This window comes from Fructilactobacillus florum DSM 22689 = JCM 16035 (assembly GCF_001436645.1).
Classification (GTDB): Bacteria; Bacillota; Bacilli; order Lactobacillales; family Lactobacillaceae; genus Fructilactobacillus; species Fructilactobacillus florum.
Map to the genome: position 1 here is coordinate 1 of NZ_AYZI01000003.1, position 115,343 is coordinate 115,343.

Sequence of the window (115,343 nt, forward strand, 5' to 3'; positions counted from 1 at the left end):
CTGGGTTTCAAGGGATGGCAGTTGCTCCTTATAAACATGGGAAACCTGATTATCATAATGTTCAAATTGCGATTGCAGGGACTAATTTTGATGATATTAAAGATGTTATTACCGATGCAACACAAATTCCTGAATCTAGAACTATTATAGGACCAAGTGCTTATGTATATGGTATTGTTTCAAATGCTTTGGATCATAGCCAATTTACTTCTGCGGATCGATTTTATAATGAAACCGTTAATAAGTTAGAATCCAAAGGATTTTCTGCAAGTGATATTAAACATGGAACTGGACATTCTTTGGGTGGAGCCTTGATTTTTTATTTAGCCGCAAAGCATCATTTTTCAATGACAACTTTTTCTAGTGCTGATCCACGAAGTAATTTAAATGATGCAGATTTAGCGTATATTAAAAATCATCCAGAAATGTTCAAAGATTATTATCATAAATCCGATATTATAGCTAACTGGCAAATGATTGCTCAACTGGGGAAAGCTTTTTCTGTAAATGAATTTTCATCAAAGTATGGAAAAGGAATTATGGGTATGATTAATGGTCATTTTATTGATAGTTACCATTTTGAAAAAAAGACAGGTCAAGTTGATACTGACGTATTTAATACCTTTGATATCGAATTATCATCAATTCAAGAAGAATATAAGCGATTGAAAAGTAGTGGAGCTTTAACTAACGCAGATGAGATTATGTTAGATGCATCAGTAGCAACAGAATTAACGATAGCCATTAGAGATGTAGCTAAAGAGATACTCGATGAGATTATAAAAAAATTACATAAGGTAGTTAGAGAACAAGAAAAATATTGGCAAGAAGTTAAAGAAAAAAGTATGATGGTTAGCTCACAACTATCACCAGATGAATTAATACATTGCTTAAATGAAGGTGGAGCTAACTATCAAAGTATGGTTGGAAAATATAAAGAAGACGCTAATCAAAGAATTACTAAAGCTAAAGATTTAAAAAATAAGTTTGAAGAGTGGGCAAGTAAGGTACAACAAGGCATTGAAAAAGTGGTTCAAAGAGATAGTGAGTTGGCAAAGGACTTTAATATATGAGTTTAGATTCTAGACAAAAAGCTAAAAAAATTGATCAACTTGAAACTAAATTGGATAATTTAAAACGAGAATATCATGAAAAGCAAGATGAGATTTTTAATGTATATAGACAAGGTAATCGATATTTAAATCAACAGCATGATGTTTGTTATAATGTGTTAATTGCATTGGATATACATGAAGAAATTAAAATTAAAACAGGATATTTATTCGAAGAGTTTGGAGATGGACTTATGAGACATCGTAAAAAAGCAGAAACTCAATTATATGATGAATTTCAAGTTAAACAAAAAGACTTGAATAAACAGTTAGATGAAATTGAAAGTAAAACCAATGATAAACGAAAAGAGAATTAATTATGGTAATGCTCTATGATCCAGTCCTAGATTTTAAAACACTCAGTGAGGCAGAGAAAACATTAGAAAAAAATATGGTTAGACTGATTGGTAATGGATCAGTAATTAAATCAAAGATTAAGTATAAAAGTAGTATTGATGAAGTTAGAATTGATGAGGTTAATGGTAAAAGTAAAATAGATGGGTTAAGTTCTAAAATAGATTCTGGAATTAAAGGAAAATGGTCAAAAAAAGTACAAGAAGAAAGTAAAAAAGAAACTTCAAAAATCATTAAGATTTAAGGTTTCTTTTTCTGTTTTTAAGAGTTAATGATATATGTACTCTTTTTGTTTAATTTTTATTTTGAAAAATGGGAGACGCTCTAATGAACCTCTCCCCGTTCCTAACTATTTTTTGCGACTGCAAATAGAAACAATACTGAAACTAATTGCCAGCACATTAATAGTTACCATAAAAATTACAAGTTTAAGCATAAAAAAAGAACTCTGATCCCGATGGTGGGTAAGGTACTCACGCGAATCCTTGATCAGGGTTCTTTATAGTTAAAGTTAAATCAGATTACCGCCGGCGGTGTTTTAACACACGGGGGCTTTTTTTTACGTATTTTAAATACCAGTAATATAGACCCCAGTCAGTCAAATTCTCTGAACCGTTCAATATTTTATGAATATTATTGCGATGAAGATAGAAGATAAAAACCGTTAAACAAAGCGCTAAGATAATTAGGGCATTGTCGTGGATTAAACATGCCGAAAAGACGATAATAATAAATCCCAACATGCTTCCCAAACTAACCATGCTAGTGATGAAGATACTGGCAATAAACGTAACTGCTGCGATCATAAAAAAACTTAAGTTATAGGCCATTAGCATCCCAGCGCTGGTAGCAACGGCCTTACCACCCTTAAAGTGATAAAAAATTGAAAAGGTATGACCTAAAATTGCAGCAACTCCAAACACTAACGGGTACCAACCGTGAATCCCAAAAAGGGTTGGCAACCAAGTGGCTAGATACCCCTTTCCAATATCTAAAATCATCACTAAGCTTCCTGCAACTGGTCCTAAAAGACGAAAAGTGTTGGTTGCACCGATATTTTTGGATCCATGCCGAGTAATATCAACATGAAAAAACAATTTTCCAATCCAAATCCCATTTAGAATGGAACCAAGCAAATATGCAATGATTAAAAGCACGATAATTTTAAACATGTTTCCTCCAATGTTACGGTTAATTAACAGCAGTTATTTTAGCATTAATTTTGTAATTAAAACAGTTGCATACCAGTTAAACTCAGTCATTAACCTGGTTTAATTTGCATATCAAAGAAAATAAGTTATCATAATTACAGACAAAAGGAGCGAATGACCATGGCAAAAACCAAGCAGTCACAAGAGTATGATTCGACTTCCATCCAGGTTCTCCACGGACTAGAAGCTGTTCGAAAGCGTCCGGGAATGTATATCGGTTCTACCGATGCCCGCGGACTTCATCATTTGGTGTATGAAATTGTTGACAATGCTGTTGATGAGGCAATTGCTGGTTACGGCGATCAGATAAATGTCACAATCCATGCTGATGATAGCATTACCGTTACTGATCATGGCCGCGGGATGCCAGTTGGAATGCATGCCTCTGGGAAACCGACCCCCGAAGTGATTTTAACGGTTCTGCATGCCGGAGGTAAATTTGGTCAGGGAGGTTACAAAACTTCTGGAGGTCTCCATGGAGTTGGATCAAGCGTTGTAAATGCACTTTCAGAATCCCTTACGGTCAAGATTGTTCGTGATCATCAATTATATCAAGAAGATTTTAAAAACGGGGGAACCCCAGTAGGTACTCTACGTAAGCTAGGAAAGACCACCCAACCAACGGGGACAACGATTACATTTAAACCTGATCCAAACATGTTTACGACGACCGTCTATAATTTTGAAACGCTAGCGACGCGACTGCGAGAATCAGCTTTTTTATTGAAAAATGTACAAATTGTACTTACCGATGAGCGGGTTGGTCAAGAGCAAACGGCGATTTTTAAATATGATGATGGAATTAAGGATTTTGTTAAATATTTAAATGAAGCCAAGACAACCATTGGTGATGTGCTTTATTTTGATGGTAACAAAAACGGCATTGAAGTCGAAGTTGCGGCACAGTATAACGACGGTTATACAGAATCAATGCTGTCATTTGTTAACAATGTCAGAACTAAAGACGGAGGAACTCATGAAGCCGGTTTTCGCAGTGGATGGACGAAAGCTTTTAATGAGTACGCACGAAAAGTCGATCTATTAAAAGAAAAAGATAAAAATCTTGAGGGCGCTGACATCCGCGAAGGACTGACTGCGGTAATCGCTCTACGAATTCCAGAGGAAGAACTTCAATTTGAGGGTCAAACGAAGGAAAAATTAGGAACTCCGGCTGCTCGGGCAATCGTTGACAACGTAGTGGCAGAGCAGCTCCGGTACTTTTTAATGGAGAATGCTGATTTAGCAACTCTATTAGTTAAAAAAGCTTTGCGAGCTAGAAAAGCCCGTGAAGCTGCTAAAAAAGCGCGGGATGAAAGTCGACACGGTAAGAAAAAACACAAGAGTGAACGACTACTTTCGGGTAAATTGACACCAGCTCAGTCCAAAGACGCCCGACTTAATGAACTTTTCTTAGTCGAGGGGGATTCAGCCGGTGGCTCTGCCAAACAAGGAAGAGACCGTAAACATCAGGCGATTTTGCCATTACGTGGAAAAGTATTAAATACGGAGCGGGCTAGTCTAACTGACATCCTTAAAAATGAAGAAATTAGCACGATTATGTATACAGTTGGAGCTGGAATGGGCGATGACTTTCAACTGCAAAATGCGAATTATGACAAAATTATTATCATGACGGATGCTGATGACGATGGTGCTCACATCCAGATTCTATTGTTGACATTTTTCTATAAATATATGCGGCAAATGATTGATGCTGGTCGAGTTTATGTTGCGCTACCACCGCTGTATAAGATGCAGACGGGACACGGCGCTAATCAAAAAATTGAGTATGCTTGGACTAATGAAGAGCTTGAACAGTTAAGAAAACAGTTTCCTAAGGGGGCTAATTTACAACGTTTTAAAGGTTTAGGAGAAATGAATGCCGACCAACTTTGGGAGACTACCATGGACCCTAGCAAACGTACCTTAATTCGAGTTCAAATTGATGATGCAGTTCAAGCTGAACAGCAAGTTTCTACTCTAATGGGAAATAAAGTAGAGCCCCGACGTAATTGGATTGAAGCCAATGTTCAATTTACGTTAGAAGATGACGGCAGTATCTTGGATCATACGAATAATTAAGAGGTGGCAAGCATGCCGAAAAAGGCGACAATTAAAGAACTAGCGCTAGCGACTGTTATGGATGAACGATTTAGTCGCTACTCAAAGTCCATCATTCAAGAACGAGCACTTCCAGACATTCGTGATGGGTTAAAACCAGTCCAACGTCGCATTCTTTATTCAATGAATAAAGACGGAAATACCTATGAAAAAGGCTTTCGAAAAGCCGCTAAATCAGTTGGAAACGTTATGGGTAATTTTCATCCCCATGGCGATAGTTCAATTTATGAGGCAATGGTTCGGATGAGCCAAGCTTGGAAGTTACGGGCACCGTTGATTGATATGCACGGTAATAATGGTTCCATGGACGGTGACCCTCCAGCTGCCATGCGTTATACAGAAGCCCGTTTAAGCAAGATTTCCAATGAAATATTACGTGACATCGATAAGGAAACGGTTGACTGGGTCTTAAATTTTGATGATACCGAAAAAGAGCCAACGGTCTTACCAGCACGGATTCCTAACCTATTAATCAATGGAGCTACTGGCATTTCTGCCGGATATGCAACAGAAATTCCACCGCATAACCTGGCAGAAGTTGTTGGGGCATTGATTCACTTGCAAGAGCATCCAGATGCCAGCCTAGAAGAACTGATGAACTTTATTAAAGGTCCTGATTTTCCAACCGGTGGGATCATCCAGGGCTTAGATGGCATTAAACAGGCTTATCAAACAGGACGTGGTCGGATTATGATTAGATCTCGTTCCACCATTAAAAAACTTCGTAGTAGCAAAGAAGAAATTCGCATTACTGAAATTCCATATGAAGTCAATAAATCGCAACTGGTTAAACAAATTGATGAAATTCGTTTAAATAAAGAAATTGATGGGATTGCTGAGGTTCGCGATGATTCAGATCGCTCCGGTCTCTTAATCTCAATTGAAATCAAACGAAATGCTGATACGCATGGAATCTTAAATTATCTGTATAAAAATACTGATTTGCAAGTTTCTTATAATTTCAATGTGGTGGCCATTAAGGAAAGAAGACCACAACGGTTATCATTAAAAAGTATTCTGACTGCCTATTTAGATTATCAACGCACGATCATCACTAATCGTACTAACTTTGATTTACGGCAAGCACAAGCCCGACAACATATTGTTACGGGTCTCATTAAAGCACTCTCAATTCTTGATCAGGTAATTGCAACGATTCGCGCAAGTGCTAACCGGACCAATGCTCGTGATAACTTAGTTAAAGAATACCAGTTCACCGAGCAGCAGGCAGATGCCATTGTGGCTTTGCAACTATACCGCTTAACCAATACAGATGTTACTAAGTTACAAGCAGAACACGAGCAACTAACTAGTAAAATTACTGAGTACAATAGTATTTTGGCAGATTCAGCTAAATTGGATCAGGTCTTACGTCAAGAATTAACTGCAATTGCAGCTGAATTTAAGTCTCCTCGGCGCTCTACAATTGAGGCAGAGATTGAAGATCTCCAAATCAGTAAACATGTTACGATTCCAGCTGAAAACGTGATGGTATTACTTTCTCATGACGGATACTTTAAGCGAAGTAGTCTGCGTTCTTTTAAGGCGTCCGATGTAGCCGACAATGGTTTGAAGCAAGATGATTATCCGGTCTTTATTGGTCAACTAAACACACAAGATATTGTTTATTTATTTACAGATCGTGGTAATTTAATTTATCGACCGGTTAATGAAATTGATGATTTAAAATGGAAAGATACGGGTTCGCATATTTCTCAGTTAACTGGGATTGATTCACAAGAAAAAGTCATTGCAGTGCATACTTTCCAATCGCTAAAACAATCAGGTAAATTTTTAATTGCGAGCCGGGCTGGTCATATTAAACAAGTTCAGTTTGACAAACTGTTGCCAACTCGAACTTATAAAACTCGTGCCACCAGCTATTTAAAATTATCTAGTCCAACAGATGCAGTCGTTAGTGTTGCATATGTTTCAAGCACTCAAGCCGAATTGCAAGTACTACTAGTATCTCAAAAAGGTTTAGCGCTCCGTTATCCACTATCATTAGTTTCTACTACTGGAGCCAAAGCTGGTGGAGTGCAGTCTATGAAACTAGCAGCTGATGATCGGGTGGTTAACTGCCAGTTAGTGGAGCCAAATAATTCAGAAGTAGCTGTTATCTTTCAAGATGGAAGTTTTAAAAAGCTCGCTATTAGCGATATTCCAGTGACCACCCGAGGTCGCAAGGGTATCAAAATTCTGCATGAGCTTAAAAGTCGCCGAATTTTAGTCGCCGATTTTTTAATGATTCAGGAAGCTGAACAACTAATCCAGGTTCGCACAGACCATGATCAACAACTTGATTTAGTTTTAAATAAGTATCATGTTGGCACACGAACTTCCAACGGTACGAAAGTACTCGATCCAAAGACAGTGGGAGTTCCAGTGAGATTAACTCATTTGCTGGGAACAGGTCCAACTATTGCAGAGAAAAGTTAGTTAAAAACAGATAAGTTAAGCAAATTATGATAAAGTTAAAATACAATGCTTGTAATCAAAAGGAGAGTTTCAAGATGACAAAAGAATTAGTTTTTGGGCATCAAAATCCAGATACGGATGCAATCGCAGCGGCAATTGCCCTTGCTTATTTAGAAAAACAGGACGGCTATGATACAGAGGCAGTTGCACTGGGAAATGTAAATCCCGAGACGCAGTTTGTATTAGACTATTTTGGAGTTAAGGCTCCACGGGTTGTAAATGCTGCTCGACCAGAAACAGATCAAGTTATGTTGGTTGATCACAATGAACCGCAACAAAGTATTAGCGATATTGCTGACTTGACTGTTACTCACGTTGTTGATCATCATCGCATTAGTGGTTTTAATACTGAAAAACCACTTTATTACCGCGCTGCTCCCTATGGCTGCTGTTCAACCATTATTACCCAGATGTATTCTGAAGAAGGCGTTGACATTCCAAAAGAGATTGCGGGGCTGATGATGTCAGCCATTATTTCCGATACGCTTTTGTTGAAGTCTCCAACAACGACTGATGTCGACCGAGAAGCTCTGCAAGCGCTCGCCGAAATTGCTGAAGTACCGGACTATGCTGATTACGGTGTTAAAATGTTAAAAGCTGGAACGAATGTTGATGCAAAAACAGCGGTTGAATTAATTACAGGTGATGCAAAATCATTTACTCTCGGTAACAAACAAGTTCGAATTGATCAAATTAATGTTGTGGATCTAGCTGATATTACCAAGCGACTAGCTGAAATTAAGGCGGCAATGAAAGTTGAAGCACAGTCTGCTAACTATGATCTCTTTTTAGTGTTAGCTACCAATGTTTTGACCAGTAACTCAATGTTAATTGTGGTGGGAGATCCTAAAACAGCCGTTACAAATGCTTTTCATACTGAGCTTGACGAAAACGATGTGATGAACTTGCCTGGGGTTGTTTCCCGAAAAAAACAAGTTGTTCCACCGCTAACAGAAGCCTTGGAAAATAATTAGTGATTATCAAAAGAATTCTTGCGCATTGCGGGGATTCTTTTTTCGAATTCAATTGTTTGCAATTGAATTCCATTTGGTTATTATAAGTAAGTGTAAGGGAATATGAATAGGAGGGCATAGAATGAGTGAATTAAAAAAACAAGCATTGAAGGACAAGTTAACTCCAGAACAGTATGCTGTTACCCAAGAAGCTGCTACGGAGACAGCTTTTACTGGTAAATACGACGATTTCTTTAAAAAGGGGATTTACGTTGACGTTGTTAGTGGGGAGCCGCTGTTTAGTTCGACTGACAAATATGATTCTGGTTGTGGTTGGCCGGCTTTCACAAAGCCCATTGAAAAAGATGGAATTAAAAGTAAGACTGATACCTCATTTGGCATGATTCGTGAGGAAGTTGAAAGCGCTCAAGGTAACTCACATTTAGGTCATGTTTTTCCAGATGGTCCCACTGATAAAGGCGGATTACGTTATTGTATTAACTCTGCTGCACTTCGTTTTGTTCCTTTTGATGACATGGATGCGGAAGGTTACGGTAAATATAAGTCATTGGTAGAATAATTACTTAAACTAGGAGGCAGATTCATGAAAAAAACTGATACAGCTATTTTCGCCGGCGGATGTTTTTGGTGTATGGTTGAACCGTTTGATCAAATGCCTGGGATTGAATCAGTTGTTTCTGGTTATACAGGTGGACATGTTGCTAACCCAACCTATGAGCAGGTTTGTTCTGAGACAACGGGTCATACCGAAGCAGTTAAAATTACATTTGACCCGTCAGTTATTTCTTACAAACAGCTTGTTGAGATCTATTGGCGCCAAACTGATCCAACTGATGCTAGTGGCCAGTTCCAAGATCGCGGTGACAGCTATCGGCCCGTTATTTTTGTAAACAGTGCGGAGCAACGTCAGATTGCAGAAACATCCAAACAGGAGTTGAATGCTTCTGGTAAATTTGATGCACCGATTGTAACAAAAATCGAAGATGCAAAACCATTTTATCCAGCTGAAGAATACCATCAGGATTTCTATAAAAAGAACCCCTTTCGAGCTCAAATAGAAGAAATGGGCGGTCGAGAACAATTTAAAAAAGACCAATGGGGCAAAGAAACTAAGTAACTAAGTAAAGTCAATTGGAAATGGTGCTTAAAAAATTTTTGAAAGAAGCGTTAAATTATGAAGATGAAAAAAATAATGATGGCCAGTTTAACTACAATCACATTGGCGGTTAGTGCTGCTAATACGGTTAGTCCAGTTTTAGCTGATAGTAACAATTCCAGCAACATGAATATGAACAATAACAAAATGGATAAAAAGTCTATGGACATGTCCAAAAATAAAGGTTCCATGGCAATGATGATGAAACATGACAATGCCTTGCCAACTGATTTGAAAATGGTCAAAAATCCTAAATTCAAAGTTAATTCAATGGTTAAACTAAAAGCTAACCACATGCCTGGGATGAAGGGCGCAATGGCAAAAGTTACCGGCGCTTACTACACCAATTTGTATGAAATTAATTATAAACCCACCAATGGCGGCAAAGAAGTTAAAAACCATAAATATGTAGTTAAGTCTGAATTAACCGCAGATAATAACAAAGGACTTAAAAAAGGGAGCAAGGTTACCGTTAAAGCTGATCACATGGATGGAATGAAGGGGGCTAAGGGTAAAGTTGTGAAATGCATTTCTGGTCCAGCTTACGCAGTTACCTTTACACCTACCACTGGTGGTCAAGAATACGTGAACCATCTGTGGCTGTCGCAAAAAGAGCTGGAAAAAGCTTAAAATTTTAACTAAATTAATTTTGAAATGTTGCTAATTAAGCTTAATTGTTGATTAGCAATATTTTATTTTTCTTATTTTTACTGGTAATCAGGTGTTAAAATAAGAATAGTGAATAAGTTAAAGTGGTTTAATTTATCACAATTAATAATAATGGAGATTTTAAACATGACTACTGTAGATCCTAGCCAAGCTCAAGATGTGTGGAAAGATGTTGGAAAGAATGTTGAATTTGTATCTTTAGCCTTAACTAGGGCAGATCAAGCGACGGCTCAAGCAGCTGTCCAAGAATTTGCAGATCGCTCTCAAGCAATTATTCGTTCGATGCGTATTCGAGAACCAGAAGCAGACCTACGAGTGTCCATTGGTTTCAGCAATTCGGCCTGGGATTATTTATTCCCGAATGCTGCTAAACCAAAAGAACTAGAAACCTTTGCGGGAGTGAGCGGCCCAGAATATTCCATGCCAAGTACTCCGGGAGATTTATTTCTCCATATTCGAGCCAATGACCAAGCCGTTATTTATGAAGTGGTGGCGCAATATCAACAATTTCTTGGGGAATTTACAACGGTTTTAGATGAGGTAAAAGGGTTTCGCTATCTAGAAGGGCGAGCCATCATTGGATATATCGATGGAACGGAGGCACCGCAAGTAGAGGATGCTGCCCCATATGCTTTAGTTGGCGATGAAGATCCAGAATTTATCAATGGTTCTTACTTATTCACACAAAAGTGGATTCATGACATGGATAAGTGGAATGGTTTATCAGTTGAACATCAAGATCGAGCTGTGGGTCGACAAAAATTTTCAGATCTAGAATTGCCCGACGAAGAAAAAGCTGAAAATGCACATAATTTAGCTTCTAATACCGGCGATGATAATAAAATCATTCGCATGAATGTTCCATTTTCCAATCCAGCAGAAAAAATAACTGGAACTTATTTCATGGGTTATGCTCGACATTGGGAGACTACTAAAGAAATGTTGCAACAAATGGTTGATATGTCTGATTTCTTATTGACATTTTCGGAGCTAAAAACTGGAACCCTTTATTTTATTCCATCACGCCCACTGCTTGATGAAATTGCAGGGGGAGAATTAAACTAGCTAATTAAACGATATTCTTGTAGTGCGATAAGAATATCGTGCAAAAGGCTAATTAATTCGAAAAAATAAACTCATATAGTTTTGTTTTGAAGAACATAATTTTTTATGTTCTTTTTATTTTGGCAAAAGCACACATCATTTTAGAACATACGTTCGTGTGATGTGCTATAATTCAATTATACGAATGGAGGTGAAAACATGTTTTTTGATGATGAACCGAGAGGAGCATTTTTTTAATCGATAACAAATCTTTCTATGCTAGTTGTGAAGCGATTCAAAGAGGCTTTAACCCGATGAAAGTACCATTAGTTGTCATAAGTGAAGCAGAGAACACCAACGGTGGGTTGGTATTGGCCACTTCTCCTGAAGCAAAAAGACTCTACCATCTAAAAGCCAATGTTTCACGGCAACGGGATTTACCAAATGATCCACGCCTATATGTTGTTCCCCCTCGTATGAATCTCTATATTAAGAAAAATATTGAAATTAATAACTTGTTTGGCGAGTTTACTCCTGAAGCATGCATTTTTCCTTATTCTATCGACGAAAGTATTCTAGACATGACAGATTCATGGCATTTATTTGGTAATTCAATTAAAGAAGTAGCTCGACTTATGCAAAAAACAATTAGACAAAGATTAGGATTATATACAACCGTTGGTATTGGTGATAATCCAGTTCAGGCCAAATTAGCATTAGATAATTACGCAAAGCATAATGATGATTTAATCGGTGAAATCCATTATGAAGACGTTCCTCAAAAGATATGGTCAATTAAAGACTTAACAAAGGTTTGGGGAATTGGTCCCCGTACTGCTAAACATTTGAATCGAATAGATATCCATAATATGTATGATTTAGCTCATGCTAATCCTTATTTCATTAAACAAGAGCTTGGTGTTATTGGTTCGCAACTTTTTGCGACGGCATGGGGCGTCGATCGGTCAAAGATCACTGATAAAATAGTTGTTAAATCCAAAAGTTTGGGTAATTCTCAGGTGTTACCACGTGATTATCATGAGCAAGGAGAAATCGAAAATGTAATTAAAGAGCTAGGTGAACAGGTAGCAGCAAGAGTCCGTAATCACCATAAACTAACTAGCCGGATCGCTCTAGGGGTTGGCTTTTCGTTTCATGATAGGGAAATTTATAATAGTTCTGGTTTTTACCAAGAAATGTCGATTGATGCCACCGATAATAATCAGGAAATAGTTAAACCTTTGCTTTATCTATTTAGAAAACATTGGAATGGACAAGCAATTAGAAATATTTCGTTTTATTGTAGTAAACTAGCTCCAAATAATAGTAAATCTTTAAATTTGTTTACTGATTTAGAAGTAGAGAAAAAAATGACTAAATTAACTAGCACAATTGATGAAATTCATAAAAAATATGGATTTTCTAAACTAGTGTTTGCAAATAGTCTGGCTAAAGGTGGGACAGCCCTCGAAAGAGCAAAGTTAGTTGGTGGTCACAACGGTGGAAATAGTTATGAATAATGATTTAAACATAATTATTAAACGAATGAATGCACTTTTTAAACGAGTTTCTCAAACGCACTATTGGATTGAAGTCGCAAATGATAAATATGACAAACAATTTAATTTTTTCTTTAATAGCCAGCATCGTAAACAGCGATTGAGATCAATTCCTTTACATAGTTTAAACAACTATGATCTTAATTACTTAGAAAAAATCATTAACGAATTTAAATTACACAGTAATTTAACCATCAATTTTGTTGGATTTACTGATTTAAAATGGCCTAAATCAAACCAACTAATTCAAAGAAAGCGTGATCTTCTTGAATAATTATCAATTTAATCAGGAAATTGTGGATCGATTTTTCAAGTACGATTATCACGATCGTGGGATGGTTAAATGGCAAGGATTTTATTTGTCTGACCATACTACTGCCATGAACAAGCAAAAAGTAAAACTAAATCGAATTGCTAAATTAAAAGAACAACAAACGCTTCTTACTATCAAAAATATTCTATTCTACTCATTAGAAAATAAGGTTAATGTTATTATGCAGCTGAATGAGGTCGATGTCGAATTGAATCCGTTAGAAATTGTTAGTCAGGTTGCAAAATTAAACGATATTAAAGTTAAGTTAACGGATAATCAAGTAATACTTTTAGAATCTATTCGAAATGTTTTTATTGCTTAATAATTTATAAACTTTACCCAAAATAGCAATAAACGTATTTAAAAGCAAAACGAAATTTAAATGGGCTCAGTAGAAATGGATAAATCTTGATTTATTATAAAGACAATTCATAACATTCAAGAGAAGCACTCAAATTACTTAATGTTTCTGCTCTATCATTAACTCTCTTAAAATTAGAAGGGGTTTTTAACAGATAAAGTATATATGAGATAGAAAATAGATTGAAACAAACTAAAAATATCCCAATTTTTAAGATGGATCTAAAAATTAAAATAGTTTTTAAAAGCTTATTCTGATATTAAATCAGTATAAGTCTTTTTTTATTTGAATTAGTACTAAAAAGTACCCAATAAAAATTAGATTTTTATCTAGCTTTCATTGGGTACTCTAAATTATTAAATTTTTTTACTTATAATCTTCAGACCACTTTTTCATAGACATTAGAATCGGTGCAAGATCTTTTCCTTTTTTAGTTAAATCATAAGCAACAGTTGGTGGATTTGTATCATATACTGTTCTATTTATTATTCCATTTTTTTCAAGCATTTTTAACCTAGTGGATAAGGTTCTTGTACTAATTCCAGGCAAAGATCTTGTTATCCCGCCATAATGGTTATTTTTATTATATATTTCCCAAAGCACATATGATGTCCATTTACCGCTAATTATATCAACAACTGGCTGAATTGGACATTCTTCTAAGCTATTTTCTTCAAGCATTTCATCGACTCCTTTTTTACTTTTATATACATACTTTAAAAAATTACCCTACTTTTTTTTTAAAAGTATACCATTTATTATACAAATAACCACAATTTATTATATAAATAACCACAAAAGGAGAAAAGATGGATAATTATTCAATTGACGCTTTATTAGGAAATTTCAAAAATAGATATTTTGGAAATGGTTACAAGAAAATATTTCATGATGTAAAGTTAATTGATTCTAAAGATGGAATTCACTGGTTAGCAAATATTAGTATTTCTAAGTACATTAACTGGTCAATAAAAAATAAAATTTCACAGATTCAACACGTTAGTAGCATTGATTCCATAGTTATTACTCAAAAAGTATTTAATCGTATTTTATCTAAAATAGGAAACAATTACGAAAATTATGTGTTAACTGATTTTGATATTAAAACTGGAACAAGTCCAATTGAAAATATTGAAGAAATAAGCGCTAATTTTATTCTTGAAATAAAGGAAGATAAATATTTACTTAGCGGTCTTATTGGAAATATGAGAATTAAGAGTGAATTTGAAAAATGTTTTGAAAACTGTAAAAATACTTTTTATAAATATAAGAATATAAATAATAAAATTAATGAAATTAGTTTTAAAAAAAACAATTCTTTAATTTGTAACTATGAACCTGAATCTAATATTAATATTTCGGTTTATCTAGTTTCATGGATAATTGTTTTTGCTCAATTAGGTGAAGTTTTAGCTTTCAATGTTGCTAATGTTTCCAGAGAAGAGTCTGAAAACTTTTGGGTTAGAAAATTACATTTGCATTTAAATAAAACAAAATCACTTAAATCTAATCATAATGATAAATTGAAAGTAAAAATTGTTAAAAATAGAAAGATAAAAAAAACTGATGGAATTTGGCATACTTTTGAGATGGTTGGAGATGATGAATTAAGTTTAGTTGATGTAAGAGCAAAAACAGCGTTAAAAGTAAGGAGAATTACTAATGTATAAAAGACATATTGTTATTTCTGGAACTTATTCAACTGGAAAAACAACGACTACAACCGCATTATCAATAGCTACTGGTATTCCTATGATTAATGCACTATCTGCACGGGAAATTCTTACATCTTTATATCCTGGATTGAGATTTCAAGATATGAATATGAAAGAATTAATTGCATTAGGATTATATAGATTTAAAGAGCGTATAAAAGCTGAGGAAAATTTAATTACAAAAAATAGTGATTTTATATCAGATGGATCTGTTCTAAATGAATGGATTTACGGTACTGTAAGAACAAAAATTGGTATTAATCCAGGATCGCCATTGTATCAACAAGCTATCAAATTTATTCTTGGTATCAATGCAAATAGATTCATGAAAAAATACTTAAATGGCTATGGAACTGTTGTTAATCAGTATGCAAAAAATATGTATACAGAAATAATTCATTTGCCTATTGAATTTAAAATGCATCCCGATGGACATAGACCAGTTTCTGAAAGATATAGAAGATTATCTGATAAAGAGATTTATATAGCATATAAAAGAATGAATATACCCATGCATGTTATAAGTGGTACACAAGAAGAAAGAATTAATAAAATAATTATATTATTAAATCTTCCTCAAGTTGTAGCTACTAAACAAGCATTAATTGAAGCCAATAAAAAAATTAAAAAAAGTAGAGAGATGGTATCTCAAAAAATAATTGATCAATACCAAAAGCCAACGATATCTGAAAAAATTAAAATAATATCACGTTTCTAATTAAATGGAGGAAGATACATATGCTTAGTTTGAAAAATGTAAGTAAAATTTATCAAAATGGTTCAGAAGTAACTCATGCTTTAAATGATGTGAGTTTTGATATTGAACCCAATAAAGTAACAGTTATTTTAGGACCAAGCGGTTCTGGAAAAAGTACAACTTTAAATATTTTAGGTGGAATGGATCGTCCAACAAGTGGAACAGTTTCATATAATGGAAATTTAATTAATACAGAATCTGATGGTCAATTAACCAATTATCGTAGAGATATCGTTGGCTTTGTTTTTCAATTTTATAACTTAATTTCAAACCTTACCGTTTCTGAAAATGTTGCTATTTCGGCTCAACTAAAGGGTAATAAATATCAAAAAATGACTGAAAAATATCTGGATAAAGTTGGACTTTCAAAACGTAAAAACAATTTTCCTGATCAATTATCTGGTGGAGAAATGCAACGAGTATCGATTGCTCGCGCTTTGGCTAAGAGTCCAAAAGTATTACTTTGTGATGAACCTACTGGGGCACTTGATACTGAAACTTCCCAAAGAGTATTCAAAATTTTGAAAAGTAGTAAAAATCAAGATACGGCCGTAGTGATTGTTACTCATAATCCATTAGTTGCTCCAATTGCAGATCGTGTAATTCACATTAAAGATGGTCATTTAGACAAAATTATTAATAATCCAAGTCCACTTGAAGTTGAGGAGGTTGATTGGGGATGAACTTTTTATTTAAAAAATTAATTCGAACAGTTTTTAAAAATTGGACTCAATTTTTCTCTGTTTTTTTGATGGCTTTTCTAAGTATTTTATTCTATACCGGACTTGAAGGTACTTGGAACGGAATGAAACAAAATATTAATCAATATTCTGTTCAAACCCAGTTAGCAACAGCAACGTTACAATCAACTGGAATTAGTGAAAATGAATTAAATCAAATTCGTAAATTGCCTGATGTTTCTAAGGTATCCGCAAAAACCGAGATTAATACCACTACGAACTTGAATGGGAGTAAAAGATACTTAACAATCGATACACCAGGTACGCAACAACTTTCAAAAACCATGCAAACTAATGGACATAAGATTGATGTAAATCATGAAGGAATATATTTGAATCAAAAGTTTGCTAATAAGAATGGTTTGAAAAAAGGGAATAACATTACTGTAAAATTTAATAATCAATTGGTTAAATTAAAAATTGTTGGAATGGTTAATTCACCGGATAAAATGTATTACACCGGATCTAATGATTTTATTTCACCTCAGGAACAAAATTATGGTTATGGATTTGTCAGTGAAAAAACTTTAGCAGACCAATTTAAAGTCCCCATGATAAATAATATGATTGATTTAAAGGATAGTGACAATACTAAAATTGAAAGCCAAATCAGAAAAATTATTGGTAATAAATACATTGCTTTACAAACTCAAAAATCTAACATTGGCATTTCAACCGCTGTAGATCGAGTTGGTCAAATTAGAAATCTATCAATTCTATTTTCAATTATATTTATTTTATTAGCAGTATTAGCAATGTATACCACAATTCGTAAGATTATTGATCAACAACAAAAGGATATGGCAACATTACAATCATTAGGTTATTCTAATACTACTTTGTCACTTTACTATTCAATGTATGGAGCAATTGTTGGTGGAATTGGTGCAGTTGCTGGATTATTAGTAGCACCAGTATTATCAAACTTTGTTATGGAGTCGCAAAAACCAATGTTTTCACTTCCATCTTGGCAAATTTCATATACTAAAGTTCCTTTATATGTAGCATTTTCAGTTATCTTAATTTGTACTATTTCAGCTTTATTTGCAGCACAAGTTAATCAGGGTTTGACTCCAGCACAAGCATTTCGCAAAGGTAGTATTGCTAAGATTAGTAAGCGAGTATCTTTAGAAAGACTTCCTAATTTATGGAATAAAATTCCATTTGGAAATCGATGGTCAATTAGAGATAACCTTGGCAATAAAATTCAAATGTTAATGGGATTAATTGGAGTAGTGGGTGGATTAGCACTCGTTATGACCGGCTTTGGAACTAAGAATTCCATGGATAATCAAGTTAATCAAACCTATGGTCATGAATATAGTTATGCTAAGAAAATTAATTTAACTCATGATGCTAGTCAGTCTGAAATTAATCGTATTGTTAAAAAAACAAATGGGGAAAAAATTGAAGTTGTATATACTAGTTTACAACCAAAAGGTCAATTTGATCGACCATTGACTATTTTAGATTCAGGCTCCAAAGTTAATGTGAAAACTACAAACAATGAAAAGATAAAAGATGGCGGAGTATATTTAGATGAAGGAATTGCTAAGGCTACTAAAGTTAAAAAGAATAGTATTGTTACGCTTAGCCCATCTTTGAGTGATAGAAAATTAAACCTTAAAGTTAAAGGAATTATCAAATCAAATGCACCTCAAGGAATATATATGACTAGGCAAACTTGGAACAATGAAGGAATGAAATTTACTCCAACTTCCGTTTTAACAATCCATAATAAAATTGATGCATCAGTTAAAGACAATTCAGCAGTTAATCAAATCGTTAGTTTAAAGGAACAAAAAAATAATGCCAAAGCAATGGTTAATAATTTGAGTAGTATTTTCTTAATGGTTCAAGTATTTGGAATTTTACTTACAATTGTTATTTTGTATAACTTAGGTTCATTAAGTTTTACCGAACGTTCAAGAAGCTATGCAACTTTAGAAATTTTGGGATTTTCGCGAAATCAAATTCGTAATTTAACAATTATTGAAAATCTTACTATTACTGCAATTGGTTGGATTGTAGGTATTCCATTTGGTTATTGGTTCTTATCAAGATATGTAACCACATTTAATACTAGTCAAATCATTTACTATCCATTTCTTACTAAAGCTAGTTTGATATTATCATCTTTAATTGTTATTGCAGCATCACTTTCAACCGTGGTAATGATAGGAAGTAGATTGAAAAAACTTGATATGATTTCATCTACCAAAGGTATAGAATAAGCATTTTAACAAATGTTTTAAGTTGATAAATTAAATATTGTAAGTATGTTGTTTCATCATTATAATTAACAGGGATTTTATGTAGTTGGACTAATCTATATGGTTAGTCTTTTTTATTATTCTAAAAGTTTTATCGAATTTATAACAAAAAGTAAGCTGTTTTATTTCATAAATATTTACACTATGACACAATAAAGTCACTGATAAAAATTAAGTGAAGGAGTTTTTTATGATAGATAATAAATTATGGGAACCATTTAGACTGAAAAAAACAATCCTTTCCAATAGATTGGTAATGGCTCCATTGACACGAAGTAGAGGTAATGCAGATGGAACTGTTGGTGATTTTGCATCGATTTATTACGCACAACGTGCAACAATGGGTTTAATTATATCTGAAGCTACTCATGTATCTTTAAGTGGACAGGGATTTTTAAATGCTCCTGGAATATATTCAGAAAAACAAATGAATTCTTGGAAACCAGTTATTCAAGCGGTTCATTCATTAGGTGGACATATGTTTATGCAATTGATTCATAATGGTAGAATGGTTCATCCAGCTAATACAATTGATAATCATATTGGTTTAGCTCCATCTGCAATTGCTCCAGAAAATTCAACTGCCCATACGGTTGAAGGTCGTAAACCGTATCCGATCCCAATTCCGATGACAATTTCTGATATTAACACTGTAATTAATGATTTTTCACATTCAGCAAAAATGTCTATTTTAGCCGGAGCTGATGGTGTTGAAGTCCATGGGGCAAATGGATATTTACTTCATCAGTTTATGGGTGTAAATTCTAATGTTCGAACTGATGAATATGGAGGAAATATAGAAAATCGTGCTAGGTTATCATTAGAAGTTGTTAAAAAAACTTGCGATGAAATCGGTTCACAAAGAGTTGGATTTAGAATATCTCCCCACGGACCTAAAGATTTATCAATTGATGAGGGGAAACAAATAAAAGAATTTTATCATTATCTTGTAAATAAGCTTAATAATTTTAATCTTGCCTATCTTCATGTGCTCGATTATGGATTTGAAAATGAAGTTATTAATGATATTGTTGATACTTATAAAGGAACCATTATTTTAAATAAAGCAAATCGCCCATTAGATGAATTAACTGAACCATTAGAATCTAAAAAGGCTGATCTAATTGCAGTGGGTCACTGGGCAATTTCAAATCCTGATTTAGTATATAGATTACAAAACAATAAAGAATTAAATAAATTAAATTATAATACCTTGTATGGTGGAGGAAATGTTGGTAATTTAGCCATGCCAACTGAAGGTTATATTGATTACCCAACAATTGAAGACATTGATGTAAAAAACATTTAAATTTTTGAATAATTAATAAATAGTTTAAAATAAAATATTCAATATAATATGTTAACATTGTTTCGCATTTGCTTAAAAATTATATAACTAGTAAGGGAGCTATCAATCGATAGCTCTTTTTTTATTTATCCTAGAATAACAAACGTAGAATAACAAACGTATAAATATCGAAACTTTGCTGGATTTAAACTAGATAATATATATTCATGTAATGAGTTTAAACATTTCATTAAACGAAAACACATTAAATAAATTAAGAGTCTATCAACAGAAGAAGAATGTGCAAAATAATTGATTTATTTATTAGGAGCTAAGAATTAGCAGGACTCATCTACAAAATAAATAAAAAATTAGGCAATTAGTATAATTAAAAATGATATATAGTTACATAACAAAAAATATGTAATGTACTTTTTTATATTGAAAATCATTTCTAATAATGATGCATGTTGATTGGTTTGTATAAGTTTATAACCTATAAAATTGGATATATTAGCGAACTTTTTTGTTAGATTTTTCGTTCAAATAATATTTTTATTTTTAATATGGTTTAAATTCATATTAATTATGTTAATATAATTTAAAATAATATTGTTAGGAGTATTTTATGAATCAAAGAATTTTAAAACATATAATATTCATGTTTGGAATTTTCATATGTATGTTAGATACAACTGTTATGAATGTTGCTTTACCATCAATAGCAACAGATTTTAATGCAAGTTTAAATACTCTTTCTTGGGCATTAAATATTTATACAATTTTATTTGCTGCATTAACTATTCCTTTAACCAGAATTTCTGAGAGAATTGGTGAATATAAATGTTATATAATTGGTTTAATTTTATTCGGATTAGGCTCCTTATTTTCTGGAATTTCTGGTGATACAAACTTATTAGTAGGCAGTAGAGCCATTCAAAGTATCGGCGCAGCCATAGTGTTCCCACTATCAATGACCTTAGGCATTAAACTCGTAGGAAATGGAGATCGTACAGCTGTAATCGCAAGTCTTGGTGTAACGCAAGGTCTTGCAGCAGCTTTGGGTCCAATTATTGGAGGTATAATTACAAATTACTTTTCTTGGAGATGGATCTTCTTTATTAATGTACCAATAATTCTTATTATGATTTTATTTGGTTTTATTTTATTTAACTTTGATGATGAAAATAAAACTAAGGGATCCTTTGATTTTATTGGATCATTTTTAAGTATACTATTTCTAGTATCATTGACTCTAGGATTGCTTAAAGGACGAAACTGGGGTTGGGATTCACATCAGACCATCATTACTTTTTCTACTTTCTTATTAGCATTTATTTTGTTTATATATACTGAAACAAAGATAAATACGCCTATGATTCCAATGGAATTATTTAAAAATCATCAATTCATAGGGGCATCAATAGTTATTGTTATAAGTAATTTATTTTTAGTTGCTGTAACTGTTATTTTGCCAACATATTATTCAACTGTAAAAAATTATAATGCTTTAAAAGCATCATTAATGTTAGTACCAATTACTCTGATGATATTTATCATGGCTCCATTATCGGGTTTTGCATTAAAAAAAACAGGAGCAAAATTTTTAATTAGTATTGGTTTTATTTTAATGATTATTGGATATTATGGATTTTCAACTAAAGGATTAGATTCATTTAAATTAGCAATTTTATTTGGTTTTCTTATTGGTGCAGGATACGGTTTAATTACAGGTCCTATAACTATTATTGCAGCATCTGATTTTAAAGGTAATTTGCTGAATTCATCTCAAAGTGTTGCTGGAGTGTTAAGACAAGTCGGTGCTGTACTAGCCGTAGCAATTTTTGTTACATGCTTATATGGTAATTTAGGCCAAGCTCAAAACAAATCAATGAATTATGCAAATAATACTATTTCAAAAATAAATTTGCCCGGTTTTATGAAAGATAAAATTATAAATGATACAGATAAAGCAATAAAAAATCGTAATTCTAATGATACAAAAAAAGTGAACACAGGAATTAGTGTAATTGATAATCAATTAACTTTAAGTTTGCGTAATATAAAGTCTGAAACTAAGAAAAATTATATTTTTGCATTTAAAAAGTTGTATAAAGACGCTCTCCCATTTATGTTGCTATCAATTTTATCGATTACTCTATTTGATAAAAAAAGAAAGGATTAGGTAAATGACAGTTGTTATCACAAAATTTTCAACTACATCTTCATTAGGTGAAAATTTTGATGAAATAAATAAGAAGGTATTAAATTATAATTCAGGTATTTCAAAGATAGATTATTTTAAAACCGGATGAATATAGTAACATTGGATTACCATTTGGAATATAAATAAAAAAATAATAGGGTCACTTAAGGAAGTTGTGGCAAAAATATTTGGTATTGGGCTTACTTGCGGGATTAATTCTATTTTTCTTTATAATTTTAGTCTTAATACTGATAAAATAGAAGTTGTCTATAATAGACGTTGTATAGGGTAAATTTTAAATTAATAAAAATATTATCAAGCTAGATCGTTAATTATTTATGATGTTAGGAAAATAGGTGTACATTAGTTTTGAAAGGAAAAGATATTATATTAGGACTTCTCAAAACAAGAGGTCCATTAACAGGATATGAAATAAATGAAATTTTACAAGATCAGTTAAACCATTTTTATGTAGGAAGTTACGGAATGATTTATCCAACTCTAAAAAAATTAGAAAACTCAGGTTTTGTAAAAAAGGAAAAGGTAAGTCAAGATGATAAGCCAAATAAAAATGTTTTTTCAATACTATCTTTAGGCGAAAAAGAATTTAATAAATCACTATATAAACCATTACAAGACGATGAATTTAAATCTGATTTTTTAATTAAAATATATTTTGGAAATCAATTTTCAAAAAGTGAATTTATTAATCTAATTAAAAATGAAATACGAATAAAAAAAGAAAATCTTAGATTGTTAGAAGATAATTTGGAAAAATGGAAGAACAACGGAATGAATGATAATCATAAGTTTACATATGACTATGGAATTATTTATTACGGATCCATTATTAGATTTTTGGAAAATAAATTGAAACAAGCTGAAAATATATGAGTTTTAAAAATGGAACTAAGAGATAAAAACATTACGTAAAACTAATGCGAATGGTAAACTTATACATTAGACCTTGATAAATGTCGTCGTATTACAACTTCGTATAATACATATTATGTAAAGTAAAATTTATTTTTATGTTCTTCAAAGCTTTTAATTATTTTTGTATATTCTTCTTTTGATTTATCCTCTAATTAATTTTTCCAGATTCAATATCTCTTTCGGCTTTTTCTATTAATTTTATATAAGAATCAATCATACTATTACGAATTTCATTAATTGTTATTTTCTCAGTAGTTGTAATTATTTATATTATTTTTTAGTTTTCTTTAGTAATATAAACCATATAAATTGTACTATAAATAAAAATGCAAATGGAATATCTAAAATACACCAATTAATTAATTTTATTTCTTGTGTTTGAATTGTTCCAGAACCATCAGTGCTTCTAATAAATATAAAAATTGAAAGTGTTATAAATATTAATAATTCAATTATTGACACAATTTTCCATGATTTTTTCATAGATTAATCTCCAGTTTAATGTATTAGCAAAGATATAAAAATGTTAAGCTCCATACCCATGGTGTCCTTTAGGGCCACATAGAGCAATGCTGTAGGAAGTAGATACGCTCAATTTCTAATGAGCTGTCGCCCTGCGCTTCGCTTTGATTTTCACCTGTGTTCAACTTTAAATAACCAACAAGCTTATTATGAACTAAACATAAATAAAATGTTGAATTTACTTGGTTTAGTTCTTTGGATAGCTTTTTTTGAGAACATGCATTTTCTAGATACTCATTCAAATCATCTTCCGTGTTGGCACCGGAAAAAGTTTCTGTAAAAGTTTTACGACTAATACTGATTAGGTCATTTAAATCATCGAGAGATGACTTTCGAATAACAATACTTGTCCATCTGTCTCCCTACCGCCAATCGTTGTTAAGCTATTAAAAGTTAGTATAACAAAACCTTGGTACCTTATATTGCTTGGTGACTGTTATAGATCACCAGCTGACATCTCGCGACGATCATTGCTGTTTTGGTTACAATCAATTTCAGCTCAACTAGTCATGTATTTGATCAATATCTTGCATCCAACCTAACGCCATTGCTCTTTCACCTAAATGTGTCCCAATCGTTGGACCGAGGTAACTTTGTACAACCGTTTGATTTGGCGCAATTCTTTTGAAATTTTTTACCCATTCTTTATTAGCTTTGGGATCGTTAGCATCCATAATGAATGCTTTAAGCGGATAATCACAGTGCTCAATCTTAGCTTGAAATAATTCAAGTACTCGTTTATTTGCTCGTTTCATTGTTCGAACTTTATCAAAGGCAATGATTTGATCGCTAGTTTTATCAAAGGTTAATAAGGGCTTAATGTTTAATAATCCCCCGATAAATGCAGATGAATTTGAAAGACGCCCGCCCTTAACAAGGTTTTTAAGATCATCTACCACAAACAATTCATCGATTGTTGAACGAAGATTAGTAAGCTTAGCGATGATTGTGTCAGGATCAATATTTCGCTCGGCTAAGGTAGCTGCATAACGTACTAGTTCTCCCATTAGTGCCACGGTAATCTGGGAATCAAACGGAATGACACGAATATCTGAAACCATGTTGGAAATTTGAACCACTTGTTGATACAAACCAGAAATCGTTGCTGCTAGATGAATACTAATAACGTTATCATAGCCTTCTTCAGCGAGCCGATTATACAAATTAATTAATTCTCCAATTGGAGGCTGAGAAGTTGATGGTAAGGTGGTGCTTGCTTCTAGTTTTTCATAAAATTGTTTATTGGTTAAATTAACGCCCTCTTCAAAACTTTCGTCCGAAAAGATAATTTGGATGGGAATTACTTTAATGTTATGCTTTTTAATTTCTTTCATCGGCAGGTAAGTAGAACTATCAGTAACAATTGCTGTTTTCAAAATTTTTCCTTTCTTTGATTACTACGTATTCTTTAAACTATTTTCTAGACGATTTAATAATATTTTTAATAAATTTTGTTCTTCGGTACTCCATTGATCAAAAAGTTTTCGCTCAAATTTATCGTAATTTTGCGAAATTATCTGACAAGCATCGGTCCCCTGATCAGCTACAGAATAAATTAATTGGCGTTTATCTTTACCAACTGATTGTTTGTGAATTACACCCTTTTCTAACAAGCGTTTTAATTGGCGTGAAAGTGTTGAAGTGTCAAGAGTAGTTGTCTGAGCAAGTTTTTCCTGCGTATTAATGCCGTCACTAATTGCCAATAACAATGACCACTCAGAAACAGTCAGTTGACCGGTTTTAGTAATCGATAATAAATGTTGTTGGTATCGTTTGCTTACGTTTTGTAACACCTTTAAACTACTTTTCATCAGTCCAGCCTCCAAGCATAATTATAACATTAATTGCCTGTTACAAAATCACGTAAACTTAACATATTATACCAGTTTTAATCATAATCAGTTATACTAAAATTATGAGAAATTAAACGGAGGTTCCTTTATGACATTTGATGGTTCTTTTACCCATGCCATGGTTCACCAGTTAACACCGCAGTTAACTGGTGGCCGGGTTACTAAAATTAGTGAACCGTATCCCAACGAGGTAATGCTCATTATTCGTGCTAACCACACTAATTACCAGGTACTCCTTTCAGCTAACCCAAATTTTGCAAGACTACAACTGACCAATCAATCTTTCACCAATCCCCCAGTTCCTAGTAATTTCACTATGACTCTAAGAAAACACTTGCAAGGCAGTTTTCTAAAAGAAATGCATCAAGTTGAAAATGATCGAGTCGTTCATTTTCATGTCACCACTCGTAATGAAATTGGGGATGAGACCCAGCTGGTACTAGTACTTGAAATCATGGCGCGTCATAGCAATATCATTTTAGTTGAAGCACATAACCGTAATATTATTGACGCTGTTAAGCGAATTGGTGCTGATAAAAATCGTTATCGAACATTGTTACCAGGGGTGAAATATCTCAATCCGCCCCAGCAGGATCGGATTAATCCGTTCACCATGACTAATCTAGAACTAATTCGTAAACTAGTGCATAATTTCCCAGCGGTAAATGTCTTAGCTGAACAATTACAGACAAATCTCCAAGGACTTAGCTATGAAACGGCGCTTAGTCTAGCGGAAACTATCCACAATCCAAATTTAGAAGTTAACACTGCGGTTACTAATTTCTTTGCAAATTTTGATAATCCAAAACCAGTTATCATAAAAACAAGCAGTGATCGATTAGACTATGCGGCTTTTCCATCACCTGATAATCAGGTAGTGACAAGTTACGACACGTTAAGTTCCTTGTTGGATAATTTTTATCAAAAACAAGCTGAGCGTGAACGCGTGCGTGAGTTAGGATCCAGTTTATTCCAAGTCACGCGGACAGAACTTAAAAAAAATCGGCGAAAACTTAAAAAACTCAAGAAAACACGTGAACAGGCTCAAACCGCAAATGATGATCGAATTTGTGGTGAATTGTTGATGACCTATTTAAATAAGGTTCCCGCTGGAGCCACTAGCGTTAGGCTCCCCAATTTTTATGATGAAAATCAACTATTAACGATTAGTTTGCAACCAGATCGATCAGCAAATGGTAATGCGCAACACTATTTTAAGCAGTATCAAAAAAAGAAAAACTCACTTCAATACGTTACTACCCAGATTGAAAATACCAAAACTGAAATTGATTACTTTGAAAACCTCACGAGTCAGTTAGAACTTGCAACTCCCACAGATTTGGTTGACATTAAAACTGAATTGACAAACGCTGGCTATCTTCATTCCAAGCAAAAACATTCCCGCGCTCGAACTAAAATTAGTCAGCCAGAAAAATTCATGGCTCCGGATGGAACGCTCATTTTAGTTGGGAAAAACAACTTCCAAAATGATCAACTAACTCTAAAAACCGCCGACAAACGTGATTATTGGTTACATGCCCAACAAATTCATGGCTCCCATGTCATTATCAAGTCGGCTAACCCCAACCCAGAAACTTTAAAAGCAGCGGCTACCCTAGCTGCTTATTTCTCTAAAGCACGTGCATCTGCTAACGTCCCTGTCGACTTTACCCAAGTCAAACACGTTAAAAAGCCTCGTGGTGGGAAACCTGGTTTTGTTCACTATACCGACCAAAAAACCATTTTTGTCACACCCACCCCTGCTGCAGTTACAGCATTACGATCCTAAAAAATACATCCAATAGTTATTAATAACTATTGGATGTATTTTTTTTAAAATGTTTCTGTTTCATTATCAACCGCTAACCAAGCTCCAATTTCGAAATTACGGCGTTGTAAATCTTTACTGATTCCTAATTCACGAAACGGAAAAACGACCTGCATTTTTAAAGGATGCAGTTTAAATTGATCACTATTAATAATTTGACTTACATCGCTTATGTCAAAATGACTGGTATACATCTGCATTAATAATCTAATCCAATTAACTCCTGTAGCATGGTTCAAAAAAATCGTTTCCGTAATTCTTAGTGGTGTAATGCCACTGAGTTCATAATTATTAGCACTATTTTTATGAAAAACAACTTGGATTAGACCGGTCAACTTGGTTTTTTGGACTGCTGCAACTGCTGTGTTAGTCAACTGAGCCAGTTCTGGAGTTTGCGCCGGAACGTAGTAGTCGGTTTGTTCTTCCAAGCCGTGCTTATTACAATCAGTTCGGCACCGAAATCCAACCGTGGCAATGGGGACTACGTCAGCTTTAGTTACCAACAAATCAACGTCCACCTCGCCATCAGGAACTTGCCATTCTCCAGTATTCTGATCAGGTGGTATGATAATTAATTTGAAAGAATGCTTCATCTTCTGCAATGCTCGAATTAAATAGTGGCGATTTCCGGGAAGAAATACGTAGGCGGGTTTTTCAATTGCGATAATAGCCTGAATTTCTCCTAGTTGAATCGGTTCCACGTACTGGCGATCACTCAATTCTGAAATTAGCGATACGGAGTTGGGATTGTTGTTTAAAATAATCGTTTTGATACCTAATTTTCGGAGCTGAATTAACATCTCTGCGGTATAAGTATCAGAGGCTGTATTGGGTCCTAAATGATTGCGACCTTTTCCAATAATTAGCGCACTATTACTACTTAATTGCGAAACCTCTGAATTTAAACCGTACGTACTGTAAAAAGCTGGCAGTCTTTCTGATAATTCTCCCGCCGTGGGTTCAATCATTTTATATGTTTTGGGACTAGGTAATTCTTCTTGTAGATTTTGTACTGATTCATTACTAGTGTTCCAAAAATTACAAAACATTCCATTTCCAAAGCCATATCGATTTCCCTCGGCAAGTGCTTCTGGACGTAGTTGATTTTTACGCACAAATTGAATGACATTCAAAATGTTTTTCATAATCTCAAAAAGTGCTGGATTAATCTTAGTTAGCTCACTCAAATCGGGCAATGAGTAACCCCGATTAATTGCTTCATATAGAATTAACAGTTGTTTATCAGTCGGGTGCAATAATTGTTGGATAATTTCATCTTCACTTAATTCTGAATAGCTAGGTAGTACGTCTTTAGGACTAGGCTGGGAACTACGTAAAGCATGCATAAAAGCTGCTTCAAAGTTCGAACCAATGCCCATGGCTGCTCCAGTTGCCTTAGCTCGCCCTCCTAATTCAGGATTTGCCATTGTAAGATAGTCAAATGACCAAATTGGAATTTTAACCGTGATATGATCATACACAGGTTGTAACAGTGGCGTTAGTCGATGATAGGTCGCCGGCAATTGCATTACATCTAAATCCTGATCAGCCAAGATATTAGCAACAACCATTGCTAAGGGATAACCACTAGCATGCGTTACTAAAGCCGTCGCACTGTTGAAAAAAGGATTTACTTTAAAGACATAAGGGGTTTTCGTTGTTTGCTCAATCGCAAACTGAATGTGGCAAACCCCTTCAATACCTAAACAATCTAACAATCGAAAGGTTAGCGCCCGCAATTGCTGAATTTGATTAGCGGTCAAAGTCTGCGCAGGTACAAAAATTACAGAGTCAGTTGCATTAACTTTGATGGGATTCAAATCCTCCAAGGAAGACACAATGAGCTTATTACCGTGGCGATCACGCACCGCCACAATTCCAACTTCTTGATAATCACCAACAGATTGCGCTAGGGTTAATTGGTGAACTGGAGATTGCTGAAAGAGATCTTCAACGTTGTTATTTAATTCTTCCATATTTTGAAAAACGTGGCGATGCTGCAGGTTCTTAGGAGCATCAACTGCTTTAATCGTAATTGGAAAATTGAGTTTGGTGAGCGTAGCTCGTAATTCAGAAAAATTAGAAACAAAAGTTGAGGAAACTACCGGAATCTGATTGTTGATTAATCGTTCAGCAATCACGGTGTTGGCATGCTGATTAGCAGTTTCAGTGCCAAACAAAGCAAGATTGTTTTTGTGTAAGCCAACTAACTTTACATTTAATTCGGCAAGTACGCCCTTTCTTGCCAAGCGTTGCACAATTTTCAAAGCATTCTTTTGACCAAAGATTGGGGTAATTGCATCAATTCGCTGTTCTTTTAAAACCCTAGTGACACTTTCAGTCGTTGGATTAGCAATAATTCGTTGTTTGGCCGGAAGTTCCGTTAGTAGCAACGAGTAGGCGTTGTCATCAATGACATAACAATCAATACCGAGTTGCTCCCAAACTGCAATGGCTTGATAAGCGGCCGCATCTTGTTCACCCTCATGACCAATGTTAGATGGTCCGCCACCTAGAATGAGAATCCTTTTAAATTCCGAATTCATTATTATTTAATCTCCTTCGAACTAGGATACTTTCGGTAAATTCTGCAAATAAGTCCAGACCACTATCAATGCCACTGGTTCCTTCTGGTGAAAATTGTACCGAAAAAGTTGGATAATCACGGCTTCGCAAACCTTGAATTGAATTATTAATTAGATCAACGAACGTAATAATCAGTCGATTATTATCAATCGACTGGCGCTCAATTTGATATGTTTGCGATTGATCCGCATAGAGAATGTCATTGGTGATAATTTGTCGAATTGGATGGTGATTACCATGGACCCCACTTGCCATTTTCGTAACCGTTGCGCCGTTTGCAATCGCAATTAGTTCGTGCCCCAGACCAATTCCAAACAACGGCAAGCATGGTTGCAGCTTGATAATCGTCTCTAACACCGTATTATCGATTTCTTCTGGTGCTCCCGGTCCCGATGAAATCACAACGCCTTCTGGAGCCAAACTAATAATTCCCTTAAAGTCGGTGTCCCACGGCACCACAATAATGTTGCAGTTTAGTTTTGCTAATTGACGAATAATCGATTCCCGCAGACCTAAATCAATAACAACAATGGTCATTCCACTCCCAGGCACCAGATAAGGTTTGGGGGTTGCAACGGCTTGAATTTGCTGATTACTAAGCACTGCTGCCGTTAGTTGATCAAAAGCATGTTCATCATTTGTATTAACAATACTTGCCTTTTGCACGTGATGACTTTGTACATATTGTCGCAGAGCTCTAGTGTCAATTTTCCAAATTCCTGGAATCTGTCGTTCTCGTAAAAACTCACTCAAATTTTGTGCCTTCAGAGGTGATTGATTAATATCTTCACGTTGATTTACTACGATTCCCTTCGCACTAGTGATGATTGATTCATAATTTTGCGGATTTGTTCCAATATTTCCAATTGACGGTTGGGTAAACATAATAATCTGATTATGGTACACCGGATCAGTAATGGCCTCCTGATAACCGTTTAAATCAGTATTAATGATTAATTCTCCCGTTGTATTCGAGAGATCCCCAAATCCTTCTCCTAAAAACGAAGTACCATCGTCTAAAATTAAGTATCTCTTTTCCAACCTAGCACCTCACCTGATCACAATCCTTGCAACTACGGTTGTTTAATTTCAACTCCATCACGATTATCAATTTCTGAGACCAAGACCTTAATGGTTTCTTGTTTTGAACTAGGAATATTTTTCCCGACAAAATCTGCCCGGATTGGAAGTTCACGATGACCACGATCTACTAACACTGCTAAGTTAATTCGTTTTGGTCGTCCAATCTCATTGATAGCTGCTAGGGCTGCTCGGACAGTTCTCCCCGTGTATAAAACGTCATCAACCAAAATCACATTCTTATTTGTAATATCAACGGTATTTTCAGCGACATTGCCAACTTTACCAACTGATTGCTGATCATCACGATATTTTGTAATATCCAATTTAATCACGGGGACGTCTGTATTTTCTAATTTTTTGAGTCGATTAGCAATTCGATCTGCTAGGTAAACTCCACGGGTTTTAATCCCAATTAGAATCAAATTACCAACACCTTTATTTTTTTCAATAATTTCATAGGTAATTCTAGTTAGAGCTCGTTGCATTGACATACTATCCAAAACTACTTTTTCATCTTGCATAATAATCTCCTTATTTATTGCTGGTAGCGCATTCTGAGGGTTGTTAGTGTTTTTTTGAAAATTGGTGGTACCGGACTGGTAAAATCTAGTTCTTCGCCTGTGACGGGGTGCTTAAAACCTAACTCGCAAGCATGCAGAAATTGTCCATGACCACTAATTGTCTTACGTGGTCCATAAACCGGATCCCCAACTACTGGATGCTGAATAAACTGTAAATGTACTCTTATTTGATGAGTTCTTCCTGTTTCTAGTTGGCATTCGATTAGCGTGTAATCAGAACCAAAGTGCTCCAATACCCGAAAGTGAGTGACTGCTGGACGTCCTCCGGTAACCACCGCTTGCTTTTTGCGATCTGTATGGGAACGTCCTAATGGTGCATCAATTGTTCCCTTCGGTTGTTTGAGATTGCCATGTACAAGTGCTAGATATTTTCTGCGATTGGTTTTTGCTTGCAACTGCTGAGAAAGTGACTCTTGCGCTTGTTTGGTTTTAGCAACCATCAGTAATCCAGAGGTATCTTTATCAATCCGATGTACGATTCCTGGTCGAATTCCACCGTTAATTCCAGGTAATTTTGTATGATACAAGATTGCATTAACCAAAGTATGGTTGGGATGCCCTGGTGCCGGATGCACAACCATTCCTTGGGGCTTATCCACTACTAGTACTTGATCATCTTCGTAAACAATTGCAAGTGGCAACGGTTCTGGTTGAACATCGATTGGTTCTGGGGTTGGGATCTCAATTGAAATCGTTGCCCCGGGCTTGGGTTGGTAATTTGCTTTATGTGACTGTTCACTAACCGTAATTGCTCCCGTTGCAATTAATTGTTGCACGCGTGAACGACTTAGATCCGAAAATTCAGCCGCCACCAGTTTATCTAAGCGGTCTGTTTGAGCTGGAACTTTCATTTCCCGATGGTCCATTACTCTTCTCCTCGTAATATCCCGATCATAATTAACAAAACTCCAAGCGTTAAATAACAATCGGCTAAATTAAAAATTGGAAAGTTGAAAATTTCCAGTTTTAACATATCGGTCACAAAGCCATTTACCAATCGATCAAGAAGATTTCCAACCGTCCCAGTTAACATTAAACTTAGCCCCCAAAAGAGCCAAGCATTATTCCGATTAGTAATTAGAAAATAGCTAAACAATACTAAAGCAATCGCGGCTAGTAACGTAAAAACCCAGGAATGCCCACTTAAAAAACTCCATGCAGCCCCTGTGTTAGCTAGATTAGTTAGCGATAAGATTGGTGGAAGAAACGATCGACTCGTTCCAAGTGGAATTGATTGTGTTACAAATCCCTTCAGTAACTGATCAATTCCTAGCAAAATAAGACTACTGTCCAGAGTAATCCCGTACTTAACTAATTTTTGTTTAGAATAATCCACTAATTTCCCCTTGATCAGTTATTTTCATGTTACTAGCGGCCGGCATGGTCGGTAAGCCGGGCATGGTAATGATCTTACCTGCTTGTGCAACAATGAATCCAGCGCCTAATTTAGGTTCTAGCTTGGTAATATGAATCTCAAAACCAGTTGGAGCCCCCATTTTTTGGGGATCATCGGTTAAAGAATACTGTGTTTTAGAGATGCAGACAGGTAATTTATCCCATCCTCGTTGTTTAATATCAATTAACTGCGAGTGAGCGCTTTCGCTAAAAGTTACCTTTCTTGCCCCGTAACTTCGTTGCGCAATTTTGGTTAATTTAAGTTCTAATGAGTCTTGTGGCTTGTAGGTTCGATGAAAATCTGCAGTTTGATCGCAGGCTTTTTGAACCAGTTTGCCTAATTCAAGGGCCCCCGCACCTCCATTTTGAAAAGTAGTAGTAAGTGCGTGGGGAACATGACGTTTTTGTAAATGCTGTTCAAGTAGAGCAAGCTCTGCATCCGTGTCGCTGGAAAATTGATTAATGGCCACGATAACTGGTTTTCCATAAGCTTCCATCGCCTGTACATGCCGATCTAAGTTTGCAACCCCTTGTCGCAACGCCGGCATATTTTCTTGATCCAAAGTAGATTCTGCTTGATTCCCATTTAGTTTCAGGGAACGAACAGATGCTACCACTACCACCGCATCGGGGGTCTTTTGTAATTGTGGCGTGACTAGATCCATGAACTTCTGTCCGCCTAAATCAGCTCCAAAGCCGGCTTCTGTTAGAGTATAGTCAGCAGTTTTAAGCCCTAACTTCGTTGCCAAAATACTATTGCATCCCATCGCAATATTGGCAAACGGCCCCCCATGAACGATTGCTGGCGTTCCTGCTAGCGTTTGAACTAAGTTTGGTTGCAACGCATCTTTTAAAATAATGGTTAATGCATCTTGAACCCCAAGATCGCTAACTAGAACTGGTTCGTGCTTTTGATTATACCCAATCAAAATCTGTCCTAGCCGATGCTTTAAGTCCGCTAAATTAGCAGCTAGACACAAAATTGCCATGATTTCACTTGCAGCTGTAATACTAAAAGAGCTGTTAGCGGGTTGCTGCTCACGCAGTTTTCCTCGTTGCAGCTGAATTCGACGTAATCCTCGATCATTAACATCCTCTACTCGATTCCAGACAATGTTATCGGGATCAAGATTGAGCGGGTTGCCATGAAAAATAGAGTTATCGATCAAGGCTGCCAGTGTATTGTGAGCCTCTGTAATGGCATGTAAATCACCCGTAAAATTAAGGTTAATTTCAATCATGGGTTCAATTTGGGAATAACCACCGCCAGCAGCCCCGCCCTTCATGCCGAAAACCGGTCCCATGGAAGGTTCACGAATAGCAATAGCCGTCCGCTGTCCTAGCTTTGTGAGCGCATCACCCAGTCCAATTAATACGGTCGACTTGCCCTCTCCAGCCTTAGTTGGATTGGTGGCCGTCACCAGGACTAATTTTTGTTTTGTCTCTTGATCAGGAACTTGATTACTGATCTTTGCAATCTGATTTCCATAAGCAGACTGGGCGGATGAAGGAATATTTAGTTTTGCTGCGATCTTACTAATCGGCTCTAAGCGAGCTTCTTGAGATATTTCAGCATCTGTTTTCATTGCTACGCCCTTCCTTTTAACTATTTACGACCAATTAATTCAGTAAACTCAATTACAGAATTAGTTGGTAACAACAAGGTATAGGTTTTTTTGTCGGTTTCAAACCGGACCGTATTTCGTTTAGCAGAAACATGATGAATACCACTAATTTTAATCTTTTTTCCAAAGGGATTCAAAACCCGATGGATTTCAATCTCATCTTTAGTGATGTAAATTCTACGAAAATAAATCTGTAGCCAGCATAATAATAAAAACAATCCCAAAAATGCCAGAGTGATATTTTGAAAGTGAGTGATCTCTAACCAAATGATGATTCCCACAAATAATACTATCAAAGTCCAACTCCAGTAGATACAGCTAGTTAATAGTTGTGGCTGATATAAAAACTTTCTCTTTTGCGTTACCATAATAATCTAATCCACCTTAATTTTGATTGGAGTTTTTAATATGTATTTTAAGTTATATTCTGACGGAGCATACCAACCACGTAACCAGCAAGGAGCTGGCGGCGTGATAATCGTTTCTCAGCATCAGCAAAAACAATTAAAGACATCCTTCATTGCTACCAGCAATCATACCGCAGAATTTCAGGCTTGTATATTTGCTTTTACAAGCTTAAAACAAAAGCTAACTACATCAGAACGCAGCTCAGCTATCGTAACTTATTACACCGATAGTCGACTGGTTGCAGAAAGCATCACCAAGCACTATGCCAAGCACTATCAGCCACAGGTCGATCAAATCATCGCCCTACAAACTGAATTTAAGTTGGTATTTAATAACTGGTTGCCAGATTCACATAATCATGGTGCTCATGAATTAGCTCAACAAGCGCTACATCAAGTGGATCAAAGGTAGTTCGCAACTGGTTGGCTGTAATAACCCAGCTCCAAGTCGGGGTTAGCTACCAAGTCGGCTAATAATTTACCCACCATCGGTCCGGTTGTTAAACCTGAAGAACCCAAACCAGTGCCAATTAAAACTTTTTCATGACGTGGAACCTTACCAACACACGGAGCAAAATCTGGCAGGTAGGCACGCGTCCCAACCCGTTGGTTTTTTACCTTCAGAGGGTCAATCTTTCCTAACCAGGGAGTTGCTACCCTAAGTAGTTTAGCACGAGCTGCTGTAGTAGGTTGTAAATTAAACTCACCATGATCTTCATGGGTTGCTCCCACTAAAACTCGCCCATTTTCTACAGGAATCAGATCAAATTCTGCTTCTGGCATAAGTACTGGGCTGCTTACAGCACTCCAATGTGGTAATTGCAACTCCAAGAGCTGACCCTTTTGCGGATGAACTTTGAGCTTAATTCCTAATGGTTCCAGCACCTGAGCTGTCCATGCTCCAGTTGCTAGAATAATAACGTCAAATGAACAAACCTGCTGCTTAAACAATAGTTGTTGCTCGGACAACAGAGTAGCCGTACCTTTGCGGTATTCAACCTGCTGAGCTCGTAATTTTTCTAATAATAATTTACAAAAAAGAGCTCCATCCAGCCGACTGCCACCGCTAATCAAAATCCCAGGAGCGGGAACTGCTTGCAAAAATGGTAGTTGCCGATGGATTTCTGTTTGGGAAAGCTGCGTAATTTTTCCGATTTGAGGAGCTTGGTGCCGACGTTGCAGTGCAAGTTCATACAGCTCATCCAATTTTTGTGGTGCTGATCTAGTAATGATGGTTCCACAATTTTGGTAGCAAGTAAGGGGCAGCTGCAACTCCTGACTAAGACGAGCCAATTCAACAGCACCCGCTCGAGCTAAATGATACCAACGTTGATTTCTTCTTTTTGATAACCATGGTGAAATGATCCCAGCTGCTGCCTTAGTCGCCTGCCCTGTGCCAGCATCAAAGATAGTGATTTCGTTAGCTGGATTATTCTGTTTTAAATAGTAAGCAGCTGTTGTTCCAACGATTCCCGCCCCAACAATTGCAATTTTGGTGGTCATTTAATCCCCACTCTCATTTCGTTTTCCCCAGAATTGGAAATAGTCAGTTCGAATCCGACCATTATATAATTTTCGTCGTTTAGTCGCCGGCATCCCGTATTCCGTTTCAAAATTTAAATCACTGGTTAAAAAGTACTTCGACCAAGTGGTCAACGGAATAAACACTTTTCCTAGATCGTGATACAAGGAAACTGCCTGTTGTTGATCACCTAGCCGTTGTCCGTAAGGCGGGTTGGAGACAACTACTCCGTGATGTAAATCCGTATGGAAATCTTGCACCGCAAGTTGTTTGAAGTGGATATCATGCAGCAACCCAATCTCTTGGGCATTAACTTTCGCATAATTAATCATTTCTCCATTTACATCGGAAGCAAAAATTTGAAACTCGCTGGTATAATCAGCCTGTTGATCAGCTTCATCACGAAGCTGATCAACTAACGTAGGGTTAACCCAATCCCATGCTTCACAAGCAAATGACCGTTGAAGACCAGGGGCAAGATTACGAGCAATTAGCGCGGCTTCGATTGGAAGCGTTCCAGAACCACACATTGGATCGACAAATGGCATCGTCTTTGGTTGCCAATTAGTTAATAGTATCAGCGCCGCTGCCATATTTTCTTTGAGGGGGGCTGCTCCCTTAGCAACTCGATAGCCACGCTTGAAGAGACTGTCCCCAGTGGTATCTAATAAGACGGTCGCTTGATTTTTTACTAACCGAGTCTCAATTGCATACGTAGCACCGGTTTCTGGCAAACGGGTGTGCCGCGCATAATAATTACTTAACTTTGCAACAATTGCTTTCTTAGTAATTGCTTGGATATCAGGGACACTATGCAGTTGTGATTTTTGAGACCGACCGGCAACTGGAAAAGCGCCTGTCAAGGGAATCAAGGTTTCCCACGGTAATTTTTCAACATTATCAAAGAGCTCTGTGAAACTAGTAGCACTAAACGATCCCACAACAATTTCAACTCGATCAGCCGTTCGCAACCATAAGTTGGCCTTAATTACGTCAACAATGGTGCCTGAAAACATCACATGTCCATTTTCGGTTTGAACTTGATAGCCCAGTTGCTTGAGTTCATTCGCTGTTAGTGCTTCTAATCCAGCAGCACAAGTCGCCATTAATTTAAATTTTTGCATAATTTCATCCTCATTTTTTCTATAAAAAAAGAGTGGGAAATCCCACTCTACCTGATTGGTGCAGGCCCCTGTAAGCCATGTTTTGTGCTCAATTAAAGTATCAGGAACAATAATTGAGTAGTAATCATCTATCTCAAGAATCATTGATTCTTGCCCTACACTTAGTTCTGATTTCCGTGTGTAAAGCTCCCCTACCAAAGTTTGGGTTTCCCGCTCGCGGGGTTTACTGCGTTCCAGTGATTCAATTTCTTGAATCAATCGTCTCTATAGCACCTTAGGAAATACTACAACATAGATTAAAAATCCTTAGCTGCCTCTTTCGCCGTAACTGTTAAACAGTCCCTCGGCTTATTTTTTCACCGGGCACGAACACTACAAGCATCACAGCTTGTGCGAGAGTGGACTTTCCTCAGCCAGCCCGTAGGCTAACCGCGATTACTCAGGACCTGCACCAATTAAACCCTAATTATTTTCGCCAAAGACCCGACGTTCCAAATTGGATAACCGCTTTAAAATATCCATATTAGTAACGTTAGTTTCATCCGCATTCCCATAAGAAACTGTTGCCGTACCGTTATTCCCTAACGGAGCTTCCTGGTAACTTGGCTGTGGAGCCGCCTGCGGCTGAACGGTTGGTTTAGCCTGCAATTGCTCTGTCAGCTGTTGGGTTTCGGTGGTTAGCTGTTGAATCTGTTGATCTTGTGACTGGATGGTGTTTTGAAAACTCTCGTAATCTTTAATCACCTGATCCAAAAATGAATCAACATCAGTCGGATCATAACCCCGCATCTTTTGTTTGAATTCTTTTTGGAGAATGTCTTTTGGTGTGAAATTTATGTTAGCCATCATACCACCTCCTACGTTTATTAACTATCATATTCTAACACAGCCTTTTTTACAAGTCATCATTATCAGGGTTTAAGCTTTCTGCTGTTTCTTCTAAATCATCAAAATCAATGATCTGAAAGGGATATACTTGATGCTCACGAAACTGTAGAATTGCCCGGTAATCATATTCCGGCTTTCCTAACTGTTCAGTATCATATACCAATAACGCCTGGTCGGTATGACTAAGCATGAATTGTTGATAATTTTTCAATTGCTGCGGACTCGTATACGGATGTTCACTAACTGAAGCAGAGAAGTCTGCCCTAGAAAGGGTTGCTTGCAAGCGAGCGCGGTTTGCTTCATTCCACTGAGTACCAAAATCGGCAAAAGGAAGGATAACCCCAATCTCGAATTGTTGGGGATACTGTTGTTTTAATTGATGAGCAATTTGAACAGTCCATTGCTCTATCCCTAACTGAGCACCTGTAATAATCCACGTACACCCAGCTTCAAGCAACTGTTGTAAAGCTGATTGCAACGCCGTGAACACCACTTGAGCTTTAGGATCTTTTGGATTAAAAATCCCTAATTCATAGCTGCGATAGCCAGTAATCCAAGCTCTACTCATAACATCTCCTGGATAAAAGTTTAATTACACTGTTGATATTGCTATAATTGTATTACATTTAATGAGAGCTCTTCAAATTCAATTAAATTCATTGAGGAGGTTACTGTGACAATTCATTATCCTAATGGACATCAGTATCACCCTCGTCCGTCCCGTCTGCGCCACACCAATCAGCTAGACAGCATTAGTCACGCTGATCGGGGAATGTCGTTGGAACAGGCCGTTAACGAGAGTAATCAATATTATCGAGCTCGTAATAAAGCCGTTATTCACAAAAAACCAACCCCGATACAGATTGTTGACGTATCCTATCCTAAGCGGAGTGCAGCGGTAATTCGAGAAGCTTATTTTCAAGCAGCCTCAACAACCGATTACAATGGAATCTACAGGGGGCACTATATTGATTTTGACGCTAAAGAAACTACTAACAAGACTTCGTTTCCTCTAGCCAATTTTCATGCACATCAAATTCAACATCTAAGAGATTGCTTCCAGTTGGGAGGAATCTGCTTTGCCCTAATTAGTTTTAAACCCAGCAATGAACTTTTTTTGCTCAACGGTCCTGACCTATTTTCAGCTTGGGATTTACAATCCCAAGGGGGACGAAAATCTATTCCCAAAAAACAAATTACGCAAAAAGGATATGCACTTCCCTATCGGTTTAATCCAGTTATTCCATATTTAGATGCGGTTGATAAAATCATTGCCACTCACAAAGGAGAAAAAAATGAGTTCTGACGAAACCTATTCACGTCTACAAAAAAACAAGCGCAAGGCTCGACCATTGCTTCATATTTTTTTGTGGATTGTTTTCTTTGTTTTCTTACTATTTTTAATGGGCGTGGGACTATTTACCTATTACGCTGCTTCGGCTCCTCACGTTTCCTACCATACACTTTCAAGTGATAATTCCACTACGATCTATGATCGAAATGGGCAAGTTATTTCTCGACTAGGAATGCAAAATCGTGACTATGTTAAACATCAAGACATCCCAGAAAATCTAAAAAATGCGATTATTTCTGTCGAAGATCGCCACTTTTACCAGGACAAAGGAGTTGACCCCATTCGAATTGTCGAGGCGGGAGTAAGCAATATCTTTGGTCGTAGTGGTGGACTTCAAGGTGGCAGTACGCTAACCCAACAGTTAATTAAGTTATCGGTTTTTTCAACTAAAGCCTCTGATCAAACTTTGAAGCGGAAGGCTCAAGAAGCTTGGCTAGCAGTCAAAGTCGACAAGGACTACAGCAAACAACAAATCTTGGAATTTTACATCAATAAAGTTTACATGGGAAATAACTCCTATGGAATGCAAACCATTTCCCAAACGCTCTATCACAAACCGCTTAACCAATTAGATTTAGCTCAAACAGCACTGCTAGCTGGCTTGCCACAAGCACCCGTTGCCTATAACCCTGTTACTAATCCTAAATACGCAACAATTCGTCGTAATCAAGTTTTAGATGCAATGGTTAAAAACAAGGCCATTAGTCAGAAACAAGCTAACCAAGCAAAACGTCAAAACGTCCAAAATGGTATTGACAAAGCCAATGTCAATAAAACTCCAACTCAAAAAGACGAAAAGTATGCCGATGCATATATTAGTCAAGTAACCCAAGAAATGCGCGCCAAGGGCTTCAACCTCAATGCCGGTAATAAAATCTATACCAATCTAGATATGAATACCCAAAAACATATGTATCAACTAGCTAACGACGATAATGCCGGGCTGGCTTTTAATAACAATGATTTCCAAATTGGTGCCACCATGGTAAATCCCCAAAATGGAAAAGTCGTTTCCATGTTAGGAAGTCGCAAACAAAACGTTCTCTTTGGTCTGAATCGAGCAGTTCAAACAGATCACTCTAGTGGTTCAACTATGAAACCACTCATGGACTACGGTCCTGCAATTGAGTATCTTAAATATCCAACCTATCAATCGATGAAAGACACTCCCTTCACGTACCCTGGTACCGATAAACAGTTGAATGATTTTGATAATAAACATCAAGGAACCATTACCATGAGACAGGCCCTGGTTCAATCACGAAATATTCCTGCCATCCGGACCCTTCAGGATGTGGGAATTCCACGCGCCACTGAATTTTTAAAGGGATTGGGAATGACTTTCAAAGAACCACTCAATTTGCAAAATGGGATTGGAGCCTACATCTCTTCTGAACAAGAGGCTGCTGCCTATGCCGCATTTGCAAATGGTGGAACCTATCACGAACCTTACCTAATTAATAAAATCGTAACGCCAACTGGTGAAAGTAAGCAGTTCAAAGCAAAGAGCCATCGAGCTATGTCGCCTGCCACAGCTTTCATGATTACCGATATGCTTAAAGGAGTCATGACTGATCCACAGGGGTCTGGAACAGCAGCAAATATTGCTGGTCTCTATCAAGCTGGTAAAACGGGAACAACCCAGTATCCAGATAACTACCTCAACCAAGTTCCTAAAAATGCAAGCATGGATTCTTGGTTTACTGGTTATACCAAAAATCTCTCCCTTTCGATTTGGACCGGGTTTGATCGACCACTGGAGCCAGACCACTATCTTTCTGAACCACAGACGAAAATTGCCCAACAATTTTACAAACAAGTTATGGAACGAGCATCTGAAAATCAACCTAATGAAAACTGGACAAAACCTGACGACGTTGTCAAAACAAAGAAAAATGGGCAAACTCAGTATTACATTGTTGGTCACGGGGCTGATCAGACCCAACGGGTTAATACTACTGCTAGTCAGTCACAACAAGCGGCAGACAACCAATCCGTCGTCCCCAACCAAGCTGATAATAAACAACAAGATCAGACCACTAATGAACCTACGAATGGGATGGCTACTCCAACCGAGCAAACTCCTACCCCAATAAATAATGATCAACCCCAAAACACCCCTACTCCAAGCGAAAATCAGCCATCGCAACCAACCCAAAACAATAACCAACAGCCTCAAACAAATCAACAACCAGACCAGCAAAATCAACCTAGTCAACCTGCTCAACCACAAACTGATTCAAATCAACAGCAACAACAACCTAACCAGTAGCATCAGTAATTAAAAAGCTCTGTAAATTCTGAGAAATCATCTCGGTTAATTTACAGAGCTTTTTTAATTTTTATCAATTTTAAATAATGGAATCTGTGGGGGCTGTTGTTGTCCATCGTTAGCGTTCATTTCTCGATTAGAACGGTGCTGTTGATATTGCTCCACTTGAGCAGCCGTTTGTAAATTGGCTTTATGCCAATTTAATAAAATTCGATCCATGTACCGCAGATTATAGACCTGATTTAAGACGGCCTCCCTCAGAGCCAATTGAATTAAGTCATTCCCATAGTGATCTTGATCAAACCAACTGGTAATGGTCTCTAGTTCAATTGGGGAAAGCATTCTTCCAAACTCTTTACTGATCATCTGCACCGTGGTTTGTCGCTGATTGGTGCGATTCTCAGTCGCTGGTGCTGAGGTAGTAGTCACTTCATCAACATCTACTTGTTGCTTGAGTAACTCACTTATCTTTTTGCTTAAGGGACGCAAGCTATATTCATCGCGATCATACTTACGCGTGATTGCAATGATTTTTTTTAACACTAACTGATGTAATTCGTCATACACGGTTTGTTCAGATAAACCTGTAATTTCCGCCAAACTTCCTGCACTTGGGAAAAAGACCTGTTGCTGACGCTGGTATTGCAGTTCTAATACCAAGACTAGTTCCACAGCAGTCAACCCAAGTTGTTTGAAATTTGTCAACAAAAAACCAGAAATACTTAGGGAACCGCTCTCTAGATAGTGAGCGAATTCTTGCTCCATAATGCTAGCCTCCTTCTTTGCTAAAGATTTTTAATTACTTTAGTAACTTTTCCCTTAGAGAAGTTAATATAGACATACTGATGTGCCCCCTGCCTGTTTCTAGTTGAAACCAGCCACACCGGCTTATTCTGCTCTAAAGTTAGTCCTAAATTCGTAACGGTCGCAGCCGTTCGATGACTTGCAATTTGTGATGCCTGTGTGGCAGAGATTCCGCTTGCTTGCCGAACGATTTGAATAGCGTGCCAATTATTACTCATAATTGCATAAATCGGTTGTTTTTGCTGGTTGCGTCCAGCAATTGTGTAAGTGGGACGCCCCACATTAACCGCAAAAAAATGATCACTTTTGTCAATCTTAGCATAACGTTGTGCCACGGCCTGTGACGTTTTTTCTGCTTGGGTCAATGGCCGCCGTGCTAAATGTAGGATGACACTCGTTATTATAATCAATAACAGTAAAATTAATAAGGCTAGTTCCAATCCGTGAATCAGCTTGCGTCGTCGGATTCTTTCTTTTCGCATACCATACTCCCTGCTTTCTTAAATTCATTTTATTATAGCAAACGCTAGCACCCTCGACTTAACCTGAGTCAGCTATGCGCTAAAAAGTAACGCTGTGCCGCAATAATTTCACCAATGGTTCCAACTGACACTGATCCTAGTTCATCTAGAGCTGACGAAATTTGCTTGCCATATTTTTTGGTCAGAATGCGATCATCTAATATCGTAGCAATCCCTGTATCATTTTCACTACGAATTACGCGTCCAATTCCTTGCTTTAAGGTTAGAATTGCTTGTGGTAGTGAATAGCTCACAAATGGCTGCTTATGAATTGCCTTTAACTGGGCGGCATGAGCCTGCATCAATGGATTTTGGGGCGCAGCAAACGGTATCCGGGGAATAATTACTGATTTGAGATAGTTGTGAGGAAAATCAACGCCCTCCCAAAACGAACTGGATCCTAGGATAATTGAATGCTGATTGCTACTAAAGCGACGCATAATTTTTTCTCGACTGCCGGAAATATTGCTAGCCAAAATTTGGGCAGGAATGCGCTTATTTAATTTTTGGTACACTGCTGCAAGTAGGGCTTGCGAATTAAACAAAACAAGGGTCGGGGTTGGCGCAGTTTGATAGATCTTTTGAATGGAATTAGCCAGATAAGCAACATACTCCGGATTATTTTCATTGGCTGGTAATGGCATTTTTTGCGCCACCATGATATTAAGTTGTTTTTTTAAGTTGAAGGTGGTTTGGAAGCGTTTCATTCTAGTATTTGAACGCTCAAGCCCCAGTTGTCGATAGATGAACGGCGCTTTTTTAGAACTGAATAAGACCGAACCCGTAAAAACTGCTGGTTCAAAATATTGATAGATATCGTCTTGCAATTCTTGATCATGGGCAAACTCGGTCGTAACCAGGCGCAACTGTGTTGCACTAGCATTCGGACGATAGCTTAGCCAAAAAGCTTGCATTGCAACTGATGATCGTTTGACCACTTGTGTAACTTGGTTTAAAAAATCAATTAAATTGGAAACTTCTTGGTTGAATTGTAAAAATAGTTGATAATCAGCGGGAAGCCAACGAGTAGCACGATTTTGGATTTTATGGTTAAAAACATCTAACTCCTGCTTTAAGTGCTGTGTGGCTCGCATGATCGACTGCCATGCCGTTTGATGTTGTACTTTAAAATGTTGTAAATTGACTGCTTGTGCTAAAGTACCTGTATCCTTTTTGGTTTGAAATTGCTTAGCAAATAAGGTTAGCAATTCCTGATAACTGATTCCTAGTTGATTAGTTATCTGCAAACACTTGCTTAAGGTTTGTTCTAAATCTGGATCATTTGCGAGCAGTCCCATCAAATTAGCGCCGTGGGATGTTTCAACTAAATGCTTAATTTTACTTTCTTGCTTTTTCACCGTTCCTAGGGATAAGGTTACTCTTCTAGTCTGCAAAAATGCATCCGGCAACTGCTGTGCTTCATCAATTACCAAATATGGCTTAGTCTGCAACACCTTTGTCAATCGCTCTGCATGTAAACATAAATAGGAATGGTTCGTAATAATCACATCCGCTCGAGCTAAAACCTGTTGTTGCCTAGTTAGAAAATCATATGGTTCTTCCGATTGTTGCTGAGCGGTTGGAGTGGTTTGATAATTAATTTGTGCTAAGAATGGTGCCGTTTGATTAAAATTTAATTCATCTAAATCACCGGTCATGGTTTCAGTTAACCAGACTAACAACTGCGCCTTAATGAACTGCGTCAGCTGATTACTCTCATCCAAAAATAATTGGTCAGCAAACCGATTCAAATCCAAATAATGCTGTCGTCCCTTCACAAGGGCAACATTAACCTTTAATTTAAAAGTCTGCGACAATGATTCACTTACTTGCTGCAACTGTTGTTGCAACAAGATCGTAGGCGTACTGATGACAACTGGCCGATTTTTTTGAGCTAAATATGCCATCGGCAATAAGTAGCCAAGCGTCTTCCCACTTCCAGTTGGAGCCTCCAGCAACAAATTGGTAGCGGTTTTGTTTGAATCAGCATAGTTACGGTAGATTAAATTCATCATGGCAGCTTGCGACTCGCGATATTGATATTTAGGTGTTAACCATCGTTCTTTTTGTTTTTTAGTCAATGGAAACTTGATTTGTGGTTTACGGAGAGCTTGTTGCTGCTGACGGGGCTTACGAATAATAATTCCATCTAAGTTAAGCCACTGATTACCTAATTTTTGCGGCTCAATTTGCCTGCGCTTCTGTAAAACGGTCTTAAAGACACCCATAGTTTGTTTGGGTAAAACTAAGCCAATTGTGACCAGCGTTTGTAAGGTTAGCAACGGAAGCTGCTCAATCTTTTTTATCAGGATTAGCAGTAAAGCTGCGGTTGCTGCTGCGTCACTAGCAGAAGAATGAGGCTTTCGGTGCTCAATTTTAAAATGGCGACTTAAATCCTGCAAACGATAACTAGATAGCGTTGGAAACAAAATTTGCGTTAAAGTAACCGTATCAACAGCTTCAATTGTGAGTGGTGGATATCCGGCACGTTCAAAAGCTTGATTTAAAAAAGGAAAATCAAAATTGACATTGTGCGCCACAAAAACAGTTGCTTGCAATTTTTGATAAAGCTCCGCTGCTACTTGATCAAAGCTGGGCGCAGCCATAATTGTTTGCGCAGAAATCCCTGTAAGTTCCGTGATCTCCGTTGGAATTGCAACATGGTCGTTAATATAGGTGGAGTAACTATCCACAATTTGATTGTGCTGAACAAAACTAGCGCTTACTTGAATAATTCTAGCCTTTCCGGCCATGCTGGTGCCAGTTGTCTCAAGATCTACCACCGCAAAAACTGAATTAGCGTCCATATACTTCCTCAACTTTCGTAACATCATCTACCGTGATTTTACTACAAATTTGTAAAATTCGTTAATTATCCTGTGGGGGATCACGTTCAAATTTTAATTATGCTAAAATGAAATAGTTAGAAAGCGAGTAATTGATTATGCTAGAATACGCGGTTGGAACCAGTCATGCTAAAGTGATTTTCTTAGGGGAACACAGTGCAGTTTATCGACAACCAGCGCTGGTTTTTCCTCTACCAGGAATTCAAACCATTGTAACGATCAGCCCAGCACCCACAAAAACTTCAGCGCTCCAAAGTGATTTTTATACCGGAGCATTGGATGCTGCCCCGGAAGCATTACAGGGACTTTTAAAGTTACAAGAGCAGTTGGATGATAAATTGAATCCCCAGCACCAACCACTCAAGTTTACGGTTGAAAGTAACATTCCCGTTGGGCGTGGTATGGGATCGTCCGCTGCCACTGCAAGTGCACTGACCAAGGCCTATCATGCTTTTTTTTCTGCTGATTTATCAGCCCAGAACCTGGGTCAATATACCGATCTTGAAGAACAAATTACCCACGGCAATCCCAGTGGCATTGATGCTAAAACGGTAAATGCCAATCAGCCAATCCTATATCAGCACCATCAATTTCAAACAATTGATTTCCAACTGACCGGCTACTTAGTAATCGCCGATACCGGTCAAAGCTCCGCTACCAAGGTAGCTGTTGCTCAAGTTACTAAGGCCATGCAAACCAATCCAGCACCAACGCAAGCAATTATTGAACATCTAGGTTTGCTAGTCCAACAGTCATTAGAGCTCCTGCGCCACCAACAATTAAACCAAACCGGCAAACTACTAACTGCTGCTCATCATGATTTACAAAAGCTAGCGGTTAGCACTACAAAACTGGATCTGCTCGTTCAAACCGCCTTAGAAAACGGTGCTCTAGGAGCCAAATTAACCGGCAGCGGTCTCGGTGGTTGTCTGCTTGCTCTAACTGACAACCAAGAGACTGCTGACTATTTAACTACTAAACTTCGCGCAGCCGGTGCCGTTAAGACTTGGAAACAAAACTTAGCCGATTTAAATCCATAGGAGGATTGTGACCGTGAGTAATCAAACAGCAACCGCCCGGGCCCATACTAATATTGCCTTAATCAAGTATTGGGGTAAAGCTAATTCAAAACTAACCATCCCTACGACCAGTAGTCTATCGCTAACGCTTGATCATTTCTATACGGAAACCAGTGTTACTTTTCAACCAGAATTGCAGCATGATCAAATTATATTTAATCAAAAGTTACTGTCAGAAAAACAAGCTCGGCGCATTAGTAATTTCTTAGACTTGGTCCGAATTCAGAGCAACTGCCAAGCATACGCACTTGTAGAAACCGTCAATCACGTTCCCACTGCGGCTGGGCTAGCTTCATCTGCTTCTGGTTTTGCAGCCCTTGCTGCTGCTGCGAGTCGCGCCAGTGGCATGGATTTGTCAAATAAAGAATTATCGCGCTTAGCCCGCAAGGGTTCGGGTTCGGCGACCCGTTCGATTTACGGTGGCTTAGTGGAGTGGCGCCACGGAATTGGTGATCATAGCTCTTATGCAATGCCTCTGTCTGAATCCCCGCAGTGGGATTTGGTGGTGATCGCCCTCTTATTTGATAAAAAACAAAAACAAATTTCTAGTACCATTGGTATGGAAAGATCAAAACAAACTTCTCCCTATTATCAAGCCTGGGTAAAACAGTCTGCGCTTGATCTCAAGCAAATCAAACGAGCCATTCACCACCAAGATTTTACTAGTTTTGGGGAAATTGTCGAAGCAAATGCCATGAACATGCATGCCTTGACCATCAGTGCCCAGCCTAGCTATACTTACTTTAATGGACAGACGATTCAGGCAATGGAACTAGTTCAACAGCTTCGCAAGCAAGGAATTCCAGTCTATTTCACGCTCGATGCCGGTCCTAACCTCAAAATCATCCTACAGCGTTCAAATTTAGCTGCAGTTAAAGCCCGTCTTACAAGCGTTTTTGGCCAGGATCAATATGTCGTGGTAGCGGCTGGTCCAGGTATTCAATATTTGAAGTAAAGGATATGCATAATTTGATTACAACAAAAGTTTCGGGAAAATTATATCTAGCCGGCGAATATGCTGTGGTTGAACCCGGCTACTCTGCGATCATCGCTGCAATCGATCGATTTGTAACCGTTAGATTGACCCCGGCACTAGCTACAACATCAAGCGTGATTACCTCGCACCAATATGAAAATCACACCCTACGCTGGGATCGTATCGGTTCAAAAATGGTGGTTGATAATCGGGATAACCCGTTTCAATACATTTTATCGGCCATTAAAGTTACCGAAGACTATGTCGAAGCACTACATCTTCCAATGAAAAAATACCAGTTAGATGTCAATAGCGAACTTGATAATGGAAACGGTAAAAAGTATGGCTTAGGTTCCTCGGCTGCTGTGACCGTTGCAACCATTATGGCCGTGTGCCAGTTATATCAGCTACATCTGTCACGCGTTAACCTATTCAAGTTAGCAGCAATTGCCCATTTAGATGTTCAAGGAAATGGTTCTCTGGGAGACGTTGCTTCTAGCGTATTTGGTGGATTAATTTCTTATAGTTCGTTTGATCGACAATGGCTTATGAATTTTCGTCACAAGCTAATTCTGCCAGACTTACTAAAACTAGAATGGCCTAAACTAGAAATTATTCCATTAAAAATCCCAGCAGCACTTCGTTTTTTAGTAGGCTGGACCGGATCCCCTTCATCTACTTCGCATCTAATTGACCAAGTAGAATTGAAAAAAGGGAGAACGCAAAGCCAGTATCATCAATTTCTCCATGCCAGTCAAAAATGTGTACATGAAATTACTAATGGATTTCGTCAAAATAACCTTGAACTAATCATGAATAATATCAAGGAAAATCGCCAATTGCTCCGGTCACTGAGTACTACAGAACACGTCGACATTGAAACTCCAAAACTTCAAACCATGATTAAAATTGCTGAGCACTATGGTGGTGCTGCCAAAACATCTGGAGCCGGCGGTGGTGATTGTGGTATTGTTCTCATCAATAAAAATGACGACATCCAATCATTGCTGGCTGATTGGCGCAAAGCGGGAATTGATCCACTTAATTTAGCAATTTACAATTATACGGGAGAAAATTTGTGACCAGTCGACAATCTCATCGCAAGGACGAACACGTGTCACTTGCCAAAAAATTTCATTCGGACGTTTCACAGGCCGGCTTTCAAGCACTTCGCCTGTTACCAAACGCCCTACCAGAAAGCGATTTCACTAACGTTTCACTAAAAACTACTTTTGGTAAATTAGCCCTAGAGCTTCCCTTTTACATTGAAGCGATGACTGGCGGGAGTTCTTTTACAAAAAAGCTTAACCAACAGCTTGCTCACGTTGCCGCTGAGACTGGGTTAGCCATGGCCGTTGGAAGTGAAAGTGTTGCTTTAAAAGACCCTACCCTTCGAGATAGTTTTTCAATTGTTCGCAAGGTTAATCCACACGGGCTTATTTTTGCTAATTTAAGTGCTGGGGCTAGTCTAGATGAGTGTCATGCTGCACTAGAATTGGTCCAAGGTGATGCGCTGGAGCTTCACTTAAACGCTGCTCAAGAGGCAATCATGCCTGAAGGAGATCGATCATTTCATTGGGCTGAGCACCTGCAAGCAAACGTGGCTGCAAGTCCGGTTCCAGTCATTTTAAAAGAAGTTGGTTTTGGGATGACTCAGGAAACAATGCTGACCCTGCGTAGTTTGGGAGTCCAATATCTTAACCTAGGTGGTCACGGTGGTACTAATTTTGCTCAAATTGAAAATTTTCGCCGCCCACAAAAGGACTTTGACTACCTGACCGACTGGGGACTCACTACCGTGGAGTCTCTGTACGAAGCCCATGCCGTTCCCGATATGTACATTGCTGCCGCTGGTGGAATTACAAACCCATTAGAGATCGTTAAAGCATTATATTTGGGAGCCGATGCCGTGGGCGTAGCTGGCACTCTTTTGACATATTTAATTGATCACGATGTTAACGCTACAATTGAACTAGTTCGAGAATGGATCACTGGATTACGTACTATCTTTGCTTTGTTGGGAGTCCACTCAATTGCAGAATTACGCCAGCGACCCGCCGTGCTAAGTTCCGAACTCCTTACCTATTTACAGCAGCGCAACTTATCCTAATCTAAGTGCATTATAAAAGCCTCCATCATGAGCTCAGCCATGATGAAGGCTTTTTTGTAATATTTAGAACATATCAAGCTTAGATTTGAAAGCGGAGTCCCTTCGGAAAGAAATTTTTCAACGTTCCCTGCACTACTTTGCCAAATCCAATCGGCATTCCCTGACAATCAAGCAAATACCACCCCTTAGGCAACTTGGGATCGACGCTTAGCGTATCCCCATGAACATAGATTTGCCACTCTGCTCGCGTTAAAGTTAATCGCTTTTGCACTGACTGTGGCTTTAATGCCAAAGCTAACCCGTATGCCGGTTCAAGACGTTGTTTTTTAATATTTGCGACTGGGGTTCCCGGCCGCATCACTTTGAGTTGCTGCAAATCTGGAATATCCGGATGATAACTGTACAAAGTTTTTCCAAATGATAATAAATTCGTCGCCGGATCCACTGTAAATTCTGTAGATACAAGCTGTTGCCACCATTTGCGTAGTTCACCCGCTACGTTGCTACGCTGCGTTTTTATCAGCGAGCTAGCGGTATCGGTCGGCTCGTACCGTAATTTAGCGATAAAGTGACCATCTCCTGGTAAATTTTGCGGAAATAAACGTACCGTATCCGCCAAGGCTGGATTTTGATTTGCCCATGCTGGACGACCGTCCTCCATCCCAGCTGTTTTAGTTATGGGAACTACTTTAAGGGGGAATTCTTTGAGTAGCCAAGCAATTATTTGTTCATCTTCTTCAGGAGCAAACGTACAAGTCGAATATACTAATTCTCCTCCCGGTTTTAACATTTTAAGGGCGGCTGGTAAGATAGTTCGTTGGCGCACCGCACATGCTGCTGGATAATCTAGAGACCAATACTTCATTGCTTGCGGATTCTTACGAAACATTCCCTCCCCAGAACAGGGAGCATCTACTAAAATTTTATCAAAGTAGCGGGGAAAATGGCGGGCTAAGCTGTCCGGATCCTCATTCAAAATCAACGGGTTCCAGACGCCTGCTCGTTCTAAATTTTCAACTAAAACTTTGGCCCGACTACGATCAATTTCGTTAGCAACTAATAAACCGGAGTTATTTAACATGCCCGCTAATTGCGTGGACTTGCCCCCAGGTGCTGCACAAAGGTCCAAGACCCGCTCTCCTGCTTGCGGATTCACAACCTGGACTACTTGCATAGCCGATGGCTCCTGACTATAGACGTAACCGCTTTGATGTTCAGGAGTTTTACCAGCCACCTTGCCGTAGTAACCATTAGGAACGGTTGGAATTGGGTGACTTAAATCAATCGCAAGGTTGGCTGGAGGTTTTAGCGGATTAATCCGAAAGCCATGGACTGCTGGTGCTTGGAAGGAATCCAAAAATGGAATTGCTTCTGCCCCCAAAAGAGCTTGATATTTAGAAATAAATGCTGATGGTAATTGCACAATTAATCATCCTTAAATTTTTGAGTAGCAGTGACAGCTGCTTGCCAACCGGCGTAGCGATGTTCTCTATCAGCAACCGTCATCTGCGGAGTGAAAACTTTTCCAGCCGGTTGCTGGGATCGTAAGGCGGCTAAATCACGCCAATATCCGACCGTCAGACCTGCTAAATAGGCAGTTCCGAGTGCTGTAGTTTCAGATAACGGCGCACGTTTGATTGGTTTTCCCAGTAAATCTGCCTGAAATTGTAATAAATAATCATTCTGTGAGACCCCGCCGTCCACTACTAAACTTTGCAGTGTCAAACCAGTTTCTTGAGCCATGGTATCCAGAACTGCACGCGTTTGAAACGCTAACGATTCTATCGTAGCCGCAACCATTTGGCTGTGGTTCGTATGAGCGGTTAATCCCAGAAAAGAGGCTTGTGCCCGTTGATCCCAATAAGGAGCACCTAATCCGTTAAAGGCTGGAACCAGATATAAGTCAGTTGACTTATGACTCGCAGCAGCGATCTCTGCTGACTTTGCTGGATCCGTAAGTATTTTTAGCTGACGGTGTAGCCACTCAATCGCTGAACCAGCGGAAAAAATGCTACCCTCAAAAGCATATCCTACTTCATCATCATCGAGACTACAGGTTAGCGTTGTTAAAAGCCCGTGATTTGAAAGACGCCACTGTTTTCCAAGGTTCATCATGATGAAGGCCCCGGTTCCATAGGTGTTTTTTGCCATTCCGGGTTGTAAAGCCAACTGTCCAAACAGCGATGCTTGTTGGTCTCCAGCAAGAGCAGCGATGGGAATCTGAACTCCCATAAGCGTAAAGTCCTGCGTATAACCATATAAATGACCAGAGGGATAAACCTTCGGCAACATTGCTGCCGGAATCTGAAATAGCTCTAATAGTTCTGGATCCCACGCTTTCTGTTGAATGTTATACAGCATCGTCCGACTGGCATTTGTGTAGTCGGTTGCATGTACTTGACCGTTAGTTAATTTCCATAATAACCACGTATCAATCGTCCCAAACAAAAGCTCTCCCTGCTCTGCTCGAGATTGAGCTCCTGGTACCTGTTGTAAAATCCATTGGATCTTTGTAGCAGAGAAGTACGCATCCACCAACAACCCCGTTTTCTGTTGGATTAAATTTGCAAACTCAGGTTGTTGCCAGTGCTTAGCAATTTCGGCCGTTTGTTTTGACTGCCAAACAATGGCTGGATAAATCGGTTTCCCTGTAAGCCGATCCCATACAATCGTAGTCTCGCGCTGGTTCGTGATTCCAATCGATCTAACCTTGTAGGGAGGCGTTTCCGTTTGAAAAAGAACTTCTGAAACTAGTGTTTCCACCGTATTCCATATCTCAATCGGATCCTGCTCTACCCAACCAGGATGTGGATATGACTGATTAATTTTTCGTTGTGCTTTTCCAACTGGTGCTCCTTGCTGGTCAAACAGCATTACTCGAGCAGAGGTGGTCCCTTCATCAATCGCCATTATATACTGTTCATTCTTCATTAATTAACCTCAATCAGTTCATGATTTTTTAATTATAATCCTTCTTGCATCGGGATGCCATGCTAGCATTTATTCCAATGCACAAATCGGTTTTCGCCTGCCTAAAGGTGTAAGATAGTCGTTAGCAATTTAAAAAATTAAGGAGTCCATATTTATGGAAACAAATTATTCCGCTTGTACCAGTATTTTAATTGGAAGAAATGCAACTGTTGATGGTAGTACCATTATTGGTCGCAATGAAGACTGCAAAGCAGCCTGGCCAAAACGGTTTGTCGTGCACGAACAACAACGCGTTGCCAATCGAAAGTTTTGTTCTAAGGCAAATGGTTTTCAGTTGGCATTACCAACAGTTAGCGCCAAATACACAGCGACCCCGGAGTGGACGTCACAAGACGGACTTTTTGAAGAAGATGGAATTAATGAAGCTGGTTGTGCGATGAGTGCCACCGAAAGCACCTATGCCAATCAGCAAGTTCTCAAGTTTGATCCCCTGGTGACTGATGGCATTGGCGAAGAGGCCATGGTAACCGTAGTTCTCCCGTACATTAAAACAGCCCGTGAAGGAGTCGAACGACTTGGTCAGATTGTATCAAAATACGGAGCTTGTGAAACAAATGGCATCCTGTTTTCTGATCGGCAGGAGGTCTGGTACTTTGAAATCGGTTCCGGTCATCACTGGGTAGCTCAACGGATTCCCGATGACTGTTATGCTGTCGTTGCCAATCAGATGGCAATTCAAACCATTGATTTTTCGGATCATCAAAATTTTGCTTGGTCTGCTCAAATCGTGGACTTCGTTAACAGCCATCAGCTTAACCAACACAAAGATAATTTTAATTTTCGCCTAATTTTTGGAACCCAAACATCCCAGGATACCAGCTATAATACGCCTCGAGTATGGGACGGGCAACGTCAGTTCAATCCAGAAATCATCCAAGAACCTACTTCACAAACCTTACCCTTTTTACGAAAAAGTTCTCGATTACTATCAGTTTATGACGCTCAACACTTTCTAAGTTCTCATTATCAGGGAACTCCATATGATCCTTTAGGTGACGGACCAACTAACCAACGTCATCGTTTTCGACCAATTAGTTTAGCGAAAACCCAAGAATCGCACGTGCTCCACTTACGTCCTCAGCTCCCAGCCGCCGTGGCTAACATTCACTGGCTTTTGATGGGAGTGGGCGCTCAGAGTACTTACGTTCCTTTTTTTGCTGGTCTTACAGACACGCCCAGAGCCTACCAGATCCCAGTAACCGCCACTTATGATTCTGAATCTGCTTACTGGACGTTTAAGTTAGTAGGAGTCCTGGTTGATCCCCACTACCAACAATTTTACCCCCAATTAGTAGCGGTTCAAAATCAACTCCAAACCCAATTTCAGAACTTAATTAGCGAAACTGACCTCAAGGCACAAGCAATCAAACCCGAACAACTCGCACAATTAGCGACAGAAGCCAGCCACACAGCCGCTCAACAAGCTTTGACGGCATATCAATCACTGGCTGCACGATTAATCACCGCTGCTACCGATCTTTCCCCACTTAATTATCAACAAGATTTAAATCTATAAGGAGCCTTTGTCCATAATGGAACAACCAACGAATCATAAAAAAATGAGTACTAAGTCATTGGTTTTGATGATTTTGTCATCTATCTTTGGCTTCGCAAATGTCACGGTGGCCTACGATCAGATGGGATATGCCAGTATTATTTGGTATGTATTTGCTGCCGTAATTTTCTTTTTGCCATCCAGTTTAATGTTTGCAGAATATGGATCCGCTCTTAGCAGTGCTAAAGGTGGCATCTATTCCTGGCTCAAAGAATCAATTGGAGAACGACTAGCTTTTATCGGTACCTTTATCTGGCTGTCCGCTTGGATTATCTGGATGATTGCCGTTGCTAGTAAAGTCTGGATTCCAGTTTCAAATATTTTCTTTGGAACTGATAAAACCAATACCTGGCACCTGTTTGGCATTTTTTCTCCCATGCAAACCATTGGTCTTTTAGGAATTATTTGGGTGATCGTAATCACATTCATATCAACCCGTGGCTTTCAGCAAATCACCAAAATTGCCAGTATTGGAGGCTTTTTCTCCATCGGATTACCGGTGTTATTCGTAATATTATCCAGCGTAGTTCTAGTCTTAAATCACGGCCAGCTGGCTGAACCAGTTCGGAGCACCGCTGTATTTATTAAATCACCTAATCCACTTTTTGCTTCTCCAATTGCCATCATGTCATTTGTTGTTTACGCGATCTTTGCCTACGGTGGCATGGAATCAATGGGAGGGGTCGTTGACAAAGTTGCACACCCCAAGCAAAATTTTCCGCGTGGAATTATCATCGGCGGTATCATTATGGCTTTGCTTTATTCGGTCACTATTTTCTTCGTTGGCGTGACTGCTAACTGGCAGCAACTGCTTGGTGGCAACCATGTAAATCTGGGTAACATTACCTATGTATTAATCAACAATTTAGGATATCAACTAGCCCTAGCACTCGGCGCATCAACTCAAGTCGCCCTTATTACTGGTCAATGGTTTGCACGTTACGCCGGTATCAGTATGTTCATTGCCTACATCGGTTCCTTCTTCGTGCTCAGCTATTCACCGATCAAGTCTTTTATTGAAGGTTCTGACCCTAAGTTATGGCCCAAACGAGTAACTAAGCTAAATCAACAACAAATGCCTAGTTTTGCCATGTGGCTTCAAGCGATTATTGTATCCGTCATCATTTTTTTAATTACCTTTAGTGGCTCTGGTGCACAAAAATTTTACTTAATTCTAACTGACATGGCCAACATCTCGAGTACCTTTCCTTATCTCTTTTTGATCGGTGCTTTTCCCTTTTTTAAAAAATTAACAAACATTGATCGTCCCTTTGTTTTCTATAAAAATAAATATTTTACTAATTTTGTGGTTTGCATTATCATGGTGGTCCTAATCTTAGGCATTGGTTTTACTGCTGTTGAACCGCTCATGGAGCATGATTATCAGACCGCTTTTTGGACGATTTTTGGTCCCCTATTTTTTGGTCTAGTGGGCTGGATTATGTATGAAATCGGACACCGGCGCGCCCTACAAATCAAAAAATAATATGTCTATTAATATCTATAAAAACTAAAAAGACTAGCCCTTCTTAAGAGCTAGTCTTTTTAGTTTGATTATTCAAAAATCATTAAGCTTTCCCAGCTGATCCAAAGACCCTAATTCGATCTTCGCACATTGCCTCAAGTTGATCGCTGCCTGCGGTCAGAAAAATCCTTGGATCAAAGTTCTTGCCTTCTAAATCTTTGTCAGCTAGCACATACTTGCGAATCCCATCATGAAAAGCTAACTGCCCTTCAGTGTTAACATTAATTTTTGCAATTCCCAGCTCAATTGCTCGGCGGATTTGATCGTCATCAATGCCTGAGCCACCATGTAGTACCAGCGGAAGCCGTTTACCAGTCGCTGCGAAAATCGCCTCATCAATCTTTTGTAAGTGTGCGAAATTGAGCCCCTTCCAATCGGCCGGATACTGACCATGAATGTTTCCAATTCCCACCGCTAACATATCAACGCCAGCTTGAGCCATTTGAACTGCATCCGGAATTGCAGCAATCTCACCATTCGCAATTAGCCCATCTTCTTCGCCGCCAATAGTACCAACTTCAGCTTCCAAAGAAATCTGATGTTGACTGGTAACCGTACGCAAATCATTAGTTTTCGCCAAATTTTCTGCCAGTGGTAACTTTGCCCCATCAAACATCACGGAAGTAAATCCCACTCCAATAGTTTCAAGCGCTTGATGATAGTTTCCATGGTCTAAATGAATAGCGACTGGAACCGTAATATGCATTGCTTCGTGCAGATCAACTAACAAATCATAAGCTAAGCGAAAACTTCCCATATATTGGGCAGCTCCACCAGTTACTTGTAAAATGACCGGTGACTGGAGCTTTTCTGCTGCTCGCAAAAGCTCCTTTCCCCACTCAAGATTATTAACATTAAAAGCGGGTACTGCATAATGCTCCGCACGAGCTTTTTGTAACATTGCAACACTGTTTGTAATCATAACGACACCCCTTTATACTGTTACTCCCAATTTTCTTTCGTAAACGCAGCATGATCCCCATGTAACTGATAATTGGTAGCGGCTTGCTGCATCGCCTGTGATAAACTGCCAAGTCGTTGACTATCATAAGCCAGATGCTCTAACATCGGCACTAAATCCTGGGACCACGTTAACCGCGAGTCGTAACCATACTGAATCCAGAAACTACCATGCTGAGGATCATCCCAGGCGCTTGCCCCATGATAGGGACGATCATCCAGTAAAATTCCACTGGCCCCACGCACCAAGCCCTTGTCATGGGTCATGATAACCTTTTTATAGAAATAATTGGTATCCCCGGCACCAAAATATTGTTGAATCCAGAGGAGTTTATCCTGCCAAGCGCTGGGATTATTCCATGGTGCCGTTGATAAAATATAGAGATCATATGATTTGGCTAACTCAGGAATCGCAGCTAGCACGCCAGAAATAGGTGGCAAGTCGCGAAAAATACCAGGAATTGTATCCGGACGCTGGCGATGTGTCGTAGCCGCCCGGTTTAGAACTGGCAATGTATCAACCAGTACGTTGTCCATATCTAAGAATAATTTTATGCTTTGCTCTGTCATGTACACCTCGTTTAATTTTAAGTTCCAGTAGTACACAAAAAGCATAATAGAAATGAAGAGCGGTGTCAAAAGAGAGGGCGTCAATTAGGGATAAAACTATATCCACCATTAACATTCTACTATTTATCTGCTAGTTCATCGATTTTATTCCAAATATCTTGATAGTTAGTCGTAAATTGATAATAGATTCCGGAGTTTGTTAATTTATCAAAATATTTTTTTTGAATCTTCTGAATTTGTTGATCACCTATTCGCATGTTTTCAGCCTTGGTTTCTACAATTAGATATGACTTTTCTCCATGACGATTTATCATAAAAATAAAATCAGGAGTTGTAGTGCCATGGTTAAACCGCGGAATTTTAATCGCTTCCTTCGGTAACTTGCCATAGACTACGACATCATCGTCATAATCATGCTTTAGTATTTCTAATTCCGGATCGACGCTATCATAACGTACCGGTGGTCTTTCATATAAGTATTTGGGGTCACCGTCAACTTTATCATTGCCATACGATCCGATTTTATTAGCTGAAACATAGTCCAAAAATTCTTCACTATCTGAATTATAAACTGATGTCGATGATTCAAAATTCAATGGTTGATACTCATAATTTTCAATCAATTTTCCTTCAAACTTTTTCACAAAATTTTTAACAATTTTTTCGAGAGTAGCTTCGTTAATATAATCAGAATTATTTCCTAGCTGATGACGCATCGTTACAATCATCAGATTATTTAATAAATTGATAGATAAACCTGTTTGAAAATTAATTTGTTGTAAAAATTTTCCGTAATCCATCGTTAATCGCGTAGTCCCGGTTTCAGTTGTTTGATGGATTTCCGCTTGGTTACCGATTTTAATCTTCTGATTGATAGATTGCGTTTTCTGGAAAACAAAATTTTCTTTGTTATTAAAAATTTCACGTGCTATTTTTTCAGCCACGTCATTAGTTCCATCACCATAAACCACCATTTGGCGCTTTGATAATGCTTGCCAAACATTTTTTAACTTTTTCCAATTTCTTTTTTGCAATTTAACCTTGGTACTAACTTTATGAATGGTTCGATCTATAACCCGATCATTTGCAACCACATCATGGTTAATGTTGGGATAACATTGAAACAAAGCTTCAAAACCGGTTGTTTTCTGACCATCAAAAACCACTTCACGCTTAAAATGATGATCAAAATCAATAATTCCCTTGTCACCTAAGTCATTGACAAGTTGTTGCTCATCAAACGTTCTATCTACCTTTTGTTGCTGACTAACAATTGCGCTAATCATTTCCTCAGTTAATTTTGTATGATCAAGAACAACGGGAGCATCATCATTGATTTGATTAACAAGTTCTTGAGCAAATTCTTTTTCGTCATAGCCAATTAAGAAGGAAAGCCGACTAGAAAATTCATCTTGTTTTAGGCGATGACCAGTCTCATCAACTGGCAATCGCAAACCACGTCCGACCTCTTGAATTTTACTATTTTCAGAACCAGACGATCGTAATTTTGCAATGACAAAAACATTGGGATTATCCCATCCCTCGCGTAACGTCCATTTAGAAAATAAAAAGCGCCGGGTCAACCAGTTTCCGTGTTCATCTTTAAAGCTCAATAATTTCTCTTTATTATTTAATATATCATCAATTTGCGCCTGAATATCAGCATCAGAAGTCCCCCGATCCTCGCTAAAGTACCCAGCATAGACATCCTGATGTTCCGATTTAAGACTTTTTTGAGTTGCTTGTAAGAATTTCAAATACTCACACTCACGCTGACTATCACTCTGTTGATATTTATTGATTAATTCGCCTAGTTTATCAGTCAAGATTTTTTCAAAATGTTCCGCTAGCCACCCCTTTGTTTGGCGCTTATTTCCGCGAAAGCTCCTAATACTATCAATAAAAAATAATGACAGGGTTTTAACCTTCGGGCTATTATAATTGTTTTCGGGGCGTAAAAAATTTTCCTGTTCGGCGATAAAATGTTGATCGATGGCTTTACGAATTATTCGGTCTTGGTATGATTCTGAAAATGTTCCAGGGATTAACTTCATCCCGCTGTTTAATTCTAGTGCATTGGATAATTCTTTATTTTTTCCACCAACGTATGAAAGATTACCCGTAAAATCTTGATCTATTTCAGAAAGTAACTCATTTCTACCGACACTAAAATCATGTCCATTTTTGGATAAAATCAGTTCCTTTTGCTTAGCTGACTTAACCCGATACAGATTAGCTGCTTGCTCTCTTGAAATTTCTGGATAGAAAATATCAACGGCCTTAACCAATCCCTGATTAAAGCTATCAATTGCATTTAAATTATATTGCGGTTTTCCGCGATAATAATCAGTAATGGTCTTCTTATTTTTACCTTTTCCAATCGTCTTTTGCGGAAAAGTAGCGCCAAACCTAACGATCATTTGTGGTTTTAAACCGACAATGTCGTCATAATATTTATTTCCCTGCGAGAATCGATGTGGCTCATCAATAATAACGATTGGACGAGTCGCCCGAATGGCTTTGTTCGGCGATGATTCCCCTCCGAGCAAAGTTTGATCATAGTCATTGCGACTCATTGATTTTGAATGAAGCATTCCCGCATTGATTAATAAGATCTCAATTTGATTCACATTTTGGCGAGTTCCTTCGACAAATTCAGAAAGCTGTGCCGGAAAATTTCTCCGCCCTGCTTTGGCATTAAAATCCCCATTATTAATCACATTCAATTGGATACGAACATTGGGATAAAATTGGCTAAAATGTTGTTTTGCATACCTACTAGTAATAAAACTACGCGTACCCTCTTTAATGCTGGGGCTAGGAACCACAATTACAAATTTAAACAAACCATATTTTTGATGTAAATCAAACATCATTCTGGTGTAGACATACGTTTTACCCGTTCCCGTTTCCATCTTAATATCAATATTGGTTTTATCTCGATAGCGCCCCTTAATCAGCGGATTGGCATAGATATAATTTGCATCTGGATCGTTGTGTAGCTCGTCAATTCCTTGGAAGTATTTGTCAATTGCCCCTAAGGCATCTTTTTGGTGCTGTAACGATTCTAATTTTATTTTCATCAATTAGTACCTCCGGAGCAACGAAACATCATTATCAAGCTGCTTTAATCCGTTTTCTAACTCTAAAAGTGCATCCAGCTTAAAAGAATAAACGAAGATAACCACATTGCGTAAATCTAATTCGTGTTTCCCCAATTGATTCAAGAGTAGCTTCGTTTGTTGACTATTCCAGCCCTCATTAATTAGATACAACGCCTCATCATTAATGATATGTGCTTGATAAGAAGCGAAATCAATTGATTTAACCGCAACGTCAAATGGATACCCATCTCGGGCCAGCCACGTTGTCATGATGGTTCCCGTACCAGAGACGTCTCCAGCAACATTTAGTGCGGTACTAGAAAACGAACCCAACATATCCGAGAACAGATTAGTTTTGTTAATATCAAACTCATGAACAGCTGCTACTGTTTTTTTAACTGGTCTTACAACCCGATAGTGTTTAAAACTACCATCGAAATCTGTTGGTAATGTCAATTCATTATCTGCCTTGATTTTTTGAGCTGCTCGGCGAATCCGCTCACGTGCAATTTCGTCAATACTCTCAAAACCATTTTCAAAAGCATCTTCGCCACCCTTTGTGGGTACTTTGCTACCGGACTTGTTCAAATAATATGTTTTTTCCGGGAGTTGCACCATGATAAATTTACGATGACCACCATCAACAATATTTTGCTGCATTACTGCTTCGGCAGTCGTCGCAGAGCCAGCAAAAAAATCCATTACCGTTGCCTCTTTCGAAGCATATAATTGAATAGCTCTTTGGATCAACTTAACCGGCTTGGGATAAGAAAAGTAACTTTTATTATTCATTAACTTTTGTAAATATTGAGTTGCCGCTTGACTGTCACCCACGTCCTCTCGTTTCCAAATAGTCATTGGCGTAATGCCTGTTTTTTTTAAATCTGACAAAAATCGTTTAATTCCTGGAACTGAATTACCATCTTTTCCAAACCAAATTCTTTTATCTGCAAGTCTTTCACGAAATTCTTTTTGTGAAAGACGCCAACTTCGACCAGCGGGGGGCTCAACCACCCTCCCAGAGGGAGTCGTAATTGGATAAATATTTCTCTTGTTAGCTGGACCAACTGATAAATTATCAGATTTCCAAACCCCTCTTGGGTCGCTATCTGGGTTTTGATAACGGTTATCTGCGGTATTTGTTCGCTGAATACCATTGGTTTTAATAATCTGTGCATCTCGTCCATAAACCAACATGTAGTCGTGGCTAACAGAAAAATTTCTCTTTAAATTTATTGGTGCATATGCTCTTTCCCATACAATTTGAGCTAAAAAATTATTTTCACCAAATATTTCATCACTAATTTCCTTAAGGTTAGCAGCTTCATTATCATCAATTGAAATAAAAATAACTCCATTATTTTTCAGTAATTTTTTTGCCAAGGATAATCGTGGGTACATAAAAGTTAACCAAGCCGAATGACTTGATTTTCCTTGAATGCTTTTCAACCGAGCTAGTGCATCGTCATCTAATCCCAACATATTTTGTAATTGCTCATCGCTATATTCAAAATTATCAGGATAAGTAAAATCGTTGTTACCTGTATTGTAGGGTGGATCGATATAAATAACGTCAATGGAATCCGAATATGCCGCTTGTAGCTGCCGCAAAACTTCTAAATTATCACCGGTAAAGAATAAATTCTTACTATGCTGACCTTCACCGTTATTTTGCTTTTCATCAGGAACAATTACAGTTTCTGAAACTTCACCAACTTGACGCCGAGCATAGTCTTTCCCGATAAAATCTAGTTGATAGCCATTGGTAACTTCGTCAATATTATGCTCTCGTAGTGCATTTTCAAATTTATCAATGCTAAAATGATCGTTGCTATCAAAAAATTCTGGTAATTTTTCCTTCAATGTATTGAGAAAAGCTGTATTAGGTTTTACCCGAGCGTTATAGTCTGTCTGTCTGTCTGTCTGTCTGTCTGTCTGTCTGTCTGTCTGTCTGTCTGTCTGTCTGTCTGTCTGTCTGTCTGTCTTCATTATTTTAGACCTCTTAATTATCCAACAACGGTTATTTTCGATATTTCTATTATATAATTAACCTATAGCAAATTGAATCTTATTTTTTACTAAGCCGTAAACTTCTATAATAAAAACAAGGAGGTTTCATCATGGAATACTATCAATTACAAAATGGCATGCAACTACCAAAAATTGGATTTGGAACCTATAAATTAACTGGGACTAACGGAGCTCGAGCGATTACAACCGCAATTAACAACGGTTATCGACTCATAGATAGTGCTTACAACTATGAAAATGAGGGAGCCCTCGGCGTAGCGCTTCAAAATGCTGATATAGCACGCTCCCAGCTTACCATTACTTCCAAACTCCCTGGACGGTATTATCACCGTGACCAAGCTATCACTGCTATTCAAGAATCACTCTACCGTAGCCGGCTGGATTATTTTGATTTATACCTGCTACACTGGCCCAATCCTAAGAGAGATCAGTACGTCGAAGCATGGCAAGCCTTGCTGGATGCCCAAAAATTTGGACTAGTCCGCGCCGTTGGAGTCTGTAACTTCCTGCCAGAACATCTTGACCGGCTCCAACAAGCAACTGGCGTGCTCCCCCAAATCAACCAAATTGAACTTCATCCTTATTTTAACCAGGCTCCGCAACGCGCTTATGATGAACAGCATCAAATTCTCACCCAGGCCTGGAGTCCGCTGGGACGAGCCAGTGTTATGTTACAAGACCCGGTCTTAAACCAAATCGCTGATAAATATAAAGTTAGCGTGGCGCAAATAATCCTACGCTGGGATCTACAGCTAGGGGTGCTTCCGATTCCCAAGGCAATCCATTCAAGCAGACAATTAACTAATCTGGACGTTTTTAGTTTTACGCTTACCCCAGACGACATGGAGCGGATTAATCAACTTAGCAAACCAGATGGACGCACTCACCAACAGGATCCTGCTAGCTACGAAGAATTTTAAAGCTTCCAAAGATTAGCAAAGTGCTAGTCTTTTTTTATAAAAAAAAACGTCTTATCGTATAGATAGGACGTTTTACAAATATTGATACAAAAGTACTCTTTAACGTTTTTTGAATGATTGTTTGATCCGAGCAGCTTTTCCTTGCCGGTCGCGCAGGTAGTAAAGTTTCGAACGACGAACCTTACCGTGGCGAATAACCTCGACCTTATCAACTCGTGGTGAGTTAACAGGAAAAATCCGCTCAACTCCAATCCCATTACTGATCTTACGAACCGTATAGGTAGCTTGGATACCGGCCCCACGACGTTTGATTACAACCCCCGTGAAATCCTGTAACCGTTCATTGTCACCTTCGACCACTTTAACGGAAACCGTTACAGTATCTCCAGCTCGAAAATCAGGAATATCAGAACGAAGCTGTGCTTGGTTAATCTTTTCGATTAATTGATTCTGGCGCATATTCTCTTCTCCTAACTAGCATTCTTATCTTCACGACAGCGGAATACTGTTGATTTTAGTTTTACAACTAAACACAATAATATCATATTAAAAATCTAAACGCAAAGATCTTACGAATTTTCTGCTCTAATTTCTGCTAAAAATCGTTTTGCTTGTTCAGACAACTGTTGTTCGTGGATTAGATCTGGACGCTTCAAGTAGGTTTTTCGGATAGATTCTTTAAGTCGCCAAGCGGCAATTTTCTGATGATCACCGCTTCGTAATACTGCTGGAACCTCCTGCCCACGGAAAACTGCTGGTCTAGTATATTGTGGTGCCTCCAACAATGATTGTGAAAATGAATCATCAGCCGCCGACTGTTCATTCCCCAAAACTCCCGGCAACAATCGACAGATGGCATCAATCATTACCAGAGTTGGTAACTCACCACCCGTTAAAACATAATCACCAATTGAATATTCATCAGTGACAACTTGCTTAATGCGCTCATCGTATCCTTCGTAATGACCACACAAGAAGGTTAAATGGTCTTCTTGGGCTAACTCTGCTGCCGCCTGCTGATCAAAGCTTTTCCCCCCGGGATCCGTTAAAATTACCCGGCCGGTTGAATAACCTTCATGCTCAGCTGTCTCCTGCGTGCTGACCACCGCATCACAAATTGGTTGCGGTTGTAAAAGCATGCCAGCTCCACCTCCGTAAGGCGTATCATCAACATTATGGTGTTTATTAGTCGAGAAATCACGAAAATTAGTGATTGCCACCCGTAGTAAATCACGATCTAGCGCCTTACCTAAGATGGAATCATGCAGAGGACCGTTTAACATCTCTGGAAAAAGGCTTAAAATATCGATTTTCATTATTCTAATCCTTCTAATAAATCAACCACAATCCGACTTTGCTCCAAATCGACCTGCTTAATTACCTGATCAATTTTTGGTAACAGCAAATCTGATTGATCAGGGCGTTCTACAACCCAGACATCATTGGGACCTAGATCCAAAATTTCTTTGACCTGCCCCAGCTTCCGATTATTTAAATCATAGACTGGTAATCCAATAATTTGATGATAGTAATAAGCCCCTGGCTCTAATTCGTCGTTGACCTGCTGATCCATACGGATCTTTAAGAGTGCTGGCTTTAAAAACTCAACATCATTGATGGAATCATACCCAGAAAAATGGAGGATTACAAGCTGCTTATGCCGACGCATTCCATCGATTTGCAGTACTACCGGTTTGCCCTGTTTAGGAAAAGCTGTCACTTCGGCCCCAATTTGAAACCGTTGTGCAACAAAATCCGTAATTACTTGGACTCGAACTTCGCCGCGTAAACCCTGTGTATTTACGATTTCGCCAATTTCAAGATATTCCATTTGTTCACCTATCTCAAAAAACTCCCACTAAAACCTAGGTTTATGTGAGAGTTTTTGCTATTTACCATCATTAATGATTAATTTTACGCGCTTATCATCTTGTACGTGAACACTATAAACCAGTGCTCGTACCGTTTGTGCGACTCGCCCATGTTTCCCGATTACTCGGCCGACATCCTTAGGATTGGTTGACAAAATAAATTCGTGAAACTCAGGTGATTCCCGATGGCGAATGTTAACTTCGTCAGGAAATTTAACCAATGGTTTAACGATTGTCATTATTAAATTATCAAAATTTATCATGATTAATTATTTCTTGCTTGCGAGTTTAGCCTCATGAAGTTGTTTCATGATTCCCGCTTTCGATAAAATGTTACGCACCGTATCGGATGGTTGCGCACCCTTTTGTAACCAATCCATAATCGAATCAGCCTTCAAAGTAACCTGTTCGGTCTCTTTTAGTGGGTTGTAAGTCCCAACATTTTCAATAAAACGACCATCACGAGGACTCCGTGAATCGGCTACCACGATTCGATAAAATGGGTTTTTCTTTGATCCCATACGTTTTAAACGAATTTTTACTGACATTCTTGCCACCTCCTATCAAATTTCTTCACGCTCATAATTTTAACAGGCTTTTACCCCAATGTAAAGGTTTTTTCTTTACAGGTTATTTTTTGCGTTTCTTAGTTCGTTTGCGCTTGTTTTTTTTGATTTTTCGACTCATGCGTTTCATCGCTAAATTGGAAAGTTTTCCCATCCCCTTACTCATCCCCGTTGCATTCATCATTTGTTCCATGCCACCCATGTTTCCATTTGAAACCTGGTTCATCATTTTTTTCATTTCATTGAACTGCTTGATCAGCCGGTTAACGGTTTGAATTGGTTGCGCCGAACCGCGAGCAATTCGGCGACGCCGAGACGGGTTCAAGAGATCCGGATTCTCACGTTCCTGGTTAGTCATCGAATAGATAATTGCCTTGATTTTGTCAAGCTCATGCGGATCCATGTCAACATTTTTCAAGGCGGGATTATTTGCCATTCCTGGAATCATCCCGATCAGGTCTTTAATCGATCCCATGCGCTGCAACTGTTCAAGTTGATCGACAAAGTCATCAAAATCAAAAGAATTCTCTTTGATTTTTTCATTTAGCTGACGGGCTTTCTTTTCGTCAATCGTCTGCTGCGTCTTTTCGACTAACGACAGCACATCACCCATTCCTAAAATTCGTGAAGCCATTCGGTCAGGATGGAAAACATCCAAATCAGCTAACTTTTCTCCCTGTCCGGTATATAAAATTGGTTTGCCTGTGACCGCTTTGATTGAAAGTGCTGCACCACCACGGGTATCACCATCTAATTTAGTTAAAATTACTCCCGTAATATCGAGCGCGTCGTTAAAACCTTCTGCTGTCTGAACCGCATTTTGTCCAGTCATTGCATCAACGACCAGTAAGGTATCCGTTGGGTGAACAGCTGCTTTAATCTTTTTCAATTCATCCATCAATGAATCATCAATTTGTAACCGACCCGCGGTATCAATAAAAACGTAGTCATTGTGATTAGCCTGAGCTGCTTTAACCCCATCAATAGCAATCTGAACCGGATCAACATCCGTCCCCTCAGCAAAAACGGGAACATCAATTTGCGCTCCCACTTGTTGCAGTTGCTCGATGGCAGCAGGTCGATAAACATCGGCCGCAATCAGTAATGGTCGTGCTTGCTTTTCTTGTTTTAGTTTTCGCGCTAATTTCCCAACGGTGGTCGTTTTACCGGCTCCTTGCAATCCAGCCATCATCACAATGGTTGGAATCTTGGGCGCCGTGGTTAATTCAGTGGTCGCTCCCCCCATCATTTCCGTTAATTGTTCATCGACAATTTTAATGATTTGTTGTCCGGGGTTTAATCCCTCTAAAACATTTTCTCCGTTGGCCTGCTCTTCAACCTGCTTTACAAATTTTCGAACCACCGCAAAGTTTACATCAGCATCAAGCAATGCTAGACGGACTTCTCGCATCGTACTTCGCAAATCTGCTTCGCTAATTTTACCCTTGCCGCGTAGATTCCTAAAGGCGGTTTGTAATCGCTCGCTTAATCCTTCGAATGCCATGGTTGTCTCCTACTCCTCATCAATTTTTTCTAATTGTTTAATCAATGGAATCACCCGGGAACTCACGGTTGAATCTACGTCGATTTCCCGTTGTAACTGGTCTAGAATCTGGCTACGTGCCTGAAATTTAGCATACAAATGCATTTTAGTCTCATAGTCTTCTAACGTTTGTTCGGTTCGTCGCAGATTATCATAAACTGCCTGCCGGCTAACCGCAAAATTTTCAGAAATTTCTCCAAGCGACAAATCATCAGCATAATATTGGCTCACATAGGCAGCTTGTTTTGCTGTTAATAGTGGGCCGTAAAATTCATATAGTGCATTAATCCGATTATCTTTGGCTAACTTAACATCAAATTGTTCACTATTCATGGGTTGGTTCCTTTAATAATCCTTTAAACAAACCATCAACAAATTCCTGGGGATCAAAAGGTTGCAGGTCTGAAACTCCTTCTCCAAGCCCAACGTATTTAACGGGAATTCCTAGTTCGCTCTTAATGGCTAAGATAATCCCACCGCGAGCCGTCCCGTCAAGCTTAGTCAGCACAATTCCAGTAATTTTTGCAACTCCTTGAAATTGTTCGGCCTGTGATAATGCATTTTGCCCAATAGTGGCATCAATTACCAGTAAAACTTCTTGTGGGGCCGTAGGAATCTCACGTTGAATAATCTTATTCATTTTAGCCAATTCGTTCATCAGGTTAACCTTGTTTTGCAACCGACCAGCCGTATCAACAAACAAAATGTCATAGTGTTCGCGTTTAGCCCGTTCCACTGCATCATACACCACAGAAGCTGGATCACTTCCCTCAGGCTTTTTCACAATATCAACTTGGTCACGACGAGCCCATTCATCCAATTGTTCAATTGCTCCCGCTCGAAAGGTGTCGGCCGCTGCGACTAGTACTTTTTTACCAGCTACGCGATATTGATTTGCCAATTTCCCGATTGTCGTCGTCTTGCCAGCACCATTCACCCCAATCAACAAAATCACTGTTGGACCATCAGGATTTAACGTTAATTCCTGCTGTCCGGCGGTAGAATCGTCATACATTTCAATTAGCTTCTCAACGATAAAGTTTTGAACCGCTGCCGGTTGCTTAAGATTGTTTAACTTAACAGCGTCACGTAATTCATCACTAATTTGAGTTGACATCTTTACGCCGACATCCGCTTGAATCAGGGTATCTTCTAAGTCATCAAAAAATGACTCATCAACTGAGCGAAAACTGGCAAACAGCCGATTTAGCTGTTGACCAAAAGCAGACCGCGACTTTGAAAGACCGTGCTCATAGGTTTTTTCTGTTGTTTTCGGTTTACTTTCACTTTGACTCTCAACTACGCTAGAACTTTCGCTAGTACTTTGACTGGTAGTTTGGCTACTCTGTGATCCGAAAGTACTTTGGCTAGTCGCCGAACTAAGCTTTTCACTAGATTGAGCTGCGGTCTTAGAACCAGATTCTGCAGGAGCTGTAACTTCAGTACTCGTTGATTTTGTCGTACTGACACTGTCAGCTTCACTTTCTGATGATACTGGTGTGCCCTGGCTCTTGGAATCAGCTTCAACTGGCTGGTCTTGCTGTGTGACCGTGCTATTTTTTTTCTTAAAAATATCAAACAATCCCATTATCATTGCTCCTTATTTAGTTACTACCCTTCAGATCAACCGCTACTAGTTTGGAAACTCCTGAATCCTGCATTGTAACTCCATACAACTGGTCAGCATAAATCATCGTTTCTTTCCGATGAGTAATTACAATAAATTGTGTGCGGGCTTTAAGTTGTTTCATATAGCGCGCAAACCGATCAACATTAGCTGGATCGAGTGCCGATTCTGCCTCGTCCAGAATTACAAACGGTACAGCTCGAACTCGGATAATCGCAAATAATAGTGCCAGTGCTGTGAGCGATTTTTCACCACCCGACAATAAATTAAGACTCCGAAAACGTTTCCCCGGAGGTTGAACCTTAATATCAATGCCCGTGGTTAACATTTCAGTTGGGTTTTCTAATACTAATCGGGCCTCTCCGCCCCCAAACATCTCACGAAAAACCTGACTAAACTCCTGTGCCACCGCCACAAAGGTTGCTTTGAATTTTTCCTTAACGGTTTGATCCATCTTATTCATAACTGACAGTAATTTTTGTCGAGCAACTAACAAATCATCAAGCTGGGACTGCATAAAATCCATCCGTTTTTTAGTCTCACGAAAAGCTTGGATTGCCCCTAGGTTAACTGGTTCAAGCTCCGTCAGGCGAGTTTTCAATTGTTTAATTTTAGTGGTCAATTGTGTTGAATCAACCTGTTTGGTTGGCAATTCGTCCATTTTCTGCGATAACTCTGTTTGCTTTTCGTGGAGAGCTTGAAGTCGCTGCTTGGTTTCTTTCAATTGCTGCGTCTGTTGTTGTCTTTGTTCCCCGGTCTGTAACAGAAGCTGCTGTTGTTGATCGATCGTTTTCTCTAAATCATGTTCTTGTGCTTGTAGCATTTCGATGGTAGCTTTTCCCTGCTTAAGTTGCACTTCAAGATCAGTAATCACCTGCTGAAGTTTAGCAATTTGGGGATCTGGCGTTGCTCTAATTTGTTCGAGCTCCGTCGTCAAATCCTGTAAGCGACGTTGTAAATTATGTTGCTGTTGTTGCTGCGCCTGTTGTTGCTGAGTTCGTTGTTGTTGGTCGTGCTCTAACTGACGGAAACGTTCCTGGGCTAACATCAGCTGTTGTTTAGTTGTATTTAATTGAGCTTGTTGTTCAGCTAACGCCGTCCGCTTGGTACTCAACTGCTGCTGTTGTTCTTTAGTCAAGGACTGCTGTTTTAGCTGCTGCTCCTTTAAATCGTTGATTTCTAAAACCAGCTGAGCGCGTTGGCTGGTTGCCTGGTCCGTTGTTGTTTGATTCTGTAATAACAATTTTACCGCTTGATAGTCGCGCTTTTGTTGCTGAACTAACTGTTGCTGCTGAACCACGGCAGCTTTTGCAATCTCAACCTCCGACCGTAATTTGACAACCGCTTGGAACTTAGCTTCTCGAGTTTCTTGCCATTGTTGCTGGCGAGTTTGAAATGCTGTTAGGTCAGTTTCAGCTTGGCGAACTGCTGTTTGTAATGTTTGCGTCTGCTGCTGCAATTGCTGGAGTTGTTCCCGTTGCTGCAACAAACCCGTTGTTTTTTGTTGATTTTTTCCACCAGTAATTGAGCCCCCCGCATTAACCACATCACCGTTCAAACTAACCACGCGATAGCGGTGTTCAATTGCTTTGCTGATACTGGTGGCTTGGGCCAAGTCCGTTGCAATAATTACGTTCCCAAGTAAATGTTGCTTTACTTGGTTTAAATCTGCTGGCATGTCGACTAACTCACTTGCTACTCCGACAAACCCCGGCTGTTTCTGTAATTTACGAGCAACAGTAGGAGATAATAAACGAACTCGCAGTGCATTTTTAGGTAATACGGTTGCTCGTCCTTGATGTTCTCGATTTAGAAACCGAATGGCAGCTTGGGCAGCTGCAACATCGGCAACAATTACTTGCTGCAGGGCACTTCCAAGTGCCGTTTCCATCGCTGTAACGTACTGCTTTGGGACCTTGAGAAAATCAGTTACAATGCCTAAAACCCCGGGCAGCTGAGTCCGATGTGCTAACAGACTCCTAGTTCCTCGATAAAGATTCTTATGACCAGTAACAATTGATTGTAAATTTTGTGACTGAGCCCGCTGTTGTTGAAACTCCTGCTGCTTAGCCAGAAGCTGTTGTTCTAACCGTTGTTGTTCATGTATCCATGAATCACGTTGTGTCTCTAGTTCTGCAAGCTGAGTTTCTTCAGTTTGTAGTTGCTGACGTAGTTTACTGTGCGCCTGTACTTTATCCTGATAGTTACTGTGCGCCTGCTGCAGTTTTTCTTTAACTAAAGCAAGCTTCTGGGTCTGAGCTTTGTGGTTTGCAGCATCCTGCTGTGCTGCTTTATCTAGACTTTGTAACTCATTTTCCTTCTTGGTCAGCGTTTGCATGATTACAATGTAAGCTTGCTGAGTATCTGCTAATTTTTGTTCCAAGTGCTTAATCTGTTGCGGTTGGAGCTGTTGTTGCTGCTCAGTCACCTTGCCCTTCAAATGCTCTAGCTCCTGCTGTTGCTGCTGAGATTGTACCTGTTGTTGCTGTCGCACTGCTTGAACCTGCTCCAATTGTTGCTTACTAGTTGCTACTGCATCTTGTAACTCGGATTGTTGTTTTGATAAAAATTGGCGCCGTTGGTGGCGTAAGCGCTGCTGACTTTGTGCTTCTTCAACTAACTTGGTTTCTGCCAACTGTTGTTGATGTAAATCATCCAAATGCTGTTGGTGGTCGCTGGCTTGTTCGGATAGCGTTTGTTTTTGTAACTGAAGCTTTTTTACGTCAGCAACAAGTTGATTTTGCTGGTGCTCGGTCGTCTTTGTCTGTGCTTGTAACTGTCGTTGCTGTTGTTCTACCGCCGAAGTAGCAACTTGTAATTGCTGATATTGCAGTTTTCGCAACTCGTGTTGTTGTTGCAGATATATTGCTGCCGTCTCCTGTTGCTTTTCAAGAGGACCCAATTGTTTTTGTAGCTCATTCACAATATCTGTAATGCGATCCACGTTCGCCTGGGTTTCTGCTAGTCGATTTTTAGATTCTTGTTTTTGTTTTTTATATCGATAAACACCAGCAGCCGTCTCAATTACCGCCCGGCGCTGATTCAAATTCTCATCTAAAATTGCATCGACATTTCCCTGTGAAATAATTGAAAGAGAGCCCTCTCCCAGACCAGTATCTAACAGCAGTTGGTTAATTTCGCGGAGCAAACACTCGCGATTATTAAGTAAATAAATACTTTCCCCACTACGATAATATTTTCTAGTAATTTTTACTTCGGAAAAATCTGATTGCAACCAGTGAGTAGAGTTATCAAACAGCAAGCTGACCTCAGCTCGATTCAAGGGATGACGATTTTTTGAACCAGAAAAAATAACATCCTTCATCCGATTACTACGCATGCTTTTGACCGACTGTTCGCCCAGTGCCCAACGAACTGCTTCAATGATATTGCTCTTACCACTACCATTTGGACCAACAACCCCCGTCAGTCCTGCCTCAAAATTAATGGTGGTTGGGTCCGCAAAGGACTTAAATCCGGCAATTTGAATTGATTTTAATTTCAAAATAAATTCCCCGCAACTTACTGCAATTTTTGATCCTGAATTCCTAATTTATCAAGGGCTGCCTTGGCAGCAGCTTGCTCGGCAGCTTTTTTCGAGTGTCCCTCACCTGTCCCCAATGATTCCTGATTAATGACCACGACCACTTTGAACTGGCGATCATTATCCGGACCATCTTCATCTAGCAATTGATAGTCAATGGCTACCGGACCGTTAATTTGAATAGCTTCTTGTAGTTCAGTTTTATGGTCGAAAAATTCGTCAAACCAGCCTTCATCCAGTTTCGGGAAAATTACTAGTTGACAGAAATGCTGGACCGTGGCGAGACCTTGATCAAGATAGACTGCCCCAATAAATGATTCAAAAATATCACATAAAAGTGAGTCACGATTTCTGGCTCCGGCTTTTTCTTCACCTTTACCTAATCGAATATATTTTTCAAAATTACATTCGCGCGCAAAGCGACTAAAACTATGCCGGTTAACCATTGCTGCTCGCAACCGAGTCAATCGACCTTGAGGCATCTCCGGATACCGTTCAAAAATATAATCTGAAACTACCAGTTGGTAAACTGCATCACCTAGAAATTCTAATCGTTCATAAAACTTGAGTCCCTGATCGGGATGTTCATTCACATACGAAGCTTGGGTAAAGGCTTCATCTAATAATTTTTCATCATTAAATTTAATTCCATATTGTTGAGCCAACATATCATCAAATTCCTTTTGCACAACGCAACCTCTCCTTCATGCATATTTAATGCATAGTATAGCATTAAATTAAAAACCCCATCAGTTGCGATGGAGTTTTCTTTATTTTTTCTTTGGCTTAGTAGCAGTATTTGTAACAATTAATGTCACTAAATCACGAACCGTTTGAATCTTTTCAGCACTATCATTTGGAACTACGTCACCAAACTCATCTTCAATTTCAACGATAAACCGAGCTAAGTCGACAAAATCGGCTCCCAAATCCTGCCTAAATTTGGTGGTGCCTTGTACTTGATCTTTTTGAATATTAAAATCTAGACTAATTAAATTCGCCACTTTTGGAAAAACCTGTGCTTCGTCCATAATTGGCCTCCTATTTTTCTGTTGCCTGCTTTGTCACAGCACTTTTAAGTAGATATTCTTTAACCGCCTCAGTATACCCAGAGGAAGCAATCTCATAAGCATGATCTAAGCAATTTTTAAACATCTTAGCAGTACTGTTACCGTGACCCTTAATCACCGGTGATTGTAATCCTAACAGGACGGCACCGCCATAGCGCGTATAGTCCATTTTTTTGGCAATTGCTTGCAATGGTCGTTTTAGCAACAGTGCTCCAAGTTTACCACGTAATCCACTAGTTTTAATACCTGTTTTAAGCATATTAATCACTGCCAAAGCACTGCCTTCGGTAGCTTTTAAGGCAACGTTTCCAGAAAAGCCATCGGTCACGACCACATCAGCCACCCCATTCAACAGGTACCGCGATTCAATATTTCCAATGAAATTAATTTCACCATTTTCGCCCATCTGTACTAACATGTCATGCATTTTTTGATGAGCGATGTCACCTTTGTCGGCCTCACTTCCATTATTAATCAAGCCAACCCGCGGATGTTTTACTTTGCGCACATTCTCAGCATAAAAGGTACCGAGTGTTGCATACTGACGAATATTATCTAACTTTGCATCAGCGTTTGCACCAGCATCAATCATCGTAAATCCGATTTCATTATCGATCACTGGCATCGTAACGGTTAAACCAGGACGATCAATTCCCTTAATTCGTCCAATCATTAATAGCCCAACCACCATCAGTGCTCCAGTACTTCCAGCCGAAACAAGGGCATCCGCCGCGCCATTTTTCACTGCCAGCGCTGCTTGCACGATACTAGAATCGCGTTTGCCCTTTACAGCTCGAACCGGTTCGTCTTCCATGGTGATCATCTCTGTCGTCGGTTTGATTTTAATCCGAGTTGAATCCTTCAGTTGCGCTTGCAACTGCTGTTCGTCACCAAACAATAAAATTTCTAGGTCTTGGTGCTGATCGCGAGCCAGTTCGGCTCCCGCTACCATTGCCTCGGGGGCGTGATCGCCACCCATGGCATCAACAGCCAATCTAATCATAAAAAACTCCTTAATCAAATGCAGTATTGTTGTTTAAAGTTGAAAGTCGTGCAGCTAAATGCTGATTTTCAGGTTGGTGCGTCCATTGTTGATCATCTGTAATCTGTGCGGCAACGGTTTGGGCGACACTCAGAATTTTAACATCTGCAATCGGATCACCAACTTGAAAAGTCGGCAACCCTGATTGTTGTTTTCCTAAAAGATCCCCAGGACCCCTTAATTCTAAATCTTTTTGTGCAATAAAGAAACCGTCATTTGACGCACTAATAACATTCATCCGTTCCGTTCCAACCTTGTTTTTAGGGTCAGCAATCAGAATGCAATACGACTGCTGACTTCCGCGTCCGACTCGTCCTCGAAGCTGATGAAGTTGCGCCAAACCAAAATGATCAGCATCAAAAATCACCATAACACTGGCATTGGAAACATCCACTCCAACTTCAATTACCGTTGTTGACACCAAAATTTGTAGCTGATTATTTTTAAAATCAGCCATCACCTGATTTTTTTCTGCATCTTTTAGCTGTCCGTGCAATAGTCCCACGCGATATTCATCTGCAAACGCCCGCTGAAAGGTTTCATATGTATCTTGGACGTTTCGCATGTCCACCGCTTCTGACTCAGCAATCAATGGCACAACTACATAGATTTGCTGATTTTGTTGCAGCTTCTTTTTAACAAATCGCAGCATAGAATCCAGTTGGTTGCTTCGAATCCAAGTCGTTTTAATGGGTTTCCGTCCCCCCGGGAGCTCGTCAATCACCGAAATATCCATTTCTCCATAAGCAGTAATCGACAGCGTCCGTGGAATCGGCGTAGCAGTCATCGATAAAACATTAGTTGCAGGTCCCTTTTCCCGCATCTCGCGACGCTGGTTTACACCAAATCGATGCTGTTCATCAATTACCGCTAAGCCAAGTTCATGATATTTGACGGTTGGTTGAAAGAGCGCGTGAGTCCCCACGATGACATTGATTTCACCACTCTTAATTCGTGGTAATAACTGATTGCGAGCAGTTTTAGCCGTATCACCAGTTAACAATGCTATTCTAACCGGCTGATTGGCAAACAATTGCGCCAAGCCATTCGCATGCTGCTCTGCTAAAATCTCAGTTGGAGCCAATAAGACCGCCTGTTTATGAGCCAGGACGGTCGCTAAAATCGCAATCGCGGCAACAATCGTCTTGCCACTTCCTACATCTCCTTGCAACAGACGGTTCATTGGAAATGGGCGGTGTAGGTCAGCAACAATTTCTGAGACCACCCGCTGTTGCGCAGCTGTTAACTGGTACGGAAGCTGGTTTAAAAATGGTTGGAGGGTTAATTTATCAGTCATAATTTGGGCTTTAGGGGTTTGTTTTCGATGATGTTTTGCCGTTTGCAGTCGCATCTGAAACAGAAAAAATTCATCAAATTTAGCGGTTCTACGAGCAGTTTGGATTTCAATTTCATTTTTTGGAAAATGCAAGTACTTGATGACCGTCGCCAACGGTTCCAAACGATACTTTTCCCTAATTTTAGTCGGAACAAAGTCCACAATCACATTCCGATATTCAGAATATGTGGTCTGAATCAAATCTCGCAGTTGTTTTTGGGTGATTTGTCGATTCACCGGATAGATCCCTTGAAGACCTGTTTGCTGCTGTGGTTGAATGATTTTCATCCCCGTCATTGTCATGCGGGCAGTATTAATTTTCCCATAAACTAATACCTCGGCGCCTGGCTGTAACTGTTTTTTTAACCACGCTTGATTAAAAAAACTAACCGGAATGATATCTTTTCCAACTTGCAAACGAAATAATAACCGATTTCGTCGTTTTCCAAAATAATTAACCGTCGGAGAGTTCGCAATGGTACCTTTCAAAGTAACGGATTGCTGGTCATGTAGCTGGTGAAGATTTTGAATTTTAAAATCATCATATCGAAAGGGATAGTATGTTAATAAATCAAAAACGGTCATAATCCCCAAATCGCGCAAAGCCATGCTTCGTTTGGGTCCTACGCCCTTGAGAGCTGCGACTGGATCATCGATTGATTGCATTCCTTCACCCCCTGTCACTAAAAAAGCAGCTAATTCAAGGGAATTAGCCGCTTTTTTCAAATAAAACTAGCTGACTGGTTATTCCACTGCAACAATCAACGGATAAACTGGCTGGTCTCCTTGATGGATTTCAACTTCAAGCTCCGAATCCTGCTTCAGAGCAAATTCTTCAATCTGCTTAGCATCTTGTTCGCTAGCCCCTTGCCCGTAGATGATGGTTACATTCTCACTATCAGCATCCAACATCTTTTTAACTGTTTTAGTAGCGGCAACATCGAGCTCATCAGAGATAACTTGGATTTCACCATCAATAATGCCCATGTACTGACCTTTTTTGATATCAAAACCATTAATTTGCGTATCACGTACCGCTGCCGTCAATTGACCACTTTTGACCATCTCCAAAGAACTATCCATGTTTTTTTGGTTAGTAACTAAACTAGCCTCGGGATTAAGCGAAAACATGGCTGTCAGTCCTTGTGGAATCGTTTTAGTATGAACAACCTTCATTGGAATATCAGTTAACTTTTCCGCTTGTTCGGCTGCCAAAAAAATATTCTTATTGTTTGGTAACACCAATGCCTGTTTGGCATGTGATTGATTAACAGCTTTAACAATGTCCTCGGTGCTAGGATTCATAGTTTGTCCCCCGCTGATAATGGAGGTTACTCCCACACTGCGGAACAATTTTTCCATTCCTTGACCAGTTACAATTGCAATTATAGCTAGATCACGAGGTTGTTCACTTTTTTCAGGTTGTTGCTTTGGCTGATCAGCAGCATCCGTTTCCATAATCGTCGCTTGCTGATCTCTCATGTTATCAATCTTAATGTTTACAAGATCACCAAACTGCTGTCCCCAAGCTAAAACCTTCCCTGGTTGTTCAGTATGCACATGAACCTTTGCCACTTCATCATCATTAATTACCAGTAAGGAATCCCCTAACGGTGCCAAATAATTATAGAAGGTGTCATAATCAAATTTTTTATCAGCCGCCTTGCCCTTACCAAAACGTACTGTCATCTGCGTACAGTATCCATAAACAATGTCGGCAGGATTTAGTTGTCCCTGCGCACTTTCATGATGGTCTTGATTAACTAGTTGATCCATTTTATTAGATTCAACATTAAACTTAGCCCGAACATCATTAGAAGGCTGTCGCTGGTTAAGCACATCAGCAAACGCTTGTAGCACAAATACCAGACCCTGTCCGCCTGAATCTACCACTCCAACTTGTTTTAGCACTGGTAATAAATCTGGCGTTTTCTGTAGCGCTAAATCTGCTGCTTTCGCAATTTCATCAGCAACTTCGGAAAGATTATCAGTTTTCTCAGCAGTCCGCTGTCCCGCATTGGCGGCATATCGAATAACCGTTAAAATCGTACCTTCCGTTGGCTTCATCACTGATTGATAGGCTGTTTTGGCGCCTGCCGTGATCGCTTCAGCAAAATCAACCGTTGAGAGCGTTGTCTTGTCAGCCACATCCTTGGAAAAACCGCGAAAAATCTGAGATAAAATAACACCAGAATTGCCACGAGCACCCATCAAGAGGCCCTTTGCTAATGCTTGAGCCTGTTCACCAATCTTGGTGGTAGAGGAAGCAGCGACGTACTTAGCGCCGCTTGCAAAGGATAAATTCATATTGGTTCCAGTATCACCGTCTGGCACTGGAAAAACATTTAGTGAGTTAATAAACTCCGCATTATTTTTTAGCACGACCGCTGCCGCTTGAACCATTTGGTCGAACTCTTTAGTAGTAATCTTAGTTACTGACACTATTATCTAATCTCCCTTTATAATTCAAGCACCATTAGTCGTTTAAAACTCGAACGCCTTGAACAATCACGTTAACTGCATCAACAGTGATGCCCAGCATCGAATCCAAATTGTACTTAACTTTATCTTGAACCGTACGACAAACTTCAGAAATTTTGGTGCCATAACTGACAATGATGTTAACATCAACTTGAATCTGGTCTTCAATTTGTCGTACAACAACGCCACGCGAATAGGCATCACGTCGCAAAATTTCATTCATATTATCTTTTAACTGGTTTTTGCTGGCCATGCCAACGACTCCATAATTATCAGTCGCGGCTCCCCCAACGACGGTTGCAATTACATCATTATTGATGCTGATCAATCCGTACTGAGTGTTCATCTTTACAGTCATCACATGCAACTCCTTTATTATGCCTATAATTACGATACTCAATCTTAACATATTATAACCGATAAGCCAAAAAGTTCCCACTCCATAACTGTCAAGTAATATTGCTTGAAACAATCTTTGCATTTCAAGCAGAGCTGTGGTAAATTTACAATATAGCTTGATACGCTTTATTTCAGCAAGGGAGGGATTACATTGGCTAAAGATCATTTAACTGGCAAACGAACCCACTTTGGGAACCGACGCTCACACGCATTAAACGCATCGCGTCGGAGCTGGAAGCCCAATTTGCAAAAAGTCCGTATCTTAGTAGACGGCAAACCAAAGCGCGTTTGGTTGAGTGCTAGAACCTTACGTTCTGGAAAATTCAAACGAGTTTAATCTTAATAACATTAAAAAAAGAATGGAACTGCATGATGCAGTTCCATTCTTTTTTTAATCACAACTTTGTAATACCAACATGATTCCCCGATCAAAAGTAAAACTAGCCTGATTTGTTAAAAACTCATTTGACGAAAAAGACGTCGGATGTTGCACCGAAAAGCTATCCAACTGATATTTTTCATCTGGCAATGACAATACTAATGGTTCTAAGGCGACAAAATCCAGGTATTTCATTCCGGGGACTTTGGTAATTTGATGGGTGCCCGGCAGATAAAAACGTCCCCAATTTTGGCGGTCGATCAACTCCAAGCGATTTGCTAATGGGCGAATTGCTGGTTTATACACCATCAAAAGATTCGTTAGGAGCTGATCCAACCGCCCTCCAGAAAAGCCAAAAAGTCTAAATCGATCCGGTTGGTAGGTTTTAGCTGCAAACTGAAGAGCCAGTTCTGTATCAGTTTCATCTTTGATTGGTTCTGAGCGACGAATTGTTTTGATTTGATTTTGTAACTGTTGAAATTCTGAGGCAGAGACCGAGTCAAAATCACCAACGGCGGCACGAGGTGAGATTCCCATCTTTAGTAGCGACAAAGCGCCCCGATCAATGCCAACAGCTACTCCCTGCTGAAACTGACTGGCGATATCTGTGGGCCAATTAGCTGCAGGCCCCCCACTTAATAAATTGACTATTTTCATTTCAAAACCTAGTGGTTAGTGGCTGATTTAAGTGCGGCAATTTTGGCAGCTGGCTTACTGGCATTGAATACATATGAACCAGCAACAGCAACGTCAGCTCCTGCGTCATAAGCAGGCTGAACCGTCTGATCATTAATTCCACCATCAATCTCAATTTGATAATGGTAGGCATCATTTTCAACTCGCAAACGATCTAATTCGGCTATTTTGGTAACCATCTCTGGCAAAAATTTTTGTCCCCCAAAACCTGGATTAACCGTCATCACCAAGACTTGATCAACTAAATAGAGGACTGGTTCAATCATACTAACCGGCGTCCCAGGATTTAGTACAACTTCGGCTTTAATTCCAGCGGCTTTAATTAATTGGAGCGCCCGATGAATATGTGGCGTCGCTTCGACATGTACACCAATCAAGTCCGCTCCAGCTTTTGCAAAAGTTTCAACATAGCGTTCGGGATTTTCAATCATCAAATGACAATCGAGTTCCATGTTTGTAATTGGGCGGATTGCACTAACCCAATTGGGACCATATGAAATCGCTGGAACAAACACTCCATCCATCACGTCAATATGCAGTACTTCTGCTCCCGCTTGATCAACTGTTTCAATTGATTGCTGTAAATTAATATAATCAGCACTTAAAATTGATGGTGCTACTTTAATCATGACTGACTCCCTTTCTTCCTGCGATATACCGGTTTTTGTTGTTGCAACGTTTGGTATTCTTGTACGTAATTTTTATACCGACTCTGTAAAATTGTACCATTTTTAACCTCTGACTTAACAGCACATTGTGGCTCATTTATGTGCTGGCATTCTCGATATTTACATTGGGGCGCAACTCTTACAAACTCTGGAAAATAATTTTTTAGTACTTTGACAGAAATATTCAAAGTATCAAATGAAGAAAATCCGGGTGTGTCAGCGATTAAACCATGATTAATCTTCTGCAAAGAAACTTTTCTAGTCGTATGCTTCCCGCGTCCTAAAACTTGGGATATTTCACCAGTAGCTAAGCGTAGGTCGGGCTCCAATTGGTTTAGCAGCGTTGATTTCCCCGCTCCAGTCTGACCCAAAACAACGGTTTGTTTTTTGGTTAATCGCGCCCGCAGCTGCGCTAAAACATCGTCTACATCAGCTAAAAAAACTGGATAACCAATCAGCGTCTGGTACTGGTTAATTTTAGTGAGAAAGTGCGCCCGAGTTTCAGGAGCCACCAAATCAAGCTTTGAAAAATAGAGCAGTGGTGAAATATGTTCTTTTTCAAGTGCAACTAACTCTTTATCCAATAAAATATCGGAAAATTCTGGTTCAACAATGGAAGTCACGACAATTGCCTGATCAGTATTTGCAATTGGAGGACGAACTAATTCATTTCTACGAGGAAGTATCGATCGAATATAGCCGTCTTTTTCACCATTTGAACTAAACTCAACCAGATCCCCAACGAGTGGTTTCACGTCACGCTTGCGAAAATTACCACGGGCTCTAGTTCGATATAACTTATCCCCTACCAAAACATCATAAAAACCACTTAATGATTGCTGAATTTTACCAGTTTTAACTTCATTCATGAGTTTTCCTTCTTAATCGCGCCACAAAAAATCCATCTGAACCAAAGTCATCCGGATAAATGCTCAGCGCGGCTTGGTCACGATCCGGTAGCAAATTAAAAGTCGTAGGCACCCGTTCCTCATAGAAATTTGGATGTTGCTCTAGAAACTGAGCAATAATTTCCTGATTTTCTTGTTTAAAAATTGTACAGGTGCTATAGATTAGAATGCCGCCAGGTTGTAAAAACTGACTAGCATTCGCTAAAATTTGTTGTTGCACTTGCGCTAACTTTGTAACATCGGCAGGGTGCTTTGCATATCTTATTTCTGGTTTACGGCGTAATAAACCTAATCCAGAACAAGGTGCGTCAACCAAAATCCTTTGAAAGGTTTTGTCGCCTAATAACGAGGACAACTGGCGTGCGTCAGCAGTAGCAACCTCGATCTGATTATCCACTCCAAGTCGATTGGCATTTTGTTTGATTTTTTGTAATTTTTTAGCATGCAGGTCCAAGGCCAGCACCCGTCCCGTTGTTAGCGATTCAGCAATCTGGGTCGTTTTCCCACCCGGAGCGGCACAGGTATCTAAAACATTATCATCCGTTCTAACGGCAAGTGCTTGTACCGGTAACATCGCACTCTCATCTTGAATTGTATACGCTCCGCTGCTAAATAAATCGGTCTTAACTGCTGCTTGGTTACTAACCACTAGGGCATGATCAGCGACTCGACTCGGTGCTACCTGAAAGCCCCTCTTCTCAAGCTCAGTTGTAACTTGCTCCATGGAACTAACTTTAGAATTAACGCGGATACTTTGTCGCGCCGGCTGATTGATAACTGCTAAAATACGCTTCGTTTTAGTTATCCCCACTTCTGCCACTAGCCGTTTAATAATCCACTCAGGAACACTGGCCGTTATCGACAGATACGTAACTGAGTCCTGCGTAGCTTTGATTGGCGGCACCCCGGTCCGCTGAACGTGATGTAAAACACCTGTAACTAGGCGACGAATCCCATCATGGCCACGTTGTTTTGCAATTTTAATCGACTCGTCGAAGATCGCTCGATTCGGAACTTTATCCAGGTACGTCATCTGATACAGGGCGGTTGCCAACAACTCCCGAACCCAGGTTGGAAGTTCGCTCGGACGCGCAACAAGTTGATTAATGTAATAATCTAGTGTTAGCTGGTGTTGTAAAACGCCATACACAATTCTCGTATATAGTCGAACATCTTTGTCACTAAGCTCTGATTCTTTAATAACATGGTCAACCTGAACGTTTGAATAGGCTCCTTGAACCACTCGTTCCAGGGTCGTGACCGCTAAGAAACGAGGATTTTTTTGATTATTTATCAAGCAATTCTCCTCCCGACACCAACTCCTGATGACCATTAAGATAAGCACTAATATCTTGTTGTGGTTTCCCAGCTGGTTGTACTGTTTTCAAACTCAAAATGGTTCCTTGCCCCGCAGCTACACAAAGCGCATGCTTACTACGACTGACAATTGTTCCTGGTGTTGCCGTGGTTTTTTCTTGCAACGGGACTGCCTGCCAGATCTTCAACCGTTGTCCCTTTACGAGCAGATAAGCTCCTGGATGTGGTCGTAAAGCCCGAATTTTTCGATCTACCACCATCGCTGGTTGCGTCAAATCAAGTTGTTCATCTTCTCGTTTTAACGTCGGAGCTAGAACTACTTGACTTTCATCTTGAGCAACTGGAGTAATCGTCTGATTAATTACTTTGGGAAGCGTCGCTAGTAACAAATCGCACCCGACCTGACTTAGTTTCTGAAACAAAGTCCCCGTATCATCATTTTGTGTAATCGGGATACTAGCTTGAGCTAGCATCTCACCAGCATCCATTGCTTTCACCATGTACATAATCGTAATCCCCGTCTCAGCATCACCATTAAGTAACGCATATTGAACCGGGGCTCCCCCACGGTATTTTGGCAACAGAGAGCCGTGGACATTGATGGCTCCGATACGAGCAGCTTGAAGTAATTTTTCTGGTAAAAACTGCCCATAGGCTGCCGTGATAATAAAATCTGGCTGCCAAGCAATTATCTGATTCATTGCGGAACTTTGCGTTAACTTTTCTGGTTGTAAAACCGGCAACCCAAGCTTTTCTGCTGCCTGTTTAACTGGAGAAGCAGCTAGTTGTCTTTTTCTTCCAACGGGTCGATCTGGTTGCGTTACTACCCCCAAGATCTGATACTGGTCGGCCAGCGCCTGTAAAATTGGAACACTAAAGCTTGGGGTTCCCATAAAAACAATTCGTTTCGCCATGTTACCTCCTACATAAAACTAATTGGATCCGGATCAATTGCAATCTGAACACCAGTACGACTAATTTGTTGCGCATGTTGCTGGATGTGTTCCAAACTAGCATGCAACTTGGGATCCTGTTTGTATTTAATAATTAACTGATAGTAATACCGCTTGTTAATTCGAGCAATTGGACGAGGGGTCGGTCCTAGTAAGATAGTGGTTTTAGCAAGCTGTGCTTGCAATTCTTCTTGGAGTTGAAATGCTAATTGAGCAGCTTCCCGAGCCTGAGGTGCGTTAACTGTCAATTTAACTGTGAAGTAATAGGGCGGATAACCAGACAAATGTCGTAATCGCATTTCGTGACGAAAAAAACTCTCATAGTCATGTTGTTGTGCATACCGAATCGCATAGTGATCTGGATTATAGGTTTGAATAATAACTTGTCCCGGTTTTTCGGCTCGTCCAGCTCGTCCAGCGACCTGGGTCAGCAACTCAAACGTCCGCTCACTCGCTCGAAAATCAGGTAACTCTAATCCTGTATCAGCATTTAAAACTCCCACTAACGTCACGTTGGGAAAATCCAATCCCTTAGCAATCATCTGCGTGCCTAATAAAATGTCTGTTTGCTGCTGACCAAATTTTCGGAGGATTTCCGCCAAGGAACCCTTCTTTTTAGTCGTATCGACATCCATCCGGGCAATTCGTGCTTGAGGGACAAGTGTTGCTAACTGCTGAACTGCTTTTTCAGTCCCGGTTCCAAAATAGCGAATCTGGTGACTATGGCAGTTCGGACAAGTCTTAGGAATCTGAGTTTCATATCCACAGTAATGACACTTCATGGTTTTAGTGTCTAAGTGCATGGTTAGCGAAATATCGCAGTTGGGACATTGCAAAACATACCCACAATCCCGACACAGCATGAAAGACGAAAATCCCCGTCGATTCAATAACAACACAATTTGCTCGTGGCTGGCAAGCTTTTCTTTAATGGCTGTTAGCAACGGTTCTGAAAACAACTCAGTTGGAGCTGCTGCTTGTTTCGTCATATCAACAACCTGAGTCTGTGGTAATTTTTGTTGATTAATTCTAGTTGGCAACCGTAATAATTGGTAGCGCCCCTTTTCAGCGCGTGCTCGTGATTCTAACGACGGGGTTGCACTACCTAAAACTACGGGACAATGATGATACCGTGCCCGCCAAAAAGCTACCGAGCGAGTTTGGTAGCGAGGATTATCTTCTTGTTTATAGCTAGCATCATGTTCTTCATCTAAAATAATAATCCCTAGTCGTTGTAAGGGGGCAAAAACAGCGGAACGGGCTCCCACAACTACCTGTGCTGCTCCATTACGGATCCTTCGCCATTCATCGTACTTTTCACCATTAGCTAATCCGCTATGAATAATTGCGACCTGCGTCCCAAACCGCTGTTTGACGCGCCGCACCATCTGTGGTGTTAATGCAATCTCTGGAACTAGCATCAAGGCCTGTTTCCCTAACTCCAGCGCTCGTTGGATGGTCTGCAAATATACTTCTGTTTTTCCAGAACCAGTTACCCCTTCTAGTAAAAACGGACGACTTACTTCAGCTGTAATCGCTGCTTGAATTGCGGTCACTGCTCGTTGCTGATCACTCGTCAACTTTTTAGCCGCATCTCGGACGTATTGCTGAAGTTCAGGAGCCCGACGCTGCTCAACCATCATTTTTTTTAACCAGCCCCGTTTAACAAAGCTTTGCACCGCACTCCGAGATAATCCAGCTGTTTGTAACAAGGTTTGCTGCACAAACCTTGTTTGTTGATGTTGTTTCAAGTAAGCTAACAGCTTTTGCTGTTCCGTAGCGTTAGCTCGCAACTGCGATGCTACTGTTGTAAAATCAGTAATTTGGTTTTCCAAAACCGTAATGAGTTTGGCACGGGCCTGGTTATGAACCTGATACTTAATCGTAAGTGCACCTTGTTGTCGTAATTTTTGAATTTTTCTCCGTTCTGCTGGCGAAAAATCCACTTTAGTTAGTTCGACTGGAACTTGCAGTGGTAATTTCGACCGCAGTTTTTCATCAGTTAACACCTGATTAGCTGTTGCAATGGTCTGATATTTGGCTTTCATTACATTGGGGAGCATCGTTAAAAGGCAGCTAATTTGAAATGAAAAGGTCGTTTTTGCCATCCAGTTAGCTAGTTTTAATAATTCTGGCGTCAACACCGGTTCTTCGTCTAAGTAGCCACTGACCATTTTTAAAGCAGGTTGAGCCGTGCTGGTCACTTCAACCTTGATAATAAACCCCTCTACCAGCCGGTCTCCCTTTCCAAAGGGTACTACCACCCGCATTCCTGGGGCTGCATGGTCACACAAATCAGCTGGCAACAAGTATGAATATGGCGTATTAGTTTGTAGGGTTGGAACATCTACAATCACCTCAGCAACCTTCATCAGCAACCTCCTTGTGATTAATCGTCAAATAATTTAACGGCGACTTCTAGTAATTTTTGGGCTACTTGCAATTTTGACTCAATCGGGGTCGTTACTTCTAGACCAGCCGCTGTCAGGATCGTGACCTGGTTTTTATCACTATCAAAACCGATCTCTGGATTTGATACGTCATTTATAGCAATCAAATCTAAATGTTTTTGTTGTAATTCACGCCGACCGGCAGCAATCACATCGTCGGTTTCAGCTGCAAATCCGCAAACCAATTGATCAGGTCGTTTTTTGCGTGCTACTTGTTCTAAAATATCCGGTGTGTGAACTAGCGTTACTGCTAATTGATCATGCTGCCGTCGTTTAATTTTCTTTGTGGCTGGTTGCAGAGGTTTAAAGTCGCTAACTGCTGCCGCCATCACCAATAAATTAGCGGTTGCAAAATGTTGCTGCACCGCTGTAGCTAATTGCTCCGTCGTCGTTACAGGAACCACCTTAACTCCTGCGGGGGCAGCTAACTGCGTATTCGCGGCAATCAGCGTCACCTGCGCCCCACGTTCACGTGCCGCAGCGGCTACTGCAAATCCCATCTTTCCAGAGGATCGGTTTGAAATAAACCGAATTGGATCTAAGGGCTCCCGAGTTGCTCCAGCTGTAACTACTAAGTTTAATTTTTTCCAATCGGTTAGTTGCTTCGTTTCGACAAGTTTGGCTGCGATTGCAGTCATGATTGCCTTTTGATCACTCATGCGACCTGGCGCGGCATAGCCCTCTGCCAACATCCCTGTTACGGGGCCAACCATATCAACCTGCTGATTTTTCAATGTTGCTACATTGGATTGGGTCGCTGCATTCTGCCACATCACATCATTCATCGCTGGTACCATGAGTTTTAACCCGGTCGTTGCTAACCACGTCGTCAGTGCAAAATTATCAGCAATCCCATGCGCTGCTTTAGCGATAAAATCAGCGGAAGCAGGTACTACTACCGCTAAATCAGCCCATTGGGCTAACTCAACATGTTCAATCCCTGAAGTAGCCCGAAAGTAGTCATCATCGTCATAGACAGCGGCCGGCGCCACTGCTTGAAATAGTTCTTTGGTAACAAAGCGTTCTGCAAAGGGGGTCAGCACTACCCGCACCGTTGCTCCTGCTGCTTGCAAACGGCGTAGTAAACTAATTGCTTTGTAACTGGCGACACTGCCAGTAACGTATAACACAATTTTTTTTCCGTGCATTCACATTTCCCCCTCTTAACCTGCTTAATTATAACGTATCAATCTGCATAATATTAAAAAAGGCCATTACACAGTCAAAAGCTGCGTACTGACCATCAATTTCTTAAATGTTAACGCAAGTTAGCCTCAATTTTGAGTACTCCTGCTGCAATTTCTTCTAAAGCTTTGCCGACTGATTTACTGTTTTTGTACTGAGCCAGCAATGGAGCTGCTCCCTGATCTAACTCTTCTGCTCGCTTACTAGCCAACATCACTAGGGAGTAACGGGAATCAACAATTTTTAATAATTCATCAATCGATGGATATAGCATTAAATCTCATCTCCTAAACTAGTTAAATAATCAGGCATAACCCGATTAACTTTTAAACGTTCACTTTTAACGATGTTTTTAATTTCTGCAACTGCATTACTAATTTTATCATTAACAACCGCATAATCATAATTTTGCATCATTCGGATTTCCTTTGAAGCAGTTTGAATCCGCTTATTAATAACCGTCAGGTCATCGGTTCCCCGGTGCAGCAATCGACTCCGCAATTCCTTAATATCTGGAGGAGTTAAAAAGATATAGACTCCGTCAGGACAGTTTGCTCGGACCTGTAAAGCCCCATTGACTTCAATTTCCAAGAAAACATCATGCCCCGCATCTAACTGCTGGTTCACATATTTTAATGGGGTGCCATAGTAATTGTCAACGTACTTCGCATACTCTAACATTTCCCCATTTTTAATGTGCTCTTCAAACGCTTGCTTACTAACAAAATAATAATCGACTCCATTTTGTTCTCCAGAACGAGGCGTTCTAGTGGTCATGGAGATTGAATAATTAAAATCAACCTGTGGATCTTCAAATAAAGCCTTACGAACGGTTCCCTTTCCCACGCCCGATGGACCAGAAAGTACGATCAACATCCCTCGTTTTGCCAATAGCTTGCTCCTTTATTTTTGCTAATTAATGCTTATTATCCCGCTTTTTAAAAACGGCTGCAACTCAAATTAAAGTGCTTTTTTGGCTTGATCAGCTAAATTTAGTAATTCTTGGGCGTGCTCGAGGGTAAGCTTGGTAACCGTTGTTCCCGCCAACATCCGAGCCAACTCCTGCACCCGCTCTTGACCCGTCAATCCCTGAATCGTTGTTTCTGTGCGATTATGGTGATCAACGTGCTTAGCAATGTAATATTGATGATCCGCCATCGCTGCCACTTGAGGTAAATGGGTGATACAGAGAGCCTGTGATTGCTGGCTAATGCGGTGAATTTTATCCGCAATCGCTTGAGCAACTCGCCCAGAAACCCCCGTATCAACTTCATCAAAAATAATTGAAGTCACACCCTGAATTTTAGAGAAAATGGTTTTTAAAGCCAGCATGATACGAGATAGCTCGCCCCCGGATGCAATCTTATTTAGAGGTAACTTTGCTTCACCAGGATTAGTCCGTAAATAAAATTCAATTTGGTCCGCACCTCGCTCATTTAATTGTCCTTGAGCAAGCGAGTGTTGTACCACCGAGAATTCTGTTTTTTCCATATACAGATCCCTTAATTGATGGTGCACAGCTGCTTCTAATTGCCGTGCTCCTTGGGCCCGCAACTTAGTCAATTGCTGTGCTTGGTTAACTAAATCCTGGCGTTTTTTTGCTACCAACTGCTCGAGATCTTGATCAGAACTCGCACTAGATTGCATATCAGCCAACTCACCAGTTATTTTAGTGTGATAATCCAAAATCTGTTGAACGGAGTCCCCATATTTATGTTTCAATTCAAAAATAATGTTTAGACGGGCTTCAACCACATTTAGACGTTCCGGATCGTATTCTAGAGAATCTAACTGATTCGAAAGCTCGCTCTCCGCATCTTGTAACATATAATAGGCTCCCTGAATATTTTCAGAAATCTTTTTGAAAGCTGGATCCAGCGTTTCAATGTTACTAACGGCACTAACAGCATTTCCAATCATATCTAACGGAGCAAAATTATCATCGCCTTCCAAATCAGCGAGCCCTTGGCTAAGATTTTCGTTGATTGTTTGAAAGTTAGTCAACCGCTCTCGTTCAGCTAGTAACTCGGTTTCCTCGTGTTCATGTAAATCTGCCTGTTCAATTTCGTGGGCTTGATATTTGAGCATGTCTAAGCGCTGAGCCCACTCTTTTTCATTCGCCTGCTTGTGCTGCTGCTGGCGTCGTAACTTAAGATACTGCTGGTATTGTTGCTGGTACTTTGTTAACAGTGGCTTCAGCTGTGAGCCTAGATATTCATCTAACAAAGGCAAGTGCTGTTCGCTGTGCATCAAGGCTTGGTGTTCATTTTGTCCATAAATATCAACTAAAGTTTCCCCAACCTGTTTTAACGTATTGGTATTAACCAGCATCCCATTAATACGACAAATATTGCGACCATTTCGATATAATTCCCGCTGTAAAATCACACTGTCATCATCGTGATTGATCCCAAACTGATCAAGTTTTTGTGCAGTTAAGCCCGCTGAATCAACCTGAAAAAGTCCCTGTAGGATGGCTTTGTTGGCTCCGGTTCGAATAAAATGTTGTGATCCACGACCACCGGCTAAGAGTCCCACCGCATCGATGATAATGGATTTTCCGGCTCCCGTTTCCCCCGTTAAAACCGTCATCCCAGTGCTGAAATCAACGTGTAATTTTTCGATAATTGCGAAATCAGTAATTGAAATTTCCTGTAACAAATCATCACCCCCTCAAAAAGATTAGCCAACTGTTCGAAGCGTCTGATAAGCCCGTTGTTGCACCGCTTTAATTGTATGCTGGCTACGATTTTCTGGTTGTGAACTTGATTGTAGATGTAATAAAAATTCAATATTCCCATGACCACCTGTAACTGGTGAGAAATCTAAATCCAAAACTGTAAAGCCAGCAGCCACTGCCAGTTCCATCACATGTTCCAACACGGCTTGATGTGTCGCCGGATCTTTTACAATTCCGCGTTTTCCAACCTTACTTTTCCCAGCCTCAAACTGTGGCTTAACTAGGGCGACCACTTCACCATGAGGTTGCAAAATCTGCTTAAGGGGTGGAAAAATTAACTCTAGTGAAATAAAGGAGACATCGATTGAGGCAAAACTAGGCACCCCTTCCGTAAAATCAGCCCGCTTGCTATAACGAAAATTAGTGTTCTCCATAACAATCACACGAGGATCCGTCCGCAGTTTCCAGACCAACTGATTAGTTCCAACATCAAGTGCATAGCTTTTAATCGCTCCTTGTTGGAGCATGACATCCGTAAAGCCGCCCGTTGAAGATCCGATATCCAAAACCACCTGATTCTTAACCGAAAGTGGAAAAACCTGAAAAGCCTTAGCTAGTTTCAGACCACCGCGACTAACATAGGGCAGTGCCGTTCCCTTCAAATGTAAAGAAATGTCTCTGGAAATCTTAACGCCGGGCTTATCCAAGCGTTCTTCATTTTTTCCCAACACCTCGCCGGCCATGATTGCCCGTTTAGCTTGTTCCCTGCTAGGAAACAACCCTTGCTGGACGGCCAGCAGATCAACTCGTTCTTTTTCATTTGCCATTAATTTTTACCTATATTTTAAAGTATGAGAAGAATGCTTGCAGTAATTCTGGGTGAGGACAATCCTTAAGCGATGCTAAGGCCGTCTGTCCAGCAGTGATGGCTTGTTTTAGGCTTGCAACGGCTTGGCTACTTCCCAACCGATTCATGTAAGTATTTTTACCGGCATCTTCGTCACCGTTTTCACTATCTTTAATATCATCATAAATCTGAAAAGCCAGACCAAATTGCTCAGCGAAAATTGCTAGGGCCTGGTGCTCAGTTTTACTAACCCCAACTAGGAGCGCACCCGCTATCACACAATAATGAAACAACTCTCCCGTTTTTTGTCGATCCAGTTGCGCCAGTTCATCCGCATTTAGTGGCTGAGTTGCTGTCACATCGGTTACCTGTCCCGCTACCATTCCGAGCGGCCCAGCTGCAAGAGCTAGCTGACGCACCAAGGCAATGGCCACCTTTGGTTTCAATGATAGTGATGCTAACCAACCAAACGACAGGGTTAAAAGACCGTCGCCCGCCAAAACAGCAGTTGCTTGGTCAAATTGCTTATGGTTGGCAAGTCGACCACGTCGCATATCACTATCGTCCATTTCAGGCAGATCATCATGAATTAGCGAATAGGTGTGTAATAATTCAACGGCACTTGCCGCCTGCACGACCTCCTCGGTAATTGGATGCTGATAAGCTGCGATAACTGCCAACGTTAATAGCGGACGTAGCCGTTTCCCGCCGGCAAAAACAGAATAGCGCATCGCAGCTTCCAGCCGTTGATTAGCAGCGTTATTAGTTAGTTCGGCTTGCAAAGCCTGTTCAATTTTTGGCCGATATGTTTGTTCAAACTGGTGTAGATTTGTTCCTGAAGTTGTCATTAGAACGGATCCGCCTCATCATCGGTCTGGTCATCGTGACCGTTGCTATTATCGGCTGCCTGGTCATATCCCCGATCACGCTTAAAGGGAACTTCTTCACCAGAACTTGTTTCCATTTTTGCCAAAGTTTGTTTCGCATTGGTTAGGGTTTTTTCAAGTTTATTACTTAACTCAACGCCCTTTTGATATTCCGTCAATGCTTTTTCCAGCGGAATATCACCAGTTTGCAATTCTTCAACGATCTTTTCCAAATTTTGCATGTTTGCTTCAAATGAAGCTTCTTCTGCTACCATACTAATCCACCTTTTTTGAATTAATTTCCTTTACAACTGCCGAAACAGTTCCATCACTAAAGTTAATTTGCAAAGGAGCTCCGGGCTCTAACTGCTTCACTGATTTAACCAATCGTTGTTGTTGATCACGAACCAGACTATAGCCACGTTGCATCACTTTAAGCGGACTCAGGTGATGCAGTGCTCGTTGCTGGTTATTTAATCTCACCTCAGAGCGTTCTACCTGTCGAATAATTCCTTGAGTGAGATTCTGCTGTAAATTATCTAGGTGCTCGGCTTGCATCTGACACGCCGGTTCGGGGGAAACCGACCTTAGGTTATTTACTAACTGATTTAACGAATCCACTCGTTTGGAAAAATCAGTTTGAAAACTTTGTGATAGCTTTTCCAACAACAAATCCCGTTGCTGAACATACCCTTCATACAACCGCTCGGGATGCTGTAGCACATAAGATTTTTTAACTTGTTCCAACCGTTGCTGGTGGAGTTGCACTACACTATTAATCAAATTATCAAGCTGTTGTCGCTTGGTTCTAATTTGGGCTAACACATCCAACAAGACTGGTGAAGCCAATACTCCTGCCTGAGTTGGGGTTGAAGCGCGCACATCCGCAACTAAATCAGCAATTGTATTATCCGTTTGGTGCCCAACAGAAGAAATCACTGGAACCCGGCTTGCAAAAATTGCTTGGGCTACCACTTCCTCATTGAAAGGCCATAAATCTTCGATCGAGCCCCCACCCCGACCAATAATCAACGTATCAAAAGTACCAGCTTGATTCACCCGTTCAATTTGTTTAGCGATAGTTGCTGCGGCCTGATCTCCTTGCACAGCTGCTGGAAATAACACCACTTGAATCAACGGATCACGCTTGCGAACGGCATCGATAATATCACGAATCACGGCCCCACTTTCTGAGGTAACCACCGCAATGCGTTTTGGATAAGCTGGTAATGGTTGCTTATGAGATTGTGCAAATAATCCCGCTTGCTCTAACTTGCGCTTTAATTGTACATAGGCTGCATAAAGATTTCCAACCCCATCTGGTTCCATGGAGTCTAGATAAATTTGGTACTGACCACTTCGTTCAAAGGTCGATACTCGTCCAGTGACTAAAACCTTCATGCCTTCTTCGGGTTGAAATTTTATTTTGCTAAAAGCGCCTTTCCACATGACCGCACTAATGACTGCCTGACTATCTTTCAAACTAAAGTATTGATGCCCAGGGCGTTTTCGCCAATTAGAGATTTCTCCAATTAGGTAAACCCGATGGAGATATGGATCCTGTTCAAACTTTTGTTTAATGTATTGATTTAAAGCACTCACCGTTAGATACTCGTGTGCCATCCTATTCCTCCCACTCACACATTGCGACGGTCTGTTGCATCAACATTGCAATCGTCATGGGTCCAACGCCACCGGGAACCGGCGTTAAAAATCCCACTTGTGACAGTTCATCATCATAAGCAACATCACCAATCAAATGCTGATCTTGATCTAAGTTTTGACCCACATCAACGACACAAGCTCCCTGCTTAAAGTCTGCAGTTGTTACGGTGCCTGAGTGACCGGTGGCTACAATTACGACATCAGCATTCTTAGTGTAAGTGCGTAGGTTAATCGTTTGTTGGTGAAGAATTGAAACGCTCGCATTGGCATTCAGTAAAAGCGCTAGCAATGGTTTGCCAACGATTGCACTTCGACCAATCACCACCACTTGTTTTCCCGCCAATGGAATTCGGTAATGATTTAGCAAGGTCATAATCCCTAAGGGGGTACAAGCGACTGGATAGTTTCCCGGTAGATTTAAAAATAACTTTCCAACGTTAACTGGATGAAAACCATCAACATCCTTACGAGGAGCAATGGTCGCAATTATTCGGTCAAATCGCAACTCACCTGGCAGCGGTGCCTGCACCAAAATAGCATTAATCTTCTGATTTTCATTTAATTGGTTAATTTGCTTAATTATTGCAGCTTCAGTTGTGGTCGCAGAAAACCGATATAATTCCGAATGGATTCCCAGCCGTTGCGCCTGACGTTCTTTCATACGAACGTATCGTTCACTGGCAGGATTTTCACCAACGATCAAAACAGCTAATCCAGGGGTCCGTCCTTGTTGTGCTAGGTGTTCCACCCGTTGCTTGGTTGCTTGATTAATCAATTGGGCTACTACCCGTCCATCTATCCTTTCCACCATTCAATTCCACCCTCCTTTTCTAATATTTTTAGTTTAGCATACTATCAAATTACGCGGATAGGAGAACAAAAAAAGAACCTTAGAAAGGTTCTATTTAATGCTACGATCCAAGACGGCATTAACAAAGTTTACCGTTTGCTCATCACTATATTTTTTGGCAAGCTCAAGCGCCTCATTAATGGCCACCTTAGGGGGTAAATCAGTTACAAATTTAATTTCAAACAAAGCCAGCTCTAAGATGACAAGAGCTGGACGACTAATCCGATCTAACTGCCAGCCACTAGCTAGATATTCCTGCAATTGCTGACGTAACTCTGGCTGATGTTCATGGACCCCCTTAACTAATTCCTGAAAATACGGGGGCACGATCGCTTGGTTATCATCAGCTGCCAACTGTTGATAAAACTCCTGTGCATCAAGTTCCGGGTTGCTCTCCTGAGCAAATAAGGTTTGAAAAGCTCGCTCACGAATCTGATGACGATTAATTTTCACGGTCACCACCATCAATTGTAAATAATTGATCCAGATCCACTTTCGGTGTTTTCTCTGGAACAATTCCTTCTACATGTACGTTGACAGTCGCCACCTGCAAATCAGTCATAAACAAGAGCTGTTGGCGAACTTGATCTTGGATTTTTAATGCAATCTTTGGAACCGAAACGCCATAATCCAAGTAAACGAAAACATCAACATTTAAATTCTGGTCTTCGTCAAACCGCAATGTAATTCCTTGACTACGTTCTTTTCGACCAAAAATCCCCTTCACACTAGCAGAAAAGGTCCCTTGCATCCGATTAACTCCCTCAACATGGTTAGCCGCAATGCCAGCAATCACTTCAATAACCTGAGGTGCTACCTCGATCTGACCGAGGTCATTTTCTTTCGTTGTTAACTTCATAAATTGTTCATCTGCTGCCATGATTGTAACCTCCCATCTGAATCTTGAGGAATCTGCTTATTTGCCCCGAGAAATATACGTTCCATCAGTTGAATTAATCACTAACTTGTCACCCTGGTTAACAAAAAATGGTACTTGCAAAGTGAGACCGGTCGTCATTGTGGCTGGCTTCGAGCCACCAGAAGCCGTATCACCCTTAATTCCAGGCTCCGTTTCAGCAACCTCCAGAGTGACGGTCTTTGGAACATCAATTCCAATAGTTTCACCCTCATATTGCATGATCTGAACTTCCATGTTGGGTTGCAAGTATTTCATTGCTCCCTCAGCTGCCTCACGTGGAATTGTAATTTGATCGTAAGTCTCCACGTTCATAAATACTAATCCATTTCCATCATCATACAAATACTGCATTGTACTTGTATCAATTTCGGCTTTGTCGACTTTAGCACCTGAACGGAAGGTTTTTTCTTGAACGGCACCGGTTCGCAAGTTCTTAAGCTTAGTTCTAACAAAGGCGCCCCCCTTGCCGGGTTTTACATGTTGAAAATCAATAATTTTCCAAATCGCATTTTCAAAACCAATGGTAAGTCCTGTCTTAAATTTTGCAGTTGAAATCGTAGCCATCGTCAAGCCTCCTAAATTATTTATATCATAGCAAGTTACCCGGTAAAAAGGCAAGCCTGCCACTGACAAGTAAAAAGGACCTACTAGCCAGCAGGTCCAATTTAAACTTATTTACTTAGTAGCAGTTTCAGCTTCTGGATAAACAGAAACCTGCCGTTTGTCTCTACCCATACGTTCGAAACGAACAATGCCGTCCACTAATGCGAATAAAGTATCATCTGAACCGCGTTTTACATTTTTACCGGGGTAAATATGCGTCCCGCGTTGCCGATAAATAATCGAACCAGTCGTTACCGCAGATCCGTCAGCTGCCTTAGTTCCTAGTCGCCGACCAGCAGAATCACGTCCGTTGGATGAGGAACCACCAGTTTTATGGTGAGAGAAGAATTGTAGATCCATTTTTAACATTAGGAATACACCTCCATATTTATGATTGTAATGTAACATAGTCTTGATATTCATTAGCAATTTCAGCTAAACCAAGTTGTAAATTCTGTAATAGAATCTGACCTCGCTGATTCTTTTGTTCAACCGCTGATAATTGAACGGCCAGATAACCACCTTGGGTTTCATTTTGGTCAATTTGTGGATGCAATCCAGCAATTTGACTCAAACTGTTAGCCGTAGTAATCGTTAGCGCTGAAACGGCTGCACAAACAATATCTTGCCCGTAAGCAGCGGCATCAGCATGACCAGTAATCACAAAGCCACTCAAACCGTACTTGGTTTTTTTAATCTGGGCTTTAATCATGCCGGTTAGGCGTTAATCTTTTCAATCTTAAGTTTAGTATATGGTTGCCGATGTCCTTTTTTGGACTGAGCTCCCTTTTTAGGTTTGTAGCGGAAAATCGTAATCTTTTTGTCTTTGCCCTGTTTTTCAACAGTAGCCTCAACCGTAGCTCCGGAAACAACTGGAGTTCCTACTTGGGCATGATCACCACCAACAAACACGACTTGATCAAACACAACCTGATCACCAGCTTGTGCCTCTAATTTTTCAACAAAAATCGAATCGCCTTCGGCAACTTTATACTGTTTACCACCTGTAACAATAATTGCGTACATACAAATGCACCTCCTTGGAATAAAATCTGCTTAGACTCGCCAGAAATAAGTGTCACTTGGAACTTAAAACTCATCCTGAGCGGTTGTAGCTGTGGAAGTCCACAAGTACAACGTCTCATAGTATAACAAACAACTGACACATCGTCAAAATAAAAAGAACTTGGTAACAAGTTCTTTTTATTTTGACGATGTCGCAGGAGCGATTCGAACGCTCGACCCACGGTTTAGAAGACCGTTGCTCTATCCAACTGGGCTACTGCGACAAATTAAAAATTAACAAACTTGATTATATTAATTTCTACGCTAGAAGTCAATAATTTATGTGAGGTTATTCCCCTTCATGATTTACCATCTGTGCCGTTTTTTCAGTTACCTGTGCTAATAATTCAGCAACCAAGGCCTCTGGTTGATACCCATCATCAACTAAGCCCCATTTCAAAAACAATTGCCAAGCATGCTGAAAGCAATCTTGATCGTGCTGATAGTAGGCTTTTAACAACATATTTTTGATTGCTAAATATAAAGTAATCTGTTTGGGATTATCATCAACTGGAAGTTGCTGGATCTTAGCAAGCCCGGTTGACGACAGCTGTATTTGTTGGTTCCAGTGCAACAACGTTGCTAACAACACAAAAGTTTTCAGTGCTTCCAGGTACGCCTGCTTGGCAGTGCGTCCAGAATTTGTGCTACCACCCCCTAGACGCTTCGTCTTGGCAAAATCGGCCAAGTTAAGATCTAAATCAAAAAGTGCCGCTGCAAGATGTTGTCCCGTGCCCCAAGCTCGTTGTTGTTTTGTATCAACCGTGCGATAGTAATTGATAATAGCGGTCTGTAATTTTTCAAACTCCACGTCAAAAACTCCAATCTGTAATCAAAGATTCAATTTTTGCTAATTGTTCCGGTTGTTCATAAAGTTGAAACCAGTGAACATTCATTTTATTACGGTACCAAGTCAGTTGACGTTTAGCATAGTGCCTCGTATCTTTTTTAATCTGCTCTACCGTTGCTGGTAAAGATTGTTGCCGCTTAAAATATGCTTCAAATTCATGATACCCAATTCCGTGACTAGCAGGTAGGCTACTGCCCCCTTGTTCCTGAAGCCACTGATTTTCTGCTAAGAGTCCCTGCTGCATCATCACCTCGACTCGCTGATTAATTCGTTGATACAATTTCGACCGATCACCAGTTAGACCAACTAAACCTGCATCGTAAGCAGATCCATGATTTACCTGTTCACTCGGACGTTTGTGGGTGGTATTCCAAATTTCTAAAGCACGAAAAAGCCGACGTTGGTTGGTTGGTGCGATTTTTTGCGCTGTCAGCGGATCAATTTGATAAAGTTCATCCCATAGCGACTGTAGTCCTTGGGTTTGACTCCGTTCTAACAGCTGTTGCTGGACACGGCGATCAGTGCTCTGCTCGCCACCAAATGCTAACCCATCCAAAAGGGCTTGCAAATAATAACCTGTCCCGCCAGCGATAATTGGTAACCGGTGACGTTCATGGATCTCGGTAATGAGTCGACGCGCCGCCGTTACAAATTGTGTAACGGAATATTGCTGATCAACGTTAATGATATCAATAAGATGATGAGGGACTCCTTGCCGTTTCGAAGGGGGGATTTTAGCAGTTCCTACATCAAGATGGCGATATACCTGCATCGAATCTCCCGAAATAATTTCGCCCTGATATTTTTGTGCTAAATGAACTGCGAGATCGCTTTTTCCGACTGCAGTTGGTCCTACTATGGCTAGGACTTTAATTGTCATTAAACATCACTCCTGCCTGAAATTTTGAACTGGATATCTGCTTAAAACTATTGCATAATAGATGATGAATCCAGAAGGGGGAATTATCATGAATAAATTTGGTAAAGGTTTTGCTGCCGGTGTAGCAACTGTAGTTGGTTTAACAGCTGGAGCATTATTTTCTTTTAAAAAACGAGTTGTCAAACCAATTGAAGAACAATCCCAAAAAGAAGAAGAAAATCGAAAAAAAGTTCAGCGAAAAGCCGGTTCTTCTCACTTAGGTTAAGATTAATAAAAAAGAACTCTTCAGAGTTCTTTTTTATTAATCTTTTTTAATCTTGCCATCCCACCGTTGATAGCCTTCGTTCAAAATACTGATCTGTTGGTACCCCTGCTTATGCAATAACTTGGCAGCTCGGATGCTCAATGTCTTTGTTTGGTCATACAAAAAAACAGGTAAGTCTGGACGCAATTCGTGATAGACTGTCCGAAAACTAGCATAAGGAATGTTTCGTGCACCAAGGATATGACCTGCCGCAAAGCTCTTGGATTCTCGCAAATCAATTACTTGGGCTGTACGAATCCCCTTTTGAAAGTCTGCTTCCGACAAAAAGTTAACATACCGCTGTAACAAAAACTTTTGTAAATAACGATACCCAGACCAGCCTGCCATAATAATCACAATAACTACTAAGGTGGTGGTCAATGATGATAAGAAACCGGCTGCAATAATCAAATTAATCACTCCATTTATTTTTAACGGAATTGAAGTGCCATGGAAGCGGCTCCAATTACCCCAGCATCATTCCCTAATTCAGCTAACCGTAACTTAGTTGAATTTCTAATTGATGGGAAAGCATTGTCTTGAAAGTATTTAGTAGTCGGTTGTAATAAGGTATTCCCAGCACTAGAAACTCCCCCACCAATAATGATACTAGCTGGATTCAAGGTGTTTCCGATTGAAGAAAGTGCTAGACCAAGGTAAAAACAAACCCGATCGACAACCTGATTAGCTAAAATATCACCATTATCGGCTAAATAAAAGACTAGTTTAGAAGTAATCTTTTCATCGGTCTGCTCCAACTCAGCTAATCGTGACGTTCCATGAAAGGACTGCGCCATATCAGCAGCTAACCGAACCACGCCCGTTGCCGAGGCATACGTTTCCAAACAACCTCGTTTGCCACAAGTACATTGATATCCATCAGGTTGAACTGCAATATGTCCAACTTCTCCGGCTCCACCATTAACACCGTGCAACAGTTTACCGTTGGCAATGACGCCGCCCCCGACACCCGTTCCTAGGGTCACAAAGACCACATCTTCTTCGGCACTACCGGCACCCTTCCAATATTCACCTAATGCAGCCACATTAGCGTCATTATCAACTGCAAACGGCAAACCTAATTCATCTTGAATTTCTTGGCGGATTGGTTGGGATGTCCGCCAATTAAGGTTGAACGCCTCAGAAACCGAGCCGTTATTCCGATCAACTGCTCCAGGAGTTCCCATACCGATACCGATAAAGTCATCTGGTGTTCGACCAGCGTCTTCGATATGCTTTCGAATCGAAGCAATTACATTCGGCATAATATGACTTCCTTCGTCACTAATGTCCGTTAAAATCCGCCATTTATCTAAAACTTCGCCATTCTCATCGAGAAACGCCATCTTAGTCGTGGTCCCGCCTAGATCGATTCCGATTAGTTTCTTGGACATGTTAAAAGCCTCCAGTTTATTCGTTAGTTTTTTGGACCTCAATTCGATGTTCATGGTTTAAAACTAGTTTAGCTTGCATAAAGTCTTGATCGGTAATCACCCGCGCTTCGTGCAGATGATCAAGTTCCAATGCCATCACTTCAATGTCCCAAATTCGTTTTCCTACATAAACATAAATTCCAAATTTTTTTAAAAGTTGTTGCACATCATACAACGTTTTCATAAAAATTACATCCCAAATCTTGGACATACCCTTTTATTTCAAGCCATTCCAATGTAGCACAAGACTATTATACCAATAAATAAAACGTTTGCATAAAAAAATCTAGTTTTTTTAGCTAGTTTAACTAGGGAGGGAACCCCCACGACAAATGCTAAACAAAATCCTGTCAATAAACCACCTAGATGCCCCCAAATGTCAATTTGCGGAACAAAGAAATCGGTCAGTAGATTAAGCCCAACAAATACGGCAAACGTAATTCCGGTTTCAGTAATCAAAAGGTTACCTCGCACTACTAGTGAAAGCATTAAAAAAACACCAAGTAACCCAAAAATAGCGGTACTGCTTCCTGCTGAAATCACATTTCCAGCAGCAAAACTAAACAAATTACCACCAATTCCACTTCCTAAAAACAACACAAGATAGCGAAAATGACCCACCGTTTTTTCAAGTAGATTGCCAACATAGAACAAAGTCAAACAATTAAGTAAGAGATGTTGAAGTCCAATGTGCAAAAAAATGGGGGTTACCAACCGCCACCACTGTCCAGCTTGAATCAGTGGGTTTGACTGAGCACCATATCGTAATAAAACCGCAGCACTGTCAGAACCACCGCTAAGTGTGAGCAGGCCAAACATAACAAACATGATTAAGATCAAAGTAATATTTATGTATGGCTGTTGCTGCCAGTCCGAAAACAAATCATGCATCGTCGTCACTCCTCACTGGTGAAAATTTGGTGCACCGGGATGTCAAATCGATTGGAACGCCATTCTTGCGTTGGAAAGACCTGAAAGGGACGGGCCAAGGCGATGGTGTTTTGCCGATAATCCCGCAAGTACCTATCAAAATAACCGCCACCATAACCAATTCGCTGCCCCGTTGCCAAACAAAAAGCAATCCCTGGAACCACCATCAAATCAATTTGTGACTTAGAAACCACGGTTCCACCAACTGGTTCTAAAACTCCAAATTTTGTTCGCTGCAATCCTGTTTGCGATGATAAGACCACAAACTCCATTTGCCGCTGAGGTCCAGTCTTAGGAATCACCATCCGTTTCCCCGATCCTTGGCCAGCTGTAATTAGTGGCTGAGTCGGGATTTCAACCCCAAAACTCAGTGTTATTCCAATTGTTTGTGCCCGTTGCCATTGTGGTGAATCCAATACCTTTTGCAGCAAGTTCCGTTGCCCCTGTGCTGAAAAAGGATTCTCATGCAATCGAGCTAGTACCTGGGTGCGAATTACTGTTTTCATAAGCTTTCCTTCTAACAAAAAAGCTCTCGGTCTAAGAGCCGAAAGCTTATTTTGTTTCTCGATGCAATGTTACTTTTCGCTCACGAGGACAATATTTTTCTAATTCTAAACGATCGGGATTGTTACGACGATTTTTAGAAGTTAAGTAATTGCGTTCGTGGCATTCAGTACACTCCATTGTGATGTGAATCCGCATGTTAATTACCTCCAAATCCTTTTAAAAATTTCAGTTAATAATAACACGTTTTAGTATAGCACGACCTCCATTTAATTACCACTGCCGATCTTCATTAATGTTAAGCAATTTTGCTTGACACTATTTACCAGGAGCATTTTGAACATCACTCCAGTAAGCTTTGTAAATATCTTTTGCCAAGTTAGTGTTGTTGCTCTCTGCGTCAATAGGCAAATTTGGCATGGCAATTGCAATCACAACCTGCGGATTAGTTGATGGTGAATAAGATGCTAGGCTTAAAGTAACCGTTTGTTGCCCATTATAGAAAGTTTGTGCTGTTCCCGTCTTTGCAGAAACTTCTGGAGAAATATCTGACAATGCGCCCCCCGTTTTATACTTATTATTTCCATGAACAACCTGATAAAAACCACGAGTAATCACGTTGCTCTCCGCGGGCGTCATCGGTACTTGATTGAGCGTTTGGGGCATAATCGTATTCTTAACGGCACCCAATTCCCCATTTTTAGGATTCGTAGCTCGCACATTTTGGACAATATGTGGCTTCATTCGATAACCACCATTTGCAATGGTTGACATGTACTGCGCTAGCTGCAACGTGGTATATCCATCGTAATTCCCAAATGATTCATCAAGCGCCTTCCCGATATTCGCAAACCCACCGGGTCCCTCAATTCCAGCTGATTCGCCTGGTAAGTCAATTCCAGTTTTGACGCCTAGTCCAAATTGATTGAAGAAACCACGCTGAATATTAAAACTATCAGGACTCATGTTCAATGGGGCTCCTGGAACATAGTTAAATTTAGCTTCTTTCATCGCTAGCTGCATCATGTACGAGTTGGAAGAAACTTCCAATGCTGTCGAAGCATCCACTGGCATGTTGGCATTCCCATTTTTATTAAACCACGATGTTTTAATCGTTCCACCATTTTTAATGGGCATATCCGTTAGCGTGCTACTAGTTGGGGTAATAACATTTGAACGTAGCGCACCGTACACGGTTGCCCCCTTCACAACTGAACCCATCGTAATCGCCGTGTTGATATTTCCAATATCATTTTCAGTAACTTTATTAGTTTTTGGATCCCGATCAACTCCGGCCATTCCGATGATACCGCCTGTATGGGGATTCATAGCAACCGCATAAGTTCCTGTTGCGTTGCCACCAGCTTGTGCCCCCTTGACCAATTTTTGTAAATCTGATTGAAATTTAGCATTAATGGTCAGTTGCAGGTTGTCTCCCGGGTTGCCTTTATATTTTTGAACTTGTTTAATGATTTGGTTATTACTATTGAGTTTGATGTCTGTTTGCGACTTGGACCCTCGCAACACCGGTTCATAGCTCTCTTCCAAATTACTATTCCCAACCGATTCATTTTGTGAGTATCCTTGCGCTAATAACTGATTAACTCGGTTATCTGGTAACCCCGTTTTATTCGAGGTTACCGTTCCAGTGATCGTTTTAATCCCATCACCATCAGGATATTCTCGCATCCAATTGGTACCTACTTGAACCCCGGGCATCTCTGAACTATGTTCCCCAACTTCTGCAACTTCCTGGTTAGAAACCCGATCATACTTAATGTAAGTAGTCGAAAGACGGTAAGCCCCACTCATAGAATTGAAAATTGCAGCTTTATTTTTTAGATCAGCCGTAAAGGGAACTACATCTCCGGTTTTGACCAATTTGACCGCCGCTGCTTGTTGCTGATCTGGATCCAACTGAGCATAATTTTTAATCCGATTTTTTAATTTTTCCTGATTTTTTGGATTTGCAACGTAATACTGCGCTATTTGCTTCTTAGTCAAGCGATCGGTTGGCACCTTAATTATGTTCCCAAGGCGAGTTGCAGTTTGATACATGTCTACTGTCTTCACCTTAGGGCCCTTTGTGTAGGTAATCGCCCGTTCTGGCTTATTTCCCACCAACAATTTCCCAGTGGCATCATAAATCTGCCCACGGGGCACGTTCCCATAAGTCGTCGAGTTATTGGTTTGATTAACCGTCGATTTAAAATAATTTCCCTGAATTAGCTGCAAATCTGCTAGCTTCCAAATCAAGACCGCAAATAAGACGCCCACTAATATAAAAATTAAGTTTAGTCGGAATGGAATCTTGCTACTTGCCAGCTCTGGTTGATTCGCCCGTGTTCTTTTTTTAAAAAACCTGCCAAAAAAATTCCCCACAATGTTCCCCTTCGCATCGTCAGCTGCTTACTTAGCCATTAATTATCTCTTATTATTGCATTCTCGGCGTTGTCCCGCAATGATTGCTTGTCACTAATTCTCCACACAAAAAGCTCGCTACCAAGACGGTCAACGAGCTTTAAAAAGTTTACTTAACGGAGACAATTTTTACGTGCATAACTCCATCAGGAATCTCAATGTCGACTGTTTCTCCTAATTTTCGACCCAACAACCCCTTGGCAATTGGCGAATCATTTGAAACTTTCCCCGCTAGTGGATCCGCCTCAGCCGCTCCGACGATTTGGTAAGTTTCAACTTCCCCGTCAGGAATTTCCTGAAATTGGATGGTTTTCCCAACCCCAACTTCATCTTGATCAGTTTGTTCATCGTCAACGACTTCTGCAAACTGTAACATATGTTCCACAGTATTAATCCTGCTCTCTAGTAAAGCCTGTTCATTTTTTGCTGACTTGTATTCAGAATTTTCTGATAAGTCACCATAACTTCGCGCAATTTTAATTTGTTCAATGACGTGCGGACGCTGGGTGGTCTTTAAATCTTCTAATTCGGCTTCCAGCTTGATCTTACCTTCTTTAGTCATTGGATAAACTTGATCTTCAGCCATTTTTCCACCTCAATTGTTTTATTCAGTTTAGAATTTATCACGAAAACCGGCAGCTGGCAAACAAAAGTTATCGGTCAGTGGCAACTGAGGTGGTTGTTTTTGCCAAAATTGCTTGGATTTTGGTCGTTAACAGATCAATTGCAACAACATTTTTTCCCCCGCGCGGAATAATGATATCAGCATAGCGCTTCGATGGCTCCACAAATTGTTGATACATTGGTCGGACGGTTGTTAAATATTGTTGAATCACCATTTCAAGTGTCCGACCACGTTCCTTCGTATCCCGTTCAATTCGGCGAATCAACCGAATATCATCATCAGTATCTACAAAAGCTTTAATATCCATCAAATCACGAAGCCGGGGCTCATTTAATGTTAAGATTCCTTCTAAAATAATAACATCGGTCGGCTGTTGACAGATGGTTTGGGTGCTTCGAGTAAATTGAGTGTAGTCATACACCGGTTTTTTTATAGCTTGATAATGTAACAAGTCCTGTAGTTGTTCGATCAATAAATCATCATCAAAAGCATCCGGATGATCATAATTAACTTGTTTTCTTGCAGCCATGGATAATTCAGCTTGATCTCGATAATAAGAATCCTGCTGAATAATTGCAATGGAGTGGCCTGATAGCCGTTCTAAAATGGCCCGACTAACAGTTGTTTTCCCACTACTTGATCCACCAGTTACTCCAATGATAACTGGACGTTTCTTCATACTTGTCATCGCTGTTTCCTTTCACTTGCAGCTTAGCGGATTGTGGCCTGAAATTCAGTTTTTAGGGCCGTAGTGATTTTTTCGATTTTTTGGTTAATTATCTCATCTTGAAGAGTTGCTTGTGGATTAGAAAAAGTCAGTGAATAAGCGAGTGAACGTTGATCTTTGGGAATACGGTTACCAGCATACACATCAAAAAGAGTCAGACTTTGCAAATAAGCCCCCGCTTTGTCGGTAATTACAGCTTCAATCGCCGCATTGGAAACCTGCTCTCCAACTAACATTGCAATGTCTCGTTTGATACTAGGATAAGCACTGATTGGTTGATAATGCTGCACTTGTTTAGGAGCAAGGGCTAGTTTTTCTAAATCCAACTCAAAAACATAGGTAGGTTTAATGTGGAATGATTGGGCAATAAGGGGATGAACCTGCCCAATTAATCCCACCAATTGATCTGCTAACCACACCTCTGCGGTTTGATTGGGGTGGAGTTGCTTAACCGTACTAGTAGGTTTGTACTGGATGGTTCCCGCCAAGTTTAAACTAGCTAAATACTGTTCAACTAGACCCTTAAGCTGGAAAAAGTCTACCGGTTCCGCGCTCGTTGCCCAGTTGGCAGACGCCAAGGAGCCAGAAACAGCTCCGGCAAGGTGCTCTTTTTCAATCGGACGGACTTGCGCTTGTGTCCGAAAAAAAACACGACCTTGTTCATATAGTGATACATTTTGAACTCCACGAGCTTGATTATATGAAATATCATCCAATAATCCAGCGATGAGATTTTGTCGTAGCACGGCATGATCACTGCTCATTGGCCATTTCATGCTGGTTTCGACACTTGGTTCCCAATTAAACATGGTGGCTTTGGCTGCCGTTGTCAGCGAATACGAAATGGCATGACTAAACCCCAAACCTTCCATCGTTCGCCGGGTCTGTCGTAACAACCGCTGTTTCTCAGTCAAGCGCCCTTGGGTCGTGTTAGTTACCGGTAGCGTAGTTGGAATATGATCATAACCATAAATCCGCGCAATTTCTTCATATAAGTCGGCAGGAAGCTTAAGATCCCAACAACGCGTTGGAACCGTCACCACCAGTTGTGTTGCAGTTGGCGTTACTTCAAAGCCCAGTCGTTTGAACAGCTGTTCAATTTCCACTGGTTGTAGACTAGTTCCTAACACCTGATTAATTTTAAGTGGAGTTACAGTAATCTTAGTTTCAGAAACCGGGGTCTGCTGTCCAACAACAGTTCCTTGGCTCGCCGTTCCAGCAGCAATTTGTTGTAATAACCCGGCAGCATAGTTTAACGCCTTAGTAACATTGCCTTGATCAATTCCTCGCTCAAATCGTTGGGAAGCATCGGTATGCAGTCCTTCTTTTTGCGCCATTTTTCGCGTTGCAACGCTTGAAAAAGCAGCTGCTTCCAGCACGATTTGTTGCGTCTTAGCGGTTACTTTAGTTGCTTCACCGCCCATTAAACCGGCTAAGGCTACCGGACCAGCCTGATCAGCAATCACAACATCGTTATCATCTAAGTCGCGCTGCGTGCCGTCCAAAGTAACTAGTTGTTCCGTTGATTGGGCTCGACGAACTTGTAAGTTTTTCCCGGTAATTTTTTCTAAATCGTAAGCATGGAGCGGTTGACCTAGTTTTAGCATGACATAGTTAGTCACATCGACCACATTATTAATTGGTTTAATTCCTGCATTCCAGAGCTTGATTTGTAACCACAAAGGACTCGAAGCAACGGTCACATTTTTAACCACCTGTAACTGATATTGAGTAGCGAGCTCCATCGGTGCAGCTGCTGAAATATCAGTAGCACTACTTTGCTGCCCTAGGGCTGGTGCTGGCGTCTCATCAAAGATCACCGGCTGGTTTAATATCGCTGCCAAATCATAGACAACTCCCCGTAAACTCAGCATGTCACCACGGTTAGGAGTAACGTCTAAATCAAGCAGTGACTCATCCATTCCAAGATAATGATAAATTTCGTCCCCTAGCTGGGCATCATCTGGTAGAAAGTAAATTCCATCCTTCCACTCATCAGGAACGATTTCCTCATCAAATCCAATCTCATCTAAAGCACAGAGCATCCCATCCGATTTAACTCCGCGCATTTTAGCCTTCTTGATTTTTTGGTTTCCAGCTACGCGAGCCCCTGGCAAAGCCACAATTACTTTTTTACCGACGGTCACATTAGGAGCTCCACAAACAATTTGCTGAACGATGCCAGCACCAACGGCTACCTGACAAATATTCAAGTGGCCCGCATCAGGATGTTTAACAACTGATTCAATCTCACCAACCACTAACTTTTTCAGTCCAGCTTGGCGCTGGGTAACGCTATCAACCTCAACAGAAGTTCGCTCAATTTTTTCACCTAATTCAGTGGGGGTCAGATCAATTTGAAGGTATTTGGTCAACCATTCGTACGATAGTAACATTTACAGTCATCCTTCCTAGTCAAACTGGGTCAAAAATTTAAGATTATTTAGATAAAAGTCACGAATATCAGTAACACCATATTTGAGCATTGCCAGTCGATCCGGTCCTACTCCAAAGGCAAAACCACCATATTCTTGGTTATCAACCCCGGCCATTTTTAGCACGTTAGGATGCACCATCCCGGCCCCTAGCACTTCAATCCAGCCGGATCCCTTACAAACTAGGCAACCTTTTCCATCACAATTCATACAGGTCATGTCGACTTCAACTGATGGTTCGGTAAAAGGAAAGTAGCTGGGTCGCAATCGCATCTCAAGCCGATCACCGAACATTTCTTTTAACATTTGAGCCAGCGTTCCCTTGAGGTCCGCCATGGTAATGTGATGGTCAATCACAATTCCCTCTACTTGGTGAAATTGGTGAGAATGCGTCGGATCATCGGTATCACGTCGAAAGACAACCCCAGGAGAGATCATTTTTAGCGGCCCCTTTGAAAAATCATGTTTCTCCAACGTACGGGCTTGCATCGGCGATGTTTGCGTTCGCATCAAGATTTCTGAAGTAATGTAAAAAGTATCCTGCATATCGCGCGCTGGATGATCCTTCGGTAAATTCATCATTTCAAAGTTATAACGTTCCTCTTCAACCTCCGGACCAGTTAGAACTTGATAACCCATTCCAATGAAAATATCTTCAATTTCATCGATGATTCTTTGAATCACATGCGGGTGCCCAACTGGATAATTTTTACCCGGTAAGGTCACATCAATTGCTTCATCCACTAACTTTCGATCAAGTGCTGCGGTGGCTAATTGTTGTTGCTTTTCCGTAATTAGACTTTGCAACTGATCACGAACCGTATTAGAAAGCTTCCCGGCTGCTGGGCGTTCCGCAGCTGGTAAATTAACAATTTCTCGCAATGCCTGAGTAATTTGTCCTTTTTTGCCGAGAAATTTAACTTTTAAATCATTCAGCTGTTGTTCGCTGGTAACTTCCTTTATTTTCTCAATCCCCTGTTGTTTGATTTGTTCTAAATCGGTCTCTAAACTCATTTTTAAACCCCTCTTTTTAGATTAAAAAAGCCTCATCCCGACTAGGGACGAAGCTTCGCGTTACCACCCAAATTCATGTCAAGTTGACATGCACTTTTGTGATGAATAACGCCATCAATCGGACAATGTTAGGAATGTCTACTAACGAACAGCGAATTCAGCACCCCTCTGGTTAGTTTCAGCGTTTCTAACCTCTCTGTGGTTCCAATCAGTGCTTACTACCTCTCTCGTTTTTGTAACTACCATGACTATAAAACAAACTAGATTAACGGTCAAGCTCTTCATCACCATCACACCACTTATCGGCCCACCCGTGGACTTCCGACATAATTGGCGCTAAATCGCGTCCTTTTTCAGTTAATTCATATTTAATCAGGGAAGAGTCCTGAAACGTTTTTCTTACAATCAAATCCAACTCGCGTAGTTCCTTCAGACGAGCAGTTAATACCCGATCGCTACAGTTCTCAATTTTTTCTGAGATTTCACAAAACCGTAAAGAATCACCAATTAACAGTGCTTCAATAATCATCCCATTCCATTTTTTGCCCAACATTTGAAAGGCTTCTTGGAACCGAGTACACAAAAATTCTCCATTGTCACTTGCTGTTTTAACTGCTGGCATAGTTACCATCCTCATTTCTTTTTATTTTGTGAAGCTTTAAAAACATGCTTAAACTTATTTTCAAGCGGTTCCATAAATTCATGGGCAGCCGCATAATCATCGACCAGCGAAACGATTACACTTTCTTTATATTTGGGGCGAGCTAGAGTCAATCCCCACATATGTTTCAAGATGATATCTTCTTCTTTAGGCGTTAATTTAGTGATTTTTTGGGCATTGCGTAGTGCGACCCGCGGGTGAATATAGGCATGTGACCCAACATCAAATTTAGTGGTTCGCCAATCATAATAAAATAGATCATGTAGTAACCCACCCCGTGCAGCAGCCCGTGCATCTAAGTTTAATTTTTTTGCAATCTTATAACTTTCAAATGAAACATAGATACAATGTCTGAGTCTGGTTGAATGATGATGTTGGGTATAATTTGCTAATTTTTGAACCGCTGGATTTTCCAACAGATCAGAAACATTAGCAACATAGTCTGGACAATCCTGCCATCGTTTTGAAACCATCACATCATCTCCTCTACAGCTAAGTTTGATGTAGTTGGAACATTAGAATTGCAGCAGCAACGGCCACATTAAGTGATTCTGCCTGACCAGTAATTGGAATATATAAATTATTAGTAGTCTGGCGCAACAACTCTGGTTGCATCCCATTTCCTTCATTTCCCATTACCAAAGCAAAATCTGAAATCGGTTGAACATCACAATAATTCTGAGCATTAGGATCAAGCGCCGTCCCGAAAACCGGAAAATTTTGCTGGTGCAACCGTTTAACCAGTGGCAGCAAATCCGTCCGAAAGAGTTGTAGATGAAACTGACTCCCCTGCATTGCCCGCAAAACCTTGTCATTATATTGACTAGCCGTGCCGTCTCCAAAAATAACTCCAGTAAAACCAGCTGCATCAGCAGTTCGAACCATTGTTCCAATATTACCAGGATCTTGGACATCATCTAAAAGTAACCACGCACCCTGTAGCGATTGGGGAAACTGTCGTTGCTTTGGAATATTTACCACTGCAAAAATCCCTTGAGGGGTACTCGTGGCACCGAGTTCCTTTGCAACTTCATTTGAAATTACTGTCACATTTTTATCATGAAGTGCCGCTTGATGTTGTAATAGTTGCTGATCGGTCGCTAAAATCAGATTAATCTGAGTTGTAGGCAGGTGCTGGAGCGCTTCTCCCACTAAATGCCAACTTTCTAATAAATACTGGTTGGCTTTCTTTCGACCTGCGGGAGTCGTTAGTTTCTTGATTGCCTTTACGGTTGGATTTTTTTTGGAATCGATTCTGTTCATAAAGCGCTCTCCCACTATCCTTTTTAGCTTAGTTAATTTTACCACATTTATCTAAAATTCCATTAAAATTATAGTAGTTTTATTGCTGAAAAATCATTAATATTTGCCTTATAATCGCTTCACCAATTGCAGTCCCCAACTATTTAAGGTAAGCTAAACCAGTATGACTAATTATCAAAGGAGCTACTGCCTATGAAAAAAAAACGCAAAATAACCCTGATAAGTATCGCACTCCTAGCTGCTATTACATTAAGTGGCTGCGTTCGAACTGATGCAAAGGGTCATCCTTATGGTTTTGTTTATGATTATCTGGCCATTCCCGGACAAAAAATCATGGATTGGCTCGCTCAATTCGTGGGTGGCTACGGCTGGTCTCTGATTGTCATTACCGTCCTGGTTCGACTTTGTTTGTTGCCAGTAATGATTAGTCAGTTAAAGAAATCCACCATTCAGCAAGAAAAGATGAATTTGATTAAGCCACAGCTGACCAAACTTCAGAAATTGATTCGACAAACAAAAGATCAAGCTGAACAAGTCGCCCTTAACCAGCAAATGATGCAACTTTACCGGGATAATAATATCAGCATGACGGGCGGTATTGGTTGTTTACCGCTCTTAATCCAGTTGCCAATCTTTGCGGCACTCTATGCAGCCATTCGGTATTCACCAGAACTTTCCCATTCCGTCTTCTTGGGGATCCAGTTAGGTCAACGTAGCATTCTGCTAGCGATTCTTTCCCTGGTGGTTTATGCCGTTCAAGGCTATCTCGCTATTCAAGGCATGCCTAAATCTCAACGAAAACAAATGGGCGCCATGATGTTGATTAGCCCCATTATGATTTTCTTCGTAACTCTTTCGTCCCCGGCAGGGCTCGGAATTTACTTTTTTATTGGTGGAGTGTTCGCAATCGTCCAACAATTAATTGTTAATGCCTATCGCCCTCGGATTATTAAAAATATTCAAGCTGAAACGGCGAAAAATCCGCCTAAAGTGGTATTACCAGATTCAATTGAACAAATTGAAGCAAACGTCGAGGCAGCTGCCAAAGCGGAAACAATTTCGAAGCCAGCAGATAATCAATCAGAAAAAAATCGAGTTCGTAACCAAAACAAACAGCACCGTCCTAAGCAATAACAAAAATATTTCCAATCTGAACAAGTAATCCCCCGATAGTTATGAAATCTCAATTAACTGTTGGGGGATTTTTTATGTCTAAATAAAGTATTGGTAGTAATAAAATAGGCAGCCGATTGCTAGAAAAATATCAGCAACCGACCGCCTAATTACGGTAATCATTTTAAATGGTAAAAGTAATCGTGTACCTAACTGAGCAGGCACCGTTTAATTATTATCGTTACTCATTCCAAGTAGTTGAACTAGAATCTGGAAAATATTCAAAATGTCCAAGTAGATGTTAAGCGCCCCAATTGTACTGAACTTTTGTAATTTTGTCTCAGAGTCAACGTATTCAGCATATTTACGAACACTTTGCGTATCCATCACAATGAAAACGGCAAAGATAACTAACATTACAACGTCAATAATGATGTATAAAGTGGGAATTCTCAAGAGAACAGCTACCACACTCAACACAATCGCTGCCAATAACCCCCACGTCAAGTACGAACTAAACCGTAGATAATCTTTAGTCGTTCGATTAGCATAGAAGGTCAACCCACCAAACATCACAGCAGTTCCTAAAAATGCAAGTCCAATTGTATCCATCCGGTAATAAATCAGGATTGGGCTTAAGGATACTCCGAACAAGACGGTCATCAAATAGTAAATCGTGTTGGTTGTCGAAGCACTCGTCTTTTCATCGTTAACTGAGTGACCCAGTGCCAACATCAGTCCCAAAGCAACCAATAAAATCAATAATGAACTTCCAAGTCCCATCGAAGTTACAAAACTTCTCATAAAAGTGGACATCAATAACATAACAATTCCAGTTACTACTAAACCGCCACAAACCTTTTGATAAGTTTTAGCAACTAACCGTTGCGCTAACTCAGCGGTGTTTCCAAACATTTCTCCGTTCATCGCTAACACCCTTTCTGATCTTTATTAAGATTGGAATCAATTATAACATGAATCAATCATAATTCCTAACTAGTAACCTAGACGATTTAAATCGGCATCCGAATGTAACACCGTCTTTTTTCCGCTAGGTAATTGAACCTCGAGCCAACCACCTTCAATCAGCTTCATTGGGAGACCAACTTGATGAAGTTTGATATAACTTTGCCGCAAGTTCGCTGGAACTTGGGGAAAATTAGTCGATGCGGGACTTGTTTGAAATTGTTTCCGATACCCTTGACCTTGGTGCAAGGCAAAAGCAGTTAATGAACCGTGCTCAATTTTTTTAAGTAAACGTCCACTAACCGTTTGGTGGGGATGATCTAGGGCTGATTGCAGCCACTGAAGCGTTGAAATTAAATCAGGCTGTAGTTTTACTGGTGCAGAAGAAATTAATTTTTCAAAGCGCTGCAGCAGTCGAATTGTCTGCTGAAACTGATCCGTGGTGAGTGGCTGCTGTGGATGTTGTAAAGCAACTTCCTCGTTTTTTTGTTCCGCCGCCGCCAGTTCCGAAACGGTCCATTCATGTTGTTGGCTAAGTGCATCTGCCACTAAAAACTGAAGAAAATACAAACTCTTAGCAGAAACTCCCGTTGCTACAAAAGGATCATCATCAAGAATTCTAAACTCTAAATATTCAATCCCTTTCGTTTGTAAATCGGCCAGTTCCGCCCCTTTCAAGCGAACGGGTCCATAAAATTCACTCATTCCAGCTAGTTGTTTAGTCGCAATCAGTTGCTGTAAATCAGCAATAAATTTAGTCAAATTGGCATATGAAGCTCTTACGTTCGCTCGATTTGCAAATCCATATGAACTCGACCGAAAAGATCGGACAGGTGCCAAAGACCGTAATTGTTTTGGTAGGTCATCCGCTGGATTCTCACTAACCGGCGCAGCCCCAAAAAAATAAGTTACCAGCCACCGATAGCCCACGATTTGTTGCGCAATTAAAAACAACAAGCGATTTTTAGCTGTGACTGTTGATGTCAAATGGTGTTGCTGTTGAAAATCAGCTATCGTAGCATCCAGCGGTGAATAATTGACATGAACCCCACAAATAATGTGGTGAAACGGACCATAATGTTTTAATAACCAGTTTCGATACTTCAAATACCAGTCCCGATGAAAAGTATTCTTTAAAAACACAACATCCGATTCCTGCAACCGTGGTGGCATTGACAAGCCCCAGATAATTTCTTGAGGTTGTAAATTCAGCTGTAGGATCGCCTGTAAACTACGTAAATTTGCCAAAGCACCTACTACTGAATCCTGTGGAGCTGTGATTAATTCTTCCATACTTTCAGAAAAATCCGTCTGAAAATACGGCTGGGAACGACGGTCACCGAGCGCTTGCGGATGCGGAGCACGAGATAACGTTTTGGTATTAAGAT

Annotated in this window: 112 protein-coding genes, 1 tRNA gene, 1 other RNA gene, 1 pseudogene and 1 other annotated feature (1 of these 116 running past the window's edge); of the genes and pseudogenes, 34 read left to right on the forward strand and 81 right to left on the reverse strand. The window is 39.9% G+C overall.

Features of this window, described 5'->3' with window-relative positions:
• From FC87_RS01875 to FC87_RS01885, 3 genes are all read left to right on the forward strand, one after another.
• Positions 1-1,073: alpha/beta hydrolase family protein (locus tag FC87_RS01875; RefSeq protein WP_056961422.1), on the forward strand; the 1,073-nt coding region annotated here is incomplete at its 5' end.
• Positions 1,070-1,429: a hypothetical protein gene (locus tag FC87_RS01880; protein WP_056961426.1), complete on the forward strand. Its 360-nt coding sequence runs from the start codon at positions 1,070-1,072 to the stop codon at positions 1,427-1,429. The genes FC87_RS01875 and FC87_RS01880, both read left to right, overlap by 4 nt.
• 2 nt (positions 1,430-1,431) lie before the next feature.
• The gene (locus FC87_RS01885; protein ID WP_009166281.1) at positions 1,432-1,710 is read left to right on the forward strand and encodes a hypothetical protein; all 279 of its coding nucleotides are present in this window, start codon (positions 1,432-1,434) and stop codon (positions 1,708-1,710) included.
• Positions 1,711-1,987: 277 nt separating this feature from the next.
• On the opposite strand, the gene plsY is transcribed toward FC87_RS01885, so the two are convergent.
• Entirely contained in the window at positions 1,988-2,638 is a 651-nt protein-coding gene (plsY, locus tag FC87_RS01890) for a glycerol-3-phosphate 1-O-acyltransferase PlsY (RefSeq protein ID WP_009166282.1), read from the reverse strand.
• Between the two features lie 159 nt (positions 2,639-2,797).
• Here plsY and parE point away from each other — a divergent pair, with 159 nt between their 5' ends.
• The 10 genes and pseudogenes from parE (at position 2,798) to FC87_RS01940 (ending at position 13,313) form a co-directional block, all read left to right on the forward strand.
• Positions 2,798-4,759 (forward strand): DNA topoisomerase IV subunit B, encoded by a 1,962-nt coding sequence (parE, locus tag FC87_RS01895; protein ID WP_156656518.1) that lies wholly within the window; start codon positions 2,798-2,800, stop codon positions 4,757-4,759.
• Positions 4,760-4,771: 12 nt separating this feature from the next.
• Positions 4,772-7,237 (forward strand): DNA topoisomerase IV subunit A, encoded by a 2,466-nt coding sequence (parC, locus tag FC87_RS01900; RefSeq protein WP_056961430.1) that lies wholly within the window; start codon positions 4,772-4,774, stop codon positions 7,235-7,237.
• Between the two features lie 74 nt (positions 7,238-7,311).
• Positions 7,312-8,250 (forward strand): manganese-dependent inorganic pyrophosphatase, encoded by a 939-nt coding sequence (locus FC87_RS01905; RefSeq protein WP_009166285.1) that lies wholly within the window; start codon positions 7,312-7,314, stop codon positions 8,248-8,250.
• Between the two features lie 121 nt (positions 8,251-8,371).
• Positions 8,372-8,809, forward strand: coding sequence for a peptide-methionine (R)-S-oxide reductase MsrB (msrB, locus tag FC87_RS01910; RefSeq protein WP_054689704.1), 438 nt, complete (start codon positions 8,372-8,374; stop codon positions 8,807-8,809).
• A 24-nt stretch (positions 8,810-8,833) separates the two neighbouring features.
• Entirely contained in the window at positions 8,834-9,367 is a 534-nt protein-coding gene (gene msrA / locus FC87_RS01915; protein ID WP_056961433.1) for a peptide-methionine (S)-S-oxide reductase MsrA, read from the forward strand.
• 57 nt (positions 9,368-9,424) lie between these two features.
• Positions 9,425-10,036 carry a YdhK family protein gene (locus FC87_RS01920; RefSeq protein WP_235804431.1) on the forward strand — a complete coding sequence of 204 codons (612 nt, stop codon included), beginning with the start codon at positions 9,425-9,427 and terminating at the stop codon, positions 10,034-10,036.
• Between the two features lie 165 nt (positions 10,037-10,201).
• Positions 10,202-11,140: a Dyp-type peroxidase gene (locus tag FC87_RS01925; protein ID WP_056961435.1), complete on the forward strand. Its 939-nt coding sequence runs from the start codon at positions 10,202-10,204 to the stop codon at positions 11,138-11,140.
• A 198-nt stretch (positions 11,141-11,338) separates the two neighbouring features.
• Positions 11,339-12,639 (forward strand): annotated as a pseudogene (locus tag FC87_RS01930) (Y-family DNA polymerase).
• Positions 12,632-12,952 carry a hypothetical protein gene (locus FC87_RS01935; protein WP_056961437.1) on the forward strand — a complete coding sequence of 107 codons (321 nt, stop codon included), beginning with the start codon at positions 12,632-12,634 and terminating at the stop codon, positions 12,950-12,952. Before FC87_RS01930 ends, FC87_RS01935 begins: the two are co-directional and overlap by 8 nt.
• On the forward strand, positions 12,945-13,313 hold the full coding sequence (locus tag FC87_RS01940) for a hypothetical protein (protein ID WP_054689697.1): 369 nt from the start codon (positions 12,945-12,947) through the stop codon (positions 13,311-13,313). The genes FC87_RS01935 and FC87_RS01940 overlap by 8 nt, the downstream gene beginning before the upstream one ends.
• 405 nt (positions 13,314-13,718) lie before the next feature.
• Here FC87_RS01940 and FC87_RS01945 read toward each other — a convergent pair whose 3' ends face one another.
• Entirely contained in the window at positions 13,719-14,033 is a 315-nt protein-coding gene (locus FC87_RS01945; protein WP_035422004.1) for a winged helix-turn-helix transcriptional regulator, read from the reverse strand.
• A gap of 128 nt (positions 14,034-14,161) precedes the next feature.
• Here FC87_RS01945 and FC87_RS01950 point away from each other — a divergent pair, with 128 nt between their 5' ends.
• The 7 genes from FC87_RS01950 (at position 14,162) to FC87_RS01980 (ending at position 23,225) form a co-directional block, all read left to right on the forward strand.
• Entirely contained in the window at positions 14,162-15,022 is an 861-nt protein-coding gene (locus FC87_RS01950) for an AvrD family protein (protein WP_056961440.1), read from the forward strand.
• Entirely contained in the window at positions 15,015-15,785 is a 771-nt protein-coding gene (locus tag FC87_RS01955) for an AAA family ATPase (protein WP_056961441.1), read from the forward strand. The genes FC87_RS01950 and FC87_RS01955 overlap by 8 nt, the downstream gene beginning before the upstream one ends.
• A 20-nt stretch (positions 15,786-15,805) precedes the next feature.
• Positions 15,806-16,507, forward strand: coding sequence for an ABC transporter ATP-binding protein (locus FC87_RS01960; RefSeq protein ID WP_056961443.1), 702 nt, complete (start codon positions 15,806-15,808; stop codon positions 16,505-16,507).
• Complete coding sequence (locus FC87_RS01965) at positions 16,504-18,798, forward strand: ABC transporter permease (RefSeq protein WP_009166295.1); 2,295 nt, start codon at positions 16,504-16,506, stop codon at positions 18,796-18,798. Before FC87_RS01960 ends, FC87_RS01965 begins: the two co-directional genes overlap by 4 nt.
• A 229-nt stretch (positions 18,799-19,027) precedes the next feature.
• Entirely contained in the window at positions 19,028-20,146 is a 1,119-nt protein-coding gene (locus tag FC87_RS01970) for an alkene reductase (protein ID WP_035422003.1), read from the forward strand.
• A gap of 607 nt (positions 20,147-20,753) precedes the next feature.
• The gene (locus FC87_RS01975) at positions 20,754-22,310 is read left to right on the forward strand and encodes an MFS transporter (RefSeq protein WP_009166297.1); all 1,557 of its coding nucleotides are present in this window, start codon (positions 20,754-20,756) and stop codon (positions 22,308-22,310) included.
• Between the two features lie 390 nt (positions 22,311-22,700).
• Positions 22,701-23,225 (forward strand): PadR family transcriptional regulator, encoded by a 525-nt coding sequence (locus tag FC87_RS01980; protein ID WP_035421679.1) that lies wholly within the window; start codon positions 22,701-22,703, stop codon positions 23,223-23,225.
• Between the two features lie 312 nt (positions 23,226-23,537).
• Here the strand turns inward: FC87_RS01980 and FC87_RS01985 are convergent, their stop codons facing one another.
• The 3 genes from FC87_RS01985 to FC87_RS01995 form a co-directional block, all read right to left on the reverse strand.
• A complete protein-coding gene (locus FC87_RS01985; RefSeq protein ID WP_056961446.1) occupies positions 23,538-23,750 on the reverse strand; it encodes a DUF3923 family protein in 213 nt (70 codons plus the stop codon).
• Positions 23,751-24,292: 542 nt separating this feature from the next.
• The gene (locus FC87_RS01990; RefSeq protein ID WP_056961448.1) at positions 24,293-25,165 is read right to left on the reverse strand and encodes a DegV family protein; all 873 of its coding nucleotides are present in this window, start codon (positions 25,163-25,165) and stop codon (positions 24,293-24,295) included.
• A gap of 21 nt (positions 25,166-25,186) precedes the next feature.
• The gene (locus tag FC87_RS01995) at positions 25,187-25,600 is read right to left on the reverse strand and encodes a MarR family winged helix-turn-helix transcriptional regulator (protein WP_054689688.1); all 414 of its coding nucleotides are present in this window, start codon (positions 25,598-25,600) and stop codon (positions 25,187-25,189) included.
• Between the two features lie 130 nt (positions 25,601-25,730).
• Here FC87_RS01995 and FC87_RS02000 point away from each other — a divergent pair, with 130 nt between their 5' ends.
• A complete protein-coding gene (locus FC87_RS02000; RefSeq protein ID WP_056961449.1) occupies positions 25,731-27,431 on the forward strand; it encodes an Rqc2 family fibronectin-binding protein in 1,701 nt (566 codons plus the stop codon).
• A 44-nt stretch (positions 27,432-27,475) separates the two neighbouring features.
• Here the strand turns inward: FC87_RS02000 and FC87_RS02005 are convergent, their stop codons facing one another.
• From FC87_RS02005 to FC87_RS02035, 7 genes are read right to left on the reverse strand one after another with little or no spacing between them, the layout of a single operon-like run.
• Positions 27,476-30,016, reverse strand: coding sequence for a carbamoyl phosphate synthase preATP-grasp domain-containing protein (locus FC87_RS02005; protein ID WP_056961451.1), 2,541 nt, complete (start codon positions 30,014-30,016; stop codon positions 27,476-27,478).
• Complete coding sequence (locus FC87_RS02010; RefSeq protein WP_054689685.1) at positions 30,000-31,097, reverse strand: carbamoyl phosphate synthase small subunit; 1,098 nt, start codon at positions 31,095-31,097, stop codon at positions 30,000-30,002. Before FC87_RS02010 ends, FC87_RS02005 begins: the two co-directional genes overlap by 17 nt.
• Positions 31,098-31,129: 32 nt before the next feature.
• Complete coding sequence (pyrR, locus tag FC87_RS02015; RefSeq protein ID WP_056961453.1) at positions 31,130-31,660, reverse strand: bifunctional pyr operon transcriptional regulator/uracil phosphoribosyltransferase PyrR; 531 nt, start codon at positions 31,658-31,660, stop codon at positions 31,130-31,132.
• 14 nt (positions 31,661-31,674) lie between these two features.
• Positions 31,675-32,586: an RluA family pseudouridine synthase gene (locus FC87_RS02020; RefSeq protein ID WP_054689681.1), complete on the reverse strand. Its 912-nt coding sequence runs from the start codon at positions 32,584-32,586 to the stop codon at positions 31,675-31,677.
• The gene (gene lspA, locus FC87_RS02025; RefSeq protein WP_082619194.1) at positions 32,586-33,056 is read right to left on the reverse strand and encodes a signal peptidase II; all 471 of its coding nucleotides are present in this window, start codon (positions 33,054-33,056) and stop codon (positions 32,586-32,588) included. Before lspA ends, FC87_RS02020 begins: the two co-directional genes overlap by 1 nt.
• Positions 33,043-34,701, reverse strand: coding sequence for a formate--tetrahydrofolate ligase (locus tag FC87_RS02030; RefSeq protein WP_054689673.1), 1,659 nt, complete (start codon positions 34,699-34,701; stop codon positions 33,043-33,045). Before FC87_RS02030 ends, lspA begins: the two co-directional genes overlap by 14 nt.
• Positions 34,702-34,721: 20 nt before the next feature.
• Entirely contained in the window at positions 34,722-35,108 is a 387-nt protein-coding gene (locus tag FC87_RS02035; protein WP_054689668.1) for an EbsA family protein, read from the reverse strand.
• Positions 35,109-35,148: 40 nt separating this feature from the next.
• Between FC87_RS02035 and FC87_RS02040 the strand changes: the two genes are divergently transcribed.
• Positions 35,149-35,559 carry a ribonuclease HI family protein gene (locus tag FC87_RS02040; RefSeq protein ID WP_054689666.1) on the forward strand — a complete coding sequence of 137 codons (411 nt, stop codon included), beginning with the start codon at positions 35,149-35,151 and terminating at the stop codon, positions 35,557-35,559.
• Here the strand turns inward: FC87_RS02040 and FC87_RS02045 are convergent.
• From FC87_RS02045 to FC87_RS02060, 5 genes are all read right to left on the reverse strand, one after another.
• A complete protein-coding gene (locus tag FC87_RS02045) occupies positions 35,550-36,650 on the reverse strand; it encodes an NAD(P)/FAD-dependent oxidoreductase (RefSeq protein ID WP_056961455.1) in 1,101 nt (366 codons plus the stop codon). The genes FC87_RS02040 and FC87_RS02045 overlap by 10 nt on opposite strands.
• Entirely contained in the window at positions 36,651-37,793 is a 1,143-nt protein-coding gene (locus FC87_RS02050) for a THUMP domain-containing class I SAM-dependent RNA methyltransferase (RefSeq protein ID WP_054689657.1), read from the reverse strand.
• A gap of 66 nt (positions 37,794-37,859) precedes the next feature.
• An RNA gene (gene rnpB / locus FC87_RS06790) (RNase P RNA component class B) lies at positions 37,860-38,240 on the reverse strand.
• A 15-nt stretch (positions 38,241-38,255) separates the two neighbouring features.
• Positions 38,256-38,639 (reverse strand): cell division regulator GpsB, encoded by a 384-nt coding sequence (locus tag FC87_RS02055; RefSeq protein WP_035421648.1) that lies wholly within the window; start codon positions 38,637-38,639, stop codon positions 38,256-38,258.
• A 49-nt stretch (positions 38,640-38,688) separates the two neighbouring features.
• Positions 38,689-39,249: an SLOG family protein gene (locus FC87_RS02060; RefSeq protein WP_054689653.1), complete on the reverse strand. Its 561-nt coding sequence runs from the start codon at positions 39,247-39,249 to the stop codon at positions 38,689-38,691.
• A 105-nt stretch (positions 39,250-39,354) separates the two neighbouring features.
• Between FC87_RS02060 and recU the strand changes: the two genes are divergently transcribed.
• Both recU and FC87_RS02070 read left to right on the forward strand, forming a co-directional pair.
• Positions 39,355-39,987, forward strand: a complete 633-nt coding sequence (gene recU, locus FC87_RS02065; RefSeq protein WP_056961457.1) for a Holliday junction resolvase RecU — start codon at positions 39,355-39,357, stop codon at positions 39,985-39,987.
• Positions 39,977-42,307, forward strand: coding sequence for a transglycosylase domain-containing protein (locus tag FC87_RS02070; RefSeq protein ID WP_056961460.1), 2,331 nt, complete (start codon positions 39,977-39,979; stop codon positions 42,305-42,307). Before recU ends, FC87_RS02070 begins: the two co-directional genes overlap by 11 nt.
• A 63-nt stretch (positions 42,308-42,370) precedes the next feature.
• Here the strand turns inward: FC87_RS02070 and FC87_RS02075 are convergent, their stop codons facing one another.
• From FC87_RS02075 to FC87_RS02085, 3 genes are all read right to left on the reverse strand, one after another.
• The gene (locus FC87_RS02075; protein WP_056961462.1) at positions 42,371-43,072 is read right to left on the reverse strand and encodes a DnaD domain-containing protein; all 702 of its coding nucleotides are present in this window, start codon (positions 43,070-43,072) and stop codon (positions 42,371-42,373) included.
• Between the two features lie 20 nt (positions 43,073-43,092).
• On the reverse strand, positions 43,093-43,593 hold the full coding sequence (locus FC87_RS02080) for a PepSY domain-containing protein (RefSeq protein ID WP_056961464.1): 501 nt from the start codon (positions 43,591-43,593) through the stop codon (positions 43,093-43,095).
• A 68-nt stretch (positions 43,594-43,661) separates the two neighbouring features.
• Positions 43,662-46,439, reverse strand: coding sequence for a helicase C-terminal domain-containing protein (locus FC87_RS02085; RefSeq protein ID WP_056961466.1), 2,778 nt, complete (start codon positions 46,437-46,439; stop codon positions 43,662-43,664).
• A 137-nt stretch (positions 46,440-46,576) separates the two neighbouring features.
• Here FC87_RS02085 and mvk point away from each other — a divergent pair, with 137 nt between their 5' ends.
• Genes mvk through fni form a run of 4 tightly spaced genes read left to right on the forward strand, consistent with a single transcriptional unit; the run spans position 46,577 to position 50,643 of the window.
• Complete coding sequence (gene mvk, locus FC87_RS02090) at positions 46,577-47,518, forward strand: mevalonate kinase (RefSeq protein ID WP_056961468.1); 942 nt, start codon at positions 46,577-46,579, stop codon at positions 47,516-47,518.
• 13 nt (positions 47,519-47,531) lie between these two features.
• Positions 47,532-48,512, forward strand: a complete 981-nt coding sequence (gene mvaD / locus FC87_RS02095) for a diphosphomevalonate decarboxylase (protein WP_082619196.1) — start codon at positions 47,532-47,534, stop codon at positions 48,510-48,512.
• Between the two features lie 14 nt (positions 48,513-48,526).
• Positions 48,527-49,615 carry a phosphomevalonate kinase gene (locus FC87_RS02100; RefSeq protein ID WP_056961559.1) on the forward strand — a complete coding sequence of 363 codons (1,089 nt, stop codon included), beginning with the start codon at positions 48,527-48,529 and terminating at the stop codon, positions 49,613-49,615.
• Complete coding sequence (gene fni / locus FC87_RS02105; RefSeq protein WP_056961472.1) at positions 49,612-50,643, forward strand: type 2 isopentenyl-diphosphate Delta-isomerase; 1,032 nt, start codon at positions 49,612-49,614, stop codon at positions 50,641-50,643. Before FC87_RS02100 ends, fni begins: the two co-directional genes overlap by 4 nt.
• Before the next feature lie 79 nt (positions 50,644-50,722).
• Here fni and FC87_RS02110 read toward each other — a convergent pair whose 3' ends face one another.
• Positions 50,723-52,066, reverse strand: a complete 1,344-nt coding sequence (locus FC87_RS02110; RefSeq protein ID WP_056961474.1) for an RsmB/NOP family class I SAM-dependent RNA methyltransferase — start codon at positions 52,064-52,066, stop codon at positions 50,723-50,725.
• A gap of 2 nt (positions 52,067-52,068) precedes the next feature.
• The gene (gene glpK, locus FC87_RS02115; RefSeq protein ID WP_056961476.1) at positions 52,069-53,574 is read right to left on the reverse strand and encodes a glycerol kinase GlpK; all 1,506 of its coding nucleotides are present in this window, start codon (positions 53,572-53,574) and stop codon (positions 52,069-52,071) included.
• A gap of 154 nt (positions 53,575-53,728) precedes the next feature.
• On the opposite strand from glpK, the gene FC87_RS02120 reads away from it, so the two are divergent.
• A complete protein-coding gene (locus tag FC87_RS02120; RefSeq protein ID WP_054689618.1) occupies positions 53,729-55,150 on the forward strand; it encodes a C69 family dipeptidase in 1,422 nt (473 codons plus the stop codon).
• Between the two features lie 16 nt (positions 55,151-55,166).
• Positions 55,167-56,675 (forward strand): glutamate/gamma-aminobutyrate family transporter YjeM, encoded by a 1,509-nt coding sequence (gene yjeM, locus FC87_RS02125; protein ID WP_056961478.1) that lies wholly within the window; start codon positions 55,167-55,169, stop codon positions 56,673-56,675.
• A gap of 82 nt (positions 56,676-56,757) precedes the next feature.
• Here the strand turns inward: yjeM and FC87_RS02130 are convergent, their stop codons facing one another.
• The 4 genes from FC87_RS02130 to FC87_RS02145 form a co-directional block, all read right to left on the reverse strand.
• Positions 56,758-57,636 carry a ketose-bisphosphate aldolase gene (locus tag FC87_RS02130; RefSeq protein WP_009166479.1) on the reverse strand — a complete coding sequence of 293 codons (879 nt, stop codon included), beginning with the start codon at positions 57,634-57,636 and terminating at the stop codon, positions 56,758-56,760.
• Positions 57,637-57,656: 20 nt separating this feature from the next.
• Positions 57,657-58,244: a 5' nucleotidase, NT5C type gene (locus tag FC87_RS02135; RefSeq protein WP_009166478.1), complete on the reverse strand. Its 588-nt coding sequence runs from the start codon at positions 58,242-58,244 to the stop codon at positions 57,657-57,659.
• Positions 58,245-58,363: 119 nt separating this feature from the next.
• Complete coding sequence (locus FC87_RS02140; RefSeq protein WP_009166477.1) at positions 58,364-61,327, reverse strand: type III restriction-modification system endonuclease; 2,964 nt, start codon at positions 61,325-61,327, stop codon at positions 58,364-58,366.
• Between the two features lie 3 nt (positions 61,328-61,330).
• Positions 61,331-63,337: a site-specific DNA-methyltransferase gene (locus FC87_RS02145; RefSeq protein WP_191979370.1), complete on the reverse strand. Its 2,007-nt coding sequence runs from the start codon at positions 63,335-63,337 to the stop codon at positions 61,331-61,333.
• A gap of 131 nt (positions 63,338-63,468) precedes the next feature.
• Between FC87_RS02145 and FC87_RS02150 the strand changes: the two genes are divergently transcribed.
• Positions 63,469-64,299, forward strand: coding sequence for an aldo/keto reductase (locus FC87_RS02150; protein ID WP_009166641.1), 831 nt, complete (start codon positions 63,469-63,471; stop codon positions 64,297-64,299).
• Positions 64,300-64,398: 99 nt separating this feature from the next.
• Here FC87_RS02150 and rplS read toward each other — a convergent pair whose 3' ends face one another.
• From rplS to FC87_RS02225, 15 genes are all read right to left on the reverse strand, one after another.
• Entirely contained in the window at positions 64,399-64,758 is a 360-nt protein-coding gene (rplS, locus tag FC87_RS02155) for a 50S ribosomal protein L19 (RefSeq protein ID WP_009166640.1), read from the reverse strand.
• Between the two features lie 110 nt (positions 64,759-64,868).
• Positions 64,869-65,615: a tRNA (guanosine(37)-N1)-methyltransferase TrmD gene (gene trmD / locus FC87_RS02160; RefSeq protein ID WP_054689616.1), complete on the reverse strand. Its 747-nt coding sequence runs from the start codon at positions 65,613-65,615 to the stop codon at positions 64,869-64,871.
• The gene (gene rimM, locus FC87_RS02165) at positions 65,615-66,130 is read right to left on the reverse strand and encodes a ribosome maturation factor RimM (RefSeq protein WP_054689612.1); all 516 of its coding nucleotides are present in this window, start codon (positions 66,128-66,130) and stop codon (positions 65,615-65,617) included. The genes trmD and rimM overlap by 1 nt, the downstream gene beginning before the upstream one ends.
• A gap of 57 nt (positions 66,131-66,187) precedes the next feature.
• Complete coding sequence (locus FC87_RS02170) at positions 66,188-66,433, reverse strand: KH domain-containing protein (RefSeq protein ID WP_009166637.1); 246 nt, start codon at positions 66,431-66,433, stop codon at positions 66,188-66,190.
• A 6-nt stretch (positions 66,434-66,439) separates the two neighbouring features.
• Complete coding sequence (rpsP, locus tag FC87_RS02175) at positions 66,440-66,718, reverse strand: 30S ribosomal protein S16 (protein ID WP_009166636.1); 279 nt, start codon at positions 66,716-66,718, stop codon at positions 66,440-66,442.
• Between the two features lie 82 nt (positions 66,719-66,800).
• The gene (ffh, locus tag FC87_RS02180) at positions 66,801-68,240 is read right to left on the reverse strand and encodes a signal recognition particle protein (protein WP_009166635.1); all 1,440 of its coding nucleotides are present in this window, start codon (positions 68,238-68,240) and stop codon (positions 66,801-66,803) included.
• A 9-nt stretch (positions 68,241-68,249) separates the two neighbouring features.
• Positions 68,250-68,612 (reverse strand): putative DNA-binding protein, encoded by a 363-nt coding sequence (locus tag FC87_RS02185; protein ID WP_009166634.1) that lies wholly within the window; start codon positions 68,610-68,612, stop codon positions 68,250-68,252.
• Positions 68,605-69,867 (reverse strand): signal recognition particle-docking protein FtsY, encoded by a 1,263-nt coding sequence (ftsY, locus tag FC87_RS02190; RefSeq protein WP_056961480.1) that lies wholly within the window; start codon positions 69,865-69,867, stop codon positions 68,605-68,607. Before ftsY ends, FC87_RS02185 begins: the two co-directional genes overlap by 8 nt.
• A 16-nt stretch (positions 69,868-69,883) precedes the next feature.
• On the reverse strand, positions 69,884-73,411 hold the full coding sequence (smc, locus tag FC87_RS02195) for a chromosome segregation protein SMC (RefSeq protein ID WP_056961482.1): 3,528 nt from the start codon (positions 73,409-73,411) through the stop codon (positions 69,884-69,886).
• A 17-nt stretch (positions 73,412-73,428) separates the two neighbouring features.
• A complete protein-coding gene (gene rnc / locus FC87_RS02200; RefSeq protein WP_009166631.1) occupies positions 73,429-74,139 on the reverse strand; it encodes a ribonuclease III in 711 nt (236 codons plus the stop codon).
• 81 nt (positions 74,140-74,220) lie between these two features.
• Positions 74,221-74,481, reverse strand: coding sequence for an acyl carrier protein (locus tag FC87_RS02205; protein ID WP_056961484.1), 261 nt, complete (start codon positions 74,479-74,481; stop codon positions 74,221-74,223).
• A gap of 10 nt (positions 74,482-74,491) precedes the next feature.
• Entirely contained in the window at positions 74,492-75,523 is a 1,032-nt protein-coding gene (gene plsX, locus FC87_RS02210) for a phosphate acyltransferase PlsX (protein ID WP_035422254.1), read from the reverse strand.
• 10 nt (positions 75,524-75,533) lie between these two features.
• Positions 75,534-77,564 (reverse strand): ATP-dependent DNA helicase RecG, encoded by a 2,031-nt coding sequence (recG, locus tag FC87_RS02215; RefSeq protein WP_056961485.1) that lies wholly within the window; start codon positions 77,562-77,564, stop codon positions 75,534-75,536.
• 78 nt (positions 77,565-77,642) lie between these two features.
• The gene (locus FC87_RS02220; RefSeq protein WP_009166627.1) at positions 77,643-79,340 is read right to left on the reverse strand and encodes a DAK2 domain-containing protein; all 1,698 of its coding nucleotides are present in this window, start codon (positions 79,338-79,340) and stop codon (positions 77,643-77,645) included.
• 34 nt (positions 79,341-79,374) lie between these two features.
• The gene (locus FC87_RS02225; protein ID WP_009166626.1) at positions 79,375-79,737 is read right to left on the reverse strand and encodes an Asp23/Gls24 family envelope stress response protein; all 363 of its coding nucleotides are present in this window, start codon (positions 79,735-79,737) and stop codon (positions 79,375-79,377) included.
• Between the two features lie 192 nt (positions 79,738-79,929).
• Here FC87_RS02225 and rpmB point away from each other — a divergent pair, with 192 nt between their 5' ends.
• Complete coding sequence (rpmB, locus tag FC87_RS02230) at positions 79,930-80,115, forward strand: 50S ribosomal protein L28 (protein ID WP_009166625.1); 186 nt, start codon at positions 79,930-79,932, stop codon at positions 80,113-80,115.
• Between the two features lie 54 nt (positions 80,116-80,169).
• Here rpmB and FC87_RS02235 read toward each other — a convergent pair whose 3' ends face one another.
• The 24 genes from FC87_RS02235 to miaA all read right to left on the reverse strand — a co-directional run bounded on the left by FC87_RS02235 (position 80,170) and on the right by miaA (position 99,559).
• The gene (locus tag FC87_RS02235; protein ID WP_009166804.1) at positions 80,170-80,814 is read right to left on the reverse strand and encodes a thiamine diphosphokinase; all 645 of its coding nucleotides are present in this window, start codon (positions 80,812-80,814) and stop codon (positions 80,170-80,172) included.
• Between the two features lie 8 nt (positions 80,815-80,822).
• Positions 80,823-81,482: a ribulose-phosphate 3-epimerase gene (gene rpe, locus FC87_RS02240; RefSeq protein WP_056961487.1), complete on the reverse strand. Its 660-nt coding sequence runs from the start codon at positions 81,480-81,482 to the stop codon at positions 80,823-80,825.
• On the reverse strand, positions 81,479-82,390 hold the full coding sequence (gene rsgA, locus FC87_RS02245) for a ribosome small subunit-dependent GTPase A (protein WP_056961489.1): 912 nt from the start codon (positions 82,388-82,390) through the stop codon (positions 81,479-81,481). The genes rpe and rsgA overlap by 4 nt, the downstream gene beginning before the upstream one ends.
• Positions 82,383-83,726, reverse strand: coding sequence for a 16S rRNA (cytosine(967)-C(5))-methyltransferase RsmB (gene rsmB / locus FC87_RS02250; protein WP_082619198.1), 1,344 nt, complete (start codon positions 83,724-83,726; stop codon positions 82,383-82,385). Before rsmB ends, rsgA begins: the two co-directional genes overlap by 8 nt.
• Entirely contained in the window at positions 83,716-84,660 is a 945-nt protein-coding gene (gene fmt, locus FC87_RS02255) for a methionyl-tRNA formyltransferase (RefSeq protein WP_056961493.1), read from the reverse strand. Before fmt ends, rsmB begins: the two co-directional genes overlap by 11 nt.
• 8 nt (positions 84,661-84,668) lie before the next feature.
• Positions 84,669-87,074: a primosomal protein N' gene (gene priA / locus FC87_RS02260; RefSeq protein WP_054689808.1), complete on the reverse strand. Its 2,406-nt coding sequence runs from the start codon at positions 87,072-87,074 to the stop codon at positions 84,669-84,671.
• 14 nt (positions 87,075-87,088) lie between these two features.
• Positions 87,089-88,297, reverse strand: coding sequence for a bifunctional phosphopantothenoylcysteine decarboxylase/phosphopantothenate--cysteine ligase CoaBC (gene coaBC / locus FC87_RS02265; protein WP_056961495.1), 1,209 nt, complete (start codon positions 88,295-88,297; stop codon positions 87,089-87,091).
• Between the two features lie 110 nt (positions 88,298-88,407).
• On the reverse strand, positions 88,408-88,608 hold the full coding sequence (rpoZ, locus tag FC87_RS02270; protein WP_009166797.1) for a DNA-directed RNA polymerase subunit omega: 201 nt from the start codon (positions 88,606-88,608) through the stop codon (positions 88,408-88,410).
• Complete coding sequence (gene gmk, locus FC87_RS02275; RefSeq protein WP_009166796.1) at positions 88,608-89,225, reverse strand: guanylate kinase; 618 nt, start codon at positions 89,223-89,225, stop codon at positions 88,608-88,610. The genes rpoZ and gmk overlap by 1 nt, the downstream gene beginning before the upstream one ends.
• Before the next feature lie 69 nt (positions 89,226-89,294).
• Positions 89,295-90,995: a DNA repair protein RecN gene (gene recN, locus FC87_RS02280; protein WP_009166795.1), complete on the reverse strand. Its 1,701-nt coding sequence runs from the start codon at positions 90,993-90,995 to the stop codon at positions 89,295-89,297.
• Positions 90,996-91,016: 21 nt separating this feature from the next.
• The gene (locus FC87_RS02285) at positions 91,017-91,841 is read right to left on the reverse strand and encodes a TlyA family RNA methyltransferase (protein ID WP_009166794.1); all 825 of its coding nucleotides are present in this window, start codon (positions 91,839-91,841) and stop codon (positions 91,017-91,019) included.
• A gap of 10 nt (positions 91,842-91,851) precedes the next feature.
• A complete protein-coding gene (locus FC87_RS02290) occupies positions 91,852-92,709 on the reverse strand; it encodes a polyprenyl synthetase family protein (protein ID WP_009166793.1) in 858 nt (285 codons plus the stop codon).
• Positions 92,709-93,002, reverse strand: a complete 294-nt coding sequence (locus FC87_RS02295) for an exodeoxyribonuclease VII small subunit (protein ID WP_009166792.1) — start codon at positions 93,000-93,002, stop codon at positions 92,709-92,711. The genes FC87_RS02290 and FC87_RS02295 overlap by 1 nt, the downstream gene beginning before the upstream one ends.
• 1 nt (position 93,003) lies before the next feature.
• On the reverse strand, positions 93,004-94,350 hold the full coding sequence (gene xseA / locus FC87_RS02300) for an exodeoxyribonuclease VII large subunit (protein ID WP_009166791.1): 1,347 nt from the start codon (positions 94,348-94,350) through the stop codon (positions 93,004-93,006).
• Between the two features lies 1 nt (position 94,351).
• The gene (locus tag FC87_RS02305; protein WP_009166790.1) at positions 94,352-95,203 is read right to left on the reverse strand and encodes a bifunctional methylenetetrahydrofolate dehydrogenase/methenyltetrahydrofolate cyclohydrolase; all 852 of its coding nucleotides are present in this window, start codon (positions 95,201-95,203) and stop codon (positions 94,352-94,354) included.
• A gap of 90 nt (positions 95,204-95,293) precedes the next feature.
• Positions 95,294-95,695 carry a transcription antitermination factor NusB gene (gene nusB / locus FC87_RS02310; RefSeq protein ID WP_009166789.1) on the reverse strand — a complete coding sequence of 134 codons (402 nt, stop codon included), beginning with the start codon at positions 95,693-95,695 and terminating at the stop codon, positions 95,294-95,296.
• Positions 95,685-96,122, reverse strand: a complete 438-nt coding sequence (locus FC87_RS02315; RefSeq protein ID WP_009166788.1) for an Asp23/Gls24 family envelope stress response protein — start codon at positions 96,120-96,122, stop codon at positions 95,685-95,687. Before FC87_RS02315 ends, nusB begins: the two co-directional genes overlap by 11 nt.
• Before the next feature lie 36 nt (positions 96,123-96,158).
• Complete coding sequence (efp, locus tag FC87_RS02320) at positions 96,159-96,725, reverse strand: elongation factor P (RefSeq protein WP_009166787.1); 567 nt, start codon at positions 96,723-96,725, stop codon at positions 96,159-96,161.
• A 111-nt stretch (positions 96,726-96,836) separates the two neighbouring features.
• Entirely contained in the window at positions 96,837-97,133 is a 297-nt protein-coding gene (gene rpmA, locus FC87_RS02325; protein ID WP_009166786.1) for a 50S ribosomal protein L27, read from the reverse strand.
• 19 nt (positions 97,134-97,152) lie between these two features.
• On the reverse strand, positions 97,153-97,476 hold the full coding sequence (locus FC87_RS02330; RefSeq protein ID WP_009166785.1) for a ribosomal-processing cysteine protease Prp: 324 nt from the start codon (positions 97,474-97,476) through the stop codon (positions 97,153-97,155).
• 5 nt (positions 97,477-97,481) lie between these two features.
• Positions 97,482-97,790 carry a 50S ribosomal protein L21 gene (gene rplU, locus FC87_RS02335; protein ID WP_009166784.1) on the reverse strand — a complete coding sequence of 103 codons (309 nt, stop codon included), beginning with the start codon at positions 97,788-97,790 and terminating at the stop codon, positions 97,482-97,484.
• 22 nt (positions 97,791-97,812) lie between these two features.
• Positions 97,813-97,885 (reverse strand) — a sequence feature (ribosomal protein L21 leader region).
• Positions 97,886-97,979: 94 nt separating this feature from the next.
• A tRNA-Arg gene (locus FC87_RS02340) sits at positions 97,980-98,053 on the reverse strand.
• Positions 98,054-98,118: 65 nt separating this feature from the next.
• Positions 98,119-98,640 carry a hypothetical protein gene (locus tag FC87_RS02345; RefSeq protein ID WP_009166783.1) on the reverse strand — a complete coding sequence of 174 codons (522 nt, stop codon included), beginning with the start codon at positions 98,638-98,640 and terminating at the stop codon, positions 98,119-98,121.
• Position 98,641: 1 nt separating this feature from the next.
• Positions 98,642-99,559 (reverse strand): tRNA (adenosine(37)-N6)-dimethylallyltransferase MiaA, encoded by a 918-nt coding sequence (gene miaA / locus FC87_RS02350; RefSeq protein WP_009166782.1) that lies wholly within the window; start codon positions 99,557-99,559, stop codon positions 98,642-98,644.
• Positions 99,560-99,647: 88 nt separating this feature from the next.
• On the opposite strand from miaA, the gene FC87_RS06800 reads away from it, so the two are divergent.
• The gene (locus FC87_RS06800) at positions 99,648-99,824 is read left to right on the forward strand and encodes a DUF3042 family protein (protein ID WP_009166781.1); all 177 of its coding nucleotides are present in this window, start codon (positions 99,648-99,650) and stop codon (positions 99,822-99,824) included.
• A gap of 36 nt (positions 99,825-99,860) precedes the next feature.
• Here FC87_RS06800 and FC87_RS02355 read toward each other — a convergent pair whose 3' ends face one another.
• The 14 genes from FC87_RS02355 to FC87_RS02415 form a co-directional block, all read right to left on the reverse strand.
• Entirely contained in the window at positions 99,861-100,274 is a 414-nt protein-coding gene (locus FC87_RS02355; RefSeq protein ID WP_009166780.1) for a rhodanese-like domain-containing protein, read from the reverse strand.
• 20 nt (positions 100,275-100,294) lie between these two features.
• The gene (locus tag FC87_RS02360) at positions 100,295-101,257 is read right to left on the reverse strand and encodes an ROK family glucokinase (RefSeq protein ID WP_009166779.1); all 963 of its coding nucleotides are present in this window, start codon (positions 101,255-101,257) and stop codon (positions 100,295-100,297) included.
• 16 nt (positions 101,258-101,273) lie between these two features.
• Positions 101,274-101,480, reverse strand: a complete 207-nt coding sequence (locus tag FC87_RS02365) for a YqgQ family protein (protein WP_009166778.1) — start codon at positions 101,478-101,480, stop codon at positions 101,274-101,276.
• Positions 101,481-101,518: 38 nt separating this feature from the next.
• Complete coding sequence (locus tag FC87_RS02370) at positions 101,519-102,187, reverse strand: rhomboid family intramembrane serine protease (protein WP_009166777.1); 669 nt, start codon at positions 102,185-102,187, stop codon at positions 101,519-101,521.
• A gap of 5 nt (positions 102,188-102,192) precedes the next feature.
• Positions 102,193-102,732, reverse strand: a complete 540-nt coding sequence (locus FC87_RS02375; protein ID WP_009166776.1) for a 5-formyltetrahydrofolate cyclo-ligase — start codon at positions 102,730-102,732, stop codon at positions 102,193-102,195.
• Between the two features lie 46 nt (positions 102,733-102,778).
• Entirely contained in the window at positions 102,779-102,928 is a 150-nt protein-coding gene (gene rpmG, locus FC87_RS06805) for a 50S ribosomal protein L33 (RefSeq protein ID WP_081579356.1), read from the reverse strand.
• Positions 102,929-103,048: 120 nt separating this feature from the next.
• Positions 103,049-105,112 (reverse strand): peptidoglycan D,D-transpeptidase FtsI family protein, encoded by a 2,064-nt coding sequence (locus tag FC87_RS02380; protein ID WP_056961497.1) that lies wholly within the window; start codon positions 105,110-105,112, stop codon positions 103,049-103,051.
• A gap of 148 nt (positions 105,113-105,260) precedes the next feature.
• Entirely contained in the window at positions 105,261-105,737 is a 477-nt protein-coding gene (gene greA / locus FC87_RS02385) for a transcription elongation factor GreA (RefSeq protein ID WP_009166774.1), read from the reverse strand.
• A 67-nt stretch (positions 105,738-105,804) separates the two neighbouring features.
• Positions 105,805-106,464 carry a uridine kinase gene (udk, locus tag FC87_RS02390; RefSeq protein WP_009166773.1) on the reverse strand — a complete coding sequence of 220 codons (660 nt, stop codon included), beginning with the start codon at positions 106,462-106,464 and terminating at the stop codon, positions 105,805-105,807.
• Between the two features lie 23 nt (positions 106,465-106,487).
• Positions 106,488-108,899 carry a phenylalanine--tRNA ligase subunit beta gene (gene pheT, locus FC87_RS02395; RefSeq protein ID WP_056961499.1) on the reverse strand — a complete coding sequence of 804 codons (2,412 nt, stop codon included), beginning with the start codon at positions 108,897-108,899 and terminating at the stop codon, positions 106,488-106,490.
• 15 nt (positions 108,900-108,914) lie between these two features.
• Positions 108,915-109,952 (reverse strand): phenylalanine--tRNA ligase subunit alpha, encoded by a 1,038-nt coding sequence (pheS, locus tag FC87_RS02400; protein ID WP_056961501.1) that lies wholly within the window; start codon positions 109,950-109,952, stop codon positions 108,915-108,917.
• 265 nt (positions 109,953-110,217) lie between these two features.
• The gene (locus FC87_RS02405) at positions 110,218-110,574 is read right to left on the reverse strand and encodes a winged helix-turn-helix transcriptional regulator (RefSeq protein WP_009166770.1); all 357 of its coding nucleotides are present in this window, start codon (positions 110,572-110,574) and stop codon (positions 110,218-110,220) included.
• Positions 110,575-110,585: 11 nt separating this feature from the next.
• Positions 110,586-111,086, reverse strand: a complete 501-nt coding sequence (locus tag FC87_RS02410; protein ID WP_009166769.1) for an HDIG domain-containing metalloprotein — start codon at positions 111,084-111,086, stop codon at positions 110,586-110,588.
• A 19-nt stretch (positions 111,087-111,105) separates the two neighbouring features.
• On the reverse strand, positions 111,106-111,876 hold the full coding sequence (locus FC87_RS02415) for a TrmH family RNA methyltransferase (RefSeq protein WP_054689588.1): 771 nt from the start codon (positions 111,874-111,876) through the stop codon (positions 111,106-111,108).
• Positions 111,877-112,068: 192 nt separating this feature from the next.
• On the opposite strand from FC87_RS02415, the gene yidC reads away from it, so the two are divergent.
• On the forward strand, positions 112,069-113,010 hold the full coding sequence (yidC, locus tag FC87_RS02420) for a membrane protein insertase YidC (protein ID WP_009166767.1): 942 nt from the start codon (positions 112,069-112,071) through the stop codon (positions 113,008-113,010).
• Between the two features lie 207 nt (positions 113,011-113,217).
• Here the strand turns inward: yidC and FC87_RS02425 are convergent, their stop codons facing one another.
• Together FC87_RS02425 and FC87_RS02430 are read right to left on the reverse strand one after the other, a co-directional pair.
• On the reverse strand, positions 113,218-113,916 hold the full coding sequence (locus tag FC87_RS02425) for a Bax inhibitor-1/YccA family protein (protein WP_009166766.1): 699 nt from the start codon (positions 113,914-113,916) through the stop codon (positions 113,218-113,220).
• Positions 113,917-113,985: 69 nt separating this feature from the next.
• Positions 113,986-115,343: the 3' portion of a hypothetical protein gene (locus tag FC87_RS02430; protein ID WP_056961503.1), read on the reverse strand. Its footprint extends 64 nt past the window's final position; only the last 1,358 of its 1,422 coding nucleotides appear in the window; its start codon lies beyond the right edge, outside the window — the gene reads right to left on this strand; its stop codon occupies positions 113,986-113,988.

Excerpts from the sequence above, each read along its gene's own strand:
- FC87_RS01880 (WP_056961426.1), top strand. The coding sequence starts at position 1,070 with ATGAGTTTAGATTCTAGACAAAAAGCTAAAAAAATTGATCAACTTGAA.
- FC87_RS01885 (WP_009166281.1), top strand. The coding sequence starts at position 1,432 with ATGGTAATGCTCTATGATCCAGTCCTAGATTTTAAAACACTCAGTGAG.
- plsY (WP_009166282.1), bottom strand. The coding sequence starts at position 2,638 with ATGTTTAAAATTATCGTGCTTTTAATCATTGCATATTTGCTTGGTTCC.
- parE (WP_156656518.1), top strand. The coding sequence starts at position 2,798 with ATGGCAAAAACCAAGCAGTCACAAGAGTATGATTCGACTTCCATCCAG.
- parC (WP_056961430.1), top strand. The coding sequence starts at position 4,772 with ATGCCGAAAAAGGCGACAATTAAAGAACTAGCGCTAGCGACTGTTATG.
- FC87_RS01905 (WP_009166285.1), top strand. The coding sequence starts at position 7,312 with ATGACAAAAGAATTAGTTTTTGGGCATCAAAATCCAGATACGGATGCA.
- msrB (WP_054689704.1), top strand. The coding sequence starts at position 8,372 with ATGAGTGAATTAAAAAAACAAGCATTGAAGGACAAGTTAACTCCAGAA.
- msrA (WP_056961433.1), top strand. The coding sequence starts at position 8,834 with ATGAAAAAAACTGATACAGCTATTTTCGCCGGCGGATGTTTTTGGTGT.
- FC87_RS01920 (WP_235804431.1), top strand. The coding sequence starts at position 9,425 with ATGAAGATGAAAAAAATAATGATGGCCAGTTTAACTACAATCACATTG.
- FC87_RS01925 (WP_056961435.1), top strand. The coding sequence starts at position 10,202 with ATGACTACTGTAGATCCTAGCCAAGCTCAAGATGTGTGGAAAGATGTT.
- FC87_RS01935 (WP_056961437.1), top strand. The coding sequence starts at position 12,632 with ATGAATAATGATTTAAACATAATTATTAAACGAATGAATGCACTTTTT.
- FC87_RS01945 (WP_035422004.1), bottom strand. The coding sequence starts at position 14,033 with ATGCTTGAAGAAAATAGCTTAGAAGAATGTCCAATTCAGCCAGTTGTT.
- FC87_RS01950 (WP_056961440.1), top strand. The coding sequence starts at position 14,162 with ATGGATAATTATTCAATTGACGCTTTATTAGGAAATTTCAAAAATAGA.
- FC87_RS01955 (WP_056961441.1), top strand. The coding sequence starts at position 15,015 with ATGTATAAAAGACATATTGTTATTTCTGGAACTTATTCAACTGGAAAA.
- FC87_RS01960 (WP_056961443.1), top strand. The coding sequence starts at position 15,806 with ATGCTTAGTTTGAAAAATGTAAGTAAAATTTATCAAAATGGTTCAGAA.
- FC87_RS01965 (WP_009166295.1), top strand. The coding sequence starts at position 16,504 with ATGAACTTTTTATTTAAAAAATTAATTCGAACAGTTTTTAAAAATTGG.
- FC87_RS01970 (WP_035422003.1), top strand. The coding sequence starts at position 19,028 with ATGATAGATAATAAATTATGGGAACCATTTAGACTGAAAAAAACAATC.
- FC87_RS01975 (WP_009166297.1), top strand. The coding sequence starts at position 20,754 with ATGAATCAAAGAATTTTAAAACATATAATATTCATGTTTGGAATTTTC.
- FC87_RS01985 (WP_056961446.1), bottom strand. The coding sequence starts at position 23,750 with ATGAAAAAATCATGGAAAATTGTGTCAATAATTGAATTATTAATATTT.
- FC87_RS01995 (WP_054689688.1), bottom strand. The coding sequence starts at position 25,600 with ATGAAAAGTAGTTTAAAGGTGTTACAAAACGTAAGCAAACGATACCAA.
- FC87_RS02000 (WP_056961449.1), top strand. The coding sequence starts at position 25,731 with ATGACATTTGATGGTTCTTTTACCCATGCCATGGTTCACCAGTTAACA.
- FC87_RS02005 (WP_056961451.1), bottom strand. The coding sequence starts at position 30,016 with ATGAATTCGGAATTTAAAAGGATTCTCATTCTAGGTGGCGGACCATCT.
- pyrR (WP_056961453.1), bottom strand. The coding sequence starts at position 31,660 with ATGCAAGATGAAAAAGTAGTTTTGGATAGTATGTCAATGCAACGAGCT.
- FC87_RS02020 (WP_054689681.1), bottom strand. The coding sequence starts at position 32,586 with ATGGACCATCGGGAAATGAAAGTTCCAGCTCAAACAGACCGCTTAGAT.
- FC87_RS02030 (WP_054689673.1), bottom strand. The coding sequence starts at position 34,701 with ATGAAAACAGATGCTGAAATATCTCAAGAAGCTCGCTTAGAGCCGATT.
- FC87_RS02035 (WP_054689668.1), bottom strand. The coding sequence starts at position 35,108 with ATGGTAACGCAAAAGAGAAAGTTTTTATATCAGCCACAACTATTAACT.
- FC87_RS02040 (WP_054689666.1), top strand. The coding sequence starts at position 35,149 with ATGTATTTTAAGTTATATTCTGACGGAGCATACCAACCACGTAACCAG.
- FC87_RS02045 (WP_056961455.1), bottom strand. The coding sequence starts at position 36,650 with ATGACCACCAAAATTGCAATTGTTGGGGCGGGAATCGTTGGAACAACA.
- FC87_RS02050 (WP_054689657.1), bottom strand. The coding sequence starts at position 37,793 with ATGCAAAAATTTAAATTAATGGCGACTTGTGCTGCTGGATTAGAAGCA.
- FC87_RS02055 (WP_035421648.1), bottom strand. The coding sequence starts at position 38,639 with ATGGCTAACATAAATTTCACACCAAAAGACATTCTCCAAAAAGAATTC.
- FC87_RS02060 (WP_054689653.1), bottom strand. The coding sequence starts at position 39,249 with ATGAGTAGAGCTTGGATTACTGGCTATCGCAGCTATGAATTAGGGATT.
- FC87_RS02070 (WP_056961460.1), top strand. The coding sequence starts at position 39,977 with ATGAGTTCTGACGAAACCTATTCACGTCTACAAAAAAACAAGCGCAAG.
- FC87_RS02075 (WP_056961462.1), bottom strand. The coding sequence starts at position 43,072 with ATGGAGCAAGAATTCGCTCACTATCTAGAGAGCGGTTCCCTAAGTATT.
- FC87_RS02080 (WP_056961464.1), bottom strand. The coding sequence starts at position 43,593 with ATGCGAAAAGAAAGAATCCGACGACGCAAGCTGATTCACGGATTGGAA.
- FC87_RS02085 (WP_056961466.1), bottom strand. The coding sequence starts at position 46,439 with ATGGACGCTAATTCAGTTTTTGCGGTGGTAGATCTTGAGACAACTGGC.
- mvk (WP_056961468.1), top strand. The coding sequence starts at position 46,577 with ATGCTAGAATACGCGGTTGGAACCAGTCATGCTAAAGTGATTTTCTTA.
- glpK (WP_056961476.1), bottom strand. The coding sequence starts at position 53,574 with ATGAAGAATGAACAGTATATAATGGCGATTGATGAAGGGACCACCTCT.
- FC87_RS02120 (WP_054689618.1), top strand. The coding sequence starts at position 53,729 with ATGGAAACAAATTATTCCGCTTGTACCAGTATTTTAATTGGAAGAAAT.
- yjeM (WP_056961478.1), top strand. The coding sequence starts at position 55,167 with ATGGAACAACCAACGAATCATAAAAAAATGAGTACTAAGTCATTGGTT.
- FC87_RS02130 (WP_009166479.1), bottom strand. The coding sequence starts at position 57,636 with ATGATTACAAACAGTGTTGCAATGTTACAAAAAGCTCGTGCGGAGCAT.
- FC87_RS02135 (WP_009166478.1), bottom strand. The coding sequence starts at position 58,244 with ATGACAGAGCAAAGCATAAAATTATTCTTAGATATGGACAACGTACTG.
- FC87_RS02140 (WP_009166477.1), bottom strand. The coding sequence starts at position 61,327 with ATGAAAATAAAATTAGAATCGTTACAGCACCAAAAAGATGCCTTAGGG.
- FC87_RS02145 (WP_191979370.1), bottom strand. The coding sequence starts at position 63,337 with ATGAAGACAGACAGACAGACAGACAGACAGACAGACAGACAGACAGAC.
- FC87_RS02150 (WP_009166641.1), top strand. The coding sequence starts at position 63,469 with ATGGAATACTATCAATTACAAAATGGCATGCAACTACCAAAAATTGGA.
- rplS (WP_009166640.1), bottom strand. The coding sequence starts at position 64,758 with ATGCGCCAGAATCAATTAATCGAAAAGATTAACCAAGCACAGCTTCGT.
- trmD (WP_054689616.1), bottom strand. The coding sequence starts at position 65,615 with ATGAAAATCGATATTTTAAGCCTTTTTCCAGAGATGTTAAACGGTCCT.
- rimM (WP_054689612.1), bottom strand. The coding sequence starts at position 66,130 with ATGGAATATCTTGAAATTGGCGAAATCGTAAATACACAGGGTTTACGC.
- FC87_RS02170 (WP_009166637.1), bottom strand. The coding sequence starts at position 66,433 with ATGATAAATTTTGATAATTTAATAATGACAATCGTTAAACCATTGGTT.
- rpsP (WP_009166636.1), bottom strand. The coding sequence starts at position 66,718 with ATGTCAGTAAAAATTCGTTTAAAACGTATGGGATCAAAGAAAAACCCA.
- ffh (WP_009166635.1), bottom strand. The coding sequence starts at position 68,240 with ATGGCATTCGAAGGATTAAGCGAGCGATTACAAACCGCCTTTAGGAAT.
- FC87_RS02185 (WP_009166634.1), bottom strand. The coding sequence starts at position 68,612 with ATGAATAGTGAACAATTTGATGTTAAGTTAGCCAAAGATAATCGGATT.
- ftsY (WP_056961480.1), bottom strand. The coding sequence starts at position 69,867 with ATGGGATTGTTTGATATTTTTAAGAAAAAAAATAGCACGGTCACACAG.
- FC87_RS02205 (WP_056961484.1), bottom strand. The coding sequence starts at position 74,481 with ATGGACGAAGCACAGGTTTTTCCAAAAGTGGCGAATTTAATTAGTCTA.
- plsX (WP_035422254.1), bottom strand. The coding sequence starts at position 75,523 with ATGATTAGATTGGCTGTTGATGCCATGGGTGGCGATCACGCCCCCGAG.
- recG (WP_056961485.1), bottom strand. The coding sequence starts at position 77,564 with ATGCAATCAATCGATGATCCAGTCGCAGCTCTCAAGGGCGTAGGACCC.
- FC87_RS02225 (WP_009166626.1), bottom strand. The coding sequence starts at position 79,737 with ATGACTGTAAAGATGAACACTCAGTACGGATTGATCAGCATCAATAAT.
- FC87_RS02235 (WP_009166804.1), bottom strand. The coding sequence starts at position 80,814 with ATGAAAATAGTCAATTTATTAAGTGGGGGGCCTGCAGCTAATTGGCCC.
- rpe (WP_056961487.1), bottom strand. The coding sequence starts at position 81,482 with ATGATTAAAGTAGCACCATCAATTTTAAGTGCTGATTATATTAATTTA.
- rsgA (WP_056961489.1), bottom strand. The coding sequence starts at position 82,390 with ATGAATGAAGTTAAAACTGGTAAAATTCAGCAATCATTAAGTGGTTTT.
- fmt (WP_056961493.1), bottom strand. The coding sequence starts at position 84,660 with ATGGCGAAACGAATTGTTTTTATGGGAACCCCAAGCTTTAGTGTTCCA.
- coaBC (WP_056961495.1), bottom strand. The coding sequence starts at position 88,297 with ATGCACGGAAAAAAAATTGTGTTATACGTTACTGGCAGTGTCGCCAGT.
- rpoZ (WP_009166797.1), bottom strand. The coding sequence starts at position 88,608 with ATGCTATATCCATCGATTGATGAATTATTAAAAATTGTTGATTCCCGT.
- FC87_RS02285 (WP_009166794.1), bottom strand. The coding sequence starts at position 91,841 with ATGGCAAATGAAAAAGAACGAGTTGATCTGCTGGCCGTCCAGCAAGGG.
- FC87_RS02290 (WP_009166793.1), bottom strand. The coding sequence starts at position 92,709 with ATGACAACTTCAGGAACAAATCTACACCAGTTTGAACAAACATATCGG.
- FC87_RS02295 (WP_009166792.1), bottom strand. The coding sequence starts at position 93,002 with ATGGTAGCAGAAGAAGCTTCATTTGAAGCAAACATGCAAAATTTGGAA.
- xseA (WP_009166791.1), bottom strand. The coding sequence starts at position 94,350 with ATGGCACACGAGTATCTAACGGTGAGTGCTTTAAATCAATACATTAAA.
- FC87_RS02305 (WP_009166790.1), bottom strand. The coding sequence starts at position 95,203 with ATGGTGGAAAGGATAGATGGACGGGTAGTAGCCCAATTGATTAATCAA.
- FC87_RS02315 (WP_009166788.1), bottom strand. The coding sequence starts at position 96,122 with ATGGCAGCAGATGAACAATTTATGAAGTTAACAACGAAAGAAAATGAC.
- efp (WP_009166787.1), bottom strand. The coding sequence starts at position 96,725 with ATGGCTACGATTTCAACTGCAAAATTTAAGACAGGACTTACCATTGGT.
- rpmA (WP_009166786.1), bottom strand. The coding sequence starts at position 97,133 with ATGTTAAAAATGGATCTACAATTCTTCTCTCACCATAAAACTGGTGGT.
- FC87_RS02330 (WP_009166785.1), bottom strand. The coding sequence starts at position 97,476 with ATGATTAAAGCCCAGATTAAAAAAACCAAGTACGGTTTGAGTGGCTTT.
- rplU (WP_009166784.1), bottom strand. The coding sequence starts at position 97,790 with ATGTACGCAATTATTGTTACAGGTGGTAAACAGTATAAAGTTGCCGAA.
- miaA (WP_009166782.1), bottom strand. The coding sequence starts at position 99,559 with ATGACAATTAAAGTCCTAGCCATAGTAGGACCAACTGCAGTCGGAAAA.
- FC87_RS06800 (WP_009166781.1), top strand. The coding sequence starts at position 99,648 with ATGAATAAATTTGGTAAAGGTTTTGCTGCCGGTGTAGCAACTGTAGTT.
- FC87_RS02360 (WP_009166779.1), bottom strand. The coding sequence starts at position 101,257 with ATGTCCAAGAAACTAATCGGAATCGATCTAGGCGGGACCACGACTAAG.
- FC87_RS02365 (WP_009166778.1), bottom strand. The coding sequence starts at position 101,480 with ATGAAAACGTTGTATGATGTGCAACAACTTTTAAAAAAATTTGGAATT.
- FC87_RS02370 (WP_009166777.1), bottom strand. The coding sequence starts at position 102,187 with ATGCATGATTTGTTTTCGGACTGGCAGCAACAGCCATACATAAATATT.
- FC87_RS02375 (WP_009166776.1), bottom strand. The coding sequence starts at position 102,732 with ATGAAAACAGTAATTCGCACCCAGGTACTAGCTCGATTGCATGAGAAT.
- rpmG (WP_081579356.1), bottom strand. The coding sequence starts at position 102,928 with ATGCGGATTCACATCACAATGGAGTGTACTGAATGCCACGAACGCAAT.
- greA (WP_009166774.1), bottom strand. The coding sequence starts at position 105,737 with ATGGCTGAAGATCAAGTTTATCCAATGACTAAAGAAGGTAAGATCAAG.
- udk (WP_009166773.1), bottom strand. The coding sequence starts at position 106,464 with ATGACAAGTATGAAGAAACGTCCAGTTATCATTGGAGTAACTGGTGGA.
- pheT (WP_056961499.1), bottom strand. The coding sequence starts at position 108,899 with ATGTTACTATCGTACGAATGGTTGACCAAATACCTTCAAATTGATCTG.
- pheS (WP_056961501.1), bottom strand. The coding sequence starts at position 109,952 with ATGAGTTTAGAGACCGATTTAGAACAAATCAAACAACAGGGGATTGAG.
- FC87_RS02405 (WP_009166770.1), bottom strand. The coding sequence starts at position 110,574 with ATGCCAGCAGTTAAAACAGCAAGTGACAATGGAGAATTTTTGTGTACT.
- FC87_RS02410 (WP_009166769.1), bottom strand. The coding sequence starts at position 111,086 with ATGGTTTCAAAACGATGGCAGGATTGTCCAGACTATGTTGCTAATGTT.
- FC87_RS02415 (WP_054689588.1), bottom strand. The coding sequence starts at position 111,876 with ATGAACAGAATCGATTCCAAAAAAAATCCAACCGTAAAGGCAATCAAG.
- yidC (WP_009166767.1), top strand. The coding sequence starts at position 112,069 with ATGAAAAAAAAACGCAAAATAACCCTGATAAGTATCGCACTCCTAGCT.
- FC87_RS02425 (WP_009166766.1), bottom strand. The coding sequence starts at position 113,916 with ATGAACGGAGAAATGTTTGGAAACACCGCTGAGTTAGCGCAACGGTTA.